At 58.7% G+C, this 114,934-nt stretch carries 104 protein-coding genes and 2 tRNA genes (2 of these 106 running past the window's edge); 54 read left to right on the top strand and 52 right to left on the bottom strand.

Translation table 11 applies throughout. The features are described 5' to 3' along the window. A protein-coding gene (locus tag LRK71_RS07480; protein WP_232402283.1) for a lysozyme crosses the window boundary here: on the bottom strand, positions 1–383 show its 5' portion. The gene continues 343 nt to the left of window position 1, outside the view; only the first 383 of its 726 coding nucleotides appear in the window; it begins with the start codon at positions 381–383; the stop codon falls past the left edge of the window. 400 nt (positions 384–783) lie between these two features. Between LRK71_RS07480 and LRK71_RS07475 the strand changes: the two genes are divergently transcribed. The 8 genes from LRK71_RS07475 (at position 784) to LRK71_RS07440 (ending at position 10,538) form a co-directional block, all read left to right on the top strand. Next, complete coding sequence (locus LRK71_RS07475) at positions 784–1,689, top strand: bestrophin family protein (RefSeq protein ID WP_232402281.1); 906 nt, start codon at positions 784–786, stop codon at positions 1,687–1,689. Between the two features lie 454 nt (positions 1,690–2,143). Then, complete coding sequence (gene speA / locus LRK71_RS07470; RefSeq protein WP_269751667.1) at positions 2,144–4,033, top strand: biosynthetic arginine decarboxylase; 1,890 nt, start codon at positions 2,144–2,146, stop codon at positions 4,031–4,033. Positions 4,034–4,055: 22 nt separating this feature from the next. After that, complete coding sequence (locus LRK71_RS07465; RefSeq protein WP_232402278.1) at positions 4,056–5,267, top strand: saccharopine dehydrogenase family protein; 1,212 nt, start codon at positions 4,056–4,058, stop codon at positions 5,265–5,267. Positions 5,268–5,336: 69 nt separating this feature from the next. Further along, positions 5,337–6,506 (top strand): carboxynorspermidine decarboxylase, encoded by a 1,170-nt coding sequence (gene nspC / locus LRK71_RS07460; protein ID WP_232402277.1) that lies wholly within the window; start codon positions 5,337–5,339, stop codon positions 6,504–6,506. A 10-nt stretch (positions 6,507–6,516) separates the two neighbouring features. Next, a complete protein-coding gene (gene speB / locus LRK71_RS07455) occupies positions 6,517–7,377 on the top strand; it encodes an agmatinase (RefSeq protein ID WP_232402274.1) in 861 nt (286 codons plus the stop codon). Between the two features lie 387 nt (positions 7,378–7,764). Further along, a tRNA-Leu gene (locus tag LRK71_RS07450) sits at positions 7,765–7,849 on the top strand. A 613-nt stretch (positions 7,850–8,462) separates the two neighbouring features. After that, complete coding sequence (locus LRK71_RS07445) at positions 8,463–9,863, top strand: selenium-binding protein SBP56-related protein (RefSeq protein WP_232402273.1); 1,401 nt, start codon at positions 8,463–8,465, stop codon at positions 9,861–9,863. A gap of 93 nt (positions 9,864–9,956) precedes the next feature. Beyond that, positions 9,957–10,538: a hypothetical protein gene (locus LRK71_RS07440; protein WP_269751666.1), complete on the top strand. Its 582-nt coding sequence runs from the start codon at positions 9,957–9,959 to the stop codon at positions 10,536–10,538. A 285-nt stretch (positions 10,539–10,823) separates the two neighbouring features. On the opposite strand, the gene LRK71_RS07435 is transcribed toward LRK71_RS07440, so the two are convergent. After that, a complete protein-coding gene (locus LRK71_RS07435; RefSeq protein WP_232402271.1) occupies positions 10,824–11,660 on the bottom strand; it encodes a PhzF family phenazine biosynthesis protein in 837 nt (278 codons plus the stop codon). A 35-nt stretch (positions 11,661–11,695) separates the two neighbouring features. On the opposite strand from LRK71_RS07435, the gene LRK71_RS07430 reads away from it, so the two are divergent. The 3 genes from LRK71_RS07430 (at position 11,696) to LRK71_RS07425 (ending at position 13,792) form a co-directional block, all read left to right on the top strand. After that, positions 11,696–12,250, top strand: coding sequence for an Lrp/AsnC family transcriptional regulator (locus LRK71_RS07430; RefSeq protein WP_232402270.1), 555 nt, complete (start codon positions 11,696–11,698; stop codon positions 12,248–12,250). A gap of 222 nt (positions 12,251–12,472) precedes the next feature. Then, positions 12,473–12,781 (top strand): thermonuclease family protein, encoded by a 309-nt coding sequence (locus LRK71_RS20520; RefSeq protein ID WP_332460253.1) that lies wholly within the window; start codon positions 12,473–12,475, stop codon positions 12,779–12,781. 198 nt (positions 12,782–12,979) lie between these two features. Next, positions 12,980–13,792 (top strand): class I SAM-dependent methyltransferase, encoded by an 813-nt coding sequence (locus tag LRK71_RS07425; protein ID WP_232402269.1) that lies wholly within the window; start codon positions 12,980–12,982, stop codon positions 13,790–13,792. A gap of 1,257 nt (positions 13,793–15,049) precedes the next feature. Here LRK71_RS07425 and LRK71_RS07420 read toward each other — a convergent pair. After that, the gene (locus LRK71_RS07420) at positions 15,050–16,807 is read right to left on the bottom strand and encodes an NAD(P)H-hydrate dehydratase (RefSeq protein WP_232402268.1); all 1,758 of its coding nucleotides are present in this window, start codon (positions 16,805–16,807) and stop codon (positions 15,050–15,052) included. Between the two features lie 184 nt (positions 16,808–16,991). On the opposite strand from LRK71_RS07420, the gene LRK71_RS07415 reads away from it, so the two are divergent. The 5 genes from LRK71_RS07415 to LRK71_RS07395 all read left to right on the top strand — a co-directional run bounded on the left by LRK71_RS07415 (position 16,992) and on the right by LRK71_RS07395 (position 22,552). Then, entirely contained in the window at positions 16,992–17,330 is a 339-nt protein-coding gene (locus tag LRK71_RS07415) for a P-II family nitrogen regulator (protein ID WP_232402261.1), read from the top strand. A 39-nt stretch (positions 17,331–17,369) separates the two neighbouring features. Continuing rightward, positions 17,370–18,776, top strand: coding sequence for a type I glutamate--ammonia ligase (gene glnA / locus LRK71_RS07410; RefSeq protein WP_232402259.1), 1,407 nt, complete (start codon positions 17,370–17,372; stop codon positions 18,774–18,776). A gap of 172 nt (positions 18,777–18,948) precedes the next feature. Then, positions 18,949–20,217 (top strand): Hsp70 family protein, encoded by a 1,269-nt coding sequence (locus LRK71_RS07405; protein ID WP_232402258.1) that lies wholly within the window; start codon positions 18,949–18,951, stop codon positions 20,215–20,217. A gap of 155 nt (positions 20,218–20,372) precedes the next feature. Further along, positions 20,373–21,170, top strand: a complete 798-nt coding sequence (locus tag LRK71_RS07400; protein ID WP_232402257.1) for a lytic murein transglycosylase — start codon at positions 20,373–20,375, stop codon at positions 21,168–21,170. Between the two features lie 317 nt (positions 21,171–21,487). Further along, positions 21,488–22,552: a hypothetical protein gene (locus tag LRK71_RS07395; protein ID WP_232402256.1), complete on the top strand. Its 1,065-nt coding sequence runs from the start codon at positions 21,488–21,490 to the stop codon at positions 22,550–22,552. Between the two features lie 5 nt (positions 22,553–22,557). Here the strand turns inward: LRK71_RS07395 and LRK71_RS07390 are convergent, their stop codons facing one another. The 3 genes from LRK71_RS07390 to LRK71_RS07380 are packed head-to-tail and all read right to left on the bottom strand — an operon-like array spanning position 22,558 to position 25,036. Then, positions 22,558–23,343, bottom strand: a complete 786-nt coding sequence (locus tag LRK71_RS07390) for a heme-dependent oxidative N-demethylase family protein (RefSeq protein ID WP_232402255.1) — start codon at positions 23,341–23,343, stop codon at positions 22,558–22,560. A 47-nt stretch (positions 23,344–23,390) separates the two neighbouring features. Beyond that, positions 23,391–24,383: a nickel/cobalt transporter gene (locus LRK71_RS07385; protein WP_232402254.1), complete on the bottom strand. Its 993-nt coding sequence runs from the start codon at positions 24,381–24,383 to the stop codon at positions 23,391–23,393. Further along, positions 24,368–25,036, bottom strand: a complete 669-nt coding sequence (locus tag LRK71_RS07380) for a DUF1007 family protein (RefSeq protein ID WP_232402253.1) — start codon at positions 25,034–25,036, stop codon at positions 24,368–24,370. The genes LRK71_RS07385 and LRK71_RS07380 overlap by 16 nt, the downstream gene beginning before the upstream one ends. A 265-nt stretch (positions 25,037–25,301) precedes the next feature. Between LRK71_RS07380 and LRK71_RS07375 the strand changes: the two genes are divergently transcribed. From LRK71_RS07375 to LRK71_RS07350, 6 genes are all read left to right on the top strand, one after another. Beyond that, positions 25,302–26,531, top strand: coding sequence for a bifunctional alpha/beta hydrolase/OsmC family protein (locus LRK71_RS07375; protein ID WP_232402252.1), 1,230 nt, complete (start codon positions 25,302–25,304; stop codon positions 26,529–26,531). Positions 26,532–26,675: 144 nt separating this feature from the next. Continuing rightward, positions 26,676–26,933 carry a DUF6455 family protein gene (locus tag LRK71_RS07370; protein WP_232402251.1) on the top strand — a complete coding sequence of 86 codons (258 nt, stop codon included), beginning with the start codon at positions 26,676–26,678 and terminating at the stop codon, positions 26,931–26,933. A 218-nt stretch (positions 26,934–27,151) separates the two neighbouring features. Further along, positions 27,152–28,456, top strand: a complete 1,305-nt coding sequence (purB, locus tag LRK71_RS07365) for an adenylosuccinate lyase (RefSeq protein ID WP_232402250.1) — start codon at positions 27,152–27,154, stop codon at positions 28,454–28,456. Positions 28,457–28,852: 396 nt separating this feature from the next. Continuing rightward, a complete protein-coding gene (locus LRK71_RS07360) occupies positions 28,853–29,386 on the top strand; it encodes a tetratricopeptide repeat protein (RefSeq protein WP_232402248.1) in 534 nt (177 codons plus the stop codon). Positions 29,387–29,462: 76 nt separating this feature from the next. Beyond that, complete coding sequence (locus LRK71_RS07355; RefSeq protein WP_232402245.1) at positions 29,463–30,602, top strand: flagellar motor switch protein FliG; 1,140 nt, start codon at positions 29,463–29,465, stop codon at positions 30,600–30,602. A gap of 105 nt (positions 30,603–30,707) precedes the next feature. Further along, the gene (locus LRK71_RS07350) at positions 30,708–31,643 is read left to right on the top strand and encodes a lysophospholipid acyltransferase family protein (RefSeq protein WP_232402243.1); all 936 of its coding nucleotides are present in this window, start codon (positions 30,708–30,710) and stop codon (positions 31,641–31,643) included. A 61-nt stretch (positions 31,644–31,704) separates the two neighbouring features. On the opposite strand, the gene LRK71_RS07345 is transcribed toward LRK71_RS07350, so the two are convergent. Next, complete coding sequence (locus tag LRK71_RS07345) at positions 31,705–32,427, bottom strand: DUF1223 domain-containing protein (RefSeq protein ID WP_232402241.1); 723 nt, start codon at positions 32,425–32,427, stop codon at positions 31,705–31,707. A gap of 217 nt (positions 32,428–32,644) precedes the next feature. Between LRK71_RS07345 and acnA the strand changes: the two genes are divergently transcribed. From acnA to LRK71_RS07330, 3 genes are all read left to right on the top strand, one after another. Then, complete coding sequence (gene acnA, locus LRK71_RS07340) at positions 32,645–35,347, top strand: aconitate hydratase AcnA (protein WP_232402240.1); 2,703 nt, start codon at positions 32,645–32,647, stop codon at positions 35,345–35,347. A 72-nt stretch (positions 35,348–35,419) separates the two neighbouring features. Continuing rightward, positions 35,420–36,115, top strand: a complete 696-nt coding sequence (locus LRK71_RS07335; protein WP_232402238.1) for an SDR family NAD(P)-dependent oxidoreductase — start codon at positions 35,420–35,422, stop codon at positions 36,113–36,115. A 67-nt stretch (positions 36,116–36,182) separates the two neighbouring features. Continuing rightward, a complete protein-coding gene (locus tag LRK71_RS07330) occupies positions 36,183–36,521 on the top strand; it encodes a DOPA 4,5-dioxygenase family protein (protein WP_232402236.1) in 339 nt (112 codons plus the stop codon). Positions 36,522–36,586: 65 nt separating this feature from the next. Here LRK71_RS07330 and LRK71_RS07325 read toward each other — a convergent pair whose 3' ends face one another. The 9 genes from LRK71_RS07325 to yajC form a co-directional block, all read right to left on the bottom strand. Beyond that, positions 36,587–37,126, bottom strand: a complete 540-nt coding sequence (locus LRK71_RS07325; protein WP_232402233.1) for a DsbE family thiol:disulfide interchange protein — start codon at positions 37,124–37,126, stop codon at positions 36,587–36,589. After that, a complete protein-coding gene (gene ccmD, locus LRK71_RS07320; RefSeq protein WP_232402232.1) occupies positions 37,119–37,277 on the bottom strand; it encodes a heme exporter protein CcmD in 159 nt (52 codons plus the stop codon). The genes LRK71_RS07325 and ccmD overlap by 8 nt, the downstream gene beginning before the upstream one ends. A gap of 2 nt (positions 37,278–37,279) precedes the next feature. Next, positions 37,280–38,011, bottom strand: coding sequence for a heme ABC transporter permease (locus tag LRK71_RS07315; RefSeq protein ID WP_232402230.1), 732 nt, complete (start codon positions 38,009–38,011; stop codon positions 37,280–37,282). Between the two features lie 39 nt (positions 38,012–38,050). Beyond that, a complete protein-coding gene (gene ccmB, locus LRK71_RS07310) occupies positions 38,051–38,707 on the bottom strand; it encodes a heme exporter protein CcmB (RefSeq protein ID WP_232402228.1) in 657 nt (218 codons plus the stop codon). Beyond that, entirely contained in the window at positions 38,704–39,318 is a 615-nt protein-coding gene (gene ccmA / locus LRK71_RS07305) for a heme ABC exporter ATP-binding protein CcmA (RefSeq protein WP_232402227.1), read from the bottom strand. The genes ccmB and ccmA overlap by 4 nt, the downstream gene beginning before the upstream one ends. Before the next feature lie 113 nt (positions 39,319–39,431). Beyond that, positions 39,432–39,785 (bottom strand): Mth938-like domain-containing protein, encoded by a 354-nt coding sequence (locus LRK71_RS07300; RefSeq protein WP_232402225.1) that lies wholly within the window; start codon positions 39,783–39,785, stop codon positions 39,432–39,434. Positions 39,786–40,004: 219 nt separating this feature from the next. Then, positions 40,005–40,973 (bottom strand): protein translocase subunit SecF, encoded by a 969-nt coding sequence (secF, locus tag LRK71_RS07295; RefSeq protein WP_232402224.1) that lies wholly within the window; start codon positions 40,971–40,973, stop codon positions 40,005–40,007. A 2-nt stretch (positions 40,974–40,975) separates the two neighbouring features. Beyond that, on the bottom strand, positions 40,976–42,637 hold the full coding sequence (gene secD / locus LRK71_RS07290; RefSeq protein WP_232402223.1) for a protein translocase subunit SecD: 1,662 nt from the start codon (positions 42,635–42,637) through the stop codon (positions 40,976–40,978). Between the two features lie 33 nt (positions 42,638–42,670). After that, positions 42,671–42,949: a preprotein translocase subunit YajC gene (gene yajC, locus LRK71_RS07285; RefSeq protein ID WP_036785718.1), complete on the bottom strand. Its 279-nt coding sequence runs from the start codon at positions 42,947–42,949 to the stop codon at positions 42,671–42,673. A 255-nt stretch (positions 42,950–43,204) separates the two neighbouring features. Here yajC and serS point away from each other — a divergent pair, with 255 nt between their 5' ends. Beyond that, the gene (gene serS, locus LRK71_RS07280; RefSeq protein WP_232402222.1) at positions 43,205–44,497 is read left to right on the top strand and encodes a serine--tRNA ligase; all 1,293 of its coding nucleotides are present in this window, start codon (positions 43,205–43,207) and stop codon (positions 44,495–44,497) included. 177 nt (positions 44,498–44,674) lie between these two features. On the opposite strand, the gene LRK71_RS07275 is transcribed toward serS, so the two are convergent. From LRK71_RS07275 to LRK71_RS07255, 5 genes are all read right to left on the bottom strand, one after another. After that, on the bottom strand, positions 44,675–45,304 hold the full coding sequence (locus LRK71_RS07275; protein WP_232402221.1) for a helix-hairpin-helix domain-containing protein: 630 nt from the start codon (positions 45,302–45,304) through the stop codon (positions 44,675–44,677). A 66-nt stretch (positions 45,305–45,370) separates the two neighbouring features. Continuing rightward, positions 45,371–46,324, bottom strand: coding sequence for a fatty acid desaturase (locus LRK71_RS07270; RefSeq protein WP_232402220.1), 954 nt, complete (start codon positions 46,322–46,324; stop codon positions 45,371–45,373). Between the two features lie 293 nt (positions 46,325–46,617). Then, a complete protein-coding gene (der, locus tag LRK71_RS07265) occupies positions 46,618–48,087 on the bottom strand; it encodes a ribosome biogenesis GTPase Der (RefSeq protein WP_232402219.1) in 1,470 nt (489 codons plus the stop codon). Between the two features lie 73 nt (positions 48,088–48,160). After that, a complete protein-coding gene (locus LRK71_RS07260; RefSeq protein WP_232402218.1) occupies positions 48,161–49,483 on the bottom strand; it encodes a PQQ-like beta-propeller repeat protein in 1,323 nt (440 codons plus the stop codon). Positions 49,484–49,537: 54 nt separating this feature from the next. Continuing rightward, a complete protein-coding gene (locus LRK71_RS07255; protein ID WP_232402217.1) occupies positions 49,538–50,212 on the bottom strand; it encodes a hypothetical protein in 675 nt (224 codons plus the stop codon). A gap of 279 nt (positions 50,213–50,491) precedes the next feature. Here LRK71_RS07255 and LRK71_RS07250 point away from each other — a divergent pair, with 279 nt between their 5' ends. Beyond that, positions 50,492–51,739, top strand: a complete 1,248-nt coding sequence (locus tag LRK71_RS07250; protein WP_232402216.1) for an efflux RND transporter periplasmic adaptor subunit — start codon at positions 50,492–50,494, stop codon at positions 51,737–51,739. After that, complete coding sequence (locus tag LRK71_RS07245) at positions 51,736–55,548, top strand: efflux RND transporter permease subunit (protein ID WP_232402215.1); 3,813 nt, start codon at positions 51,736–51,738, stop codon at positions 55,546–55,548. The genes LRK71_RS07250 and LRK71_RS07245 overlap by 4 nt, the downstream gene beginning before the upstream one ends. A gap of 310 nt (positions 55,549–55,858) precedes the next feature. Here the strand turns inward: LRK71_RS07245 and LRK71_RS07240 are convergent, their stop codons facing one another. Beyond that, positions 55,859–56,161 carry an antibiotic biosynthesis monooxygenase family protein gene (locus LRK71_RS07240; RefSeq protein ID WP_232402214.1) on the bottom strand — a complete coding sequence of 101 codons (303 nt, stop codon included), beginning with the start codon at positions 56,159–56,161 and terminating at the stop codon, positions 55,859–55,861. Positions 56,162–56,332: 171 nt separating this feature from the next. Between LRK71_RS07240 and LRK71_RS07235 the strand changes: the two genes are divergently transcribed. Continuing rightward, complete coding sequence (locus tag LRK71_RS07235; RefSeq protein WP_232402213.1) at positions 56,333–57,715, top strand: transposase; 1,383 nt, start codon at positions 56,333–56,335, stop codon at positions 57,713–57,715. Positions 57,716–57,996: 281 nt separating this feature from the next. Here the strand turns inward: LRK71_RS07235 and LRK71_RS07230 are convergent, their stop codons facing one another. Continuing rightward, positions 57,997–58,971, bottom strand: coding sequence for a GlxA family transcriptional regulator (locus LRK71_RS07230; protein WP_232402212.1), 975 nt, complete (start codon positions 58,969–58,971; stop codon positions 57,997–57,999). 76 nt (positions 58,972–59,047) lie between these two features. On the opposite strand from LRK71_RS07230, the gene LRK71_RS07225 reads away from it, so the two are divergent. Then, positions 59,048–59,614: a cysteine hydrolase family protein gene (locus LRK71_RS07225; protein ID WP_232402210.1), complete on the top strand. Its 567-nt coding sequence runs from the start codon at positions 59,048–59,050 to the stop codon at positions 59,612–59,614. 111 nt (positions 59,615–59,725) lie between these two features. On the opposite strand, the gene LRK71_RS07220 is transcribed toward LRK71_RS07225, so the two are convergent. The 3 genes from LRK71_RS07220 to LRK71_RS07210 all read right to left on the bottom strand — a co-directional run bounded on the left by LRK71_RS07220 (position 59,726) and on the right by LRK71_RS07210 (position 64,542). Further along, positions 59,726–60,802, bottom strand: coding sequence for an endonuclease/exonuclease/phosphatase family protein (locus LRK71_RS07220; protein ID WP_232402207.1), 1,077 nt, complete (start codon positions 60,800–60,802; stop codon positions 59,726–59,728). A gap of 80 nt (positions 60,803–60,882) precedes the next feature. After that, complete coding sequence (locus LRK71_RS07215) at positions 60,883–62,724, bottom strand: ABCB family ABC transporter ATP-binding protein/permease (RefSeq protein ID WP_232402205.1); 1,842 nt, start codon at positions 62,722–62,724, stop codon at positions 60,883–60,885. Positions 62,725–62,946: 222 nt separating this feature from the next. Beyond that, a complete protein-coding gene (locus tag LRK71_RS07210; RefSeq protein ID WP_232402203.1) occupies positions 62,947–64,542 on the bottom strand; it encodes a LysM peptidoglycan-binding domain-containing protein in 1,596 nt (531 codons plus the stop codon). Between the two features lie 142 nt (positions 64,543–64,684). Between LRK71_RS07210 and LRK71_RS07205 the strand changes: the two genes are divergently transcribed. Then, positions 64,685–65,227, top strand: coding sequence for an LOG family protein (locus LRK71_RS07205; RefSeq protein ID WP_232402201.1), 543 nt, complete (start codon positions 64,685–64,687; stop codon positions 65,225–65,227). Here the strand turns inward: LRK71_RS07205 and rarD are convergent. Both rarD and LRK71_RS07195 read right to left on the bottom strand, forming a co-directional pair. Then, a complete protein-coding gene (rarD, locus tag LRK71_RS07200; RefSeq protein ID WP_232402199.1) occupies positions 65,224–66,117 on the bottom strand; it encodes an EamA family transporter RarD in 894 nt (297 codons plus the stop codon). The genes LRK71_RS07205 and rarD overlap by 4 nt on opposite strands. 107 nt (positions 66,118–66,224) lie before the next feature. Then, the gene (locus LRK71_RS07195) at positions 66,225–66,827 is read right to left on the bottom strand and encodes a superoxide dismutase (protein WP_232402198.1); all 603 of its coding nucleotides are present in this window, start codon (positions 66,825–66,827) and stop codon (positions 66,225–66,227) included. A 125-nt stretch (positions 66,828–66,952) separates the two neighbouring features. Here LRK71_RS07195 and LRK71_RS07190 point away from each other — a divergent pair, with 125 nt between their 5' ends. Next, positions 66,953–67,726 (top strand): FkbM family methyltransferase, encoded by a 774-nt coding sequence (locus tag LRK71_RS07190; RefSeq protein WP_232402196.1) that lies wholly within the window; start codon positions 66,953–66,955, stop codon positions 67,724–67,726. Between the two features lie 67 nt (positions 67,727–67,793). Here the strand turns inward: LRK71_RS07190 and LRK71_RS07185 are convergent, their stop codons facing one another. The 5 genes from LRK71_RS07185 to LRK71_RS07165 all read right to left on the bottom strand — a co-directional run bounded on the left by LRK71_RS07185 (position 67,794) and on the right by LRK71_RS07165 (position 73,929). Further along, complete coding sequence (locus LRK71_RS07185) at positions 67,794–68,258, bottom strand: hypothetical protein (RefSeq protein ID WP_232402195.1); 465 nt, start codon at positions 68,256–68,258, stop codon at positions 67,794–67,796. Between the two features lie 404 nt (positions 68,259–68,662). Continuing rightward, entirely contained in the window at positions 68,663–69,238 is a 576-nt protein-coding gene (locus LRK71_RS07180) for a sarcosine oxidase subunit gamma (RefSeq protein WP_232402194.1), read from the bottom strand. Beyond that, a complete protein-coding gene (locus LRK71_RS07175; protein ID WP_232402193.1) occupies positions 69,231–72,263 on the bottom strand; it encodes a sarcosine oxidase subunit alpha family protein in 3,033 nt (1,010 codons plus the stop codon). The genes LRK71_RS07180 and LRK71_RS07175 overlap by 8 nt, the downstream gene beginning before the upstream one ends. A gap of 46 nt (positions 72,264–72,309) precedes the next feature. Beyond that, on the bottom strand, positions 72,310–72,651 hold the full coding sequence (locus LRK71_RS07170; protein WP_232402192.1) for a sarcosine oxidase subunit delta: 342 nt from the start codon (positions 72,649–72,651) through the stop codon (positions 72,310–72,312). Between the two features lie 33 nt (positions 72,652–72,684). After that, on the bottom strand, positions 72,685–73,929 hold the full coding sequence (locus LRK71_RS07165) for a sarcosine oxidase subunit beta family protein (RefSeq protein WP_232402191.1): 1,245 nt from the start codon (positions 73,927–73,929) through the stop codon (positions 72,685–72,687). A 263-nt stretch (positions 73,930–74,192) separates the two neighbouring features. Here LRK71_RS07165 and ccmI point away from each other — a divergent pair, with 263 nt between their 5' ends. Genes ccmI through LRK71_RS07150 form a run of 3 tightly spaced genes read left to right on the top strand, consistent with a single transcriptional unit; the run spans position 74,193 to position 76,145 of the window. Beyond that, the gene (gene ccmI / locus LRK71_RS07160) at positions 74,193–75,440 is read left to right on the top strand and encodes a c-type cytochrome biogenesis protein CcmI (protein ID WP_232402190.1); all 1,248 of its coding nucleotides are present in this window, start codon (positions 74,193–74,195) and stop codon (positions 75,438–75,440) included. Further along, a complete protein-coding gene (gene ruvX / locus LRK71_RS07155; RefSeq protein ID WP_232402189.1) occupies positions 75,437–75,910 on the top strand; it encodes a Holliday junction resolvase RuvX in 474 nt (157 codons plus the stop codon). The genes ccmI and ruvX overlap by 4 nt, the downstream gene beginning before the upstream one ends. Then, a complete protein-coding gene (locus tag LRK71_RS07150; protein ID WP_232402188.1) occupies positions 75,903–76,145 on the top strand; it encodes a DUF1289 domain-containing protein in 243 nt (80 codons plus the stop codon). The genes ruvX and LRK71_RS07150 overlap by 8 nt, the downstream gene beginning before the upstream one ends. A 28-nt stretch (positions 76,146–76,173) precedes the next feature. Here the strand turns inward: LRK71_RS07150 and dusA are convergent, their stop codons facing one another. From dusA to LRK71_RS07125, 5 genes are all read right to left on the bottom strand, one after another. After that, positions 76,174–77,214, bottom strand: a complete 1,041-nt coding sequence (gene dusA, locus LRK71_RS07145; protein WP_269751665.1) for a tRNA dihydrouridine(20/20a) synthase DusA — start codon at positions 77,212–77,214, stop codon at positions 76,174–76,176. Positions 77,215–77,699: 485 nt separating this feature from the next. After that, positions 77,700–78,182 carry a GlcG/HbpS family heme-binding protein gene (locus LRK71_RS07140; protein ID WP_232402187.1) on the bottom strand — a complete coding sequence of 161 codons (483 nt, stop codon included), beginning with the start codon at positions 78,180–78,182 and terminating at the stop codon, positions 77,700–77,702. Positions 78,183–78,268: 86 nt separating this feature from the next. Further along, complete coding sequence (locus LRK71_RS07135) at positions 78,269–78,877, bottom strand: response regulator transcription factor (protein ID WP_232402186.1); 609 nt, start codon at positions 78,875–78,877, stop codon at positions 78,269–78,271. After that, positions 78,874–80,361, bottom strand: coding sequence for a sensor histidine kinase (locus tag LRK71_RS07130; RefSeq protein ID WP_232402185.1), 1,488 nt, complete (start codon positions 80,359–80,361; stop codon positions 78,874–78,876). Before LRK71_RS07130 ends, LRK71_RS07135 begins: the two co-directional genes overlap by 4 nt. An 858-nt stretch (positions 80,362–81,219) precedes the next feature. Then, positions 81,220–81,909 carry an ArsR/SmtB family transcription factor gene (locus LRK71_RS07125; RefSeq protein WP_232402183.1) on the bottom strand — a complete coding sequence of 230 codons (690 nt, stop codon included), beginning with the start codon at positions 81,907–81,909 and terminating at the stop codon, positions 81,220–81,222. Between the two features lie 76 nt (positions 81,910–81,985). Here LRK71_RS07125 and LRK71_RS07120 point away from each other — a divergent pair, with 76 nt between their 5' ends. The 4 genes from LRK71_RS07120 to LRK71_RS07105 all read left to right on the top strand — a co-directional run bounded on the left by LRK71_RS07120 (position 81,986) and on the right by LRK71_RS07105 (position 84,264). Next, entirely contained in the window at positions 81,986–82,315 is a 330-nt protein-coding gene (locus LRK71_RS07120) for an NIPSNAP family protein (RefSeq protein ID WP_232402731.1), read from the top strand. Beyond that, positions 82,312–82,653 (top strand): antibiotic biosynthesis monooxygenase family protein, encoded by a 342-nt coding sequence (locus tag LRK71_RS07115; RefSeq protein WP_232402182.1) that lies wholly within the window; start codon positions 82,312–82,314, stop codon positions 82,651–82,653. Before LRK71_RS07120 ends, LRK71_RS07115 begins: the two co-directional genes overlap by 4 nt. A 306-nt stretch (positions 82,654–82,959) precedes the next feature. After that, positions 82,960–83,508 (top strand): YaeQ family protein, encoded by a 549-nt coding sequence (locus tag LRK71_RS07110; protein ID WP_232402181.1) that lies wholly within the window; start codon positions 82,960–82,962, stop codon positions 83,506–83,508. A 228-nt stretch (positions 83,509–83,736) separates the two neighbouring features. Continuing rightward, positions 83,737–84,264: a universal stress protein gene (locus LRK71_RS07105; RefSeq protein WP_232402180.1), complete on the top strand. Its 528-nt coding sequence runs from the start codon at positions 83,737–83,739 to the stop codon at positions 84,262–84,264. A 32-nt stretch (positions 84,265–84,296) separates the two neighbouring features. Here the strand turns inward: LRK71_RS07105 and LRK71_RS07100 are convergent, their stop codons facing one another. Next, on the bottom strand, positions 84,297–85,031 hold the full coding sequence (locus tag LRK71_RS07100) for an NYN domain-containing protein (RefSeq protein ID WP_408635990.1): 735 nt from the start codon (positions 85,029–85,031) through the stop codon (positions 84,297–84,299). Positions 85,032–85,479: 448 nt separating this feature from the next. On the opposite strand from LRK71_RS07100, the gene LRK71_RS07095 reads away from it, so the two are divergent. After that, a tRNA-Asn gene (locus LRK71_RS07095) sits at positions 85,480–85,554 on the top strand. A 384-nt stretch (positions 85,555–85,938) separates the two neighbouring features. On the opposite strand, the gene LRK71_RS07090 is transcribed toward LRK71_RS07095, so the two are convergent. The 3 genes from LRK71_RS07090 to LRK71_RS07080 all read right to left on the bottom strand — a co-directional run bounded on the left by LRK71_RS07090 (position 85,939) and on the right by LRK71_RS07080 (position 89,111). Continuing rightward, on the bottom strand, positions 85,939–87,342 hold the full coding sequence (locus LRK71_RS07090; protein ID WP_232402178.1) for a TRAP transporter large permease: 1,404 nt from the start codon (positions 87,340–87,342) through the stop codon (positions 85,939–85,941). Positions 87,343–87,347: 5 nt separating this feature from the next. Further along, positions 87,348–88,004 carry a TRAP transporter small permease subunit gene (locus tag LRK71_RS07085; protein WP_232402177.1) on the bottom strand — a complete coding sequence of 219 codons (657 nt, stop codon included), beginning with the start codon at positions 88,002–88,004 and terminating at the stop codon, positions 87,348–87,350. A gap of 90 nt (positions 88,005–88,094) precedes the next feature. Then, complete coding sequence (locus tag LRK71_RS07080; protein ID WP_232402176.1) at positions 88,095–89,111, bottom strand: C4-dicarboxylate TRAP transporter substrate-binding protein; 1,017 nt, start codon at positions 89,109–89,111, stop codon at positions 88,095–88,097. Between the two features lie 604 nt (positions 89,112–89,715). Here LRK71_RS07080 and acs point away from each other — a divergent pair. From acs to LRK71_RS07040, 8 genes are all read left to right on the top strand, one after another. After that, positions 89,716–91,671, top strand: a complete 1,956-nt coding sequence (gene acs, locus LRK71_RS07075) for an acetate--CoA ligase (RefSeq protein WP_232402175.1) — start codon at positions 89,716–89,718, stop codon at positions 91,669–91,671. A gap of 13 nt (positions 91,672–91,684) precedes the next feature. Beyond that, positions 91,685–92,368, top strand: coding sequence for an adenylate kinase (locus LRK71_RS07070; RefSeq protein ID WP_232402173.1), 684 nt, complete (start codon positions 91,685–91,687; stop codon positions 92,366–92,368). 209 nt (positions 92,369–92,577) lie between these two features. Then, the gene (locus LRK71_RS07065; protein WP_232402169.1) at positions 92,578–92,862 is read left to right on the top strand and encodes a DUF4212 domain-containing protein; all 285 of its coding nucleotides are present in this window, start codon (positions 92,578–92,580) and stop codon (positions 92,860–92,862) included. Positions 92,863–92,865: 3 nt separating this feature from the next. Beyond that, complete coding sequence (locus tag LRK71_RS07060; RefSeq protein ID WP_232402167.1) at positions 92,866–94,650, top strand: sodium:solute symporter family protein; 1,785 nt, start codon at positions 92,866–92,868, stop codon at positions 94,648–94,650. A 135-nt stretch (positions 94,651–94,785) separates the two neighbouring features. After that, positions 94,786–96,609 (top strand): DUF294 nucleotidyltransferase-like domain-containing protein, encoded by a 1,824-nt coding sequence (locus LRK71_RS07055; protein ID WP_232402164.1) that lies wholly within the window; start codon positions 94,786–94,788, stop codon positions 96,607–96,609. 26 nt (positions 96,610–96,635) lie between these two features. Continuing rightward, a complete protein-coding gene (locus tag LRK71_RS07050; protein WP_232402162.1) occupies positions 96,636–97,157 on the top strand; it encodes a hypothetical protein in 522 nt (173 codons plus the stop codon). 1 nt (position 97,158) lies between these two features. Further along, entirely contained in the window at positions 97,159–98,613 is a 1,455-nt protein-coding gene (locus tag LRK71_RS07045) for a 3'-5' exonuclease (protein ID WP_232402160.1), read from the top strand. A 15-nt stretch (positions 98,614–98,628) separates the two neighbouring features. Next, positions 98,629–99,129, top strand: coding sequence for a flavin reductase family protein (locus LRK71_RS07040; protein ID WP_232402159.1), 501 nt, complete (start codon positions 98,629–98,631; stop codon positions 99,127–99,129). 116 nt (positions 99,130–99,245) lie between these two features. On the opposite strand, the gene LRK71_RS07035 is transcribed toward LRK71_RS07040, so the two are convergent. From LRK71_RS07035 to LRK71_RS07010, 6 genes are all read right to left on the bottom strand, one after another. Further along, positions 99,246–100,232: an ABC transporter substrate-binding protein gene (locus LRK71_RS07035; RefSeq protein ID WP_232402157.1), complete on the bottom strand. Its 987-nt coding sequence runs from the start codon at positions 100,230–100,232 to the stop codon at positions 99,246–99,248. Between the two features lie 218 nt (positions 100,233–100,450). Further along, entirely contained in the window at positions 100,451–101,296 is an 846-nt protein-coding gene (locus LRK71_RS07030) for an ABC transporter permease (RefSeq protein ID WP_232402155.1), read from the bottom strand. A gap of 124 nt (positions 101,297–101,420) precedes the next feature. After that, positions 101,421–102,338, bottom strand: coding sequence for an ABC transporter permease (locus LRK71_RS07025; protein WP_232402153.1), 918 nt, complete (start codon positions 102,336–102,338; stop codon positions 101,421–101,423). 36 nt (positions 102,339–102,374) lie between these two features. Then, positions 102,375–103,196: an ABC transporter ATP-binding protein gene (locus LRK71_RS07020; protein ID WP_232402151.1), complete on the bottom strand. Its 822-nt coding sequence runs from the start codon at positions 103,194–103,196 to the stop codon at positions 102,375–102,377. Positions 103,197–103,259: 63 nt separating this feature from the next. Next, positions 103,260–104,714 carry a dihydropyrimidinase gene (gene hydA / locus LRK71_RS07015; protein ID WP_232402149.1) on the bottom strand — a complete coding sequence of 485 codons (1,455 nt, stop codon included), beginning with the start codon at positions 104,712–104,714 and terminating at the stop codon, positions 103,260–103,262. Between the two features lie 155 nt (positions 104,715–104,869). Then, a complete protein-coding gene (locus tag LRK71_RS07010) occupies positions 104,870–106,120 on the bottom strand; it encodes a Zn-dependent hydrolase (protein ID WP_232402146.1) in 1,251 nt (416 codons plus the stop codon). Between the two features lie 253 nt (positions 106,121–106,373). Between LRK71_RS07010 and LRK71_RS07005 the strand changes: the two genes are divergently transcribed. Then, complete coding sequence (locus LRK71_RS07005) at positions 106,374–106,988, top strand: TetR family transcriptional regulator C-terminal domain-containing protein (protein ID WP_232402144.1); 615 nt, start codon at positions 106,374–106,376, stop codon at positions 106,986–106,988. A gap of 101 nt (positions 106,989–107,089) precedes the next feature. Here the strand turns inward: LRK71_RS07005 and preA are convergent, their stop codons facing one another. The 4 genes from preA to LRK71_RS06985 form a co-directional block, all read right to left on the bottom strand. Further along, entirely contained in the window at positions 107,090–108,394 is a 1,305-nt protein-coding gene (gene preA / locus LRK71_RS07000) for an NAD-dependent dihydropyrimidine dehydrogenase subunit PreA (RefSeq protein WP_232402142.1), read from the bottom strand. Between the two features lie 58 nt (positions 108,395–108,452). Continuing rightward, complete coding sequence (locus LRK71_RS06995; RefSeq protein WP_232402139.1) at positions 108,453–109,787, bottom strand: NAD(P)-dependent oxidoreductase; 1,335 nt, start codon at positions 109,785–109,787, stop codon at positions 108,453–108,455. 363 nt (positions 109,788–110,150) lie between these two features. Further along, positions 110,151–110,552: a RidA family protein gene (locus LRK71_RS06990; protein ID WP_232402138.1), complete on the bottom strand. Its 402-nt coding sequence runs from the start codon at positions 110,550–110,552 to the stop codon at positions 110,151–110,153. Positions 110,553–111,764: 1,212 nt separating this feature from the next. Beyond that, complete coding sequence (locus LRK71_RS06985; RefSeq protein ID WP_232402136.1) at positions 111,765–112,031, bottom strand: DUF2312 domain-containing protein; 267 nt, start codon at positions 112,029–112,031, stop codon at positions 111,765–111,767. A gap of 255 nt (positions 112,032–112,286) precedes the next feature. On the opposite strand from LRK71_RS06985, the gene LRK71_RS06980 reads away from it, so the two are divergent. The 5 genes from LRK71_RS06980 to LRK71_RS06960 all read left to right on the top strand — a co-directional run. Next, positions 112,287–112,505, top strand: a complete 219-nt coding sequence (locus LRK71_RS06980; protein ID WP_232402134.1) for a hypothetical protein — start codon at positions 112,287–112,289, stop codon at positions 112,503–112,505. A gap of 185 nt (positions 112,506–112,690) precedes the next feature. Continuing rightward, positions 112,691–113,554 carry an MBL fold metallo-hydrolase gene (locus LRK71_RS06975; RefSeq protein ID WP_232402131.1) on the top strand — a complete coding sequence of 288 codons (864 nt, stop codon included), beginning with the start codon at positions 112,691–112,693 and terminating at the stop codon, positions 113,552–113,554. A gap of 108 nt (positions 113,555–113,662) precedes the next feature. After that, positions 113,663–114,091, top strand: a complete 429-nt coding sequence (locus LRK71_RS06970; protein WP_232402129.1) for a YeeE/YedE family protein — start codon at positions 113,663–113,665, stop codon at positions 114,089–114,091. Continuing rightward, positions 114,091–114,525 carry a DUF6691 family protein gene (locus LRK71_RS06965; RefSeq protein WP_232402128.1) on the top strand — a complete coding sequence of 145 codons (435 nt, stop codon included), beginning with the start codon at positions 114,091–114,093 and terminating at the stop codon, positions 114,523–114,525. Before LRK71_RS06970 ends, LRK71_RS06965 begins: the two co-directional genes overlap by 1 nt. A 9-nt stretch (positions 114,526–114,534) precedes the next feature. Continuing rightward, on the top strand, positions 114,535–114,934 hold the 5' portion of the coding sequence (locus LRK71_RS06960) for a protein tyrosine phosphatase family protein (RefSeq protein WP_232402126.1). 26 nt of this gene lie beyond the right edge of the window; the window shows 400 of its 426 coding nt (coding positions 1–400); the start codon lies at positions 114,535–114,537; its stop codon lies beyond the right edge, outside the window.

The raw sequence follows: 114,934 nt of genomic DNA, 5'->3' as shown, positions 1-114,934 counted from the left end.
CCGTAGCACACCGTCCAGACGCCCACCACATCACGGTAGGCTTCTTGGCGCAGCCCTTCCCAACTGCCAATGAAGGCAATGGCGCTGGACAGGGCAATACCACTGCCGGCAATCAATCCAACATAGCGCCGCTTCAGGGCCCCGCTCTGATCCGCGCGAAACCGGTCCAGCCCCGAAATCCCCTTTTGCAGCATCACCCGTGCCGGAATCGCCAGCGTCTGGAAACCGGCTGAAACAGCGGCAAAACAGATCGGTGACCATCCCATCAGGGCCGGATTAACCAGGGCAAAGAAAAACCCGAAACTGGCCACCAGGCTGGCAAGGATCAACCAGATACTGGCCGATTTTGCCAGAACCGTCCGCCAGTTTGTAATAAGCGTCATCATCGTTCTCCACATACCAGCCCCCGCCAGAGCCAAAGCATTCTACAGGTCACGATTTGACAGAGTCTTAGACCAGCGCGCGCCCCAGACTTAGCGGCGTGCCTGCCCCCCCCGCCCGGTACGCCCGAACACCGGGTGGTTTTGACGACCCCTTCACCGAAGGGTCGTTTTCGAACCTTTCCCACCGCAGGGAGGCCTGTATCACCAGCCAATGAATATATAAGGGATCTCACAACCTTGCGTTGCTGATCCGTCTATGAACAGATGCGAAATTTACGGTACGGCTTGACCTGTTGCCTGCGGTCAAGCCCCCTGAAACAAACGGTATTACGCCCCCATGAAGAGCTTGAGCGTTAAGTGAGGCTCTCAGCTGCCCCCCTACCCTGAAAGGCCTAGCCAGATGATTGTCCGGGACCATCCATCTTCACTGCAGTTGTTCTTTGTCATGCAGGGATCAATTGTCCCAACGATCCTCGGCAAGATCCTCGGCGTTAGCTTTTTATCCATGGCGGTTCTGCTTATTGATCTACATCTCATAAACCTGCCCCATATCTCGATGGCAGCAATGGGGATATTCGGCGTCGCGCTCTCGCTGTTTCTTGGCTTTCGCAACAACGCCGCCTATGATCGCTGGTGGGAAGCACGCAAGCTCTGGGGCTCTATGATTGCCGATGTTCGCAACCTGGGGCGCCACATGAACATCTTTGTCGGCAATAGGGATGACCGGGCACGCATCCTGTCCTGCGCTGTTGCTTTTGCCCATCTTCACCGGGGTTTTTTACGAAATACCGATGTCAGTGACGATATTGCAGAGTGGATCGGCAAGGAGAAAGCGGCCGCTATGCTGGCCCATCAAAACCCCGCCGATGCAGCCCTAAGATCGATGGCGGATCAGATTCGCAAGCTAAGTGAAAAGGACGAAGTCAGCGGGTTTGGCCAGCTTACCATTTCCCAGACCCTGTCTTCTGTGGCGCTTGCACAGGCGGGGTGCGAACGGATCCTGACGACCCCGCTTCCCTTTGTTTATTCTTTGCTCATACGGCGGACCACCTATCTCTACTGCTGGTTGTTGCCCTTTGCGCTGATCGAATCCACTGGCTGGTTTGCCCCGCTCTTTTCTGCGGTGGTTGCCTATGTCTTCTTTGGCCTGCAAACGGTGACAAATGAACTGGATCTGCCGTTTCGCGATGTCCAAAACGGGCTACCGCTGGATGCGATGTGCCGGGTGATTGAAATTTCGGTATCCGAAGCGCTCGGGCAGCCTGCGCCAAAGCCCCTGACGCCAGAGAACTATATCTTGACCTAGGGGATCCAGTCACCAGAGACTGCCGCAGCGCCTATGCAAACCTAGATCGGCCATGACAGACGCCAGCCGGTCACGCCTTAATTGGCACCGTGCCCCCGCATTCGCTGCCCCGCGCCGTCTTTCGATATCACCGCCACTGCCAGGCGATGCGGCAAAATTCGCGTCCCCTGTCCCCCGACTGTGCCCAGCGTTTTAAAAACCTTCCTGATCTGGTATCGAAAGCCGAAAATCTGTGCTTGAAACCGGTGCGTTTTCCATGTTGGAATAACCGAGGTGAGGTCTTGTACATCACCCGATGTCGAGCTTGGAAAACCCATAGGACGCGCTGCGCAATGGTGGTATTGGGCCAAGCATCAAGTCACCTACAGATGTTTCGCCCCGCCGACCACTCTGTACTCCACCCCGGTTCATAGCAATTTTTCCGCTCTCATCTCCGTCAAAAAGGTCATATCGATTGGATCAAAACGACACGTGCCCAGGCAGTATTTATGGCGTCGATCAATGGGGCAAAGGCTTGATAACCGTGTCTCCCGACGGCGAGATCTCACTTTGCGATCCGCTCAATGACGCTGCCCCTCCGATCAGCCTGCCGGGTATCCTGCAGGATCTGGAACAACGCGGCATCGCGGCCCCGATGGTGTTGCGCGTCAGTTCGTTTCTGGAATACGAAATCCGCCACATCAATCACAGCTTTGCCAAAGCAATCCAGCACGTCGGATATAAGGCCCCCTATCGCGGGGTCTTTCCCATCAAGGTGAACCAACAGGCGCAGGTGGTGGATCGGATTGTTGAATTCGGGCGAGGTTTCGACTTTGGGCTGGAAGCCGGATCAAAGCCCGAGCTTGTGATCGCCCTGGCGCACCGCCTGTCAAAGGACGCGCTGATTGTCTGCAACGGTGTCAAGGACGCCGAGTTCATTCGCCTGGCGATCCTGTCACAGCGGCTGGGCTTTAACACCATCATCGTATTGGAGAGCCCGAAAGAGGCCGAAACCGTCATTCAGGTCACCCAAGAACTGGGCATCGAGCCATTGCTGGGCGTCCGGGTAAAGCTGACCAACCAGATTGGCGGAAAATGGCAGGAAAGCTCGGGTGACCGATCGGCATTTGGCATGAATTCCGACCAATTGTTGCGGGTGGTGGATCGGCTGAAAGATGTAGGCCTACTGCACTGTCTCAAGCTGCAGCATTCCCATCTGGGCAGCCAGGTGCCGGACGTCAATGATGTTCGCCGCGCAACCACCGAAGCCTGTCGGTATTTCACCGAATTGACCCGCGAAGGCGTCCCCCTGACCCATCTAGACTTGGGCGGCGGCCTAGGCGTGGATTACACAGGCGAAAAGCGGGCCGGCGAGAACTCGATCAACTATACGGTCGAAGAATATGCAGCCAATATCGTGGAAACCGTGGCCTATGCCCTGGACGAAGCCGAGGTGGAACATCCTGTTCTGGTCACGGAAAGCGGCCGGGCGGTGGTCGCAACCTCGTCAATGCTGATCTTTGACGTTTTGGAAACGACGCTGTTTGATGCCCCGGACGCGCCAGAGGTTCAGCCGGATGACCATCATCTGGTGGCGGATCTGGCGGCAATCAGTGGGTATCTTGTGTCTGGCCGGGTGCAGGAATGCTGGAACGACGCCAGCTTTTATCGGGATGAGCTACGCGGGCTGTTTCGGCGCGGCATGGTCGACCTGCGTCAGATGGCCCGGGCAGAGCGGATCTATCTGTATCTGATTGCCCGGATCAAGATGCTTGTCGCTGCCTCGGACGAGGTGAACGAACTGAGCGAAAAGCTGCAAAAGGTTGCCGATGTCTACCACTGCAACTTTTCGCTGTTCCAGTCGCTGCCGGATGTCTGGGCCATTGACCAGTTGCATCCGATCATTCCGCTACAAATGCTGGACCAGCCACCGGATCGCCGCGCAGTCCTGTCCGATATCACCTGTGACAGCGACGGCAAGGTGGATCGTTTTATTCTGGCCGAGGGCATTTCGCCGTCGCTGCCGGTGCATTCTCTGCCGGAAGATCAACGCTACTATCTTGGGGTCTTTTTTGTCGGGGCCTATCAGGAAACCCTGGGCGATCTGCACAACCTGTTTGGCGATACCAATGTGGTCACGATCGATTTACGGTCGGATGGCGGCTTTGATCTGCTGCACGAACAGGAAGGTGACACGATTTCAGAAGTCCTGTCATATGTCGAATATGATCCGGCGGATTGCATTGCGGCCTTCCGTAAAATGGTCGATGAAGCTATCTCGGGCGGGGCTATAAAGGCCAATGAGCGCAAAATTCTGATCGAAGCCTATCGGGGTTCGATCAACGGCTATACCTACTATGAATGACCTCGGTAAGGAGAGAACCACCATGGGCAAGACACTTGTTGTTGGCGCGGGCGGCGTAAGTCACGCTTCGGTGCACAAGATGGCGATGAACGCCGATATCTTCACCGAAATCACCCTGGCCAGCCGTACCAAATCAAAATGCGATGCGATTGCCGCCAGTGTCAAAGAACGCACCGGTGTTGACATCAAGACTGCGGCCTTGGATGCCTATGATGTGGCCGCAACCGTGGCCCTGATCCGCGAGACCGGCGCCGAGATTCTGGTCAACCTGGCCCTGCCCTATCAGGATCTTGTGTTGATGGATGCCTGCCTGGAGGCCGGGTGCCACTATCTGGACACTGCAAACTATGAACCCGAAGATGTGGCCAAGTTCGAATATCATTGGCAGTGGGCCTATCAGGACCGTTTCAAGGCGGCAGGCCTGACCGCAATCCTGGGGGCAGGTTTTGATCCTGGCGTTACCAGCGTTTTTGCGACCTGGCTGCGCAAGCACAAGCTGAAGTCCATTCGCCAGATTGATGTGCTGGACGCCAATGGCGGCTCTAACGATCAGGAATTTGCCACCAACTTCAACCCCGAAATCAACCTGCGTGAAGTGCTGGCCGAAGCCCGGCATTGGGAAAATGGCGACTGGCAGGTAACCCCGGCCATGACTCATAAGGTTGAGTTCGACTTCCCTGCCATCGGGCCAAAGAACATGTACCTGATGTATCATGAAGAACTGGAAAGCCTGTCGACCCACTTCCCGGAAATCGAACGGGCACGGTTCTGGATGACCTTTGGCGACGCCTATATCATGCACGCCAAGGTGCTGGAAAACGTCGGCATGACCCGCATCGACAAGGTGATGCATGACGGGCAGGAAATCGTCCCGATCCAGTTTCTGAAAACGCTGCTGCCCGATCCCGGAGACCTGGGCGCTGAAACCAAGGGCAAGGCCTGCATCGGCGATATCGCCACGGGTGAAGCCATGGATGGGTCAGGCGAAAAGACCTTCTATATCTACAATATCTGTGACCACGAGGACTGCTATGCCGAAGTTGGCAGCCAGGCGGTCAGCTATACCACGGGCGTCCCGGCCATGATCGGAGCAGCGCAGGTTCTGAAAGGCAACTGGGTCGCGCCCGGTGTCTGGAATATGGAACAACTGGATCCTGACGACTTCATGGACATGCTGAACCAGCACGGCCTGCCCTGGCAGGTGCACGAGCTGGACGGCCCGGTCGATTTCTAGCGGTAAATTTTGAACGGCAGGCCCGGTGGCATACCGGGCCTGCCCCACATTGCAATGGTGGATGATGCGATGTCAGACTTGATGGCCACACAGGCTGGTGACCCGGGCGCATTTCGCAATTTCGATCTGTCCCGCGTGTCGACACCAGCCTTCGTGGTGGATGAAAAAGCGGTTGAACGAAACCTGACAATCCTGGCCGAGGTGGCCGACAGGTCGGGTGCCCATGTTCTTGCGGCTCTGAAAGCTTTTTCGATGTTCGCACTGGCCCCGTTGCTGCGCCAGTATATTGGCGGAACCTGCGCCAGTGGATTGTATGAGGCTCGGCTTGCACGGGAAGAATATGGCGGCGAAGTCGCGACCTTCTGTGCCGGCTACAAAGACAGCGAGATCGATGAAATCATCGCGCTGTCCGACCATGTGATCTTTAATAGCCCGGCGCAAAAGGAAAGGTTTCTGGCCAGGTGCAAATCCGCAGGCAAACAGGTCGGGCTGCGCATCAATCCCGAACATTCCGAAGGCGAAATTGCCAAGTATGACCCCTGCGCGCCCTGTTCGCGGCTTGGCACCCCTGTCAGCCAGTTGACGGCCGAGGCTTTGATCGGCGTGGACGGGCTGCATATGCACACCCTTTGCGAACAGGGATTTACCCCCCTGGAACGGACCTGGGCCTCGATTGAGGAGACCTTGAAACCGGTTCTTAAACACTTGAAATGGATTAACTTTGGTGGCGGCCACCACATCACCCGCGATGATTATGACCGCGAGGCGCTGGTGGCCTTCATCAAGGATATTCGCGCCAAATATGATGTCGATATCTACCTGGAACCCGGCGAGGCGGTGGCCTTGGATGCGGGTATTCTGATTGGCGAAGTTCTCGATCTGCCGCAAAATGGCATAGATCTGGCCATCACCGATATATCGGCCACATGCCACATGCCCGATGTGATCGAAGCCCCCTATCGCCCCGCCATGATGGGTGAGGTAGACACCGGCCACACATACCGCCTGGGCGGGCCCTCTTGTCTTGCTGGCGATGTGATTGGCGATTACACAACGGCGCAGCCGCTGAAGATCGGCGATCGCTTCGCCTTTCTCGATCAAGCCCATTACTCGATGGTCAAGACCAATACCTTCAACGGTGTGGCCCTTCCCTCGATCCTGCTCTGGAATAGCCAGACGGATGATCTGCGGATGGTAAAGCAATTCGGATACCAAGATTTCAAGGAACGCCTATCATGAGGGTCTCTGCATGAGCATCTTTCTCGACAGCGAACTGACCGAGGCCGAACGGAGCCAAGATGCCCTGTTTCGCGTCATCCCCGTACCGCTGGAACGCACCGTGTCTTATGGTGCCGGCACCGCGCATGGCCCCCAGGCGATCATTGCGGCCTCAGACGAGCTAGAGCGCCTGTGTCAGGGGCTGGAGCCCTGCGCCAAGGGTATCTTCACCGAGGCCGCGCTGGACTGCGAAGGACCGTTGCCAGAGGTGATGGAACGGCTGGCGCAGCGCACCGAGGCCTGCCTGCGCGACGGCAAACTGCCGGTGACACTGGGCGGTGAGCATTCACTAAGCTACGGCGCGGTCACCGGGGTGGCGCGCGCACTGAACAAACCAATTGGCATCGTGCAAATTGATGCCCATGCCGATTTGCGCGTGGCCTACCAGGGAGAGCAGCATTCTCATGCCTCCGTCATGCATCTTCTGTCGCAAGCGGGCATCCGGCTGGCTCAATTCGGCGTCCGTGCCCTCTGCGCCCAGGAAGCCGAAAGCCGCACCGCCAACGCGGTCTTCCACGTGGATGCAGAAGAGCTGGTCACCCGCAATATCCACGAGATTGACCTGCCGGAAAATTTCCCTGAGCTGATCTACATCAGCTTCGATGTGGATGGGCTGGACCCCTCTCTTATGCCTGCAACGGGCACGCCTGTTCCCGGTGGTCTGGGCTATTATCAGGCCCTGCATCTTGTGGAACACGCGCTTAAGGGGCGCCGGTGTGTTGGGCTAGATGTGGTCGAACTTGCCCCCAATGGCAACGCCGCCTGGGACTTCACCGCGGCGCAGATCGTCTATCGTCTCATGGCGGCCTGCCTTGCAAACGGGGACAGATAACCACAGGCGATTGCCCAGGGTTTTCAGACATTCCCCTAGGCTGTTGCACCGATTTTGAACTGGGTTTAAACCGATTGGCCCAGGCGATCAGGCTTTGCGGGTTTGCCAGTTGCGCGATGCCTTGCCCTGATCGGCCCTGGCCCAGTCAGCCCTCTACGGGGCCAGGGCAAGACGCTGCTGTTCAACCCGTACCAAGCGACACTGAGATCCCCCTGTCGCGCAAGTTCAAACGCAAAATAAGCACTGGAACTGCAGTTTGTCAGGGTACCCGAGACGCAGATAGATCCGTTGTCCGTAGCATTCTGCCTCTTTTGTTGAAATTAGCGCTCGCATCCGGTTTCAACCTTTGCTATCCACCGCCGACGCAACAAGTGATTTGCGATATGTGCGGGTGTGGCGGAATTGGTAGACGCACCAGATTTAGGTTCTGGCGCCGCGAGGCGTGGGGGTTCGAGTCCCTTCACCCGCACCATTTTACATTTCGATGTGAAATCCGGTAAAAAATAAAAAATTACAGATACTTGTGGATTTCGGCAACCGTTTTTCGGGCGTACACCAACGCGCCGCAATGCAGCGTCACAAAAGCGGATGTCCGCGAAGCGGTTTGGGACTTGGTCAGCGGAAACCATCAGCGCCAGCAGCCGTGAGCGCTGCGCAAATAGGCCGGACACACGACTGCATCTGACAGACGCTCATATCAGCTCAAAAAATGTCTTGCTATGCAGGAGCCATCCACACAGGACCTTGAACCTGTTGTGCAGCATTTCGGTTGGTCAAAGGTCAGCAGAGCGAGACATTGCTGCCATTCCCGCAATGTCGGCTCTCCCGAGCGATGGCATATCTCAAGCCTGCCAGAACCGCTTCGCGGCTTCTGCCTCGGCCTCAGCCCGTGTGAGCCTCTATCCTCCATCGAATGCGGTTTCACCGAAAGGCGCTCCTCCAAGTTTCGACGCAAGCGTAGTAATTACCCAAGGCACTCCATAACGAGACGTTTACCGAATCCATGAATTCGTGCCATGCTCTTTCCCAAACGACAACGAGGGACCGAAGAACAGCAAAAGACACTGGCCTGGGAGGAGCTGAAAATGAGCCTGAGACCTGACCCTACGTTCCACGCAACACCAAAGCTTGCCATGGAGGCACCGCCGGAAGCGCTGGCCTTCACGTTGATGCTTAGTCCCGACGGATCGCAGCCCGACGGCTTGGCCGTGGTTGACGTGAACCCCAAGTCCGACAATTACGGCCAGATCGTCCACCAGTTGATCATGCCCAACAAGGGCGACGAGTTTCACCATTTCGGCTGGAACGCCTGTTCGTCGGCGCTGTCGCCTCTGACCGGTCATGCCTTTCTGGAGCGACGGTATCTGATCATTCCGGGCATTCGGTCGTCGCGCATCTATGTGATTGACGTGAAAGATCCGCTTAATGCCAAGATTCACAAGATCATTGAACCTGAGGAGGTTTTTGCCAAGACCGGCTATTCGCGCCCGCACACCATTCATTGCGGTCCCGAGGGCATTTACGTCTCTACCCTTGGCGGCGGCGGCGAAGACGGCACCGATGGCCCTCCGGGTATCTTCATCATGGACTGCGAAACCTTTGAAATCCTGGGTCGCTACGAGATGGACAGGGGTGAACAGGACAAGCACTACGATTTTTGGTGGAACCTGCCGCGGGATTACATGGTCAGTTCCGAATGGGGCCTGCCACCGCAGTTTGAAAACGGCCTCGTCGCCGAGGACCTCTTGTCCAACAAGTACGGGCACAAGATCCATTTCTGGAACCTACGCGAGCGGCGGAACGTCCAGACCATCGACCTCGGGGCCAATCACCAGATGGCGCTGGAAATCCGGCCCGCCCATGACCCGTCCAAGGATTACGGGTTCTGCGGCGTAGTGGTTGACACCACCAACCTGCAAGGCGCTATTTTCACATGGTGGCAGAAAGAGGATGGCACCTTTGAGGCCAAGAAAACGATCACCATTGATCCGCGCCCCGAGAAGGCCGAGAACCTTCCCCCGCTTTTGCAGGGGTTCGAGGCGGTGCCGCCCTTGGTGACCGATATAGACCTGAGCCTTGACGACAAGTATCTCTACGTCGCGTGCTGGGGTATGGGCGAGATGCACCAATACGATGTTTCTGACCCGATGAACCCGGTTCTGGCCGGCAAGGTCGAGATCGGCGGTATCGCGCGTGGCGTGGCACATCTGAATGGCAAGCCATTCGTCTACGGCCCGCAAATGGTGGAAATCAGCCGCGATGGCAAACGCGTCTACTGGACCAACTCGCTCTACTCGACCTGGGACGACCAGTTCTACCCGGGTGACGTGGGTGGTCAGATGGTTATGGCCAATGTCGGTGAGAACGGCGGGCTGGAGCTCGACAAGGATTTCTACATCGAGTTCCCCAAGGGCTACCGGAGCCACCAGATCCGCCTTGAGGGTGGCGATTGTTCCACCGATAGCTTCTGCTATCCCTCCGTCTGACAAGTCGTCTGACAGGTGGAAAGCATTCATTCAGCAACGGCCCTGTGGGGGGCCGTTGTCGTCTCAGGCATTTATCACGGGGTCAATCCAGGCATGGGCTGGCCGCTGGCGGTGTCCGCCGCGTTGATGAACCGCAACCGGGGAAGCCTTTTCAAGGCCCTCTTGGCGCTTGCAGGGGGCCACCTGCTGGCAATGGCTGCGATCTTGTTTCCATTCACGGCGCTTCTGTTTCTCGCCGCGTGGCAGCGCGAGATCCAGATCGGGGCGGCCTGTCTCGTCATCGCGCTGGGCCTTTACCTGCTGGTTAATCGCCGACATCCACGGTTCCTCGCGCGGGTGCCCCCCTCGCGACTGGCCCTTTGGTCATTCCTGGCGGCTATGGCCCACGGCGCTGGGCTGATGCTCGTGCCGATCTATCTGGGGATTTGCCGCACGATTGAGACCGATGCGGGCCACGCAGCCGCCTCCGAACTCATGGTCGGAAATGCCGGAATCGCCGTTGCCGTTGCGGTCGTCCACACGCTGGCCATGACGTTGTCGGGCGTAGCTATCGCCTATGGTGTCTATCTCTGGCTCGGCCTGCGCTTCCTGTCAAAGAGTTGGTTCAACCTTGACATCGTGTGGGCACTCAGCCTGATCTTTGTGGGGATGATCTCTCTTGTGTTTACGCTCTAGATTTTTGGCTCGGTCCCGAGCGGATGTGATCATGCGCAGACGGCCGGGTCAACTTGCCGCAGCGCCGCAAGCCTGCTGTGAGCCCTCTTTGCCAAGTTAGTGCGGTGCAGTTGAAGTCCGCTCTCAGGTGAGGGTCAAAAACCTTCAACAACTGCTTAGGTCTTGAACGGGATTTTTGGCAGCCGAAAATAGGTCGTTTTTCAGTTGTGCCAAAAAGGAGCGTTTTGGGGCGGTCATCGGTGCGCAACACGCAGCGGCGCGTTGCGCAGATAATCACTAAGCTGCCTACATCAAACGTGCGTTGCCCGAGACACGGACCGACGACCCGGCCTCATTGTTCAACTGAACCTCGATGATTGACGAGGCACCCATGTCTTCGCCCTGCCGGATCGTGAACTGCCCACCATGGGGCCAGCTGCAATCACGCAGATAACCGGCAAAAGCAGCTGCCGCGGCACCAGTCGCGGGGTCTTCCAGAACACCCCCGGACGCAAAAGCATTGCGGACGGAAAAGGTGCGATCACTCTCGATATATACGAGCATAATCGTTACGAGTTTATGCCGCCGCATCATGTTGCGCCCTTTATCGAGATCGTAAGCCATTGCGGCCAGTCGGGCACGGTCACGGAGCGCGAACACGAGGTGATCGGCACCACCGTGAATGCGGGCTGGGGGCAGGCGCACATCCAGATTGTCCTTGGTCAGACCAAACAGTGCCATTGCATCCTCCGTCTCATCGCCGGTTATCGCGCGGCTTTCGGTTGGCGGCGAGGCCAGCGTCGCTGCCATGCCTTCAGCCGATGTCGCCGCATCGACCGTGATCGAAGCGTTGTTCAACTCCAGATTATAGGTTCCCGGACCATTGCGCTGTCCAAGGGCGGCCCCGAGTGCAATTGTCGCGTGCCCACAGAACGATACTTCTGACTCTGGAGAAAAATAACGGACGCGCCACGACCGATCTGCCCCTTCTACGGGAACGGCAAAGGCTGTCTCAGAGTATCCGACCTCTGCTGCCACCCTTTGCATATCCGCCTCGGGGACGGCGTTGTCGAGCAAAACTACCCCGGCGGGGTTACCGCCTTTGCCGTTTGTGCTAAAGGCTGCAATGCGCTGAATATCCATGTTTGGTTCTCCATTTGGTTATGGTCAGAACATACATGTTCCTGATGCATAACGTCCCGGCGATACCGCAAGCCTTATACACATTTCGCGTTCACATCGGCAGTCTATTGCCTTATTTAGCCACTATCATGAAAGTTATAGATGAAATTGACCGGAGAATAATTTCCACCCTTGAACATGATGGCCGCGCGAGCTTGGCCGAAATTGGGAAAAGCGTCGGCCTCTCTGGACCAGCGGTCGGTGAGCGCTTGCGGCGCTTAAAATCGGATGGGGTAGTCGAGGGGTTTACGGTACGTGTCGATACAAAAGCCCTTGGCTACACGCTGGAGGCCATTGTCCGTATCAAACCGCGCTCGAAACAGCTTCATAACGTCGAGCAGATGATCCGGGATGAGCCACGTTTCACATCCTGCGACCGGGTAACAGGGGACGACTGCTTCATCGCTCGCTTGGCTTTGGTGAGCGTCGCGGAACTGGACGATATCCTGCTGCCGCTTCATGAGCGCGCTGAGACGCACACATCAATCGTCAAGTCGTCGCTTTTACGCAACCGGATGCCCAGTCTATCACCTAAAACAAAGGCCACCTAAAACCACCATTTGTTGAACGGTTCGCCAAACTGGACATTGGAGCATGTGCAGCGAACGGCGGCTTTTAGATGCGGGATTGCAGCGTATAGATCCGATTAAACCAGCTGAAAGGCTGCGTTTGAAAATGTCGCCCTCTGCAACAGTATCCACGAACCTAGCCGAATAGGAAAAATCTTGAAATTCACTCTAGGCTTTGCCCTGTCAGTAGCCCTCGCGGTTCCCGTGTATGCAGCCGGTCTTAAGGTGCGGGACGCTGACACAATTGTGGTGGAAGGCAAACCTGTACGGTTACAGGGCGTCGATGCACCTGAACTCAACACTCGGTCAGGCAAGGATTCCCGACGCTGGATGGTGAACTACCAGGCAGGCAAGTCAGTGGAGTGCCAGCTGACTGGCGAGCGGTCATATGATCGCTGGATTGGGGTCTGTTACGCCGAGGGTGCCGATATTGACGCGGCGGTGATATCAGCAGGCCATGTCCTAGATTGTCGAAGGTATTCCGGTGGAAAATATCGTCAACTAGAGACGTGACCGGCCCAATCCTGCCGTCCATCTGTAGTGGCGATGCCGCGCTGCAGCTTGGCGAGACCGGCCATTCATGCTTCGTGCAGCATTTTCAAGGTCGGATGTCGGCAGAGCGGGACAAAGCAGACAAAGATAGGAGTTATTGTGGCGCCGTGCTACCAATCGAGTGGGTGCACTTGGATGCCCGCAGCTGGGCAGGTTTTCATGATTGAAAAAACATCCGATTTCGCGGCGTCAACTGGTGCAGGCTACGAGTTGCAGATGGGTCGCTTCAGCAGGCTTCTGGCTTCTGGTTTTCTGGATTTTTCAGAAATTTCTGACAACGGTCTGATACTCGATGCGGGTTGCGGCACCGGATCATTGACCGCAGAGATGCAGCGTAGGACATCACGGGCACAAATCGTAGGGGTCGATATTTCCCCGGCCTATATCGCGCACGCCCAAAAAAGCATTTCGGACACTCGCACGACATTTGATGTCGCCGACCTGACAACACTTCCATTCCCGGACGCCCATTTCGGGCAAGCCTTTTCCCAGCTTGTGCTGGATTTTATCCCTGAAACGGATCTCGCATTCAAAGAGCTTTTTCGGGTGCTCAAGCCCGGTGCTCAATTTTCTGCAGCGGTGTGGGACGCCAGAGGAGGTCTGGTATTCAATCGAATGTTCCTGGACACTGCTGCGGTGCTGGACGAGGGCGCTGAAGCACTCAGGAAAAAGAACTTCACGCGCCCGCTCCGACAGCCAGGGCAGTTAAAGCAAGTCGCCGTTTCGGCAGGCTTTACTGATGTTCGGGAGGGGGAAGTCATGATCCGAACCGAATTCACTTCATTCGACGATTACTGGGTTCCTTTTGATGGAGAGGATGGCCCAATTCCTGCCTATCTTTCAAAAAGGCCAGCCGAGATGAAGTCGAAAATCAAAGATGCTGTCCGGCTCGCATATCTTGACGGTGATGACGATGGACCGCGGTCATACGTAGCGGTGGCATTGGCAATCTCGGCAGTACGAACAGCATAGAACGTACATGTCTCCAAGGGCTCCGAGCCGAAATGCGGTAGTGCCGAAAAACGGGACCAACCGAGCCGTTCCACCGTTGGTTCCGGCTCTTTGCGGCCATTCGAGTGACCTCAGAGGGAGGTCAGCTTTTGGAGCGGAAGACACTGTCTGAAGCGTCGCCGTAACTCTGTCTGTACGTTCATTTCGTTGCCTCGGTTTCATTCTGCGCGTTTCACCATCTGTTGCAACGTGAGCCTTTTCATTCACTCTCGGTGCCGTCCGAAAAAGGCTCTGGACGGCGGCCGTCAACGACGCAGACATCGCGATTGCCGCACCCTTTGTAGGCAAAGCCATCGGCTTGGTGAGCATTGAAGAAACGGCGGCCCAGATCCTCGATGCGATGGAGTCAGATCTGCAAAGGGAACTTGGTAGACTAGCCGCAGGTGGCGACGTGACGTTACGCGGCCCGGAGTGAACACATGTAGCTCAAGAGGACTGAACCAGCAGCCTGCATTGCCTCCATCTCTCAGCTCCGCCTTATGCGCTTCAAACGCATCATGGGCAATATCTCGGAATAGGTGAAGGTTGCGCAGGGCATCCTGGCGCCGCTTTTGACGTTCTCGGATTGGGTCGTGCCCTTCACGCTACTCACGGCGCGCTCCCCCGACTTCTCTCGGGCTTCGGCCAAGTTCACATAAGGCAGCGCCCCAGCCTCATTTCCCGGCGCTTGCCATAAACCGTGAGCCGCAGAACCCATTTAACGTTTTTCTGGTCGGATTTCACGAGCCAGAGCCCAGGGCCATCACGGTATTTCCCGCTTCCAGCGCCGGAGGTCGTCGAGATGGAATGAGATGGGAAGATACTTTAATTTCAACGCGAAAGGCGGAGGCGTGTATGTGTTGACATCGGCTATTATGTGTAGATATTGGTCTTCGCTTTCCTTCACCCGCACCACCATTTCAGAAAAAATAACTCTACTTCAATGAATTAGCCTGATCACCACAAGATTAGGCCATCTTTTGAAAACCGCCTGATTGCTGAAAGACCAGACCTCCAGGTACCCTGCGCTTGCCAGGGCGCGCTTGGCGGCATGCATTACCCGCTCTATCCTGGCCCTAACCACTTTAGGACAGCCAAGTGCAAAACGGCACAATAGCACCAATACGTGCCCATATGTCGCAAAGAGGCATAGATCCCCGGCAGCAATCTAGTTTCTAACCATGCTGACCAACCTGCACCACAGGGGCCTGCCTGACCGCATCGGCAAACCGAATTCCCTTACTCGTATGCGTCTCTCATTGGTTCCAGCGGCGAGGTCAGCCGACGTAACACAGATGGGAGCACCTCTGGCAAATCTTCCGAAATCAAACCGGGGCCAAACTCTAGCGCGCAGTCCACATGTAGCCAGGTCGCCGCTTCCGCCGCCGCCATTGGCCCGACGCCGCGCGCCATAAGTCCGGCAATAAACCCGGCCAAGACATCCCCCGCCCCCGCTGTCGCCAGCCAGGGCGCGGCCCGTTCACCTTGGGCTGCATGCAGTGAACAGCGCCCCTCCTGATCGGCAATTACCGTATCCGCCCCCTTGTACAGCACCACACAACCAGCCCTGGCGGCTGCCGCGCGCGTCGCATCAACCTTGGAATAGGCCGGGCCGGTCAACGTCGGCGCTGCCAGTTTTTCAGCCAGATCCGGGAACAGTTTGGCAAATTCCCCTCCATGAGGCGTCATCACGCAGCCCGCGTGCAACAGATCAAACAAGACCTGGGGGTTCCGCTCAAACCGGGTGAGCGCATCCGCATCCAAAACCGTAGGCCTCTGCGCTTTCAACGCCGCAATCACCACCGCCTGCGTATCCATGCCGCGCCCAAGCCCCGGCCCCAAACAGAGCGCATTGAACCGCGTGTCCTCCAACAGCTCAGTGACCCCATAGGCCCCATCAATCTGATGCAGCATGACCGCCGTCAACTGTGCGGCATTTTCAAACATGGCAGATCGCGGAGACCCCAGCGTCACCAGCCCGGCGCCCATGCGCAACGCCCCCCGCGCCGCCAGCCGGGCCGCACCAGTTTTGCCATGCCCGCCGGATAAAACAAGCGCATGGCCATAAGAATACTTATGTTCACGATTTCCTTTGGATAAACAATCACGGTGCGGCTCACCAACTGTGCGGCAGATAGCCCCGCGAGGGTCAGCGCCACGCAGAGATGTCTCACCGGAAGTCAAGCAATCCCCCGCCCGCTCCGCCAAAGCTCCAAGCCCGATGTTAACCACTTTGACAGGCCCGCAATACTCCGGTCCCCGCGCTAATAAATGACCGATTTTCTTGCGATGAAAGGTCACGGTCAGCGCATAATCAGACCACAAATCTTCGCGCTCCTCCAAGAGCAGCTTACCACTGTCAGCACAGATGCCACTGGGCATATCAACGCCGATCCACCTCGCATGACCCGCCGAAAGGCGACGCTGCAAAACGGATAGTGATCTTGAAATTCCCGCCCCGATTGGCCGCACCAAACCCGTTCCGAACAGGGCATCAATGACCAGATCGGCTTGTTCACTCCCGTCAAGATCTGTCAGATCCTCACCGGCACGATATTCGGGGAACGGCTTGACCTTTTCGCAGGCCACCCAGCGTTCATAGTTCGTCTTTGCATCCACTGGCAGCCTGTCCGGCTGCCCCAAAAGGAACACCTCCACCTCCCAACCGCATCTGCGCAACAGACGCGCCACCACAAACCCATCTCCGCCATTATTGCCGGGCCCGCATAGCACCACCGCTTTCATCTTACCCAAAATACCTCGGGGGGGATCCGCAGGATCGGGGGCAGCGCCCCCCTTTTTCGTGCGTCTCTCTCCCAGATCACGCCCTGTACCGCCACCGGTGTCCTGTAGATCCAGCTCCGGCCAGGTCTCGAAAATGGCCGCGACCACGCCCTGCCCGGCACGTTCCATCAACTCCAACCCGGTCACCTCTGCGGCCTCAATCGCGGCCTGTTCAATGTTGCGCATCTGCGCAGCGGTCAGCAGTTCAGCCATGACGCATTCTCCCTGTGTTTGATTGGGCGTTTCACTTTCGCACAATATTTAATCGCATCGCTCATTTTTTAATCGCTCACATGCAAAACTGCAGCACCACAGCGCCTGAGACAGCACAGCGCATTGTCGTTCCCATTCAGAAATGATCTGAGGAGCTTCGACAAGGTTGTGAGGAGCCCTAGGCATGAAAAAGATTGAAGCCATCATCAAGCCGTTCAAACTGGACGAGGTGAAGGAAGCGCTGCAAGACGTCGGCGTTCAGGGCCTCTCCGTCATCGAAGTAAAGGGCTTTGGCCGTCAAAAAGGCCACACCGAATTATACCGCGGCGCAGAATATGTCGTGGACTTTCTGCCCAAGGTGAAAATCGAAGTTGTGCTCGAAGCCGACCAGGTCGATGCCGCCATCGAGGCCATTATCGAGGCCGCAAAAACCGACAAGATTGGCGACGGCAAGATTTTTGTATCTCCCGTTGAACAAGCCATCCGCATTCGTACCGGCGAGTCCGGCACGGACGCGCTGTAAACCGAATTACCTGACATCAAAATCAGAAGGACCAAGGGAATGAGCACAGAAGCAGTTCTCCAGATGATCAAAGACGAAGATGCCGCCTATGTCGACATCCGCTTTACAGATGTGCGCGGCAAGCTGCAGCACGTCACCGTGGATGTGGATCTGGTTGACGAAGACTTCCTCGAAGAAGGCTTCATGTTCGACGGCTCTTCGATCGCTGGCTGGAAGTCGATCGAAAACTCCGACATGAAACTGATGGCGGACACCACGTCCGCCTATGTAGATCCCTTCTACGCCGAGAAAACCATCTGCATCCATTGCTCCATCGTCGAGCCCGACACCGGCGAAGCCTATCAGCGTGACCCGCGTGGCACCGCCCAGAAAGCCGAAGCCTACCTCAAGTCTTCCGGCATTGGTGATGTGGCCTACATGGGTCCCGAAGCCGAATTCTTCCTGTTTGACGACGTGCGCTATTCCAACTCGATCAACAAGGTTTCCTATGAGGTCGACGCGACAGACGCCTCCTGGAACACCGATACCGAGTATGAAATGGGCAACATGGGCCACCGCCCCGGCCTCAAAGGCGGCTATTTCCCGGTGAACCCCACCGACGAAAGCCAGGACCTGCGCTCTGAAATGCTGTCGACCATGAAGCGTCTGGGCATGAAAGTGGACAAGCACCACCACGAGGTTGCGTCTTGCCAACACGAGCTGGGCCTGATCTTTGACAGCCTGACCAAACAGGCCGACGAACTGCAGAAATACAAATATGTGATCCACAATGTGGCCCACGCCTACGGCAAATCCGCAACCTTCATGCCCAAGCCGATCTATGGCGACAATGGCACCGGCATGCACGTGAACATGTCGATCTGGAAAGACGGCAAGCCGCTCTTCGCTGGCGACAAATACGCTGATCTGTCAGATGAAGCTCTGTATTTCATCGGTGGCATCCTGAAGCACGCCAAGACCCTGAACGCCTTCACCAACCCGGCGACCAACAGCTACAAGCGTCTGATCCCTGGTTTCGAAGCCCCTGTTCTGCGTGCCTATTCCGCGCGTAACCGTTCCGGCTGTGTGCGGATCCCATGGACTGAATCCCCCAAAGCCAAGCGCGTTGAAGCCCGTTTCCCCGATCCGGCCGCCAACCCCTACCTGTGCTTTGCAGCCCTCTTGATGGCTGGTCTTGATGGTATCAAGAACAAGATCGACCCAGGCGAGGCCATGGACAAGAACCTGTATGATCTGCCCGCCGAAGAGCTGGCTGATATCCCAACCGTCTGTGGCTCCCTGCGTGAAGCGCTGGAATCACTGGAAGCCGATCACGACTTCCTGATCCAGGGCGATGTCTTCACCAAGGATCAGATCGAAGGCTATATCGCTCTGAAGATGGAAGAAGTTCAGACCTATGAGCACACGCCGCACCCTGTTGAGTATGGCATGTACTACAGCTGCTAATCCTTCGTGATTAGAATGGTTTTGAAAGGGCGCTCAAATCGGGCGCCCTTTTTTCATTGCCGGGTCTACGCCACGGGTTGCGCAAGATTGGCATTGGCGCGCTTGTCTCTTGAAGCAGATGCTTGGCTTCTGTAGGAAGGCCCGTTCCAGCCCCCTGATGAAGAGCCACCTCATGCCTGCAACCGCCCCCGCGCTTACCGCGCCGATGACCCTTGGCATTGACTTTGGCACCTCGAATTCCGCCGCCGGGATCGCCGTGGGGGGCCGCCCCTTCTTGGTTGAAATGGAACCGGGGGAAACCACCCTGCCCACCGCAGTGTTCTTTGAACCAAAACGCCCCATGCGCATTGGCCGTTCCGCCACACGGGCGCTGATCAATGGCGACGAGGGGCGTTTCATGCGCGCGCTCAAAAGCCTGCTGGGCACGCCGCTCTTGCGCGAAGAACGCCGGATCAATGGCGAGACCACCGATTTCATCCGCATCATTGCGCGCTTCCTGGCCGAGGTGAAATCGCGGGCCGAGGCCGCGACACATCAGACCTTCACCCATGCCTTGTCTGGGCGGCCCGTGCATTTCCACAGCGCCAATCCCACCCGCGATGCCCAGGCAGAGGTGGACCTGCGCGCGTGCTACCTCGCGGCCGGCTTTGAAGATGTGCAGTTTCTGTACGAGCCAGAGGCCGCCGTGCGCTCTGCCACGCCAGTAGCGGGGCTGGGGTTGATCGTGGATATTGGCGGCGGTACCTCGGATTTCACCCTGTTTGAACAGGCCGCCAGCGGCGAGACCCAAATCCTGGCCTCGCATGGGGTGCGGCTGGGGGGCACCGACTTTGACCGCCAGATCAGCATTGACCATGTGATGCCGCTTTTGGGCCGGGGCGGGCAGATCCGCAAAGCCTTTGGCAAGGATACCCTGCCCGCCCCCAATCGCCTGTTCAATGATCTGGCCACCTGGCAGATGATCCCATTTCTCTATGCGGCCGACAGTCGCCGCGCTGCCCGAGATCTGGCCAAATACGCAGTAGAACCGGAGCGGCTCAACCGCCTTGTTTCAGTGCTGGAGGATGAGTTAGGGCATGATCTGGCCTTTGCGGTGGAACGTGGCAAGATCCAGGCCAATGGTGCCGATACCATCAATCCGCGCATCGATCTGCGGATCCTGGAACGCGGGCTGTCGGCCCCGCTGGCCCCGGCGCAGATGCGGCACAGCCTGGCCGCGATGATGGATCAGATCGCCCAATGCGGTGCCGAAACCCTGGCGCGCGGCGCTGTCGCCCCAAGCCAGATCGACCGGCTGGTCATGGTGGGCGGCTCTTCCCTGCTGTCCTCGCTAGAGGCCGCACTCTGCCAACTGTGCCCCAATGCCCAGGTTGAAAACCACAATGCCATGACGGCGGTGGCCGATGGGCTGGCGCTTAGCGCCGCCGGGGCCTTTGCCTAGATCACAAGCCGACAGGCTGGCGATAGCACATCTGACCTGCCACAGCCCGATTAGGACGCAGGACCAACTGGGAATCAGGACCAACTTTTCCCGCTAGATTTCACCACTAAGCAGGCTAAGCTTTGCAGGCCCTTTTGCTTTCAGGATCCCATTTCATGCGCGCCTTTGCTTTGCCTGCCTTTGCCCTTTCTCTTGCCCTGACCACCGCCGCCCAGGCCGCCCCCTGCGGCAATACTGCTGCCGGGTTTGACAGTTGGAAGGCAGATTTTGCAAAACACGCCCGCCGTGCTGGGGTAAAGCCCGCTGGGTTGCAGGCACTGGCACAGGCGCAATATGCCAGCCGCACCATCGCCGCCGACCGCAACCAAAAGAGCTTTCGCTACAGTCTAGACAAGTTCATGCAGATCCGTGGTGCCGCGACCATCGTGGCCCAGGGACGCAAGCGCAAAGCCCGCAACCCGGACTTCTACGCCGCGCTAGAGCGCAAATACGGCGTCCCTGCCGGCGTTCTGATTGCCATCCACGGTATGGAAACCGCCTTTGGCAATTTCATGGGCGACAGCAAAGTGGTTTCGGCCATTGTCACGCTGACCTATGATTGCCGCCGCTCTGACTTCTTTGAACCGCACGCCCTCGGTGCGCTCAAACTGGTTGATCAGGGGGCCATCACCAGCGCCACCCTGGGCGCCAAACACGGGGAACTGGGCCATACCCAGTTTCTGCCTGGCAACGCGCTGCAGTACGGCGTCGATTGGGATGGCGATGGCCAGGTCAATTTCTACGACATGGGCGATGCCCTGGCCTCTACCGCGCGCTATCTGCAAAAGAATGGCTGGAAACGCGGCAAAGGGTACCAAGAGGGGCAGCGCAATTACCGGGTACTAAAGCAATGGAATGCCGCCACGGTGTATCAACAGTCTCTGGCAATCATGGGGCAGCAGATTGATCAGTAGCCAGCTGTGGCCCATCCGCGCCGTCCTGCCGCACAGCAACCGGGAATCCTTGACGGGCTGAACAATCGCGCCCACATCCCGCAATTGTAAGGGATGCGGCATCAAAGTGGCCGCAGAGCGCCCATTTGTTGCCCCATTCTGGCGAACAGACACCAGGATCTGCCCACAAAAAACTGATTTTACTTAATTTTTATGGATTGGGTGCCGTTTGGAAAAAGTCTGAAGTTTCACTCCCTTATTACCCCTGCCTGCCTCACTTTTGATCCAGATCCCCGCCTATTGTTTACCCAGAGCATCCCGAATGGAGGACCCTGACGGTGGCACAGATCGAGCATTACAAAGGCAGGCTGGGGTTTGATCACCGCAGCGAGGCAACACTGACACTAGCACTGACAGAGCTGCTGGACACTATGGAAGAGTTTGGCCATCCCGCACTGCAGATCACCGCACGCGAGCCCCACCGCATTGGCCTGGACTGCGATCACTACCGTGTGAACCTGCGTCTACGCCGCATTCCCCTGCGGCTTGGAGTGCGCACCCCCAAGAACCTCCCCACGCCCGCCGCCTATATCGAGCTTAAGATGACGCCCAGTTTTCATCAGGGCTGCGACCAAGAGATCACTGAGATTCTGCTGGCCGAGCTATTGAAACGGCTGACACTAGCGCTGGATCCGCTGGTTATCTTTTGGCAGGAAACCGATCAGGCCCTGACACCGAAACAATTTCTTGGCGCCTTTGAACAGGTAGAACCCTTGGCAGAACCCTGGGCAGAACCAGTGCTGGAACCCGATGCGGCACAGACAGTAGAACCGGCAGCTTTGGCTTGCACGCAGGCTGCGCCACAGGACGATATGTCCAGCGCCACGGCCGAGATGGTGCAACAGCCCCTGCAGCGGACAGCATCAAAACCCGCAATCGTAGGCACGGATGCGGCGCACAGCACAACAGGCAGAGCCCCGGCCGGGCCGCATGCATCGCCCGCAGCCGACCGCCTTTGGAAGGCAGACAAGGCCCGCGCCGAAGCCGAGGCAGAGCGCGCCCGCGGACAAGCGCGCTTTGGTTCACCGGATGCGGTCACCCCGGAGCTGGAGCGCCATCTCGATGAACTCCAGCCGCTCCCTGGCCGTGCAAGGCTCTCGCGTGCTGCAAAGGCGGTGCCAGCCGTCGCGGCCCCACAGGTCAGCTATCAGTCGGTCTTTGGCAAAAGTCGCTTTCGTCGACTGCTGGCCCTGCCACGTGCCACTGTTTCGACCCTGACAAACGGGCTGCGCGGGGGTGATCTGATCTTTTCCCTGCGGGCTGTGCTGACCGCCTTTGTGGTGTTGTTCCTGCATGGCTCGGGCATGGTGCAGGCCGCCGCCCGCGCTTTTCTGCCCCAGTAATCCGCTTATCGCGCTGCAGATGCCCTGCCCCACTGCGCCATAACATCCTGTTTATGAACCATATAGGTATGGATCGAAAAGATCACCGCACGGGTCTTGGGCAGGCGCAAAATCACCTGCTGTTCGCTGCGCATATAGGGCGCGTCGTCTGCATGGCTGTCGTCACGCGGGGCATTTTCCAACCGCGGCGCATGCAGATCAGGTGCCTGGTACCACAGCGCGTTGAACCGCCAAAGCGGGCGCCCCACCTGAACCCCATCAAACAGGCGTTGAACACGGGCGGCGATATTGCCGTCATAACTGTCCACGGTATGGTGAATGCCAACCAAAGGGCGCATGAATTTCTCGCGCAGCGTCCAACTGGCCGGAAAACACAGCACCGCCCCGGTCAGCACATGTTCTCGGCTGTCCCCATGCCGTTCCAGAATGCAGAAATCTTCCTGACAGATCTGGCCCAGCGTCGCCAGCGGATCTTGCCAGTCCAGGGTCACCTTTCCCCCGTCGGGACGCGTGACCTGATCCTGGGCGCCGCCATAGCGATGATCCAGCACCAGTTGCAACAGCTCTTGTGCCGCCGGAAAGGCCATAGGATCCAGCTGCAGTACCTGATCGCGTGCCTTCGCCAGCAGCGCTTCTCGTTCTGCCATCTGGCCTGCAAAGGCCTCATCCGGTTGCAACCAATCCGCCATCTGCAAAGGCGCGATTCCTGGCAGTTTATTTTCGGCCAAAGGGTTATGAGGAATGGATTTTTGCAGAATCATATGCGCGGCCCCCGGCTTACTGTTGCGCATCTGCATAACAAATCCCACCCCAAGGTTCGCGCAAAAACGACAGCCCTCTAGCTCAGGCTTTGGACCAGCAGGCCTGCCGCAGCAAGCGCGATCAGAAAACCTGCCCCGACCTCTAGCACAGGCACCACCTGTGCCGCTCGTCCGGCCCTTGTGAACAGCGCCAGGGCACTGCCGCGCAGCCCAAGCGCCGCCAAACCGACAGCAATGGTCACCGAGGCCGTCCCCAGAGCCATGGCAAAGGCCCCTGCAATCCCAGCCAGGGCAATGCCCATCTGCCAGGTAATAATCAGCACGAACAGCGCGCCCGTACAGGGCCTTACCGCGATGCTCGCAATCAATAGCAGGGCTTCTCGCCAGCCCGAGAGCGCCTCGACCTCGGCCAGGCTGGGGCCATGGTGGTGGCCGCAGTCGGCGCAGGGCTGCGCTGCCGTATCAGCAGAGGACGGCACATGGGAACAGCCCTGATGCCCGACATGCGCATGCTGTCCCGCAGGGGGCTGCGGCTGGGGATCGCCAGCGCCATCAGCAGACTCCGCTCGGCGAAACATCTTGCGTAGTCCCCGCAACAGAAGCCACAAACCAATGCCCGTAATCGCCGCATAGCTGACCGGAGCCATGGTGTCTTCGGCAATTCCGATCATGCTGTCGCGGCCAAGCTGCAACAGCATGATCGCGCCATAGACCAAGCCCACCGCCGTCACCGCCTGCCCCAGGCTGGAGACCAGCGCCAACAAACCAAGACGCGCCCAGGGGATGGCCCGCGCCATGCCATATCCACCAATCAGGATCTTTCCATGACCCGGCCCAATCGCATGAAAGAAGCCATAGGAAAAACAGACCAGCATCAACACCGACAGGGCCCCTGGTTCGGCCGCCCGCAGGGCCCGCAGGCTGCGGGCGATCTGGTTTTGAAACGCGCGCTGGTGTCCCGCCGCCCATTCCCCCAGTGGGGCCAGAATATCCTGCGCCGCCCACCAGAGCAGTAGACAAAGCACAAGACTTACAACCAGTAGGGCTAGGGGTTTTACGAGGTGGGGCATGAAACACGGATCTCTGTTGCGAACGCGCCACCGATCAAGGGGAAATCGTTTTCTTCCAGATCGGCATTGGCATCCAGCCGCAACAGCTGTGCCTGCATCTGCGCCAAACCGCCGGCGATATCTGGCTCGATCAGTTCCAGCAGGCATTCCCCTTGCTGTCGCGCAGGCAGGGTCACCGGCAGCGTGATGTCATAGGCTGTGTAATAAGACGGGTCAAAGGCCTTCATCGAAATCGGCCCCTGCTGTGATCTATCCAAGGGGGCGATACGCCGGATATGACTGCTGATGATGCGCCCCTGATCCAGCGCGGTGGTCGCCTCCAGCGGCCCCGAAAGCGACAAGAGTGCGCCCCCTGCATGAATTTCGAGATCGCCGTTAAATCCCTCGTCCCAGTTGGTATCGAATCCAATCAGCCGCGCCCGCTCTGCCGGGGTTAAGACACCATCGCCATCCTGATCCAGTTGCAGGTCTTCGGTGATCAAAAGCGAATAAAATTCATCATATTGCCAAGTGACTTTCACCTGAGCCAGACGGCCTGCATCGTCAAATTCCAAGGCAAACCCGGTATCCACAAAGATATGCGGATGCGCCACGGCAGGCACCGGCAGCAGCACGACTGCAAGCAGCCCGGAATAGAAAAATCGAAACCTCATAGGGCGAGAGTCTATGGCGAGACCAGGCCCGCCGCAATCGCGCAGCCCTGCCCTATGGCGCCGCATCGGCAATAAGGCGCTGACAGACCAGAGGTTTCCGGCGCCGCCCTGATGCATTCCAGCGAAACGATAGCGGCAGCACAGGCAGCCAGGGGCCTGCGGCAGCAAGCACAGTGGATCACCTTCACGTGACCTTTGGCGCGACCGCCTTGTCGCCACGCCGATGACTGCGCAGTCTAGAGGGACCAAAAGCGAGAAAGCCCCCATGCCCACCGAAGCCATTACTTTTCCCGGCCATTCTGGCGATACCCTGGCCGCCCGGCTGGACCTCCCCAATGGGCCGGTGCTGGCGACGGCGCTCTTTGCCCATTGCTTCACCTGTTCCAAGGATATTCCTGCCGCACGGCGCATTGCCGGGCGTCTGGCTGCCATGGGCATTGCCGTATTGCGATTTGATTTCACAGGCTTGGGCCATTCCGATGGCGAATTCGCCAATACCAGTTTCAGCTCCAACGTGGCAGACTTGATTGCCGCCGCGCAGTATCTGGCAGGGCGCGATATGGCCCCCGCCTTACTGGTTGGCCACTCGCTGGGCGGTGCGGCCGTCTTGCGCGCCCGTGCCGGCATTCCCACAATCAAGGGCGTTGTCACCCTGGGGGCCCCCTTTGATCCGGGTCATGTCTCGCATCACTTTGACGCCGCACTGCCCGAAATCCGCGCCAAGGGCCAAGCCGAGGTCTGTCTGGGTGGTCGCCCCTTTGTCATTACCCGCGATTTTGTCGAAGACATCTCGGCGGCGGCGCTTGCCCCGGTCATCGCCGAGCTGAACGCCGCCCTGCTGGTGATGCATGCGCCCCGCGATGACACCGTCAGCATCGACAATGCCGCCGATATCTTTACCGCCGCCAAACACCCCAAGAGCTTTGTCACCCTAGACAATGCCGATCATCTGATTTCGCGCAGTGAAGACAGCGAATATGCGGCAGAGCTGATTGCCACCTGGGCCGGACGCTATATAGATCTGACCCCGCCCGCCCCGCCCCCCGGTGCGCCAGAAGGCGTGCTGCGCGTCACCGAGGCCGACCCAGAAGGCTTTTTGCAAGACATCCAGTCCGGCCCCCACCACCATGCCTATGCTGATGAGCCGCTGGCCTATGGCGGCACCAACCGGGGCATGTCGCCCTATGGCTTCGTCTCGGCCGGGCTGGGGGCCTGCACCTCGATGACCATTCGCATGTATGCCCGCCGCAAAGGCTGGCAGTTTGACAGCGTCAGCGTTGATGTGTGCCATGACAAGGTACACGCACAGGACGCGCTGCCCTCGGGGCCTGCCAAGATCGACCAATTCATCCGCGTCATTCGCATTTGCGGCACCCTGGATGCAGAGCAACGCGCCAAGCTGCTGGAGATCGCCGATAAATGCCCGGTGCACCGGACCCTGGCACACAGCTCCAAGGTGACGACAACACTGAAGGAAGAGCACCCGATGATGTGACCGCCCCCGCCTGTCCCCTGGCAGGCCTGAACCCGGCCTCCACTACGCCAAGAAATGATATTGATGCATATCAAAGCCACCATCCCAGATCCCTGTCATCCTGGCCGCAGCAAAATGACGGCCAACCAATCTGAGGAGACAGGCATGGGACTTTTTTCAAAACTTGGGCAGAGCACGGACCTGGTGGAAGGCATGGCTGAGCGACTGGGCGTTGACCTGATCGACGGTATCGCCAAGGATCCAGAGGGCGAAGCCCGCAAACTGCGCCGCGCCGTGCAAAATTGCAGCCATTGCACCAATCAAGCAGGCTGTACCGACCTACAGGATAGAAACAGCCAGCTGGCCTCGGCACCGGAATATTGCCGTAACCGCGATACGCTGGCGCATATGTCCAAGCGCTAGCCCACCCCTAGCACCACAATTCTGCCTTATGGCGGTCCCTGCGCCACAGAGGGGCCGCTTACTGCTTTGGCGTGGGCCAGTCTGCCCGCCCCGACAGGGATGACGCCTGCGCAGGATGCGACATATTTCATATTCACCTGCCCAGACTTGCCCAACTGGCCCGGCTGCCGTATGACGCGCCCTATCAACTGGACAATCCCATAAAGGTGCTTTCGCCGATGATCCCTCGCTATTCCCGCCCCGAAATGGTCGCCATTTGGTCGCCCGAGACCAAGTTCCGCATCTGGTACGAGATCGAGGCCCATGCCTGCGAGGCCATGGCCAACCTGGGTGTCATCCCGCGTGAAAACGCTGATGCGGTCTGGAAAGCAAAGGATGTGGAATTTGATGTTGCCCGCATCGACGAAATCGAAGCCGTCACCAAACATGACGTCATCGCCTTTTTGACCCATCTGGCCGAACATGTCGGTTCGGACGAAGCACGCTTTGTGCATCAGGGCATGACCTCTTCGGATGTGCTGGACACCTGCCTCAATGTGCAGCTCGTGCGCTCGGCTGATATCCTGCTCAAGGATATGGAAGGCCTGCTGGCCGCCCTGAAGAAACGCGCGCTAGAACACAAAGACACCGTTCGCGTTGGCCGCAGCCACGGGATCCACGCCGAACCCACAACCATGGGCCTGACCTTTGCGCGATTCTATGCCGAAATGGACCGCAACCTGGCGCGTCTGAAGCTGGCCCGCGAAGAAATCGCCACTGGCGCAATTTCCGGGGCGGTTGGCACCTTTGCCAATATCGACCCAGCCATTGAAGAGCATGTCTGCGCCGCGCTGGGCCTGTCGCCCGAGCCGATTTCGACCCAGGTGATCCCGCGCGACCGCCACGCGATGTTCTTTGCCACCCTCGGGGTGATTGCCTCTTCCATTGAAAATGTCGCCACTGAAATCCGCCACATGCAGCGCACCGAAGTTCTGGAAGGCGCGGAATTCTTCTCCATGGGCCAAAAAGGCTCTTCGGCGATGCCGCACAAGAAGAACCCTGTTTTGACCGAGAACCTGACCGGTCTGGCGCGGCTCGTGCGTTCGGCTGTCATCCCGGCACTGGAAAATGTTGCCCTCTGGCATGAACGTGATATCTCGCATTCCTCCGTCGAGCGCGCCATCGGCCCCGACAGCTGCGTCACCCTGGATTTTGCCCTGTCCCGCCTGACCGGCGTGATCGAAAAAATGCTGGTGTTCCCCGACAACATGCTGGACAATATGAACAAATTCCCCGGCCTGGTGATGAGCCAGCGGGTGCTACTGGCGTTGACGCAGGCAGGTGTGTCGCGCGAAGACGCCTATTCCATGGTGCAGCGCAATGCGCTGAAAGTCTGGGAAGAACGGCTCGATTTCCGCGAGCTGCTGCTGGCAGATGCCGATGTGGTTGCTGCACTTGGCGTTGATGGCGTGGAAGAGAAATTCAACATGGACTACCACACCAAACACGTCGACACGATCTTCAAGCGCGTCTTCGGCGCGTAAACCGCTGCCCCGACCGTGAAAAACACCTATGGGCGCTTCTTCTAACGAAGAAGCGCCTTTTTCACCGCCTATCTGGCCCAATATCTGTGTAAACAATCGCAACCCCAAGGCCAGAAACAAGTTACCGACAGATCCTCATACTACCATTTGCAAATTTTGACGAAGATCTGGTCCAAGCCTGCATAGTAGAACGTTCCAACAAAAGATCTACGCAACACTCAATAGCAATCAGGCCAACCAGAGCGACCGACGCACTGGCGCATGGTTGCACAAAGAGAGAGAGCATCTCGGCGGGCCTCACGTCAACGTGACCCGGCAGAGACTTGATGATTGCAGGCCAGGGGGATTTTAAGGCTATAGTCAGAGAAGGTTCACCCTAGCCGGAGTCGCCCCCTTATGCGTTACCTCGTTCTTGCCGCCGCATTGTGCCTGCCCCTGCCCGCCTTTGCCGCCGGGGGTAACACCTGGTCCCCGCCAACACCTACGGAGACAACAAAAACCTGCAAGGGCAAACGCGTCTGGGATGAAGAAAAAGGGCGCTGTGTGCGGCCCAAAGAATCCTCGCTCAACCAGGATGAGTTGTTTGATGCCCTGCGTGAGCTCGCCTATGCCGGGCGCAACACCGATGCCCAGGCGGTGCTCGCCGCCATGCAGGATCAGACCGCAGCCCGCGTTTTGACCTATTGGGGCTTCACCCACCGCAAACTAGGGAATCGCAGCCTGGCCAATGCCTATTACGAACAAGCCATTGCCCAGAACCCCGACAATCTTTTGGCGCGCTCTTACATGGGGCAAGGCTATGTAGAAGAAGGCCAATTTGGCCTGGCTCTGGCCCAGTGGCAAGAAATCCGAGCCCGCGGTGGGCGCGACACCTGGCCCGAAACGGCACTGCGGCAGGCCTTGGAAACTGGGGCGACAACAAACTACTGAGCTTTAGCATTTATTTACCGCTTATGGGGTAGCGTGAACTTGACCGAAAAAGAAACTTTTTGGCTAGGGTGCTAGAATGCTGCAAGATGATATGTTGGCGTTGCCAATGACCACCAATGACGGCGGGATGGGGGATTTTTCTGCGCCTGCTGGTATGGGGGATTTTTCTGCTCCTGCGCCTGCTGGCATGGGGGGCGCATCTTTGCCCGCAACAAAACTAAGTGGCAAAGCCAAGGCCGCTATTGTTGTACGGCTGCTGCTCAATGAAGGCGCAGATATTCCAATCGAAGACCTGCCCGATGACCTGCAAATGGAATTGACCCAGCAGATGGGCAAGATGCGTCTGGTGGATCGCGACACGCTTTATGCAGTTGCCAGTGAATTTGCCGAAATGCTCGACAATGTCGGGCTGACCTTTCCCAATGGCCTGGCTGGGGCGCTTACGGCGATGGACGGGCGCATCAGTCGCCACACCGCCAGCCGCCTGCGCAAAGAGGCCGGTGTGCGTCAGTTTGGCGACCCTTGGGAACGTCTGAAGGCCCTGCCGCCTCAGGATCTCGCCACACTTGCCGAGGCCGAAAGCATTGAGGTCGCCGCCGTTTTGCTGTCCAAGCTCGACACTGCCAAGGCGGCACAAATGCTGGTGCACCTGCCAGGGCCTGTGGCGCGCCAGATCACCTATGCGGTCAGTCATACCAGCAACGTCACCCCAGAAACGGTTGATCGCATTGGGCTTTCCCTTGCGGGCCAAGTCGACGCCCGGCCAGATCTTGCCTTTTCTTCCACCCCAGGTCAGCGGGTTGGCGCAATTCTCACCGAGGCCGCCGCCGCCAAGCGCGAAGAGGTTCTTTTTGCACTGGAGGAAGAAGACCAGGAATTTGCCACCGATGTGCGTAAATCCATCTTTACCTACGCGCTTTTGGCACAGCGGATGCAACCGCTGGACGTGCCAAAACTGATGCGTGTCCTGGCCGCGCCAGATGTCATCACCGCAATCGCCTTTGCCTCGGATCCCGACGATGTTGCCACCAGCGAGTTCCTGCTCGATAATATGTCCAAGCGTATGGCCAACAACATCCGCGAAGAAGTGGCCGAACGGGGCAAGGTCAAACGCGTCGATGGCGAAACGGCCTTTGGCCTGATTGTTGGCGCCATGCGTGATCTGGTCAACACCGGCGAGATCGAGCTGTTATCGGAAGAGGACGAAGAGGCATAGGGGCAAAAAATCGCCAAAGCAGAGGGCTTGGGACAACAGTTGTGTCCATGTTCACCCGAGGTTATGATCCGTTTCTGATCCTTGATCCCTGCAGGCTGCGCCCCTATGCCCCAAGACCCTTCGCACCTTTCCTTTAAACAACGTGCCACCTATTTTTCCAGCAATCTTGCCCTGCGCGGGATTCTGGGCCTGGCAGGGCTGGTGCCCTATCGCTGGCGCATTCCGCTGATTGGCAAGCTGGTCTCGGCGCTTGGGCCTATGGTTGGCTTTGATCGCAGGGTGCGTGAAAACCTGGCCCTGACCTGCCCCGAACTTGATGAGCCAGAGGTCGCGCGTCTGTGCCGAGAGGTAGGCGATAATGCCGGGCGAATGATCACCGAACTCTATGCTGGGGATCCCTTTGTTACACGGGCAACCGCTGCGCCGATCACCGGGCCGGGGCTAGAGGCACTGGAGGCCGCGCGGGCTGCGGGTCGGCCCGTTATTCTTGTTACCGGTCATTTTGGCAATTATGACGCTGCCCGCGCCGGGCTGATCGCGCGCGGATTTTCCATGGGGGCGCTGTACCGACGCATGGCAAACCCCTATTTCAACGCCCATTATGTGCGTGCCATGGAACGCGTCGGCACGCCGATGTTTGAACAGGGCAAACGCGGCATGGTAGAAATGGTACGCCATCTGAAAAAAGGCGGCATCATTGCGATTGTGGCCGACCTGCATGTGCATGGCGGCGAACTGATTGATTTCTTTGGTAAACCCGCAGTAACCTCAACCGTACCTGCAGAACTGGCGCTGAAATATGGCGCGGCGCTGATCCCCGTCTATGCGGTGCGGCAGGAAAACGGCCTGGATTTTGAGATCATATTGAACCCTGAAATCGCGCCCAGCGACCCGGTCACAATGACCAAGACGATCTGCGATGACCTCGAAAGCCTGGTACGGCGGCATATGGGGCAATGGTTCTGGATCCACCGCCGCTGGAAGCCATATGTGCCGCTTCCAAAGAAGCCGCAGCCTGACAGCACCATAGAGAAAAATTAATGCGTTACAGCCCGTTACCGTAACATCTTAACCCATTGCAAGCCAGGCAGATGGCTTTGGCTTATTGCGCGATACCTGCCGCCGCCAAAACCGCGCCATAGGGGGCGTTCTGCACCAAGACGGCCCCCGGCAACCCCTTGGCATAGGGCACGGTAAAGACAGCTGCCGCCTGCCCGTCCCAGGTTGCGACCTGGCGCAGATCCTCAACGATATTGGCATAATCGATGCGGTGCCCTGCCAATTCCCCGCGGGTAATATCTACGGTTTTCAAAGGGCTATAGCGCAGGACATAGATCGCAACGGGGCGATCTGGCAGGCCCTCCCGCGCGCTCACCGAGAGCGACAGTTCGTCACCGCGTCGCTGCACCAGCAAGGCAACCGGACGCACAGCACCGTGCTGCACCGTGATGGCATCAGACAGCGCCATCGCATCGCCGCCCAAGACGTCTTCTTGCCCCATCACGACCATCTGCGGCGTATAGATCATTTTGCGTCCCGCCGCATGCGCATAGCCTTTTTGCCGCCGGGTATAGTCGGGGCTGGCAAAAATATCCTTCCATCCAATGTAATCCCAGTAATCCACGTGCAGCGCCAGCGCTAGCACATCACGCCGCCCGGCCAGCTGCTTTAGCAGCGCATCCGCTGGCGGGCAGGAAGAACACCCCTGCGAGGTAAACAGTTCCACAACCACCGGTTCGGACACAGAGACGCCCGTCTCTTCGGCCCGAGCCTGCTCCGGAAGGGCAAGGCCGATGGCCAGGGCAAGGGCCGCAAGGGGTTTCATGGCTGCTCCATCCTGATCTGAATGTCCCAGAGATACTGCGCCAAGGGGGCAAAGGCCAATCAATCATTCTTGAAGCGATAAACGGCCGGAAGCCCGATGTGCGGCACAGGCCAACAGACAAGTGTGATCAATCAGCTATTGAATGCCCCCGGTGGCAGTGGCAACAATAGGGTAGTCCCGATCAACAGCTCGCAACTGAACACCAAGGGAGCCAGATATGCCCATCACCGTCGGACAGGATACAGCCAAAACCCGCCGCAGTCTGCGCGCAGGGGACAAGTCGATCTCCTACTATTCCATCCCTGCTGCCAGCGCGGCAGGGCTTGGCGATTTTTCCAAACTCCCCGCCGCGCTTAAGGTGGTACTGGAAAATCTGCTGCGGTTTGAAGACGGCGGCTTTTCCATCTCGCTTGATGATATCAGGGCCTTTGCAGACTGGGCCGAAAATGGCGGCAAGGCCGCGCGTGAAATCGCCTATCGCCCGGCGCGGGTCTTGATGCAGGATTTCACTGGGGTGCCTGCCGTTGTTGACCTGGCAGCGATGCGCGACGGCATCAAGACGCTTGGCGGTGATGCGCAAAAGATCAACCCCCTTACCCCGGTGGACCTGGTGATTGACCATTCCGTGATGATCGACGCCTTTGGCACGCCCCGCGCCTTTCAGGTAAATGTCGACCGCGAATATGAACGCAACATGGAACGCTACCAGTTCCTGAAGTGGGGCCAGGGTGCCTTTGACAACTTTCGCGTTGTCCCCCCCGGCACTGGGATCTGCCATCAGGTCAATCTGGAATATCTTGCCCAGACCATCTGGAGCGATACCGACCAGAATGGCGAAGAAGTCGCCTATCCCGATACCCTTGTAGGCACAGACAGCCATACCACCATGGTGAATGGCATGGCCGTGCTGGGCTGGGGCGTTGGCGGTATCGAGGCCGAAGCCGCGATGCTGGGGCAGCCAATTTCAATGCTGATCCCCGAGGTTGTCGGCTTTGAACTGACAGGCCATATGATGGAAGGCACCACCGGCACCGATCTGGTACTAAAAGTGGTCGAAATGCTGCGCGCCAAGGGGGTTGTTGGCAAATTTGTCGAATTTTTTGGCACAGGGCTTGACCACCTGCCCTTGGCTGATCGCGCCACCATTGCCAATATGGCCCCCGAATATGGTGCCACCTGCGGCTTTTTCCCAATCGACGGCGAAACCCTGCGCTATATGGAAAACACCGGCCGCGACAAGGATCGTATCGCCCTGGTCGAAGCCTATGCCAAGGCAAATGGCCTGTGGCGCGACGCCTCTTATGCGCCGATCTACACCGATACGCTGCACCTTGATATGGGCAGCATTGTGCCGGCCATTTCTGGCCCCAAACGGCCGCAGGACTATGTCGCCCTCAACGCAGGCAAGGCAGCCTTTCGCCGCGAAATGGAACAGACCTTCAAACGCCCCATGGGTAAAGAAGTCCCGGTGGAAGGCGAAGACTATACCCTTGAAAGCGGCAAGGTGGTGATTGCCTCAATCACCTCCTGCACAAATACCTCGAACCCCTATGTGATGATCGGGGCCGGGCTGCTGGCCCGCAAGGCCGCCGCCCTGGGGCTGAACCGCAAACCCTGGGTGAAAACCTCTCTGGCACCGGGCAGCCAGGTTGTCTCCGCCTATCTTGAGGCGGCCGGCCTACAGGAAGATCTGGACAAGATCGGCTTTAACCTGGTCGGCTATGGCTGTACCACCTGCATTGGCAACTCTGGGCCGATCCAGCCCGAACTGTCAAAAGCCATCGCCGAGGGCGATCTGGTCGCCGCCTCCGTGCTGTCCGGCAACCGCAATTTTGAAGGCCGCATCAGCCCCGATGTGCGCGCGAACTACCTGGCCTCACCGCCGCTGGTGGTTGCCTATGCATTGGCAGGCACCATGGATATCGACCTGACCTCTGAACCGATTGCCAAAGGGCACAATGGTCAGGACGTCTACCTGAAAGACATCTGGCCCTCGACCAAGGAAATCGCCGATCTGGTCGAGGCCACCGTCACCCGCCAGGCCTTTGAGGAAAAATACGCCGAGGTCTTTACCGGCGATGAAAAATGGCGGGCGGTAGAGACCACCGAGGCCGAAACCTACGACTGGCCACCCGAGTCGACCTATATCCAGAACCCGCCGTATTTTCAGGGCATGGGGCAAGAGCCTGGCACCATCACCAATATCAACAACGCCAAGGTTCTGGCGATCTTGGGCGATATGGTCACCACCGATCACATTTCTCCTGCGGGCAGCTTTGCCACCACCACTCCGGCCGGGCGTTACCTGCTGGAACACGATGTTCAACCGCGCGAATTCAACTCTTATGGGTCACGCCGGGGCAACCACGAGGTGATGATGCGCGGCACATTTGCCAATATCCGCATCAAGAACGAAATGCTCACCACCGAGGATGGCACAGTCGAAGGCGGTTATACCAAAGGCCCCGATGGCAGCCAGATGTCGATCTTCGACGCCGCAATGGCCTATCAGGACAGTCAAACGCCGCTGGTGATCTTTGGCGGCGCGCAATATGGCGCCGGCTCCAGCCGCGACTGGGCAGCCAAGGGTACGGCACTGCTTGGGGTCAGGGCAGTCATCGCAGAAAGCTTTGAACGCATTCACCGCTCTAACCTGGTGGGCATGGGGGTCATCCCCTTTGAATTCACCAATGGCGACAACCGCAAGACCCTCGGCCTTACAGGTGATGAAACCGTCTCTATCCTCGGTCTCGACAGCGTCAGGCCACAGCAGAAGCTGCCCTGCGAAATCACCATGGCGGATGGCACGGTCAAGGTGATCCCCCTGCAATGCCGCATCGATACCGCACCCGAGATCGCCTACATCGAAAACGGCGGCGTGCTGCACTATGTGCTGCGCAACCTTGCCAAATCTGCCTGATCTAACGCAGTCAGCCAAGCAGACGGGCGCGGTTGCTGCGCCCGTCTTTTGCGCAACGCAGGGTATGCGCCGATGAAAACCGTTCTGGTCACTGGCGGTGCCTCGGGCATCGGCGCCGCGATTTCCAAGGCTTTCCCCCGCACCCACAAGTGCGCCCTCACCTGGTGCCGCCGAGCCCCCGCCGCACAAACGCCGCAGGAGACCCTGACCATTCAGGCGGATCTCACACAAGAGGGCAGTGCACAACAGGTTGTCGACGCTGTCCTGGCCCGGTTTGGCCGCCTTGATGTGATCGTCAATAACGCAGGTTCCCTGGCTGCCAGCCCCATCGCCAAGTTTGACGCGGCACTGCAACGGGCGATTCTGGACCTGAATCTGCTGGCACCACAGGCGATCTTGGCGGCGGCCCTGCCCCATCTGCAGCCCGGGGCCGCGATTGTCAGTATTTCCTCGGTCAATGCTGTGCTGCCGCCAAAGGGCCATGTCACCTATGGCGCCAGCAAGGCCGCACTCAATCTCTGGACCCGCGCCATGGCCAAGGAACTTGGCCCCCGGGGCATTCGCGTCAACGCAGTAGCCCCCGGCGCGGTGAATGTGCCCGAAGCGCCCCGCGATGCAGAACTGACCCGCCGCTTCACCGATGAAACCGCGCTTGGCCAACTGGCAACCCCCAGCGACATCGCTGCCGCCGTCACCTTCCTCGCCTCAGATGCCGCCTGCGCAATCACCGGAGAAATCCTGACCGTGTCCGGCGGCTACCGTCTGTGACGGCTGCACAGCCCCTGTGGATCACTGCGCAATTGCCGACAGCATCCAGATCCGGCAGGGTAAGACCATGAAACACATAGAAACCATCCGGGGCTATCACGCCCATGTCTATTTCGAAGCCGAGAGCTTAGAAACGGCTAAAGCTCTGTGTACCAAAGCAGCTGAACTGTTTGGCGTCAAAATGGGGCATCTGCATGAGCATCCCGTTGGGCCACACCCGATGGGGTCTTGCCAGCTGGGTGCCACACCTGCGCAGTTTTCCCAGCTGCTGCCCTGGCTAGCACTGAACCGCCAGGGGCTGATCGTTTTTGCCCATCCCGAAACGGGCCAGGAGCTGGCTGATCACCGCGACCATGGCATCTGGCTTGGCACCGGTCTGACGCTCGACCTGTCGATCTTTGCCTGACGCCGCTGCTGCGGTGAATGCCAAAGCTTTTCGCCCAACAGGACAGCCAATCCAGACGATTGCCCCTACTGGCTGCGGGCTTTTTCGATCGCGGGGCCGAGGGTGCTTTCAATAACCCGCTGGGTCACAGGGCCCGCAAAGCGCAGGATGATCTTGCCCTCGCCATCCACCACATAGGTTTCCGGCACGCCGTAGACGCCCCAATCCAGCGCCATGCGACCCTGTTCATCGCGTCCGATCGCGGCGTAGGGGTCACCCAGCTCTTTCAGGAAACCTTCAGCGTTTTGCAGCTGGTCCTTGTAGTTCACGCCGTAGATCTTGATCCCGGCCTCAGCCAGAGCGGAAAGACTGGGATGTTCCACCCGGCAAGGTGCGCACCAGCTGGCCCAGTAGTTGACCAGCTTCACATCCCCATCGCGCAGGGTTGCGTCGTCGAACAGCGGCTTGTCGGCAAATTGGGTCAACACCACGGGCGGTGCCTGCTGCCCCTCACGGGCCGAGGGCAGGCTATCGGGATCATCGCGGTACATGCCGACCACAGCCAAGCCAACAAAGCTAGCAAAGACCGCCACCGGCAAAATCATTAGAGGGGAAACCTTAGCCATCGCGCCGCATCCTTTGTTCCAGATCTTCCATCATGCGCCGCACCCGCCTGCCACGCCACAGGGTCAATGCCACCAGCAGCCCCAATAGCAGCAATGAAGCCGCATAGGCCGACAGTACCGTCTCACCATATTTTCCAAGCTCTGGCCACATGATCAGGCCTCCTGCCGTTGCCGCGCCAAGAGCGCCTTGATGCGCCGGGCACGAATTTCTGTCCCGGTGCGGTAAAACACCAGCGCAAGAAAGAACAGCACAAACCCCGCCATGCAGACATAGAGCGGGTTGGAAAAGGCATCCGCCACATTCTCTTTTTCATCCAGCGACAGCGACGCCCCCTGATGCAGCCCTTGATTCCAGAAATTCACCGCATAGCGGCTGAGCACCGCAAAGACCGTGCCAACAAGGCACAGAATTGCTGTCAGATCGGCGGCGGTATCGGGGTTATCAATCGCTTCCCACAGGGAGATATAGCCGAGATAAAACAAAAACAGCACCAGGAAAGAGGTCAGCCGTGGATCCCAGGCCCACCAGGTGCCCCACATCGGCTGGCCCCAGATCGCCCCGGTGGCCAGCGCAATCAAGGTCATCACAATGCCCACAGGGGCCGCGGCCTTGGCGGCCAGCGCACTGACGTGATGGCGGCGCACCACCCAGATCAGCGAGGCCACCAACATCATGAACCAGGCATTGATCGCCATCAGGGCGGCCGGCACATGCAAAAAGATGATCTTGACCGTTGATCCTTGACGATAATCATCCGGGGTAAAAAAGAAGCCCCAGATCAGCCCGACCGAGATCAGCACTCCCGAGCTGAGCCAAAGCACCGGCATCACCCGCTCTGAGCTTTGTAGGAATTTTCGCGGATTGGCATATTCCCAGATCGACATATTGGCTCTTTCGTTTGGTCAGTGTGTTTCGTGAAATCGCTAGCGCAGATTGATACGCAAAACTGCAGCACTGGCAAAGGGCATCAGGGCAATAACCCCGGCGGAAATCCCCGCGAGCATCAGCAGAGGCGTCTCGACCCCCATGCCCATGGCACCGCGCCGGGCGGCCTCGGCGCCAAAGATCAGCGTCGGCACATAGAGCGGCATCACCAAGAGCGACAGCAGCAGCCCGCCGCGCTTTAACCCCACTGTCAACGCCGCGCCAAAGGCACCAATCACCGATAGGGCTGGCGTACCCAGCAAAAGCGAGACCACCAGCCAGAGATACCCGTCCAGCGGCAGGTTCAGCAAGACGCCCAACAGGGGCGCTGCCAGTACCAGCGGCAATCCCGTGGCTATCCAATGGGCCAGCGCCTTGATGCTGATAACCGCTTCCAGCGGCAGCGGCGCGGTGGCCAGAAGATCGAGAGACCCATCTTCCCAGTCCAGTGCCAGCAGGCGGTCCAGCGACAACAGACAGGACAACAGCGCCCCCAGCCATAGCACCCCCGGCGCAATCCGCGCCAATAGATCCGATTGCGGCCCCACTGCAAAGGGCACCAATACGGTGACAATCAGGAAAAAAGCCAACCCCAGGCCAAAGCCGCCACCCGCCCGCACCGCCAGGCGCAGATCCCGTATCAGGAGCGCCATCATAGGAAGGCCCCGTCAAAATCATCCAGCGCCAGCGGCTTGGCCCGGTACGGCCCAAGATCCAGTACCTCTGCCGCAAGCCCAAGGTCAATATGGGTGGCAATCAGCGCCGACCCGCCGCTGGCCAAATGCGCCTGAACTGCCGTCGCAAACAGCGCCACCGAAGCCTGATCCAAGCTTACCGTGGGTTCATCCATCACCCAGATTGGCCGCCCCGTCACCAGCATCCGCGACAGGCCAAGACGCCGTTTCTGCCCGGCAGACAGCGTCCCGGCAGGACGGTCGTGCAGCGCCGTCAAATCAAAGGCCGCAAGCGCCGCCTCGATAGAGCGGGTGCCAAAAACACTGGCCCAGAACTGCAGGTTCTCTGTCACGGTCAAGGCGGACTTCAGACCGTCGGAATGGGCCGAATAGGCGATCCGGTCATCGCCGCCACGCACCGCGCCCCCCAGCGGCGGCTGCAACCCGGCGATACTGCGCAGTAGGGTAGTCTTGCCAATTCCATTGGGGCCACGCAGGATCAGCGCCCCGCCGGGGTGCAATGTGAAATTGACCCCCTCGAGCACCGGCAGGCCGCCACGGGCAATGCATAGATCTGATACATTCAATGACATGAATACCGGCTTACCCTATTGTTTGGAGGCACAAAAGTCACAAACCATCACCGCACACCTTGCGCCAGATCAATTCACCCGACCCAGCGCCTTGGACCCGCGATACAGGCCAGTTAGACAGGCAGAACGGCAAGCGCAATTCGGCGGCCCTCTGACAGCAGGACATTATAGGTCCGGCAGGCCGCAGGAGAGTTCATCACCTCAACCCCGAGGCCCACGCCTTCCAGCGCGCTGCGCAGGGCGGCGGGGATATGGGCGATCTCGGCACCGGTGCCGACCAACAGCACATCCACCTGCCCGCCAAGCGCCAGCAATCCCGCGTCATCCTCATAGCCTGCCCAAGGCGTAAGCGAGGTGGCGGTGACCAGCAGCGCGCCCTCATGCACCTCGCCGCCAACGCGGAAAAAACCGGGGCCATAGCCATCAATCGGTCTCGCTTCGCTAAAGGTAACTTCATTCAGCTGCATGGAAACCCCTTTCATTCGGCGGCCCGAAGACCGCGCATTTCGCAGGCCCCTAGCACGGAGCAATTAGTGCCATGCCTATCACCAAACAGGCAATCGAGGCGAGCCTGTCTTGGCTGTTTTTTGGCACGACGACATGACCTATGCGGCCCGCCAAAACAGATGAAGCCGCGGAATAGACCCGCGGCTTCATCTGTTTACTCAAAACTCTGGCCAGCGACCTTAGGCATCGACATTGGCGAACTGGTTGCCTGCGGTATTGCTTGGCTTGCTCCAGTCGCGTTTGACGCCCAGCCACAGCAGAATGGTCGAGGCCACAAAGATCGACGAATAGGTCCCGACGATAACCCCCCAGATCATCGCGAAGACAAAGCCGCGAATCACATCACCACCCAGCACATAGAGCGAGATCAGCGCCAGCAGAGTGGTGACCGAGGTCATCACCGTCCGGCTAAGGGTTTCATTGATCGACAGGTTCAGAACCTCGGCCAGATCCTTCTGTTTGTAGCGCCGCAGGTTTTCACGCACCCGGTCAAACACCACCACCGTATCGTTGAGAGAGTAGCCCACAATGGTCAGCAGGGCGGCGATGATCGCGAGGTCGAACTTGATCTGCAATTCGGAAAACACCCCGATGGTCAGCACCACGTCATGCACCAGGGCCACAACTGCACCCAGGGCAAACTGCCATTCAAAGCGCAACCAGATGTAGATTAGCACCGCGCCAATCGCCAGCACCACCGCCAGCACCGCAGTTTGCACCAGCTCACCGGAAACCTTGGGGCCAACAGATTCGACCGAAACAAATTTAATGCCCGGTGCCACCGCATCCAGCGCCGCTTGCAGCGACTGGATCATCTCTCCTGAAATTGCCTCACCATCGGCCTGGGCCTGAATGCGGATCATGGCAACATGCTGGTCTTCCTCGAAGGTCGGGTCAAACACCTCGGTGATCGAGATATCGCCCAGTTCCAGCGGCGCGATAGCATCGCGATACTGGCCTACGTCAATTGGCACCGTGCTTTCGCTACGCACCGTGGTGCCACCGCGAAAGTCGATGCCAAAGTTCAGCCCCTGCAGGCCAAAGGACGCCAGCCCGACAACCATCATCAGGGCAGAAATACCCAGCCAGATCTTCCACTTACTAAAGAAATCGAATGAGGTTCCCTCGGGTACAAGTTTCAGCCGCATGATTACACCTCAATCTGTTTGGGACGACGATGTTCAAACCACATCACGATCATCAATCGAGTGACAAAGATCGCGGTAAAAACCGAAGTCATAATGCCCAGCCCCAGCGTGATCGCAAAGCCGCGAACCGGACCAGAGCCCATGGCGAACAGGATCACGGCGGTGATGAATGTGGTGACATTGGCGTCCAGAATAGCGCTGAGCGCCTTGGAATAGCCCTCGTCAATGGCGCGGGCTGGCCCCCGGCCTGCTTTCAGCTCTTCGCGGATCCGTTCAAAGATCAGCACATTAGCATCCACCGCCATGCCAACCGTCAGCACGATCCCGGCGATTCCAGGTAGGGTCAGCGTTGCCCCAATCAGGCTGAGAAAGCCAAAGATCAGCGCCACGTTCAGCACCAGCGCTACATTGGCAAAGATGCCAAACAGTCCGTAGCTCAGCGCCATGAAGACCAGCACGCCGATAAAGGCGACAATCGTTGCGACCTTGCCGGCATCAATGCTGTCCTGGCCAAGTTCTGGGCCAATGGTGCGCTCTTCCAGGAACTCAAGCCCCGCAGGCAGGGCACCTGCGCGCAGCAGGATGGCCAGATGGGTGCTTTCCTCGATGGTGAAATTGCCAGTGATTATGCCAGAGCCACCTGGGATATGCGACTGGATCACCGGGGCCGAGACCACCTCGTCATCCAGCACAATCGCAAAGGGAGAGCCGATATTTTCGGCAGTGTAGTCGCCAAACTTGCGCGCACCGGAGGTATTGAACCGGAAGTTCACCGCCGGGCGGCCGTTCTGATCAAAGGCAGGTTGAGCGTCAACCAGTTGTTCGCCAGTGACCACAGGCGCAGCTTCGACCGTGTAATAGGTGCCTGGTTCATCCAGCGATGGGATCACCTTATTGCCCACACCCGCCGACGCATCCGCGTCAGAGCCACGACCAACAACCGGGTTAAAGGTCAGTTGCGCTGTCGTGCCGATAATGGCCTTCAGCTCAGAGGCCGATCCAATGCCCGGCACCTGGATCAGGATCCGATCTGCCCCTTGACGCTGGATGGTGGGTTCACGGGTGCCAACCTCGTCGATCCGGCGACGCACAATTTCCAGCGACTGGCGCACGGTGCGATCATCGGATGCTAGGCGCTCTGCTTCGGACAATTCCACGGTAATCAGGTCGCCGCTTCCCGAGACCGTAATATCAGAGGCCCCGGCACCGGTCAGGGTAGTGATCGGGTTGGCCAGCCCACGCAGGATCTGCAGCGCTCGGCTCATACCGTCGGGTTTAGAAATCTTCAGGCGAATCTGCCCGTCCGGTGCCTGCTGTCGGCGAAAGCTGCCAACCGTGTCGCGCTCGGGGCGCAGTGCATCGCGCACTTCAGGCCAGAGCGCATCCATACGGGCGGCATAGACGTCCGCCACTTTGACTTCGGCCAGAAGATGCGCGCCACCGCGCAGATCGAGGCCCAGGTTCACCAAGGATGACGGCAGGTAGGATGGCCATTGTGCCACGACCTCTTGCCGTTCAGGGCTATCCCCCTTGGCGATAATTTCTGCCGCAGCATCGTTTGACTGCTCGACACGGGTGTAGAACCCATTTGGCAGGGCAAGCAAAAGGCCGGTCACGCAGACCAGCCAGATGAGAACCCTTTTCCAGAGATCAATTTGAAGCATTGCCCTGCCTTTTCAGTTTGTTAAGGGGGCCTATTAAGCTGCCGGTTCAGTCTTAGTCAGAACCTGGGCAATGGTGGATTTCACCACGCGCACCTTGACGCCTTCGGCCAGTTCAACTTCGACTTCGTTGTCGTCCTTGACCTTGGCAATCTTGCCAATCAGGCCACCCTGGGTGACCACCTGATCGCCACGACGCACATTCGACACCATGGTCTGGTGCTCTTTCATCTTTTTCTGCTGCGGACGGATCAGCAGGAAATACATGATCGCAAAGATCAGAATAAGCGGGAGGAACTGGCCAATCTGGTTCATATCCAAGGGGGGTTTTCCTTTTGTCTGTTCAGCGCCCCTATCGGGCTGGCTGTGAATTTGGCGCGAACCTATGCGCTCGCCCCCTGCAATGCAAGGCAGCGGCAAAGCCGGGACTGGACAGAACCCGCGTTTTTGGGACTTGCGACAACAATTCCTGCCTTTTACCCCCTGCCCTGGCCCTGGCCTCTTCCTCTTTGGCACCACCTACGGCATAGGTTGGCTATTGATTCAAAAAACCGTCGAGGAGCCGACACCATGCATGACATCCGTGCAATTCGCGAGAATCCATCCGCTTTTGACGCCGCTTTGGCGCGGCGTGGCGATGCCGGTGTGTCCTCCCAGATCCTGGAACTGGACGAGGCGCGCCGCGCCAAGATCCAGGCTGCCGAAGAGGCCCAGGCCGCACAGAACAAGGCGGCCAAGGAAATTGGCGCCGCCAAGGCCAAGGGCGACACTGAAACCTTTGAACGCCTGCGCGCCGAAGTCGCCGAGAAAAAGGCCATGGTTGCCGCCCTGCAGGCAGAAGCCAAAGAGCTGGTGGCCAAGCAGACAGATATGCTGGCCCGGATTGCCAACCTGCCCGCCGATGATGTGCCCGATGGCGCTGATGAAGATGACAATGTCGAAGTGAACCGCTGGGGCACCCCACGGGAATTGCATTTCACCCCCAAGGAACACTTTGAAATCAAAGGCGTCGCAGGCGCGATGGATTTTGAAACCGCCGCCAAGACATCTGGCGCGCGCTTTGTTTTCCTTAAAGGCGGGGTTGCCCGCATTCACCGCGCCCTGGCTCAGTTCATGGTCGATACCCATGTGGACGAAAATGGCCTGACCGAGGTGCAAACCCCAGTTCTGGTACGCGATGAGGCAATGTATGGCACCGATAAGCTGCCCAAATTTGGCGATGACAGCTATCAAACCACCAATGGCTGGTGGCTGGTGCCAACCTCCGAAGTCACGCTGACCTATTCGGTGGCGGGTGATGTTCTGGAGGCCAGCGATCTGCCAATCCGCATGACCGCCCATACCCAGTGCTTCCGCTCCGAAGCGGGCTCGGCGGGCCGTGACACATCCGGCATGCTGCGTCAGCACCAGTTTGAAAAGGTCGAGATGGTTTCGATCACCCACCCAGAGGAATCGGACGCCGAGCAAAAGCGCATGCTGCGCTGCGCCGAAGGCCTACTGGAAAAACTGGGCGTACCCTATCGCACCGTGGTGCTCTGCACGGGCGACATGGGCTTTGGCGCGCGGCGCACCTATGACATTGAAGCCTGGCTGCCGGGACAGGATACCTACCGCGAGATCTCCTCTGTCTCCACCACCGGGGCCTTTCAGGCACGCCGCATGAACGCACGGTTCCGTCCGGCGGATGGTGGCAAACCAGAGTTTGTGCATAGCCTCAATGGTTCTGGTCTGGCAGTGGGGCGCTGCCTGATTGCCGTGCTGGAAAACGGCCAACAAGCGGATGGCTCTGTCATCCTGCCAGAGGTTCTGGCCCCATATCTGCGAAACAGACTGACCCTCACCGCCGAGGGTGATCTGGTTTGATCCAGGGGCGCTGATGCCGTTGGGTGAACGCAGCCCGCCTAGATAAAATTGACAAAGCCGAGGGGACTGGGTGACCCTCGGCTTTGCATTTCCCCCTTTGCAGGGGGGGGATGATCCGGTTCAAATCTGGAAAAAATTGCCAGGCGGGGCCTGTCGCTGCGGCCCTGTATCAGGGCGTTATTTCTTTGATTTCTTTTTGCTTGCCGATTTTGACCCGGTTTTATTGGACCCGGATTTGGATTTCTTGTCCTTGTCCTTTTCTTTTGGTTTGTCCTTCGCCTTTCGCTCCAGCTTGGCCAGGGCAGCCTTGGCATTGGCTTTCTCTTGCTCGATTGCCCGGCGCGCGTCGGCCTTCATCTTTTTCGCCTTGGCACGGGCCTTTTCCTTGGCCGCAGCAAAGTCCGCCATCAGGCTTTCGGCCTTGCGCGCAGCCTTCTTGGCCTTTGCCTTGGCCTTGGCGGCCTTTTGCTCGGCGACAACGCGCGCGGCTTCGGCAGCCGCCAGGGCTGCGCTTAGATCTTCTTCGCCTAGCTGTTGCTGTACCTTGGCCCGTGCGTCCGGCCTATCTGCCGGTTTTGCCGCCTCTTCCGCAACACGCCCTGCGCCGGGTTGCACCGGGCTATCGTCTGCCGAATGCGCCTCGGCCGCCCGTTTCAATCGCGCAGCACGGGCGGTACCGATGCCGGGAACGGTTGTCAGGCTCGCCAAGGGGGCTGACAAAACCGCGTCGATTGTTGCCAGCCCATGGTCCTGCAAGGTTTTTGCCAAGGCCGGGCCAACCCCGGACAATTTGGTCACATCGCGCATAGTTGCGGTACTCCTCATCAAAAATCAGTCTTCCCCGCCCAGCCGGACGATCTGTTAGTCCGAAAATCACGCAGGAAAGGGAACCAACCGTTTGCTGTCTTCATCCCAGAGCTTGAGCGAAAGCGCATGCAGCGCTTCGCCAAACTTGATCCGCCGCAGCGCATATTCCGCAGGCAGCCCGTAATGGCACTCTCGCAGCCGATAGCAGGGGATTCGGGCGTTGAAATGGTGAATATCATGCAGCGTAATATTGGCCACGGCGAAGTCGAAGAACCAGCCAAAATCCAAACAGGAAGAGCCCTGCAAGGCAGCCTCTGCCGGGTTCAGATCGGGCCGTCGGTCCCAGTATGTGTCTTCGAAATTATGTTGCAGATAGACCAGAAACACCCCGATCATGCCCCCCAGAAAGGAAAAGCCGAACCAGATCACCACCCCCTGCTTGCCCGCCATCTGGTACAACAGGCCAAGCAGCAGCACGATGGCGATATTGTGCAGGATCACGCCAAGGGCGCCAAACTGGCTGCTGTTCTTGGGCCAGCGATAGCGAATGAAATAGGTGAAAGCGGCCCCCAGCGGCACCAACACCACGGGATTACGATATAGCCGATAGCAAAGCCGCTGCCAGAGCCCAGCCTTCTGCCATTCTGCCAGGGTCATGGTATGAATCTCACCGGTCTCGCGGTGCTCCAGGTTGCCGATATTGGCATGATGCAGGTTGTGATTCTGCTTCATCACCTCAAAGGGCGCAAAGGTGAAGGGCGACAACAGATGGCCCGCCAATTCATTCTGGCGCCGGGTTTCAAACAGCGAATGGTGACCGGTGTCATGCTGCAGCACATAAAGCCGCACTGCGGCAAAAGCAAAGACCACCCCGGCAGGCAGCAGCACATACCAGGTGGATGCAAAGCGGATCGCTAGGAATAACGCGGCAAAATAGACCGCAAAGGTGCCCAGAAAGTTGCAAATCGCCCATCGGTTGTCCGACTGGGCATAGCGCCGGGTATAGGTTCTCAGGTCCATGCGGCCCTCATAAATATTCATTGTAACGCCTGGATAAAATATGCAGGCGAAGAAAATTCAAAACAGTCGTATCGACACCCCTGCCCCTTATACCGCCCAAGGCTGGCCCGGCGGCACTCGGCATCAAGAGTTAACCTAGCAAAGCAAAAGATTAATTCAATCAACTTCGGGGAGAGCCCCACCTACCTCCCCCCCGGTCTGATGCCGTGAAAACAAAATCCCCCGCACCCAAAAGGGTCCGGGGGATTTTTCAAAAGGCAAATGCAGGCGCGTTACTGGCCCTGTGCGCAGAATCAGACGCGGCGTCCGGAAATATGTTTGCGCAGCTTGGAGGGCGGTGCCTTTTTGCGCCCCTTAAAGGGGTTCTTATCGTTTTGGCCACGCATCGTCAGGCGGATTGGCGTGCCCGGCATGTCAAAATCCTGCCGCAACCCATTGACCAGATAGCGGGTATAACTTGCGGGAATTTTGTCGGGATGCGAACACATCACCACAAAGCCCGGTGGCCGGGTCTTGGCCTGTGTCATATAGCGCAGCTTGATCCGCTTGCCCTGCGGCGCTGGCGGCGGGTGCTGTTCCAGCATCCCCGTCAGCCAGCGGTTCAGCGCCGCCGTGGGAATACGCCGGTTCCAGACATCATGCGCCCGCATCACAGCCGCGTGCAGACGGTCCAGCCCCTTGCCGGTCTTGGCCGAAACCGTCACCAGCGGCGCACCGCGCAGCTGCGGCAGCAGCCGGGTAAAGCTTTCCTTGAGGGCGGCGAGCTTTTCTTGCTTGTTGCCCTCCACATCCCACTTGTTGACAGCAACCACCACGGCGCGCCCCTCGCGTTCAGCCAGGTCTGCGATCCGTAAATCCTGCTGTTCAAACGGGATTTCGGCATCCAGCAGGATCACCACGACCTCGGCAAACTTCACCGCGCGTAGCCCGTCAGAGACAGATAGCTTTTCCAGCTTTTCCTGCACCTTGGCCTTTTTGCGCATGCCAGCAGTATCAAAGATACGCATCGGCGTACCGGCCCAGTCAATCTGCAGTGAAATGGCATCGCGGGTGATGCCGGCCTCGGGGCCCGTCAGCAGGCGGTCCTCTCCGAGGATCTTGTTGATCAGCGTTGATTTCCCGGCATTTGGTCGGCCAACCACCGCCACTTGCAGCGGTTTTTCCCGCGTTGGCACCGGCACTGGCGGGGCGTTTTCCTCGTCCCAGTCTGCGTCTTCTTCGATATCGAGATCAACAACTGGCGAATGATCCACTGCATCCGCCTCGAATTGGTCCGCCAGGGGCACCAGTTCAGCATAGAGATCGGTCATGCCTTCGCCGTGTTCCCCGGACAGGCGCAAAGGTTCCCCCAGGCCAAGGCCATAGGCTTCGATCACGCCAGCCTCGGCGGCATTGCCTTCCGCCTTGTTGGCAGCCAGGATCACATGAGCCGATTTACGGCGCAGGATTTCGGCAAACATCTCGTCAACCGGGGTGACCCCGGTGCGGGCGTCAATCATGAAGAGGCAGATATCCGCCATATCGACCGCCCGCTCGGTCAGGCGCCGCATGCGCCCTTCGAGGGAATTGTCGGTGACATCTTCCAGACCTGCGGTATCAATCACGGTAAAGCGCAGGTCCCCCAGACGGGCTTCGCCCTCGCGCAGATCGCGCGTTACACCGGGCTGGTCATCAACCAGCGCCAGCTTTTTGCCTACAAGGCGATTGAACAGGGTGGACTTGCCCACATTTGGACGGCCCACAATAGCGAGGGTAAAAGACATCGGACCCAACTTTCAGCGTTTGAGACGCGCCCCATAGCGCATCTATGCGGCCACGGCTAGAGCCGATTGCGCATTAGCGATAAGCGAGCAGGTTACCCTTGCTCGTCACCACGTAAAGAGTATTGCCCGCGACAACCGGCGCAGCGGTGGCACCACCGGGCACTTCGACGCTGCGGATCTGGCTGCCATCGCGCGGATCAAAGAAACGCAGCAATCCGTCATTCGACGCGACAACAATCTGCCCGCCTGCCAGCAGTGGCCCATAATGGGCAACGATTTCGCTGCGCTTGCCGGGTTTGTCTTTCAGATAGCCCGGCAAGTCAACCGCCCAGAGAGTTTCCCCACTGTCAGCGTTTAGCCGCAGCAGCTGGTTGCGGTCGCTGATCTGGAACAGGCTGTTGCCCACTGGCCAAACCGGGCCGATCGCGCCCTGCTGTGCGGTCCAGATCCGGTCACCGCTGGCCGTGTCAAAGGCGACGGTACGGCCAGAATGGTTACCCACATAGGCGCGCTGCCCCACCAGAACCGGCGATCCGGTAACATCGCTGATCCGAGCCAGAGTAGACCCGGTGCGCTGCCCGGCGACAGAGGCGCTCCAACGGCGCAACCCGCCACGGCGGAAGGTCGCCACCAGATCACCCGATCCAAAGGCAAAGATCACCAGATCCTTGGTCAGCACCGGCGCCGGGGCACCCAGCACATTCGATGGGCTTGGCGCACCTTCGACCTGCCAGGCAATCCGGCCATCCTTGGCATGGACTGCCCAGCCGGTATCATCCCCGGCCACCAGATAAACCAGACCATCGCTGACCCTGGGTTCACCCGAACCGGTCGCGTCCAGTTCCTGCCGCCAGATCTGTTTGCCGCTTGCAGCATCCAGAGCAGTCAACACCCCATAGCCGGAAGAAATATAAAGAACCCCGTCGGCATAGGCCATACCGCCACCGGTGGCCTGGCCTTCTGAATCCCGTGCAGGCAGCAGATCACTGGCCCAAAGCACCTGCCCCGCAGGCGACACGGCAGAAACCCGCGCGGCGCTGTCCAGGGTGTAGATGCGTCCCGCCGCAACAACCGGCCGGGTGGTGATGCGCTGCTTGCGGGAATCACCTGCGCCAATCGGCGCGGACCAGGCAAGCTGCAGCGCGGCCCCCAGGGCTGGGTTCGTGGTGCGGTATTCAGAATTGCCATGCCCCTGCGCCCAGGTGGTATTTGCAACTTGGCGCGGCAATGAAATCGCCACCGACTGATTGACCACATCCGCCTCAAGCTCGGGCCGGATCGCTTCGCGCTTGCCAGGCAAAATCACCTCTGGCTCGGTGCAGGCTGTAAGCCCAAGCGCCAGGGCGCTGCTGCACAGCAAGACCCGAACCAAAGAAAAGGAGTTAGCTGCCGTCATGACCCTGCCCCGTACCCGTTGTTTGTTTCCACAGGATTACCCCTGCGGTTATTGTTAACCTTCAGATGCTGCGCCTGTGTCCAGCACCCCACCCAGAGCCACAATCACTTGCGACGCCCGCTCTTTCAAGTCTGCAGTAACACCTGCGTCCTCGACAATGCCTTTCAGCCGCGCAAGTGCCGCATCAGCATTACCCTCTTCGATATCCAGCAGCGCCAACTGCTCTGTCGCCAGCAACGCAAGCGGTGCGCCGGGCTGGGCCAGGGCTTCAAACTGTATGCGCCGCTCGGCGATTTCCAGACTGTCGTGTTGCAGTCCAAGCGCCTTGAAGCTGGCGACATGGCGATAAATCAGTGGCAGATCTGCATTGACCGCCACCGACTGAAGACGGGCGACTGCCTCCTCAAGCTGATCGGCCTCGGCCAAGGCACCAGCCTGCAACATCGCCAGAATCGCAGCACCACCCGGCGTTTCTGCAGACAGCCCAGACAGAGCCGTTGCGCGGGCGGCGGCATCGTCATCGGCAGAAAGGGCAGCAATCATGCCATCCCCCAACGCCTGCGCAGCCGCCAATTCCTGCGCCTTGGAATATTCTCGGTAGGCCGCGCCGCCGACGATCATCACCACCGCCAAACCACCGATCCAGCCATAGCGCTTCAGCATCACGAACAGGCGGTCGCGGCGCACCTCTTCCGTAACCTCATCAATAAAGCTGTCAGTGTCGCTCATGGTATTTGCCCCTGAAGTGCGCGCCTGGCAGCCAAATTTGGACCAGACGTATAATCTCTTTTGCCCCTCATATCCTGCCTGTAGCACCAAGCCAAGTGCCCCATTGCGGGGGAAATTGGCGCAAACCGGTACATTTCCGCAATAAATATGATCTAAACTGTTCCGTTTAGTGTGGACAATGCCTAGATGGCCATTATCAAGTCACAGCAGATCTGGCGGGATCTCTGGTGTTTTCTGCACCTGCGCTTTGCTAAACTAAATCCATTTGAAAGGCCCGAGATGAAATTGATCCCCCTGATAACTGCGATTTTGGTGTCACTTGGACTTTATTATCTTGTCATCCAGCGCGACACCCTGCTTGCCTTTGCGCGCGGAGAAGCGGCGCAGGCACCGATAGAGTCCGCCGCGACGGCCTCCGAACAGGTGGCACAGGCAGAGGTGGAGCCCGGTGAACACCGAATTGGCGTGGTGGCCCTGCACAGCAAGGCGCAGGTCTTTGACAGCGCGGTAATTCTGCGCGGCATGACCCAGGCGGTCCGTCAGGTGGATCTGCGGGCCGAGACCTCCTCGACCGTGATTTCTGAGCCCCTGCGCAAGGGCGTGCAGGTCGCCAAGGGCGATGTGCTGTGCAAGCTGGATCCCGGCACCCGGCCTGCCGCGCTGCTTGAAGCGCAGGCCCGGCTGAGCGAAGCCCGTGCCAATATGCCCGTATCCGAGGCCCGCCTGGACGAGGCATACGCCAAGCTGAACGAAGCCAAGATGAACCTTACCGCCTCTGAGAAACTCTCGGCGGGGGGCTATACCTCTGACACCAAGCTTGCAGCCTCTCGCGCGGCGGAACGGGCCGCTGTTGCTGGGGTGGCCAGCGCCAAGGGCGGGCTGGAAACCGCCCGTGCAGGTATTGAATCGGCCATTGCCGCAGTTGCCACCGCGCGCAAAGAAATCGAACGACTGACCATTCTGGCGCCCTTTGATGGCCTACTGGAAAGCGACACGGCTGAATTGGGCAGCCTGGTGCTGCCAGGAGATCATTGCGCCACCGTGATCCAGCTTGACACCATCAAGGTTGTTGGCTTTGTCCCCGAAACCCAGGTCAACCGAGTGATCCTTGGCGCACCGGCCAAGGCCGAACTGGCCACCGGTGCACAGGTCCAGGGCAAGGTCACCTTTGTCAGCCGCTCGGCCGATCAGGCGACCCGTACCTTTGAAGTTGAAATCTCGGTCGCCAATCCTGATCTGGCCATCCGCGACGGCCAGACCGCCAATATTGCCATTTCCGCCCAGGGATCTAGCGCGCATAAACTGCCGCAATCTGCGCTGACCCTGAACAAGAATGGTCAGCTGGGTCTGCGTATTGTGCGCGCGGACCAAACCGTCGGCTTTGTCCCCGTCAGGCTGTTGCGCGATGAGGCCGATGGCGTCTGGGTGGCCGGACTGCCCGAGACCGCAGATGTCATCATCACCGGGCAGGATTATGTCATCTCGGGTGTCGCTGTCGCCCCCAGCTACATTGAGGCCAACCAATGATCGGCGTCGTCTCCTGGGCCGCTGATAGGGCTCGCATGGTCATAGCGTTTATTATGATCTCCATTCTGGTCGGCGGCTTTGCCTATTCCAGCCTACCCAAAGAGGGCGAACCGGATATCGAAATCCCGGCTCTGTTCATCTCGGTGTCGTTTCCCGGCATTTCTGCCGAAGACGCCGAGAGCCTGCTGGTGAAGGTGATGGAAACAGAACTGGCCGATCTGGACGGGCTCGACAAGATGAGCGCAACCGCCGCCGAAGGCTATGCCGGGGTGGCGCTGGAATTCGACTTTGGTTGGGACAAGACCGCCGTGATGGCGGATGTGCGCGACGCCATGACCCGCGCCGAGGCTGAATTCCCCGATGGGGCCGAAACCTATTCGCTGAACGAAATCAACTTCTCTGAATTCCCGATCGTCATCATCAACCTGACTGGTGATGTACCCGAACGCACCATGGCGCGGATCGCCAAAGATCTGCAGGATGAGATTGAAGCCCTGGATGCGGTGCTGGAGGCTGGTATCGCCGGCAACCGTGATGAGATGGTGGAGGTAGTGATAGACCCGCTGCGGCTGGAATCCTACAACATCACAGCGGTAGAGCTGATCAACGTGGTGCAGAACAACAACCAGCTGATTGCCGCTGGCGAGGTCGAAACCGAACAGGGCACTTTCTCGGTCAAGATCCCCTCTTCGTTTGATGATGTGCAAGACATCTACGGGCTACCAGTGAAAACCAACGGCGATCGCATCGTTACACTGGGGGAACTGGCCCAGATCAATTTCACCTTTGAAGACCGAGCCGGAACCGCCCGGTTTGATGGCCATGATACCGTCGCCCTGCAGGTGGTCAAACGCAAGGGTTTCAACCTGATCGACACCGTTGATCTCGTCAAGCAAACCCTGGCAAAGGCCAAGACCAAATGGCCCCCCGAATTGCAGGCTGCGGTGACCCTTGGCACCTCGAACGACCAGAGCCGGGTTGTCGGATCCATGGTGAGCCAGCTGGAAGGCTCAGTCCTGACCGCTGTGGCGCTGGTGATGATCGTGGTGCTGGGCTCGCTTGGCAGCCGAGCGGCACTGCTGGTGGGCTTTGCCATCCCGACATCCTTCCTGTTGTGCTTTGCCTTTCTGGCCGTAATGGGGGTCTCGATCTCCAACATCGTGATGTTTGGCCTGATCCTGGCGGTGGGGATGCTGGTGGATGGCGCCATCGTGGTGGTGGAATATGCCGACAAACGCATCAGCGAGGGCACTGGCCCGATGCATGCCTATGTTGAGGCAGCGCAGCGCATGTTCTGGCCGATCGTATCCTCGACGGCGACCACGCTTTGTGCCTTTTTGCCGATGCTGTTCTGGCCCGGTGTGCCTGGGCAGTTCATGGGCATGCTGCCGGTCACCCTGATCTTTGTTCTGTCGGCCTCGCTGGTGGTCGCACTGATCTACCTGCCGGTCATGGGCGGGTTGTCGGGGCGCATCAGTCGGGTGTTTGATCACAGCTCTGCCGGGCTGCGCGCCATTGCGCCATGGTGGTGGCTGCGGGCGCTTCTGGTGCCACCAACCCTCTGGGGCATGTTTGCCGGTGCCATGCAGATGCTGAACCCGAGCTATCTGCTGCCAGATGGCACCCTGCCGCTGATGGGGCTTGCCGCTGGCGGTGTGGTGTTCATCGCCTCTGCCTTTGCGGCCTCTATCACCCTGGGTGCCACCAAGATCACCCGCAAGCAACGCAGCGTTCAGGCGGGCTATCACCACACGCCATTTGGCTATGTGATCAAGTTCATCGCCGGCAATCCGGTGATGCCACTTGTCACGCTGGCGGTTGTTGCCTTTGGCATTGTGACTGTCTTTGGAAAGTTCAGCGAAAACAACTATGGCGTAGAATTCTTTGTTGAATCCGAACCCGAGCAAGCCACCGCCTATGTGCGGGCGCGCGGTAACCTCAGCCTGACGGAACAGGATCTGATGGTGCAACGGGCCGAACAGACCATCATGGCGCATCCGGCGGTGATCAATGTGTTCTCCTTTGCCGGCGAAGGCGGCCTGGCCACCGGCGGACCAAGCAATAACCAGGCCCCGGCCGATACCGTGGGCCAGGTGCAGTTTGAAATCATCCCCTGGGAAGATCGCCCAACCCAAAGAGAAACCTGGTTCTTTGGGCTGCTCACCCGCGAGGTCACCGCCACCAAGTTTGATGGCAATACGGTGATCGACGAACTGAACGCAGAGCTGGCAAAAATCCCCGGTTTCTTTGTTGAAATCAACGCCCTGGAACAGGGTCCCGGATCGGGGAAGCCACTGCATCTGCGTATTCGCGGCGACAGCTGGGAGGCCCTTACCACTTCGACCCTGACTGCACGCGCACAGTTTGATGCCACCCCCGGCCTGACCCTGGTGGAAGACAGCCTGCCGCTGCCCGGTATAGACTGGCAAATTGATGTCGATGTGGAAAAAGCCGGCCGCTACGGTGCCGATGTCGCCACGGTGGGTGCCATGGTGCAGCTGGTGACGCGTGGTATCCTGCTGGATTCCATGCGGGTCGACAGCTCGGACGAGGAGATCGAGATCCGCGTCCGCCTGCCCGATGCTGACCGGGTGTTGTCAACGCTGGATACGCTGAAGGTACGTACCGAGGACGGTCTTATCCCGCTCTCCAACTTTATCACCCGCAAACCGGTGCCGAAACTGGCGCAGATCAGCCGCGTCGACCAGGAACGCTACTACGACGTCAAAGCGGATGTGGAACCGGGGCTCAGCAGTGTTCAGGTCCCCAACGCAAACAACACCGGGCTGATCACCCTGGCGCTGATCAAGGCCATTCCCGAGGGGATGGAGGCCAAGGGCGAAATCGTGACCGCAGCCAATGGCACTGATTATACCCTCTATGAACTTGTCGATGCCGACAGTACCGACGCCCTGCAAGCGGCCCTGGATGAGGGGGCCAAGCTGACGCTGGTCAACGCAAACGAGCGCATCGCAAAGATCACTGAATGGCTGGAAACCGATCCGCTGGATCGCCGGGTCACCTGGGAATGGACTGGCGATCAGGACGAACAGGCCGAATCCGGAGCTTTCCTGTCCAAGGCCTTTGCCGGGGCGCTTGCCTTGATGTTCGTGATCCTGCTAGCGCAGTTCAACTCTTTCTACAACGCTGTTCTGGTGCTGCTGGCGGTGGTGCTGTCCACCACGGGTGTGCTGATCGGCATGATGGTAATGCAGCAGCCCTTTTCGATCATCATGACCGGGACGGGCATTGTTGCCCTGGCGGGGATTGTGGTGAACAACAACATTGTTCTGATTGATACCTATCAGGAATTCAGCCAGCAGATGCCCCGGATCGAAGCGATCATTCGCACCGCCGAGGCACGGATTCGGCCAGTTCTGCTGACCACCGTGACCACCATGGCGGGCCTGGCACCGATGATGTTCGGCATCAGTCTCGATTTCATCGACGGCGGCTATTCCATCGACAGCCCCACGGCGCTGTGGTGGAAACAGCTGGCAACCGCAGTGGTCTTTGGCCTTGGCATTGCCACGGTGCTGACCCTGGTGGTGACACCTTCCCTGCTGTCGATCCGGGTCTGGCTGTCAACCTATCTGAGCTGGCTGGGACGGCTGCTCGCGCGTCTGACTGGCGGGCGTTCCGGCCAGGTTGCACAAGACATGCTACTGGAAAAGAAAGCTCGCAAGCTGCCAACCAGCGAAATCCAATGGGGCCAGCTGGACAACCCACCCGCTGACACCACCAGCGAGAGCGCGGATAAACCGGCCAAGTCAGAACCGGATGACCGCCGCCTGCAAGCTGCGGAATAGTGGTCGGCGGCAATTGCCATCCAGATAAGAAAGGCCCCAGTCCACTGCCCGTCCTTTGCAGGAACTGGTGCCAATCGAATGGTGAGAACTGGCAACAAAGGTGAACAGAAGACACACATCTCCCGAAAGAATATTCGGGAGATGTGACAAGAGCTATTTTTTTAGGAACATCCCAATGGCGGCTGAGCGGACGAAGCCGTCGTTACGCATCGGCACCTGACCCGTCAGGCGGGAGCGGTCTTCAAGCGTCCAAATGACATCCGCGGCCAGCTCATTAAATCTGTGGAATTCTGTAAGCTCCGCATCCAGCCTATTCAGTTTCCTCGACCAGTTCATAGTGCTTGATCGAACGCGACTCCACCAACTCAACCTCCGCCGGATCTATGTGCGGGCTCTCGTAGTCTTCGCCGACAAAAGCCTTTAGCGCCTCAAGGCTTTCCCACAGCATCACAAAGCTGAACTCCCTTGGTGAATCTTCACGAGGGGCGCCAGGCAGCACCTGAACGATACCCTTCGTGCTCCTCATCAAAGGGATCGCGATTTCATGAAAAAATTTACTGAACTCTTCCTCTTTGCCAGGCCGTGTAACGACTTGGAAAATGCGCATGATCATCCATTCGCCCTCCTTAAAGTGCGGTCCTTGGATGTATAAGCGCCTCTTGCTTTTCTATCATATCACTTTTTCACGGATCTGTCCGCTCTACGCCGATTTTGTTGAAAAGCTATTCCTTGATCCGTAGGCAAGTGGCTGATTCAATTTCTGTATTGAGCGGGAGGATTAGCGATGATGGGACCGAAGCAGGAAGCGCAAGCGGCGCTGTTCTACGAATTCTCGCTGGAAGATCATATCCCGCAAAACCATCTGCTGCGGTCGATTGAAAGGCATCTCGATCTAAGCAGAATCCGAGGGCATTTGGCAGATTTCTATAGCCACACAGGCCGTCCGTCGATTGATCCAGAACTGCTGATCCGGATGTTATTGGTCGGCTATTGCTTCGGCATCCGATCCGAACGCCGCCTTTGTGAAGAAGTGCATCTGAACCTGGCGTATCGCTGGTTTTGCCGCCTCGATCTGAGTGACCGCATTCCAGATCATTCTACTTTTTCAAAGAACCGCCATGGCCGTTTCCGCGAGAGTGACCTGCTGCGCCATGTTTTCGAGACAACCGTTACGCGCTGCGTAGAAGAGGGCCTTGTTGGTGGCGAAGGCTTCGCCGTCGACGCCAGTTTGATCTTCGCGGATGTCCAGAAGCAGAACTCCAGCAACCCTAAAGACTGGGAGGATCGCGCGGTCAAAGCAGCAGATGCGCCAAGGGCGGTGCGTGAATACCTCGACGTTCTTGACGACGCAGCCTTTGGTTCGGCTAGCGAGGTGAAGCCTAAGTTCACCGCCCATGCTGACCCAGCCAGTCAATGGACTGCAGCTCGCAAAGGGCCTGCAGTCTTTGCGTATTCAGACAATTACCTGATCGACACAGATCACGGGATCATCATGGATGTGGACGCCAGCCGGTCGATCCGGCAGGCAGAGGTCGGCGCCATGCGCAAGATGATTGACCGCACCGAGGAGCGCTTTGGTTTGAAGCCTGATTGGGTGGCGGCGGATACGGCTTACGGTTCGTCTGACAATCTCGTCTGGTTGACGCTCAAACGGAAAATCCTCCCGTTCATCCCTGTCTTTGACCATTCAAAGCGCAAGGATGGCACTTGGTCGCGGTCCGACTTCACCTGGGACGAAGACAATGATCGATACATTTTCCCGGAAGGAAAAGAGCTTCGTCATACCCGGCGAAACTACTCCAACCCCAAGAGACACAAACCCAAGGCTGGCCGCCGCCAGTATCGCAGCCTGAAGCTCGATTGCCAGGCATGCCCATCGAAACCAAAATGCTGCCCAAACACCGCGACGCGCAGCGTCAATCGAGAGGAATACGAGATCGTGAGAGACTTCGCGCGGATGTGCACGGCCTCCGACTTCAATCCAACGGCGCAGAGGCGACGAAAAAAGGTCGAGATGCTGTTTGCCCATCTCAAACGCATCCTAGGGTTAGCCCGCCTCCGATTACGAGGGCCATGCGGCGTCCAACATGAGTTCACCCTCGCAGCCACCGCCCAAAACCTCCGGAAACTGGCCAAGCTCAAGCCGATGGTGCCAGCCTTACCGTAGAAAGGCGGTATGGTCACAGTTTGACGCGAATAATCAGACCATTAGTCGCGGGCACGCCGCCAAAACCAACGAGTTTTTCAACAACATCGGCTCTAAGCTGCCGTTTGCTGCGATCGCGCACTTTTCTGCAAAGGGCTGGCGTCCACTGGGGCCTTTTCATTTCGTGGCCTCTGCTTGGCCGAACTTCCTGATACCTATCCCGCCAGGTCGAACGATGGCGTCGGCAAGAGGTTTTCGCAAGCGGTGGTTACCATATGTCGGCTCAGCGCATTTTATTGAGGTTATCGGCTTTGGGTGCTGTGTCCACTTTGGTCAGCTTGCAGGGGATTGATCCTGAAACGATTTCGATATTCCCCTGCGCTCAGACCTGAATGAGCCTTGAACAGTCGGTTGAAAGCGGAAACATCCTGATAACCGACCCGCCAGCAAATCTCTGTCACTGGTAGTGTTGTGAGTTCAAGCAGCCCCTTTGCCTTTTCAACTCTAAGCTCCTGCACATACCGGTTTACAGAATAGCCTGTGCTGTTTGAAAATTTGCGATGCAGTGACCGCTCGGAAAGCCCCGCCTGAAGCGAAAGGGCGTGCACGGACTGATCTGCATCCGGGTTGCCTTCCATCCAGATTTGCAGGGCGCGAATGGTCTGATCACCGTGTCTCATATTCGGGCGAAAGGAACGATAGTTGCGCTGTTCCCGTCCTGTCGGATCAATCAACATCTGGCGGCAGGTGCGCGACACGGCATTCGGGCCAAGCCAGCGACCGATTAGATGAATTCCCAGATCCACCCAGGCCATGACGCCCCCGGCCGTTACAATATCGTTGTCGTCCAACAAGATACGTTCAGGGTTGAGTTGCACCTTGGGGAAGGTCGATTTGAAATCCGCCTCAAGTGCCCAATGCGTCGTGGCAGGTCGGCCATCCAGAATACCCGCATGGCCCAGCCAGTACCCACCTGCACAGACCGAACACATAATCGTACCTGCAAGATGCTGCTTTCGAAGCCAGTTGTGCAGGCTCAGCGCGTTCTCCCCTCTTGCCCCCACTAGGTTGGGCGGCAGGATGATCGCGTCGAGGCCTTCGGAAACATCGGCCGAGGGTGATGTCACAACCCCGTGGCTGATCCTGCGCCCGGCGGCTTCGTCGACATGCCTGTTGGCCACATCAAACATTTCACCCAATCCATGCAGCGCGGATTGTTGAACACCCTCATAGGCGATGATTGCGACATTTGGCGTATTTGGCACATTAGTTGTCATATCCGCCAATCGTATTTGGGGCGGGCGAGGCTGTAAACTTGGAATGCAATAGAACCACAGATGAAATGAGAACCCTATGACCGTCTCTGCCCTGCTCTTGATTGATATCCAAAACGACTATTTTCCCAGCTTTACGAGGGCAAAGATGCCCCTGCCGCACATGGACGCGGCGTCTGCGCAGGCGGCACATTTACTCGCTGCGGCGCGCCGCAGCGGGACAATAGTGATCCATGTCAAACATGTAATGGCATCAGATGCCGCTCCGTTCTTCCATCCAGGCACCCCCGGCTCAGAGCTTCATGAAAGCGTTGCACCACAGTCTGAAGAAACAGTGATTGAGAAGACCCGGCCGAACAGTTTTGTTGGAACAAAGCTGCAAGAGCTGCTGCGCGAGGCGCAGGTTGAACATCTTACCATCTGTGGCGCCATGAGCCAGATGTGCATCGATGCAACCGTACGGGCTGCTGTCGATCTTGGCTTCAAGGTCACCCTGGCGCATGATGCCTGCGCCGCCGCAACGGTAGAGCACGATGGCGTGACTGCATCCTCTGATATGGTTCAGGCTGCAATCATGGCCCCCCTGGCAGCCAGCTACGCCGAGGTCCAGCGCGCTTCGGAATGTGTTGCCAGACTGCAGGGCTGATCTTCAATCAAAACGCCGCATCGGCAACATCGGGCTCGGGGTGGCGATTGCTTTCCGAGTCTCGCGGCGCTGGATGCAGCAACAGGGGCAGTTGCACAAGCGACAAACAGGCTACCTCAGGGCCATCTCATCTGCGCCGACCTTATCGATCTTGCCCTGCGCCTCTGCTGTCTCTGTGATGCTGGCCACCAGTTCCGGGTGCACCTTCTGCGCCCTTGGCGTGTGCTGCAACACCACCTGGATCGGAAAGTGATCTGACCCGATATGGCCCAGGCGCTCAAACGAAACGAGGGTGAAATCGCCCGAGCAAAACACATGATCCAAAGGCCAGCGCAATGGCGGGATCCCGGCATGGAAGGTATTGAACAACCCGCGCCCGACCCGTGGATCCAGCAGGCCACTCACCTTTTGAAACAGCCGCAGGCTTGGCGACCAGGGCACATCGTTCAGATCCCCCATCACCACCACGCTGCCCGCCGCAGGATCCAGCATCTTGGCCACCAAGAGCAGCTCTCCGTCGCGTTCAGCGGAGGTTGGGTTTTCGCTGGGGCTGGGCGGTGCGGGATGCAGACAGTGCAACGCCACCCGATGGCCAGAGTCTAGGATCACATCACCATGGATCGAAGGCACCGCCTCTTCGACCAGAAACCGCACCCGTGTGTTTTGCAGCTCCAACCGGGAAAACAGCACGATACCATAGAGATTATCCAAGGGGTGTTTCACCATATACGGATAGTCCGGCAGCAGGCTTTCCAGCTCAGCTTGCCACCAATCATCCGTTTCCACCGCCAGGAACAGATCTGGCTGGGCCTGACGCACCATCGCAAGCACCGCCTGTGATTGCCTGTTGGGTGTCAGAACATTGGCGACGATCATGCTCAGCTGATCTTTGGGGCGCCTCTGGCGTGCCCTCTGAATCTGTTTGGGAAAAAACGGGGTATAGCGCAGAATACGGGCGAGTTGCAGCAGGCTACAGCCGCCGAGCACCGCCAAAGCGGCCCTGTCCCAAATGTTGTCCCAGCCAAACAGCGCCACATAGATGGGCAGTGTCCCCCAGCTAAGCACCGTGATTTGCAGCGCCGGAAACTCGACACCGCGCACCCACCACCCGTCGTGCTTGATCAATGGCACCAGGGTCAACAGCGCCACCAGGCCAATCAGCAACAACATCGCCAGCGTTTCAGCCATACCGGCCTCCTGTCTTATGGCCAGGATGGCACCCCTGGCCCCACCCGCAGCAGCAGAGCGCCAGTCAGGCAGCTCTCACCCTAGCCAACCTGCCCGGCAGGGTCTTCAGATTGCTGGCCTTGCCAAAGATGCGCGTAGCGCCCCCCCTGCGCCAAGAGCATATCATGGCTGCCCTGTTCGGCGATTTCGCCCTTCTCCAACACCACAATAAGATCGGCCTCGGCAACCGTCGACAGGCGGTGGGCAATGGTTAGCACCGTGCGCCCCTCCCCGGCCCGCTCCAGCGCGTCCTTGATCTCTTGCTCCGTATTGGTATCCAACGCCGAGGTGGCCTCGTCCAGGATCAGGATCGGCGGGTTCTTCAGCAGGGTCCGGGCAATGCCCACCCGCTGTTTCTCTCCGCCCGATAGCTTCAGCCCGCGCTCTCCGACCGGGGTCGCATAGCCGGCGGGCAGGCTCATGATAAAGTCGTGGATCTGGGCGTCGCGGGCAGCCTGTTCGACCTCGGCCTGGCTGGCGTTGGATTTGCCATAGGCAATGTTGTAGCCGATGCTGTCGTTGAACAGCACGGTATCCTGCGGCACCACGCCAATGGCAGCATGCAGGCTGTCCTGGGTTACATCGCGGATATCCTGGCCATCAATGGTCAGGCTGCCATCGGTGATATCGTAAAACCGAAACAGCAGCCGCCCGATGGTGGATTTTCCTGATCCTGTTGCCCCTACAATGGCCACGGTCTGGCCAGCCGCTGCGGTCAGTGAGATCCCTTTCAGGATCTCGCGATCGCTGTCATAGCCAAAACGCACATCCTGCAGCCGGATCTCGCCACCATTCACCTGCAGCGGCTTGGCACCCATCTTGTCGCTCACATCGGCGGGCTGTTCCAGCAGGTCAAACATTTCGGCCATATCCACCAGGCTCTGGCGGATTTCGCGGTAGACAGTGCCCAGAAAATTCAGCGGCACGGTGATCTGGATCATATAGGCATTCACCATGACAAAATCTCCGACGGTCAGGCTGCCGTCCTGCACCCCCATGGCCGCCATCACCATCACGGCAACCAGCCCGGCGGTGATGAATAGGCTTTGGCCAAAGTTCAGGAAGGCCAGCGAATAGGCGGTTTTCAACGCCGCATTGGCATAGGCCCGCATAGCGCCATCATAGCGCGCCGCCTCGCGGGCCTCAGCGCCAAAATACTTCACCGTTTCATAGTTGAGCAGACTGTCGATGGCCTTTTGGTTGGCGTCGGTATCCTGGCGGTTCATTTCGCGGCGCAGCTTGACCCGCCATTCGGTGATGGCAAAGGTAAACCAGACATAGAGCCCGATGGTGATGACAACTGCCGCCAGATAGCGGGCATCAAACAGAACTGTCAGGATCACCGCAACCAGCGTCAGCTCCAGCACCAGCGGCCCGATGGAAAACAGCAAAAAGCGCAGCAGGAATTCAACCCCCTTGACGCCGCGCTCAATGATCCGGCTAAGGCCGCCGGTCTTACGGGTCAGATGGTAGCGCATCGACAGACGGTGAATATGGGTAAAGGTTTCCAGCGCCAGATGCCGCAGGGCGCGCTGCCCCACCGGCGCAAAGATCGCGTCACGCAGCTGCTGGAACCCGGTGGTAAGGATCCGCGCCACGCCATAGGCGACTGTCAGCCCCACCGCGCCCAGAGCCAGGGGCGGAACACCTTCAGCCGCGAGACTATCCACCGCCCCCTTGTAGAGCATCGGCGTATAGACCGCGATCAACTTGGCCAGAACCAGAACCACAAGGGCCAGAACCACCCGTCGTTTCACCCAGAGATGTTCGCTTGGCCACAGATAGGGCCCCACCCGGCGCAGGGTTCGCAGGCCCGACCGGCGCTCTTCGCGGGCCGTTGGGCCGTCTGCCTGCCTATCTGTTGGCGTATCAGCTTGGGTCATTGGTCACGCTTCCTTGGCTCGCCCCGGGTCGTCGGCCTGCGCCGCCCATCCGCCGACATCGGCACAGGGGCGGGGTTAGGCATGGTCAAGCCTGACAGATAGAGGCCAGAACCCGGAAACACCAGTGCCGCAGCCGCTAATGGCCCGGCTGCCCGGTCATTGGCCAGGCAGGTGGGGTCTTGCGCTGCCGCCCCCTGGCCCAGAGAAAGGCACTGCGCCTTATCAGTCGGGAATGGAAAAAACCTGGCCGGGATAGATCAGGTCCGGGTCGCGAATGGCCGCCTGGTTGGCCTCAAACACCCGCACATACAAGAACCCGCTGCCGTAGCGTTCCTGCGAGATCGCCCAGAGCGTATCGCCTTCCTGCACGGTAACGGCCCGCACCAGCGGTGTCTCTGTACTGATGCCAGCCTCGCTGGCCGGTGCTTGCAAGCGCTCTGGGGCTTCGCGTTTAAAGGGTGTTTCCAAACGGCTGAGCACTACACCTTCGGCACTGACTTCATCCAGGCGCAGCGTATAGACACCCGGCCTGATCGCCAGCAGACGCCCGGCCCAGGTGCCGTTTTGCGCTGCTGTGAAGGCCCCTGCCGCGCTATTGTCCAGATAAACCCGCACCTCGGTCGCCGCACGGGCGCGGCCTGCCAGCTGCACCTCTCCGCTATCCGAATAACTGATGGTATCCAGCACCACCTTATCCTGTGGCTGCTGTGTGGCGGGTTGCACCAGGGTCACGCCCTCCGCATCGGCCCGCAGAACCGCCACCTGGGCGGGCTGGGGCTGGGGCGCAGGCCGGGTTTCAACCGCCATCGTTGGCTCTGTCCCGGCCACCGCCGCTTGCCCCGCCACGTCCCTGGCCTCTGGTTGCGCTGGTTCGGGGGGCGTGTCTGCGGTCTGGCTTGTGGGTTCGGGGGCCAAAGCTGCGGCTTGCGATGGGCTGGCGGTCTGGGGTGCAGTGCTTGCGATGCCTTCAGGTGCCTGCGCCAAGCCCGATGTAGCGGCGATCTGGATCGCGCCCCCCTGAACAGAGCCAGCATCTGCATCCGCACGGACATTGGGATCAGAGGTTTCGCCTGAACGGTTTGCAGCGATACTGGTCTCCGTTATGTCGCCCGTTGTGCTGCCGGTCATACCACCTGATGCGGTCTCGGATTCTGCCAGCTGTGGCGCAGTGTCGGGAACCGGGATGGCTGGAGCGCTGGCTGGAACAGGGCTGGCGGGTGCCAGAATAAAACTGGTGTCTGACAGGCGTTGCTGCCCTGCGGACTCGGCGCGCAGGGAAATGACCCGCGCCTGATGGCTGGGCGGAATCTGGGCAAACGCGACAAAATCACCGCCTGCCTGCACCTCGACCTGCTGCAGGACCTCTCCGTCCAGCAAAATGGCGACCTGCCCCCCGGCAACGGCGCGCCCGGCAATGACGGTATCGCCTGTGGGATCGACCCGCACCAGATCAAGCTGCGGCGCGTCAAACAGCGCGGCGGCAGTCTCGGCAACGGCCTCTGGGGCTGTGGTCGCCTCCGACGCAGTCACCGCCGCCGTGGTCGTACCCTGTGCTGTGGCGACTTGCCCCGACTCGGCAGGTTCTGCCGGATCCGGCTGCTGAGACAGCCCCTTGATCACCGCTGGCGGCTGCGCGGAAGGTGAGATCGTCACAGGCTGCCCCGCAGGTATCCCCTGCTCTGCCGCTAGATCGTCCTCTGTCGTGGGGTCAAAAACACCCAGCCACAGAATGGCAGCACCGCCCAGCACCACAACTGTCGCGGCAATGCCCCCCAGCGCCGAGGCACTCAGCCCGCCTGTTACACCCGTCTCAGCCATCTTTTTCCTTCCTTCAGCGCCTCCGACATACCAGATGTCGGCCCCGCATCACGCGCCCGGTTGAGGCAGCCTATCAATCCCGCTATCAAGGGTCAAAACACCAGTGGTGTTTCCCCTTGAAATATCAGCGAAAGGCGCCGACATGAGCATAAAATCCGTCTGTGTGTATTGCGGATCCCGATCCGGAGCAATGCCCGCCTATGCAAGCGCCGCCGAAACTCTGGGAGCGTTGCTCGCAGCACGCGGGTTGCGGCTGGTTTACGGCGCCGGAGATGTCGGCCTGATGGGCACGGTCGCCCGTGCCGCCCAACAGGCCGGCGGCGAGACATTTGGCGTCATCCCCGAACATCTTGTCAAGCGCGAGGTGGGGAAATCCGATCTCAGCACCTATGTCGTCACCGAAACCATGCACGAACGCAAAAAGGTAATGCTGTACAATGCCGATGCGGTAATCGTACTGCCCGGCGGACCCGGGTCGCTGGATGAGCTGTTCGAAGCCCTGACCTGGCGCCAGCTGGGGCTGCATGACAAACCCATCGTGATCCTGAATGTCGAAGGCTACTGGGACAGGCTGCGCGACCTGATCGATCACATGCTGGCGCAGGGCTTTGCCGACGCCTCCATGGGCGCCTTGCTCAACTGGGTCGACACCCCAGAACAGGCGCTGGACCTGCTGAACGGCTAAAGGGCAGCGCGCTGTGTCTCTTGGGCGCTGAGACGCGATTTCCGCAACGCCCCGAAAGAGAAAATCAACACCGCCGCCCAGATCAAGCCAAAGGCCGCGCCGTGCCAGGGGGTGAAGAGTTCACCAAAAATCACTGTTGCCACAAAGGCCTGCAGCGTTGGATTGAGGTACTGCAACACTCCGACGCTGCCCAGGGCCACCCGCCGCGCCGCAAAGCTGAACAGGATCAGCGGCATCCCCGTCAAGGGGCCGGAAACCATCATCAGCGCCGCATCATGCCAACTGTTTTGAAAACCGCCGCCGCCCGTCGCCACAATCACCAAAAGCGCAAGCGGACAAAGCAACATGACCTCAGCGGTGACAGAGACCACCGGCCCGGTATCGAGGCGTTTCTTGATCACACCATAGATGGCAAAGCTTATCCCCAGTACCAGGGCGATCCAGGGTGCGACGCCCAGCCCATAGGTCAGCACCACAACGGCCAGCGCCGCCAGACCAAACGCCAGGATCTGCGCCCGGCTCAGCTGCTCGCCAAAAAACAGACGGCCCAGAACCACGCTCACCAGTGGGAAGATATAATAGCCCAAGGAGGCCTCGGTGGCGCGTTCTATCTGGACCGAGGTGATAAAGATGAACCAGTTCAGCGAAATCATCGCTGTGGCCAGCAGCAGCACCCGCACCCTCGCCCAATCGCGCAGCACTTCTATCAACTGGGGCAGCCGCCCCTGCACTGCCAGCACAGAGGCAAAAAACACCCCCGACCACAGGATACGATGCGACAGCACCTGTTCGGGCGGCACATGCGCCAACTGCTTATAAAACAGCCCCGACAGGCCCCAGATGCAGCAGGCTGCAATCATGGCAAAAACGCCCTTTGTCGCTTCAGTCATCCCAGCGGCCCTCTTGCTGCGCCCAACTTTCGTCAGGATCCCCCCAAACCAACAGCGCCCGACCAAATGGCCGGGCGCTATCGTCACAAATCTGATCGCTCTTGGGCTTAGCCCAGACGCGATGCAACGTTTTCCCAGTTGACCAGGTTATCAAGGAAGTTGGTCAGGTAAGCCGGGCGCTTATTGCGGAAATCGATGTAGTAAGAGTGTTCCCATACGTCACAGCCCAACAGCGCGGTCTGATCAAAGCACAGTGGGTTCACACCGTTTTCGGTCTTGGTCACCGCCAGCGAACCGTCAGCGTTCTTCACCAGCCAGGCCCAGCCAGAGCCGAACTGGCCCGCGCCGGCAGCCGAGAACTGCGACTTGAATTCGTCAACCGAACCAAAGCTTTCAACAAGTGCTTTTTCCAGCTCACCAGGCATGGCGGATACACCGGGGCCCATCATTTCCCAGAACTGGTTGTGGTTCCACAGTTGAGAGATATTGTTGAAGATACCATTTTGCGCCACAGACGATGCGTCATAGGTGCCCTTGATGATCTCTTCCAGCGACTTGCCGTCCCATTCGGTGCCGGCAATCAGCTTGTTGCCGTTGTCGACATAGGCCTTGTGGTGCAGATCGTGGTGGTATTCCAGGGTTTCTGCCGACATGCCCTTGGCGGCCAGCGCGTCATGTGCATAAGGAAGATCGGGAAGTTCAAAAGCCATATTGGACCCCTGTCATAAAAAGTGTTGCGTTCCTGTGCAGATACATGCGGCGCGGCGGCAGGCAGGTCAAGGGCCAAGACAAGAAAACCGCGCATGGTCGATGTGCAAAAATGAGGGTATTCGAGATGATCGCCAAGACCTGGACGGCCGCGCGCAAGATGTTCTACCGCGCCCGTGGCTACTATGCCGGTTCTCTCAACGGGCTGCCCTTTCGGCTGGATCCCTATCATTCCAAATTCTGGCGCAAGGCCTCTGCCGGCAGATGGGAACCGGACACCTTTGCGGTTTTAGATGCCCACCTGAACAAGGAACAGGATTATCTGGATATCGGGGCCTGGATCGGCCCAACCACCCTATATGGGGCCGCGCGCGCCCGCCGCGTCTATTGCTTCGAACCCGATCCAGTGGCATTTCGCTATCTCGCGTGGAATCTAGAGCTGAACGGCGTGCAGAACGTTTCCGCCTTTTCCGTCGCGCTCAGCCAGGGTGTCGGTATTGCCCGCATGGCCTCTTTTGGGGGCGAGGCCGGCGATAGCATGACCAGTCTGTTGACCGACGGCGACCATGGGTCTGATGTGATAACCCTGGGCTGGAAAAATTTTTCCGATGCCACCGATCTGAGCAAGGTCTCGCTGGTAAAAATGGATATTGAGGGTGCAGAATTTGATGTGCTGCCCAGCCTGCTGCCCTGGCTGAAAGCACATCGACCTGCCCTCTACCTGTCGACCCACGCCCCCTTTCTGGATGCGGAGACCCGGCAGCAGCGCATGCAAGAGCTGGCCGATAGCCTGTCCTTCTATGACACCTGCCTGGAAGATAACGGTCGGGCATCCGGCTTTGACACCCTAACGCAACAGCGCGCCTTGACACAGTTTCCAACCTTCTTGTTCAAGGACTGATTGTGCGCGCGGCTCGGTTTGGCACCAGCGCCAACACGGGCCCCTGCCAGGGCCGGATCAACGCCGCCTAAGACGGCGCATAATAATTTCGCCAAGACCGGGGCATCTGCTCGACCAAAGAACAGGTCCCAAAGGCGCGCGGCGCAACCTCATCGTGCGACAGACTTGTCAGCAACTGCAGCGCGACCTTCATATTCTTCAGGTTCAAAACAATCCTGTAGCGATCCTGAAAACTGCCCGTCGTCGCACTGCTATGGGTCTGTGCGTGCTGATCCATGCTCCAGTCCAGTAAATAAGACCCTGCGCCGCGTTGTTCCAAATTCGCAAAGAAAGCGCTGCCCTCTCGCGTTGCCTTGACCCGGGCGGAAGTGCCATTTCGGGAAAAGCGCATAGAGACCCGCAGCGGGATTTTACGCACCACCTGCCCTGTGGCATCACCCAGCGGCCTGAAGGTGCAGACATAGATTTCCGAAGCAGAGGATTGGCCACTAAGCAGGGCCAGAAAAACAACAAATAGACTGCGTAAATACACGCTCATACGACCCATAAACAATCAACCAAGCGAAGCCAGGCAGCTGTCATCGCACAACACCTGCCGATGACCAAGGTAAATCCTATGCCGAAACTCCGTCTTTCGCTGACTAGCATGGGAAGCATTCAACGCAAAGAAAAAACCGGAAAGATTTGCATTTTGAACATGTAGCACTGTACGGTCGGCCCATCCCAAGCCGCCGCAAGCCTCCAACAGCGCAGGCTACATCCCCTGCGCAGTGATCAGCCCTGCGCCGAGGGTCCGACAGTCAAACTGTGCGAACTGTCAAAACTACAAAAACTGAGTGCCGCCAAATTTGATTTGACGGCACCACAGGGTTTTCATCTTCACCGCCCAGATAGCCCCAGACAGCAGCTGCCGCCCAGGCGTTGGGCAGCGTCAGGTCAATAGACCCCCACAGCAGACTGTGGATGGGCTGCACCAGCCAAAAGCTGGAACATATAGCCGCCAACAGAACGGAAGCAGACAAGGCGGAAACTGTCTTCTTCGCCGCCGTCTTCCAGCCAGAAGGCCGCCGCCACCTGGGCGGTGCGGCTGCGGCGGAAATCGCCTGGCGTAAAGGCCTGTGGCGACAGATCAACCGGGCTGATTTTGGCCAGCACCTCACGCGCGCCCGCCCCCGATATACGGAAGTAAGAGCGCGCATCCGACACATTGGCGGCCAGGGCATGCTCCCCCTTCAGGGCCTCTGCCAGCGCGGCGGTTTTGGCGACGGCCTCGGCATAGGGCACCAGGATCAGCAGCTCATCCGGGGACATCCAGGCCGCAGCGCCGTCTTCCCCGACCGAGATCTTGCCCTGGGCAGGCAGCTCAGCGCCGCTGGCGGCCTTGACGGCAGCCTTCAGCACCTGCGAGGAAAGATCACCGCGCAGGGTGATCATCCCCTGCAGGCCCGCGTCTTCGACAGTTGCGATTCCGGTGAACTGGGCACCATTGGTGGCAGTGACAGGATTAGACATTCTGCTTCTCCCCTTCCTTATCGTAGAAGACCGGATCGACGATCTTTGCACTATAGACCTTGCCGTCGGTTCCGGGGAACTCAAGCACCTCGCCCATACGTTTGGGTCCGTGTTTTACCAGCCCCATCGCAATGCCGCGGTCCAGCGTGGCGGAATGATAGGTCGAGGTCACCCGGCCGATCATATTCTTTTGGCCATTGGCATTGATACCATTGCCAAGCGCATAGGCCCCATCGGGCAGCACCGACCCATCGGTGGTTTCCAAACCCACCAGTTGCCAGCGATCCGGGTCCACCATATGCGAGCGCTGCTGCGCCCGTTTGCCCAGGTAGTCCTCTTTCTTTTTCGACAGCGCCCAGTTCAGCCCCAGATCCTGTGGAATGACCGTACCGTCGGTTTCATCCCCGATCATGATAAAGCCCTTTTCCGCCCGCAAAATATGCAGGGTTTCAGTGCCATAGGGCATGACATTGAACTCAGCGCCTGCCTCCATCAGCGCATCCCAGAACGCCTGACCCTCCGAGGCGGCAACCGCAATCTCGTAGGACAGCTCTCCCGAGAAGGAAATACGGAAGGCCCGGGCATCAAAGCCGCCGATCTGGCCCTCGCGCCATTCCATGAAGGGCAGCGCCTCTTTCGACAGATCCAATCCGCCACCGGCCTGCGCGTTCAGCTTTTCCAAGACCTTGCGGGCATTGGGGCCAACCACGGCAACCTGGGCATATTGTTCGGTCACATTGGCAACATAGACTTTCCAGTCCCACCATTCGGTCTGTAGCCATTCTTCCATCCAGCCATGGATGCTTTCGGCACCGCCAGTGGTGGTGTGGCACAGCCAGGTGTCCTCATCTATGCGAACAACAACACCGTCATCCATCAGGAAGCCATTTTCCGAACACATCAGACCATAGCGACATTTGCCGATCTTCAGTGTCGACATCATGTTCGTATACAGCATGTCAAGGAACTTGCCTGCATCCGGCCCTTTGACGATCAACTTGCCCAGAGTGGAGGCATCCAGCAGACCAAGGTTTTCGCGGGTGTTCTTTACCTCGCGGTTCACCGCATCATGGCGGCTTTCCCCGGCGCGGGTATAGGCAAAAGGACGGCGCCACTGGCCGACCGGTTCCCAATCGGCACCATTGGCGTCGCTCCAGTCATAGATCGGCGTCTTACGCACCGGCTGGAAGATCTCGCCACGGGCCTCGCCGCCAATCGCGCCCATGGAAATAGGATGATAAGGCGGACGGAAAGTGGTGGTGCCGACCTGCGGAATTTCCGCGCCCAGGCTATCTGCCAGAATTGCCAGACCGTTGATATTGGACAGCTTGCCCTGATCGGTTGCCATGCCCAGCGTGGTGTAACGTTTGGTATGTTCAACGCTTTCATAGCCTTCGCGGGCTGCCAGCTGCACATCCGAGACCTTGACGTCGTTCTGGTAGTCAAGCCAGGTTTTCATCCGCAGCTTGATATCCGCCTTGGCGGGCATCAGCCAGACTGGCTCCATCAGGGTTTCGCTTTCGCTGTCACCTGTGGGGGCTGGGATGGATTTGGCCGGGTAGCCGGAGGCCTCTGCTGCCTGCGCCCCTGCCTGGGTCGCATCTGCCAGAACGGCATCCAGCTGCAGGGCGCCATTGGCGGACCCAGCGGCAATCACAAAGCCTGCACCATTATCGCCAAGCGGTGGGCGGGCGGAATCTGGGCGGAAAAAGGCCTGTTCCTTGTCCCAGGTCAGCTTGCCACCGCAGTGCGACCACAGGTGCACCACGGGCGACCAGCCACCCGACATGGCGACGGCATCTGCCTCGATCTCTTCCTGCGCGCCGCCTTCACCGTTCTGGGCGCAGATCGCGACCTTGGTGACACGCGGGCCATCCTTGACACGGGCTATGGCACGCCCCAGTTCGACCCGGATGCCTTTTTCGCGGACCTGTTCCATCAAGGCCCCGCCACCAGTGTCGCGCGCATCGATCACGCGGACCACTTCAACGCCAGCCTCATGCAGCGCCAGGGCGGTACGATAGGCATCATCATTATTGGTGGCCACGACAACGCGCTGGCCCGGTGTCACGCCCCAGTTGACCACATAGTCACGCATGGAGGCTGCCAGCATCACCCCGGGCACATCGTTCCCGGCAAAAGACAGCGGCCGTTCAATCGCGCCAGTCGCGGTGACAATCTGCGCCGCACGAATGCGCCACAGCCGGTGGCGTGGACCACCCTGCCCCGGCACATGGTCGGTCAGCCGCTCATAGCCCAGCACATAGCCGTGGTCATAGACGCCCGCGCCCATGCAGCGGTCGCGCAGGGTGACGTTCTTCATGCCGCGCAGCTCTGCCAGGGTTTTCTCGACCCAGGCGTCTGGTGTCTCTCCATCAATGCGGCCGCCATCCACCGGCGCACGTCCGCCCCAGTGGTTGTTCTGTTCCAGCACCAGCACCTTGGCACCACTAAGCGCAGCCGCCTTGGCCGCCTGCAGGCCAGCAACACCGCCACCAATCACCACCACATCCGCAAAGAAGTAGAAGTGCTCGTAGCTGTCGGCATCCTTCAGCTCGGCGTCTGGCGCCTGACCAAGACCGGCAGATTTGCGAATGATCGGCTCATAGACGTGTTTCCAGAAGGGGCGCGGATGGATGAACATCTTATAGTAAAAGCCAGCGGTCAAAAACCGGGTCAGCTTGTTGTTGATCGCCAGCACGTCAAATTCAAGGCTGGGCCAGTGGTTCTGCGACTGCGCGCTCAGCCCAGAAAACAGCTCGGTCGTGGTGGCGCGCTGGTTGGGTTCATAGCGATCCCCCGTCCCCAGCTGCATCAGCGCGTTTGGCTCTTCCGAGCCAGAGGCAACAACGCCGCGCGGGCGGTGATATTTGAACGACCGGCCCATCATCATCTGATCATTGGCCAGCAATGCCGAGGCGAGACTATCGCCCGCGTAGCCCTGCATCCGTTTACCGTTAAAGGTGAACTCGATCTGTTTGGACCGGTCAATCAGCCGGCCCTGTTTGGCGAGACGCATGCTCATGTGGTCTGACCTTTCAAAATAAAGGCGTGTGTGTCAGCGAGGCGGATCATTTGGCACCGTCCGAAAACTCGCGCCAGCTCCAGCCGGGGCGTTTGGCAGTGACCTTGTCCTTGATCTCTTGCGGCGGTTCATAGGTCTGGGCGCTATAGGTGCCAAAGACCTCTAGCGTGGTGGTGCAGCGCGCGGCGTGGAACCACTTGCCGCAGCCATTGGCATGGCGCCAGCGTTCAAAATGAACGCCCTTGGGATTTTCACGCATGAACAGATAGTCATGAAACTGATCCTCATCCGAGCCGGGGCCAAAGCGCTTCAGATGCGCTTCGCCACCGGCGGCCAGTTCAGTTTCTTCGGCTTTGACACCGCAGTAGGGGCATTCAAGGATCAGCATTGTGCTTACTCCGTCCTTTTGAATTTTGCAGCGCTAGTGCGCCACACCAGCGGCGACGCTCTCGTCGATGAACTTGCCTTCCTTGAAGCGGTTCATACTGAACTCTTCGGTCAGCGGCGAATGACCTGTGGCCATCAGCTCTGCCATGGCCCAGCCAGAACCGGGAATGGATTTGAACCCGCCGGTGCCCCAGCCGCAGTTGATAAAGCAGTTGTCCACTGGCGTTTTGGAGATCAGCGGCGAGCGATCACCGGTCACATCCACAATGCCGCCCCACTGGCGCAGCATCTTCAGACGCGACACCATAGGGAAGGTTTCCACCAAGGCGCGTACGGTTTCTTCGATATGATGGAAGCTGCCACGCTGGGTGTAGTTGTTGGCAGCATCGGTGCCGCCGCCAATCACCATCTCGCCCTTGTCGGACTGGGACATATAACCATGCACGGTATTGGCCATCACGACCACATCCATGCAGGGTTTGATCGGCTCTGACACCAGCGCCTGCAGGGCAACCGATTCCATCGGCAGCCGGAAGCCCGCCATATCAGCCAGATGCGAGGCGTTGCCCGCAACCAACATGCCCATCTTTTCGCAGTCGATCGCCCCCTTAGAGGTCTCAACCCCGGCAACCCGGCCGTTTTCGACACGCACGCCGGTAACTTCGCACTGCTGGATGATATCCATGCCCATGTCGGAACAGGCACGGGCATAGCCCCAGGCCACCGCATCGTGACGGGCGGTGCCGGCGCGTTCCTGCCAGAGCGCCCCCAACACCGGATAGCGCGGCCCGTGCAGATTGATGATTGGCACCAATTCCTTGACCCGCGCAGGTTCGATCCATTCGGTCTGAACCCCCTGCAGCGCATTGGCGTGCGCGGTGCGCTTGTAACCGCGGATTTCATGCTCGGTCTGCGCCAGCATCATCACGCCGCGCGGGCTGAACATGACGTTATAGTTCAGATCCTGCGACATGGTTTCATACAGGCTACGGGCTTTCTCGTAGATCGCCGCCGACGGATCCTGCAGATAGTTAGAGCGGATGATGGTGGTATTGCGACCCGTATTGCCGCCGCCAAGCCAGCCCTTTTCGATCACCGCAACATTGGTGATGCCAAAGTTCTTGCCAAGATAATAGGCGGTGGCCAGACCATGGCCGCCAGCGCCTACGATGATCACATCGTAGTGGCGTTTGGGTTCCGGCGAGCGCCAGGCGCGCTCCCATCCGGTATGATAGCGCAGGGCTTCCCGCGCGACAGCAAAGGCTGAATAGCGTTTCATGAGCGAATCCGATGGTTCGTGACTGGTCTCAGGTATGCCCCAGAGGTTAGCCTACCCTGCGCCGTTTATCGTCGCATTTTTGCATGCATGCGACATGCCCGCGCGCCAGAACCCCGCCCCGCACGCCGCCTCCCTGTTGGGACAGGAGCGCGCAGCCCCTCAGTTAGCCCTTTTTTCCCGCGCCCCGCGCCTATAGATGGAAAAGAAGCTGCGAAGAGGCGCGCCCGGGCGCAAAAGGCGGCAAGAAAACAAGCGGAGTGACTATGGTATTCTGGATCCTGATTTCCTTTGTGGCGCTGGCGGTGACCGCCCTTCTGGGATTGGTCTTGTTGCGCGCCCATGCGCTGGATGAGCCACCCGCTGCCTATGATCTGCGCGTCTATCGCCAACAACTGAGCGACGTGGACAAGGATCTTCAGCGCGGGGTGATCAATGAATCCGATGCCCAGCGGATCCGGACCGAGGTCTCGCGCCGGATCCTTGCCGCCGATGCCCAACTGCAGCAGCAGGCACAGGGCGGCACCCAGCCCAAAGCACTAAGCGGGATCGCAGTGGTGCTGAGCGGCGCCGTCCTGCTGCTCGGCACCATCGGGCTCTATTGGCAGCTCGGGGCACCGGGCTATGGCGACATGGGGCTGCAGGCCCGCATCCAGGCCGCCGATATCTATGCCCAAAACCGCCCCAGTCAGACCGAGATGGAAAGCGAGATCCCACCACTGCCACCGCAAGAGATCGAACCCGGCTATGCCGAACTGGTAGAGCAGCTGCGCCAGACCGCCGCCAAACGTCCGCAGGACGCCCAGGGACAGGCGCTTTTGGCCCAGCACGAAGCCAACCTGGGCAACTTTATCGCTGCCTATCAGGCAAAAGAGACCTACATCAGGATCATGAACGGCGATTTGGACCCCAAAGACTATGGCGAATTGGCCGAGTTGATGATCATGGCCGCTGGTGGCTATGTCTCTCCCGAGGCGGAAGAGCTGCTGGACCGGACACTGCAGCTGGATCCGCAGAACGGCCCGGCCCGCTATTACTATGGCCTGCTGCAGGGGCAGCTGAACCGGCCTGATATTGGCTATCGGATCTGGGCCGACACCCTGCGGATGGGGCCAAAGGGTGCGCCTTGGATCACTGGCATCGAGTCCCAAATCGAAGAACTCGCCTTTCGCGCCGGGGTGGAATACAGCCCCATTTCCCCTGCGGCTGGCCCCGCAGCTGTGGCCCCTACCGTGGTCGGCCCCAGCGCCGATGACATAGAGGCCGCCCAAGAGATGGGCAGCCAGGACCGCCAGGAAATGATCCGCGGCATGGTTGCGCGCCTGTCGGACCGTCTGGCCACCGAAGGCGGTAGCGCCGCAGAATGGGCGCAGCTGATTGGCGCACTTGGCGTTCTGGGCGAGGGCACCCGCGCCGCCGCCATCTACAGCGAGGCAAAGACCCGCTTTGCAGAAGACGAAACCGCGCTGGCGCAGTTGAAGGCTGCCGCCAGCCAGGCAGGGCTAAACCCATGATCTACGACGATTTCGAAGAGTTCGCCTCTGTCCTGCCTGGCTTCAGCGCGCTGGCGGGGCTGGATTTTGGGGACAAAACCGTAGGCGTTGCCATTTCCGATCGGATGGGCACCGTCGCCACGCCGCTGGAAACCATCCGCCGCAAGAAATTCACCCTCGATGCCGAGCGCCTGTTCGAAATCACCGCCAAACGCGAAGTCGGTGGGCTGGTTCTGGGGCTGCCGCGGAATATGGACGGCAGCGAAGGGCCACGCTGCCAGAAAACCCGCGCCTTTGCCCGCAATCTATCGCGGCTGACCGAGCTGCCCATCGGGTTTTGGGATGAACGGCTCAGCACGGTTGCCGCCGAACGTGCCCTGCTAGAGGCCGATACCTCCCGCAAGCGCCGGGCCGAGGTGATTGACCATGTCGCCGCCTCATATATTCTGCAGGGCGCATTGGATCGCATGAGGCATCTGAAAAATGGCTGAAGAGAACGGCAAAAACGTCTGGCAGCGCGATGAAATCCAATCGCCTTGCATCAATATCTGTGTGGTCCACCCCGAGGCCCGCATCTGCACCGGCTGTTACCGCTCGATCGAAGAAATCACCAAATGGTCCAAGCTCTCCGCATCGGCGCGGGCGGCAGTCATGGCGGATCTGCCGCAGCGCGCCTCGCTGCTGAACAAGCGTCGTGGCGGGCGCGCCGCCCGGCTTAAACGCTAGGTAGGCATCCCCCCGCAAACCCTGGCCTTTAGCTGGCGGAAAACACCGGCTGAGGCACCTGCTGCACCTGTGACAGCGCCTGTAGCACCAGATCAGGGCCCGCACTCGGACGGCTGGCCCCTTCGGACAAGACACGGCGCCAGGCCCGCGCACCAGGGCGGCCTGCAAACAGGCCAAGCATATGCCGGGTGATCTGGTGCAGCCGGGCGCCCTGCGCCATCTGGCTCTCGATATAGGGCAGCATCTGCATTACCACATCAAAAGGATCCCGCACCGCGCCAGTGCCAAAGATCCGCACATCCGCCGCCGCCAGGATATCTGTCGGCTGATGGTAGGCCGCGCGGCCAACCATGACCCCGTCCAGCCCCCGCTCAAGATGTTCCAACGCACTGTCTAGCGTATCAATACCGCCATTCAGCGAAATATGCAGATCCGGAAAAGCCGCCTTCATCGCGTGCACCAAATCATAGTCCAGCGGCGGCACATCGCGATTTTCCTTTGGCGACAGCCCTTTCAGCCAGGCCTTGCGGGCATGGATGGTGACCCGCTGGCAGCCAGCTGCGCGGATCTTCTCCAGAAACGTCGGCAGAATTTCGCGCGGCTCTTGTGTATCGACACCGATGCGGCATTTAACCGTGACCTCCACGCCAACCTTGGCGCGCATGGCCGCAACCGCCTCGGCGACCAGATCCGGGCTTTGCATCAGGATTGCCCCAAAGGCGCCGGACTGCACCCGATCACTGGGGCAGCCGCAATTGAGGTTGATCTCATCATAGCCCGCCGCGCCGCCAAGCTCTGCCGCCCGCGCCAGTTCTGCCGGCTCCGAGCCGCCAAGCTGCAACGCAACCGGGTGTTCTTCGGGGCTGTGATCCAGCAAATGCAGCGCCCCACCACGTACCAGAGCAGGCGCGGTCACCATTTCAGTATAAAGCAGCGCCTCCTGACTGAGCAAACGATGCAGATACCGACAATGGCGGTCGGTCCAATCCATCATGGGCGCAATGGATAGGCGTGCAGCCCGCCGCACGTCGGAAAATCCTGATTTTTCTTGATTATTTGGATTCGCCATTTTGTGCGTTATCCCCGTTTCGGCTCGATTTAGCCCCGTTTTTGAGTGCAGTGCTACAGAATGTAGCACCGACGGCGCCGTGTAGCACTTTTTTCCGCCTGAGTTCCAGCACTCCAAATTATGCGCTGCCGGGCAACAATCCTACCCCATTGGTTTTCCCCCATTCAGCCCAATCGCCCCCGGTTTGGGATTCAACCCCAATCAAACCCGCTTCCGAAAAAACCGAACGATCAGATGTCCCGGCCATGGAAAACCCGTGACTGAAAGGAACTCCCATGGGAACTATCACAGAACGCCTCAAGATCTCCAGTATGGGCGGTGCGATGCAATCCCCGATAGCTGGCGATCTCGGCCCCTGAGGGAGCAGTCTGCGCCTGCGCCGAAGCTGAAAAGACGCTCAGGAGCAGAGCCAGAACACATTTCATCATATCAGACCTCTCTGTCCTAAGAGCAGCCTGCTACCAGAGCGGCAGGCTGCTCTCCGATCATTCGGCGCCGATTGCATCCAGCCCGGCGCGTGCGCAGGCTTCGTCAAGGTGGCCGCCAGGAGCGCCACCTACCCCGATGCCGCCAACCAGCGCGCCACCGATCTTGATGGGCAGACCACCGCCCTGGATGACGATACGGCTGTCCATATAGCGCAGGCCATCATGCTGCGGGTTCTCGCCAATAAAACTGGCCAAACCTGCAGTGTCACGCCCCATTGAGGCCGAAGTAAACGCTTTACCCTGGGCGCTGCCCACAGTGTGGGGGCCGGAATTGTCGGCCTTCAGATGCACCTTGGTCGCGCCATCCCGGGCAACAATGGCAACGCTGATTTTGTAACCATCAGCGGCACAGGCCGCGAGGGCAGTCTGGGCGGCCTGGGTGGCCAGTTCAAGCGGCAGATAAGGCGCGGTCGGCAGCTCTTGGGCAGCAACGGAAACTGGAGCCAGAAAAGCAGCAGCAAGGGTCAGTTTGCGGATCATGTTTGTCTCCTCATGATTGATGAAGACTGTTTAAGATCCAAAACGGACCCGCAAAATTCGTAGGGTTCCCCGCCCTCTCCGTAGTTCTACGGAGAAACGCCCCCTTCGATCCACGCCCTTGTCATTTCCGCCTGCGAGGTGGTGCCCAGCTTGGCCCCGATTGCAGCACGGTGGCTTTCAACGGTCCGCGGCGACAGCCCAAGCCCTTCGGCGATCTGCTTGGTGGTAAACCCTTGGGCGATCCGGTCCAGCACTTCGCTCTCCCGCACCGTCAGCGTCGCAAGAAGATTGCGGGCCTCGGCTTGCTCCAGATCGGCCCGCAACTGCATTTCCAGGGCGTCACTGCCTTTCTGGATTGCGTCGATCAGGTCTTGTTCGTCCACCGGTTTTGACAGGAAGTCCACGGCGCCATTGCGAAACGCACGTCTGCAGGCCTCGATATCGCCATGCCCGGAAATGATGACGGTGGGCCAGTCCACTCCTTTTTCCGCCAATTTCTCTTGAAGCTTTAGACCGGAAATCAGGGGCATTCGGATATCGAGGATCAGGCATCCCGGAGCAAGTCCGCCAAGCTGCGCCAGAAAAGACTGCGGATCGGAAAAGGTGATGACATCAATATCAACCGTCGAAAGCAGCAGTCTCAGGGCGCACCGAACGGCTTCGTCATCATCAACCAAGTAGACGGGATGGCTCATTGCGCCGCCTCCCTTGGTTGTCCGCTCAACGGCAGAACAATACGGAATTTGGCACCGATGGCGGTCTCCTGATAGGAAATCTCTCCACCGGCACGTTCGACCAGCCTTTGGCAAAGCGCCAGCCCGAGGCCCGTACCATTCTCCCGCGTCGTCATGAACGGGGTGAACAGACCTGGCCGCAGGGCTTCATCAATTCCGGGGCCGTTGTCGACGACTTCCAGAATGACATTGCCCAAGGTGACCGATGCAACAACATTGACTACACCACCCGCCTGCCCCTCGAGCGCCTCGAACGCATTTCTGATGAGGTTGTGCAGAACCTGTTCCATTTCGACCTGATCGGCCAGGACCTCGACTGCGCACCCCGGCACATCAAAATGCAGCAAGCCCCCCCGCTTTTCAGCTTCGGAGCCAAGAAGCGCCTCTACGTTCCTCATGGCTATGCGCAAATCCTTCTGCTCGACTGGCCCCCGCTGGGGACGCGACCAATTGCGCAATCGCTCAAGGATCGCCGAAGCGCGCTTGGCTTGCGAACCGATGTCGGCAAGAGCCCGATCAACGGCCTCCGAATCCCCACGCGCCAACAACCGCCGCCCGGCCTGCGCCTGGGCCAGGATGGCTGTCAGGGGCTGGGTGAGTTCATGAGCCATACCGCTGGCCATTTCACCCATCGCATTCACCCGCGCGGCATGGGTCAATTGCGCTTCCATCCGCCGCATTTCGGCCTCGTGCTCGGCGGTGCGCACCCGAACCCGCTGCAAAACAAGGGCGCGCGCAGAATAATAGATCAGGCTGACCAACAGAATGACAACCGCAACCTGCGTGGGCGGAAGCAAATCCGCCAACCGGGTCTGCCGGGAGGTTTCCAGCAAAAGCGGCTGGGACATGCTTTCAAGTGGCTTCGCAAATTGTGCAGGGGTTTCCTCGACTGCGGAACCAAGACCGGCCCCCTCAGGCAAAGAAAGCCGCGCATGGACGGAGTCTTTTGACCAGAATTCAGCGTCACTCCCTACCAGCTGTGTCGCATCAATTCCAAGAGCAAGGGCGTAGATTGCGTCGCTGGAATTTGGACTGCGCTTGACCAGAAGATAATGCTCTTTGCGCGACGGGTGAGCCAAAATCTCTGGCAACCCGGTAGACCGTCCCGCCGTGGCACGGATCATTGCCTCGGTATCCGGGGGCAAAGGTTCAGAGCCAACAGCCCCGCCCGAAAGATCAAGCGGCACCAGTTGCACCTCGTCGATACGTGGATAGAACCGCGAGATTGTGGCCGCAACATCAAGAAAAAGATCCGGCCGCAGCCCTGCGCTGGCAACGGCAATGGCTGACAAAGCCGTAAGATGGGCGTCATGCTGACCGGCCCGAAGCGAAGCCAGCCGGTGAAGTTCAGCGCTTTCCTTCTCCAGTTCGTTGAATTGGATATTGCGCTGAACCGCCGCCAAGGTAAGGACACCCGCAGCCACAGCCGCCAGCCACCCGATCATGCTGCGGCGCCGGGCGCTTCGGCTCTTGGCGTTTGGATCTATAAAGCTCATATCGGCAAGCTACCATTTAAGCGTTGGTCACCAACCCACAATTTGCCTGTGCTTTTGACATCGGCCACAAAATTGCATGGTATTTCTTGCGACGCTCAAGCGTGAATCATGATATGGAAACTGAATTACGGAACCGGAATAAAATAAGCGCTTTCAGAAGCGCACCACCCCATCCATCATGGGTGCAATGGAGAGGCGGGCAGCGCGCCGAACATCGGAAAATCCTGTTTTTTCTCGATTTTCTGGTTTCGCCATTTTGCGCGTTTTCCTCGTTTCGGCCCGATTTAGCCCCGTTTTTGAGTGCAGTGCTACAGAATGCAGCACCGACGGCGCCGTGTAGCACTTTTTTTGCACCAAGTTCCAGCACCCCATTCGAGCACTACCGGGCCGCGCCCCTACTCCATCGGTTTTCCCCCATTCAGCCCGTCCCGCCGGTTTGGCGTCAAGCCCAACCAAGCTCGTTTGCGAAAAACCGAAGGATCAGATGGTCGGCCATGCCCCCCCGTGACTGAATGCAGCTCCTATGGGAGCGATCGCAAAACGCCTGGAGACCAATGGCAAGTTGAGCGCACGACCCAAAAATAACACAAAATCAGAATGGTACGATCAGCCACACGAAACCATCATCGGTGCCACACTTGAACGCACCACTTTTTACATAATTTTCAACGCATTAGTCTATATACGCTAAGCATAGAGCAGCAGGGTTTGCCGTGATTTTTCTGTGGCTCCGGGAATTTTCAGGGGGAGTCGAGCCGCGTGTGCTGGGGCTGTCTGCGCTGCGCCAGCACCACTGGACTGGTAGCGCTAGGTGCTAGCGGTCGGAAACAGGCGATGGAAGGCGGCAGCCCCAGAGTCCGAAAAGGATACGATACGGGTTTTTTGATCGCGTTTAGCCCAGGTCAGGTCTTCAAACCGGGTAAGGAACGCGCGGCCAAGGCTACCCGCCAGATGCGACCGTCGCGCGCTCCAGTCCAGGCATTCTCGGCAGAGCGGAGCACGCGCCTGCTGTAACGCTGCTGCGTCAATCTCAAAATCTGATACAAAAGCCAGCCCCGACTGGGTCAGAGCCAAGTCTGGGCCCTCCAGAACAAGATGTCCCTGAGCGATCAGACTATCAAACATCTGCGTCCCCATGTCTCCGGCGAGATGGTTATAGCAAACCCGCGCCTTGCGCAGTTCCGCGTCCTTCGGACCCGTGCGTTTCCGTAGATGCCCGGCACCGGCCGCCAGCCCCATCAGCCCCTCTAAAACATGGGCAACGTCATCACTGGCAAGCGAAAAATACTTGTGTCGCCCCTGCTTGCGCGGGCGTAGCAGCCCGCCCGAATCAAGTTTTGACAAATGCGAACTGGCCGTCTGGATGGTAACACCGGCCTCTTGCGCCAGTTCGCTCACCGTCAGGGCCTTCCCGCTCATCAGGGCGGTCAACATGTTGGCGCGCGCGGGGTCGCCGATCAATGTGGCGACCTGGGCAATATCTGGACCTTCCTTCATACTTCGACCCTAGTCGAAGCATCCAGCCAATGCAATCGGCTAACGTGGTGGCACGATACCTATGAAAGAGACACCCATGCTAACCTGTGTAATTCGCTACCACATCGACCCAACAAAAAAGGCCCAATTTGCGCAATACGCAAAAAACTGGGGGCAGGCCATCCCCCGCTGTGGCGCTGATCTGATCGGATACTACGCCCCCCATGAAGGATCTTCGACGCTGGCCTATGGAATCTACAACCTGGCGAGCCTTGCAGACTATGAAGCCTACCGGGCGCGTCTTGCAGCGGACCCGCTCGGACGGGAAAACTACGAATTCGCGCAGAAAGAAAAGTTCCTGCTGCGCGAAGACAGGACATTCCTGAAGTGCGTATCAACGCCACACGGACCCGGTGCGGCCAGATGATTGCAGTCATATTTGAGGTTGAACCGGCGCAGGGTCGCAAAAGCGATTATCTAGACATCGCTGCCAAGATGCGCCCAATGCTGGACGAGATCGAAGGCTTCATCTCAGTCGAGCGGTTCCAGAGCCTGACCAATGCGGATAAGATCCTGTCCCTGTCGTTTTTCGAGGATGAAGCCGCAATTGCACGCTGGCGCAATCTTAACGCGCATCGCGCTGCGCAGTCGCAGGGACGAGACGGCGTTTTTGCCAACTATCGCCTGTGCATCGCCAGTGTCATCCGGGACTATGGTATGTATGACCGCGACGAAGCGCCGACTGACAGTAAGGCGGCACATTGATGATTTTCCAGAACATGGTGGCCTAGGCTGCACCTAGATGGCAGCGATGCCATTCGAACGAAACCCCATCGCTGCCGCATCACTTGGGCGCGGGGCATGATACGGGCCTGGCAGGGGCCTGCTAGCCCAGCCCACCGCCCCCCCCGCAAGAAGGTAAACCCGGAGAATGCGCATATTATCTGCCGCGACAAGCGCGACAGCTAGCAGGGCTTATTTCACCCCCTCTGCCGATCCTATCATTTATCTGCTTTCACAAAGCCACCAGACGCACTAGGCATCCCTATCTTCGCAAATTTGGGACAGACCATGGCGCAAAAATCCACCATATATAAAGTTGAACTCTCCGTTTGCGATATGGACCGTCACTATTATGAGACCCATAAACTGACCGTTGCCAAACACCCGTCCGAGACGGACGAACGGCTAATGGTGCGCCTTCTCGCTTTTGCGCTGAATGCCCACGAGCAATTGGAACTGACACGCGGCCTGTCAACGGATGACGAACCGGACATTTGGCAAAAAAGCCTGAGTGGCGAGCTTGAATTGTGGGTGGCGTTAGGCCTGCCAAGTGAGAAGATCGTGCGCCAGTCCTGCGGCAAGGCCAACGAGGTGATTATCTATTGCTACGGCGGAAAAACCGCTGAAATGTGGTGGGAGAAGATCAAAAACAGCACCACTCGGTTTGATAACCTTCAAGTTATCAATTTTTCAGAGACCGACACCCGCAACCTGGAAAAACTGGCAAGTCGTTCAATGCGGCTGCAGGTCAATATTCAGGACGGCGAGGTGATGGTCAGTGTTGATGATAGCATCGTCTATGTGACCCCAGACAAATGGAAAACCACAGATCACTGATTGTCGATTGGCCCGCCCCTACTGCCAGCCATCAATGGCAGCTTTGACGCGCCACAGCCTGCGCAAGAACATCTGAGCCCCGCCGGTGCGCCAACCACAGATCATGGATGGATAGGCTATTTCCCAGAGCAGAGCATCGGAATATGTGCCGGGTCTTGACTTGCGTCAATGCGCCTGAATACCGCCCTCTTTAGTCTCTCTCCCATCATACAAAAGGGAGAGGGAGACATGATTTCCAGTATCCTCGTCGCAACGGACGGCTCGAAAACGGCGGATCGGGCGGTAAGTCTGGCAGCCGAGCTTGCCGCCAAACTCGCTGTTCCGCTGACTGTCGGTCACGTATTGCAGCATGGTGCCCAGGTAGACGAATTGAGCCGCATGGCCGAGGTTGAGCACTTGGTGCACCATGTCAAATCGCAGAAACCTATTCATCTGGGGGACATCCCGTCCAACATGGATGCCCTGTTCTCGGGTGATCTCTCCGGAGCAGACCGCGAGAGAGTTATCTCTGTGATCGGTGACGAAATCGCAGCCCGCGCTGCCAGCCGTGCCAAAGAGTTGGGTGCCAAGACCGTCTCAACCCGTGTGGTGAACGGCAGTGACGATGAAGGCATTCTCAGCATGGCCAAAGAGGTCGGCGCAGACATGATCGTGATTGGCCACCGAGGACTGGGCCCGATAAAACGCATTTTCCAAGGCAGCGTGTCGCAGAAAATCAGTCAGCAGGCCGATTGCACGGTGGTCACGGTGCACTGACAGCTTGGCGCAGGCAAAAAACGGTCAAAAACTCAGTCCAACCGGCGCACCAAAATCTGGTTGCCCTCACCGCGTCTTGTTTCGAAAGTTTTCAACGTTGATATCAGATCGCTGAGTTTACGTTTGCCATAGCTGCGGGTGTCAAAGTCAGGCGCAGCGGCGCTGATGTACTGGCCAATCTGCCCCAGCGTGAACCATTCGTCATCCTGATTAATTGCATCCATGGCGCGCTTCACCAGCTTGCTTGGGTCTTCCAGTTGCGCCGGAGCACCAACCAAGGCTTCTTCCTTTTGCAGCTTTGGTTTTTGTGGTGTCTTTGTCGGCTCGGGGATCAGGTTCTCGACATAGATGAAACGCTTGCAGGCCTTTACAAATGCAGCAGGGGTTTTGCGCATTCCCATGCCAAAAACATCCACCCCTTGTTCGCGTATGCGGCTGGCCAGCCGGGTGAAATCACTGTCCGAGGAAATCAAGACAAAGCCGTCAAATCGACCGGAATGCAGGATATCCATTGCATCAATGACCAAAGCAATATCCGAGGCATTCTTGCCTGTGGTATTGGCAAACTGCTGGTGCGGAACAATGGCCAAAGCCGCCAGCTTTTCCTTGGTCCAGCCCTGCGCACCGCTGCCAGAGAAATCGCCATAGATACGACGAATACTGGCCTCGCCAAGCGAGGCGATCTCTTCGAACATGACCTCTGCATGTTTGGCAGAGATATTGTCCGCATCGATAAGGACGGCCAGAAGCGGGGGTTTGGGTGCAATTACCACGGCATAGAACTTTCTCTTGGCAGATGGAATGGCGACAGATTCGCCAGTATTTTCAGCAAAAACAGTCCCAGATCGGCGGGATACTGTTGACGGATATTGCTATGTTTACAGGGGCCCGGCCGCGCGCAACGCGGCAAAGCCTCGACTATCTTGCTCGGCTTTCAGAGGGTTACAATAACAGATCCCCTCGGCGAGGTCAGGTTAGTTAGACCCTATCTTGAACCATGATGCAATTGAACAAGGAATACGGCGGCGCAGTGGACGGCGCAGACCTCAGGAGACACATCCGCAGGAGATTGCCAAACAGCCACCGCGTTCGCGGTTCCGCCTCAAGCCCCTCCCCTCTCCTGCAGCTCTTGGTAAAGAGGCTGGAAAAAAACTTTTGATATATGCGGTTTTCCTCTGGACGCGCAAAAACCGCAAAGCTATATCGAACCCGTATTCCGGCGTAGCTCAGCGGTAGAGCAGTTGACTGTTAATCAATTGGTCGTAGGTTCGATCCCTACCGCCGGAGCCATAAAAAGCCACCAAGCTCAATAGCTTGGTGGCTTTTTTGGCTGGGTGATATCCGTCATGGTTTCGGCTTGTCACCGGATTTTTCACCCCGTTCTGTACAGAGGGGAAAGATGTGATGTTTCATATCGATCAATAGCGATTTGATCCTCACACCTGCTTGCAGAAATCAAAACGAGCCAGAGCCCCTCACGCCCCCTTTGACATGGGCAGCAAGAAGGCAACCTGATCTATTGCTGTCCGTTTCTCATCTATGGTCACGTAGGGCCAGCGGCCGCGCAGCCCAGTGCATAAAACAGTCCAATACGCATAAACCAATACGCATGGAAAAGGGCGGCATGGGACAAACCCGCGCCGCCCTTTTTCCTCCCCCAAAAGGGAGGTCTTACTACTGTGCCAGGCTCGGCAGGTAGAGCACGATGGCGGGGAAGGCCACCAGAAGCGCAATCGTCACGCCATCGGCGATAAAGAAGGGCATCACGCCGCGGAATACGTCTTGCACGCTCAGATCATCGCGCACCCCGGCCACAACAAAACAGTTGAGACCAATCGGCGGCGTAATCAGGCAGAACTCGGCCATTTTCACCACCAGAATGCCAAACCAGATCGCACACATCGGCCCTGACATGCCAAAGGCGCTGTCTGCTGCCGCCACGCTCTCGCCGCCATTCAACGCCATCACCGCCGGGTAGACCACCGGCAGGGTCAGCAACAGCATGCCAATGGCATCCATGAACATCCCCAGCACGGCATAGGCCAGCAGGATGCAGATCAGGATCACCATAGGCGACATCTCAAGGCTGGTAATCCAGTCAGAGAAGGCCCCCGGCAGATCGGCAAAGCCCAGAAAGCGCACATAGATCAGCACGCCCCAAATGATGGTAAAGATCATCACGGTAAGCTTGGCCGTCTCCAGCAGCGCCGATTTGAACTCCCCCCAGCGCATGCCGCGCCAGAGCGCCATGCAAAAGACCACAAAAGCCCCCAGTGCGCCGCCCTCGGTTGGGGTGCCCCAGGCATCGCCGCCAAAGGGGTTGTAGACAAAGCAGATGATGATCACGACAACAAAGACAATCGGCAGCGCCCCGGGCAGCGCTTCAAAACGCTGACGCCAGGTGAAACCAGTGACGGGCGGGCCGACATTCTTAAAGACCATCGCAATGCCAACAATCAGCAGCACATAGACCACTGCGCTGAAGGCGCCGGGAATAAAGCCAGCCAGCAGCAGCTTGCCCACGTCCTGTTCAACGATAATGGCATAGATCACCAGAATCGCCGAAGGCGGGATCAGCGAAGCCAGGGTCCCGGCTGCTGCCACAACCCCCGCTGCAAATCGTTTATTATAGCCAATCGCCAGCATTTCCGGGATGGCGATCCGTGCAAAGACCGCCGAGGTCGCAACCGACGCCCCCGACACCGCTGCAAAACCGGCAGTGGCAAAAACGGTCGATACCGCAAGCCCGCCCGGCAGCCAGGCGATCCAGCGTTTGGCCGCTTCAAACAGCGCCCGCGTGAGGCCCGCATAATAGGCCAGATAGCCGATCAGGATGAAGGTGGGAATCAGGCTCAGCGCCTGGCTGGAAACCTTGGAATGCGGCACCTGCCCGGCAATCTTGACCGACACGGTCAGCGCCTTGCCAAATTTATCCGGGCTGTAGCCGAATTTGGCCCAGAAGATCCAGATAAGCCCGACCAGGCCCGCCAGACCGGCGGCAAAGGCAACCCGCATGCCAACAACAACCAGCACAAGCAAAAAGCTGGTGACCCAAAGGCCAATTTCAATTGGTTCCATGCCCGTTACCCCTGCCCGCTCATAGCGTCATCATCTTCATGGCCAACCAACTGTTCGGCCTCTGCTGCGGCCTGTTCCGCCGCATCCAAAATCATTGGCACCGCCGGGGGATTTTCCAATCCCAGCACCATCGCCCGGCCATAGCCCCAAGCCTGCAGCACAAGGCGCAGGCACAGCACTGAAAAGGCCACCGGTGCCAGCAGTTTCGCGGGCCAGATCGGCAGGCCGATATCAATTGAACTGTCGCGGCTCCAGAGAGGCGCGGCAAAATCAAACGACCGGGTGAAATGCGACCAACTGCCCCAGACCAGGGCCAGCATCAGCAGCAGAATCAACAGAATCGAAACCAGTTCAAACAGCCAAAGCGCCCGACCACGCAGCGCACCAATGACGATATCCATGCGGATATGGCCGCCATCGCGCTGCACAAAGGCAATGCCCATAAAGGCAATCAATGGCATGACCTGTTCGATCCAGTCCACATAGCCGGGCAAGGGCGCATTCAGCGCGTTGCGTCCGCCAACCGAAACAACGGCCAGCAGCATGAGTGAAAAGACAGCCAGGCCGCTCAGCAGCGCCAAGACCTGCTCGACATGTAGCAATTTGCGGTCAAGACGGCTGATCAGGCTGCCATCTTCCAGCACCGCGGCGTTTCCCGCCATGGGCTCACCTTTCTATAAAGAGAGTTTTCTAACACCAAAAACGGGGCCGAGAGAGAAGTCTCTCAGCCCCGTATCGTCCAGCGACCCGGCTTAGTTGCCTGCGCGGGTGTCGGTGAGGGTCTTGATCACCAGGTCATAAAGCTCCTGACCGGGAATTCCCTGGGCTTCCATGTCCTTGATCCACTGTTCGCGGATCGGATCAGCGGCCGTGGTGCGGAATTTCGCCAGCTCTTCCTCGGACATCATCACCTTGGTGACGCCCTTTTCTTCCAGAACCTGGTCCCACTTTGCCAGCAAGGCCCCGTAGTTGTCGAGGTAATGTGCGATGGCCTCATCAACAGAACTGTCGAGTGCCTCACGCTCTGCGCCGCTCAGCGCGTCATAGGCATCGGTGTTGACGACCACCGGGCAGTTCACGGTGCCGGGGTTCAGGTTGGCTGTCCACCAGTCGGCGCGGTTGATGGTGCCAAAGGACAGATGCGCGTGCTGTGCAAAGGCCACGGTATCGACAACACCGGATTCCATCGCGTTATAGGCTTCGGTGGCTGTCACCGAGGTGGGCACCGCACCAACTGCGGAAAAGGCCTGACCGATACCGCCGGTGGCACGCACCCGCATGTCTTTGAAATCAGCCACGGTGTCGCGGGGATCACCAGTACCAACGATGTTATACTGTGGCATTGGGCTGGTCATCAGCAGCTTTGCATTCCAGCGCGCCAGATCTTTCTGCGCCGCAGGATGGTCATAGACCGCATGGCTGACGGCGACTTCCTCTTCCAGGGTGTTCACGCCCAGGAAGGGCAGTTCCAGCACGGTGATCGAGGGGTTCTTATCACGATGATAGCCGGCACAGAACTGCGCCATTTCAAAGGCACCAATAGAGATCCCGTCGAGGTTCTCTTTATTTTTGGACAGGCCACCGTAGCTGATGTTGAGCGTGAACTCGCCATCCGTTTTGGCGCTGACCAGCTCTGCCAGTTTTTCAACGTGCTCGGTAAAGGCGCGGCGCTTGCCCCAGACCGAAACATTCCATTCTGTCGCAGCGGCTTCACCAACCAGGGCAAACCCAGCCGCAGCCGTCACAGCGGCAGTCAAAATCGTCTTCATATATTCATCTCCCATGTTGCGCCTGTCGCCATCCAGCCGCCATATTGGCAGCGGCCAGGGTGCAGGCGCTTGCCGGTACGCTAACTCTATCTGACAATACTGCCAAGCCCGCAGCGTCCCCCAAAACAGAGATTGCCGCTTTCCCCGCCCGGTTCCACCAGCCGCGCAGGCCGGGCTGCCTATAATCCGTTCACCGCCTCACTATTGGACGCAAGAAAGTTGCGCCACCCGGCCGGAATTTTAGCGCAAACATCGGTCATGGGCACAAAATGCCGCAGCCTGTCGCGGCGGAAAGAATCCGAATGCAGGTGATTTGGTCGATAAATTTCACAAATATTCAGATCCCGCAGCCCCGCAACGTTGACTAATAATTCCCATATTCATAACGGATTTTACTGACGCTTTGGTGACAAATTTTCAACGCTCGCCCTTGCACGGAAATTCATTTACAAGCAAACCGTTATTTTACCAGATCTTATTCACTTATTTTCTGCGCACCCTATTATCAGCGCCAGGGAAGGAAACGGTTTGACAGTAACGCCCACCAGTTGTGGGGTCATTCCGACAGGCGATACGCCGACAGACTATCAGGGAGGAACACAGCATGACACAGCAGCCCCAGGCTCAGCCCCACGCGCCATCCGCGGACACCGTCGCCCGCGCCCATGTCGACAGCGCAAAATACGAGGAAATGTATGCCGCCTCGCTCAAGGATCCCGAAGCCTTCTGGGCCGAGCAAGGCAAACGCATCGACTGGATCAAACCCTTCACCACGGTGAAGGATGTCAATTTCAATTTTGGCGAGGTCTCGATCAACTGGTACAGCGATGGCACGCTGAACGTATCGGCCAACTGTATTGACCGCCATCTGGATACCCGCGGCGACCAAACCGCGATTATCTTTGAACCCGATGATCCGGATGAAGCGGCCCAGCATATTACCTACAAGGAGCTGCACCGCCGCACCTGCCGCATGGCCAATATCCTTGAAACCATGGGCGTTCGAAAAGGCGACCGGGTGGTAATCTACCTGCCGATGATCCCCGAGGCCGCCTATGCGATGCTGGCTTGCGCCCGGATCGGCGCGATCCATTCGATTGTCTTTGCCGGCTTTAGCCCTGATGCGCTGTCGGCTCGGATCAATGGTTCTGACGCCAAGGTGCTGATCACTGCGGATGAGGCCCCCCGTGGCGGTCGCAAGACACCACTGAAGTCCAACGCGGATGCGGCGCTACTGCACTGTAAGGATTCCGTGAAATGCCTGGTTGTAAAACGGACCGGCGGCCAGACCACCTGGGTTGCCGATCGCGACTATGACTACAACGAGATGGCGCTGGAGGCGAATGACTACTGCAAGCCCGCAGAGATCAACGCCGAAGACCCGCTCTTTGTGCTTTATACCTCTGGCTCCACCGGCCAGCCCAAGGGTGTGGTTCATACCTCCGGTGGCTATCTCGCCTATGCGGCGATGACCCATGAGATCACCTTTGATTACCACGACGGCGACATCTACTGGTGTACCGCTGACGTGGGCTGGGTCACCGGCCACAGCTATATTGTCTATGGTCCGCTGGCCAATGGGGCCACCACGCTGATGTTCGAAGGCGTCCCCACCTACCCAGACGCCAGCCGGTTTTGGCAGGTCTGCGAAAAGCACAAAGTCAACCAGTTCTATACCGCCCCTACCGCACTGCGCGCCTTGATGGGTCAGGGCAATGAATGGGTTGAAAAATGCGACCTGTCCTCGCTGCGCCTGCTGGGCACCGTGGGTGAGCCAATAAACCCCGAGGCCTGGAACTGGTACAATGACGTTGTCGGCGGCGGTCGCTGCCCCATCGTTGACACCTGGTGGCAGACCGAAACCGGCGGCCATCTGATGACCCCCCTGCCCGGTGCCCATGCCACCAAACCCGGCTCGGCAATGAAGCCCTTCTTTGGCATCCAGCCCGTGGTTCTGGATCCGCAGTCTGGCGAAGAGATCAGCGGCAACGGGGTTGAGGGGGTGCTGTGCATCAAGGACAGCTGGCCTGGCCAGATGCGCACCGTCTGGGGTGATCACGAGCGCTTTCAGAAGACCTATTTTGCGGATTACAAAGGTTATTACTTTACCGGGGATGGCTGTCGCCGCGACGAGGATGGCGACTATTGGATCACCGGCCGCGTTGATGATGTGATCAATGTCTCGGGGCACCGGATGGGCACCGCCGAAGTCGAAAGCGCCCTGGTGGCCCATTCCGCCGTCGCCGAAGCCGCCGTGGTGGGCTATCCGCATGAGATCAAGGGCCAGGGCATCTATTGCTATGTCACCCTGATGAACGACCGCGAGCCATCTGATGAATTGGTAAAAGAGCTGCGCACCTGGGTGCGGACCGAAATCGGCCCCATCGCCAGCCCTGATGTGATCCAATGGGCCCCTGGCCTGCCAAAAACCCGCTCGGGCAAGATCATGCGCCGGATCCTTCGCAAGATTGCCGAAAACGACTTTGGCGCGCTTGGCGACACCTCGACCCTGGCCGACCCTTCGGTGGTCGATGATCTAATCGCCAACCGAACGAAATAAGGAGTATCACAGCATGACAACCGACGTAATAACCCGCCCTGCTGTCTTGATCCTTCTTGGCCCCCCCGGCGCCGGGAAGGGCACCCAGGCCCGCATTCTCGAAGAGACCTTCGGCCTGGTGCAGCTGTCGACCGGCGATCTGTTGCGCGCCGCTGTGGCCGCAGGCACCGAGGCCGGCAAGGCTGCCAAGGCGGTGATGGCAGCGGGCGGTCTGGTCTCGGATGAGATCGTGATCAACATCCTGCGCGACCGTCTTGGCGAACCCGACTGCGCAAAGGGGGTCATTCTGGATGGCTTTCCGCGCACCACGGTTCAGGCCGAAGCGCTGGATGTCTTGCTGGGCGAGACCGGCCAGAAGATCAATGCAGCCATCAGCCTGGAGGTGGATGATAATGCCATGGTGACCCGGATTTCCGGGCGCTACACCTGTGGCGGCTGTGGCGAAGGCTACCACGACAGTTTCAAACAGCCCGCAACGGCGGGCACCTGTGACAAATGCGGCAGCACCGAGATGACCCGCCGCGCCGATGACACCGCCGAAACCGTTGCCAGCCGACTGGCAGCCTACCATCAACAGACCGCGCCCTTGATCGCCTACTACGGCGACAAAGGCGCGCTGCAAAAGATCGACGCCATGGGCGATATCAGCAACATTTCCGGCGGTCTTGCCAGAATTGTCCAGGCTGCCACTGCCTAAGGCCTTCGCGCCCAAGGCCCCGGCCGACTTCGCCGGGGTCTGAACATATCTACCAAAAACCCCGACCCATTCTGCTGGCTCGTGTCAGCAGCAGGGCGGAGCCATGCCTGATGCCCCTTTTTCTTGCGAAGATCCGGGCGGCAGGCAAACCAATTTGTATGCCTGCTTGATCCCTCTCGCAGGTCCTGGAGGAAGAAGGAGAAGCCGCCATGGCGGACCATAAAACAAAAGCTGCACAGACAGCCGAGGCCGATAAAGGCTATTGGCAGGCCAATGTGCGGATCATTCTTGTTAGCCTGGTGATCTGGGCTGTCGTTTCATTTGGATTTGGCATTCTGTTGCGTCCGATGCTGTCAGGCATTGCGGTTGGCGGCAGTGACCTGGGCTTTTGGTTTGCCCAGCAGGGATCCATCCTGGTCTTTCTGGGCCTGATCTTTTTCTACGCCTTCCGGATGAACAAACTGGACCGTGAATTCGGTGTCGAGGAGGAATAGGCCATGGATCAGTTTACCATCAACCTGCTGTTTGTGGGCACCTCTTTCGCGCTTTACATCGGCATCGCGATCTGGGCCCGCGCGGGCTCTACATCGGAATTCTATGCTGCGGGGCGCGGCGTGCACCCTGTCACCAACGGTATGGCCACCGCGGCCGACTGGATGTCTGCGGCGTCGTTCATCTCGATGGCGGGTCTCATCGCCTTTACCGGCTATGACAACTCTTCCTTCCTGATGGGCTGGACCGGTGGCTATGTGCTGCTGGCCCTGCTGCTCGCCCCCTATCTGCGCAAGTTTGGCAAGTTCACCGTGTCCGAGTTCATCGGTGATCGGTTCTACAGCCCAACCGCGCGTATCGTGGCGGTGATCTGCCTGATCGTCGCCTCTACCACCTATGTGATCGGCCAGATGACCGGCGTTGGCGTTGCCTTTGGCCGCTTTCTGGAAGTCTCCAATACCACTGGCCTGCTGATCGGCGCCTGTGTTGTATTCGCCTACGCGGTGTTCGGCGGCATGAAGGGCGTGACCTATACCCAGGTGGCACAGTACTGCGTGCTGATCATGGCCTATACCATCCCGGCCATCTTCATCTCGCTGCAGCTGACCGGCAATCCAATCCCGGCACTGGGCCTGTTTGGCGACCACGTCGCAAGCGGTGAGCCTCTGCTGCAAAAGCTGGACGCCATTGTGCGTGAACTGGGCTTTAATGAATACACCGCCCACCATGCCGATACCTTCAATATGGTGCTGTTTACCCTGTCGCTGATGATTGGTACCGCAGGTCTGCCTCATGTGATCATGCGCTTCTTCACTGTACCACGCGTCGCAGATGCGCGCTGGTCGGCTGGCTGGGCGCTTGTTTTCATCGCATTGCTGTACCTCACCGCGCCTGCTGTTGGTGCCATGGCACGACTGAATATCACCGATATGATGTGGCCCAATGGCACCGATGCGCAGGCGGTTTCAGTCGAGCAGATCGAAAACGATGCCCGCTACGACTGGATGGCCACCTGGGAAAAAACCGGACTCTTGGCCTGGGAAGACAAAAACGGCGACGGCCATATCCAGTATTACAACGACAAAAATGCGGATATGCAGGCCAAAGCGGCTGAAATGGGCTGGGTCGGCAACGAGCTGACCAACTTCAACCGCGATATCCTGGTGTTGGCCAACCCTGAAATCGCCAACCTGCCCTCTTGGGTTATTGGCCTGGTGGCGGCGGGTGGTCTGGCGGCGGCGCTGTCCACGGCGGCAGGTCTGCTGCTGGCGATCTCTTCTGCGGTGTCGCACGATCTGATCAAGGGTTCGATCAATCCGAGCATTTCGGAAAAAGGAGAGCTGTTGTCGGCGCGTATTGCCATGGCGGTTGCCATCGCAGTTGCCACCTATCTGGGCCTCAACCCTCCCGGCTTTGCGGCGCAGACCGTGGCACTGGCCTTTGGTCTGGCGGCGGCCTCGATCTTCCCGGCGCTGATGATGGGGATCTTTTCGACCAAGATCAACAACACCGGGGCCGTGGCTGGTATGCTGGCCGGTCTGGGTGTCACCCTGATCTACATCTTCCTGCACAAGGGCTGGTTGTTCATTCCGGAGACCAATTCCTTTACCGATGCTGACCCGCTGCTGGGCACGATCAAGTCAACCTCCTTTGGGGCCATTGGCGCTGCGATCAACTTCGCTACGGCCTATCTGGTGGCCAGCATCACCAAGGAAACCCCGCAAGAGATCAAAGACCTGGTCGAAAGCGTGCGGATCCCACGTGGCGCAGGCGCTGCACAGGATCACTGATCCCGACTGGACGGGCCTCTCCCTCAGGTTCTATCCTGATGGCCCGTTCCTTTTTATTCCTATGCCCGCCCGGGGTCGCCCCTCGGGCGGGCATCAACATTCTTTCCCGTCGCCCTTTTTAAACAGGTCTGTGCAATGCCGATTTCCGAACCCGATCTGCTCCGCTTTCTTGCCTCTGTGCACCCCTATGACAGCCTCGGACCAGATGACCTGCGTGCTTTGGCCCCCAAGTTTCGCCTGGTGGCCCTGGCCGCAGATGCCCCGATCTATGCGCTGGGAGAAGACCTGAAGGGGCTCTATCTGGTGCATCACGGCGAGGTGGAAATCACCGATGAGAACGACATGACCCTGTCGATCCTGGGGCCGTGCAATTCCTTTGGGGAACGCGGGCTGACGCGGGGCGGGCGGGCCGAAACCTCTGCCCGGACCAATACGGACAGCTTGCTGCTGTTGCTGCCGCGCGCCGATTTTGACGCGCTGATGCAGGATGAACCTACGGTGGCACGTTTTTTTGATCGCCGCCGCCCCGAGGCCACGCGCCAGAGTGGGCTGACCACCCTGCGCGCCAAGGATATCATGGCCTCCCCGGCGCTGACCTGCGCACCGGGGCTAAGCTGCCAAAGCGCGGCGCAACTGATGCGGCAGCACCATATTTCCTGTGTCTGCATCCACGAAGATCACGGGCTGCTCGGCATTCTGACCACCCGGGACCTGACCGAAAAGCTGCTGGCAGAGGGGCTACCGGCCAGCACCCCTGTTGACCAGATCATGACGCCTGCCCCCCAGAGCCTGCCGCCAGGGGCGCTTGGCTCGGATGTGCTGCACGCGATGATGGAACATCATATCGGCCATATCCCGGTGACACAGAACGGCCAGCTGCTTGGCATGATCACCCAGACGGACCTGACCCGGTTTCAGGCCATCACCTCAGCCGAGTTGGTCGCACGGATCGCACGCGCCGATACGGCTGCCGAAATGGCACAGGTCACGGCCGATATTCCGCAACTGCTGATGCAGCTGGTGGCGGGCGGCAACCGGCACGAGGTGGTTACCCGGTTGATCACCGATATTGCCGATACCGTTACCCGGCGGCTACTTGCACTGGCAGAGGCCAGGCTGGGCCCTGCCCCGGTGCCCTATCTGTGGCTGGCCTGCGGCAGCCAGGGGCGGCAGGAACAGACTGGTGTCTCGGATCAGGACAACTGCCTGATCCTTGCCGATAGCATCACCGCCGACGGTACGCGCTATTTTGCCAAACTGGCCGATTTTGTCTGCGACGGATTGAACCAATGCGGCTATGTCTATTGCCCCGGTGACATGATGGCCAGCACCCCACGCTGGCGCCAGCCGCTGCAGGTCTGGCACGACTATTTTGCGGATTGGATTGCCAAACCCGGCCCCGAGGCACAGATGCTGGCCTCGGTGATGTTTGATCTGCGTCCCATCGGCGGTGATACCGCCTTGTTTGCCCCGCTTCAGGCCCAGGGGCTGGCAGCCGCCAGCGCCAATTCCATCTTTGTTGCGCATATGACCTCCAACGCGCTGAAACACACACCGCCGCTCGGGCTGTTGCGCGGCCTTGCGACCCTGCGCTCTGGCGAGCACCGCAACAGGCTGGACATGAAACATAACGGCGTGGTGCCGGTGACCGATCTGGCGCGTATCTATGCGCTGCAGGCCGGGATAGATGTGGTCAATACCCGCGCCCGGCTCAAGGCGGCTGCCACGGCGGGCACTGTCAGCCCCCGAGGTGGGCGAGATTTGCTGGATGCCTATGATCTGATTGCACAGACCCGGCTGGAACATCAGGCCCGGCGGGTGCGCCACTCTCTAGTGCCCGACAACTATTTGGCGCCTGCCGACCTGTCAGATTTTGAACGCAGCCACCTGCGCGATGCCTTTGTCGTCGTAAAGACGATGCAATCGGCGCTAGGACACGGTAAAGCAATGCTCAGCTGAGCCCCAAACAGCCATAGGAGTCTTTGATGTTTCTGGAACTGATCGCAGTGATTTTTGCCGGCATCGCCGTTGCGGGCGTGGTGATGTTGGTGAACGCCGCCAGCGGCGGGCGCCTGCCGCGTTGGCTGGCCCCTGTTGCGGCTGGACTCGCGATGATCGGCGTCACTGTGGCATCGGAATATGGCTGGTACAGCCGTACCGTGGCCGGCCTTCCTGCCGGGCTAGTGGTTGCCGAAACCGTCGAGCGGCGCAGCCTCTATCGCCCCTGGACCTATGTCTTTCCCTATACCGAACGTTTTGTCGCCCTGGACCGCACCACCCGGCGCAGCCACCCGGCACAGCCCGATCAGCACTTGGTTGAAACCTATTTCTTTGGCCGCTGGGCCCCCATTGGCCAGCTCAGCACCCTGATGGACTGCGCAGGCTGGCAGCGCGCTGTGATCTCCGGCGAGACTGGTTTTCTACCGGACGGCGACACAAGCGGGTTCGACTGGGTGTCACCACCGGCTGATGACGGCCTACTGACCACCCTATGCCGGGAGGGATGAGATGCTGACACATCTGAGCCTGCGCCTGCGGATTTTCCTGTTCTTTGGCCTGATTGCCCTGGGCAATATTGCGATCTTTACCGGCGGCCTTTGGCTTGGGTATCAACGCGCTGGCCTGCCTGCGCTGCTGGATCCGTTTGTTTTCACCGGGCTTCTCGGCAGCTTTGCCTGTCTTGGTATCTGCGCCGCAATATGGCTGCTGTTTGATGAACATGTGGCCAAGCCGATCGAGACGCTCGCAGCGGAAATGCGTCTACAGGCCCATGGCGGCATTTCGCGCGACATCGACGCACAGACTGCGCGCTATCTTGGTGATCTCGCCCCGGCGGCGGCCGGGCTTGCGGGGCAATTGGGCGATAACACCCTGCAAACTGCGCGTAGCATTGCCAAAGAGACCGCCCGGCTGGAAGCGGAAAAACAACGGTTGACAGAGCTATTAAGCGAAATCCCAGTGGCCACCGTGATGCTGGGGCCGGATCATCGCATCGTGCTCTATGATGCCCAGGCTGCCGCGGTTCTGTCCCGGATCGCCCAGCCACGGCTCAACGCCTCTCTGTATGACTATCTGGACCGCAGCACGCTGGAAACCGCCCTGGCCAAGATGCACAAAACCGGGCAGGAGGTCAGGGCACAGGTCGCAAGCCGCGACAAGGCACAGAACTTTGCGATCTGCCTGAAACCCCTGGGCCAGGGCGACGGCTATGTGCTGATCTTTGACGCGCCCGCCACCGTCCTTACACCGCAAGACGCCCACCCACTGGTCTTTGATTTTGACCTCATTGTACGCCCGCTGCATGAAATCGCAGACCGCCCGCTGCAGCAGCAATGCTTTGTGGTCTTTGACACCGAAACCACCGGCCTGTTGCCTCACCGGGACGAAATCGTACAGATCGGCGCGGTGAGGGTGCTGAACGGGCGCCAGGTCACAGGCGAGCGCTTTGACACCTTGGTAAACCCCGGCCGTCCGATTCCCGAATCTGCCAGCCGCATTCATGGCATCAGCCCCGCAATGGTCGCCGATGCGCCAGAAATCACCACCGCCGCAGCCGCCTTTCACCACTTTGCAACGGATGCGGTGATCGTCGCCCATAACGCACCGTTTGACATGGCCTTTCTGCGCCGCCACGCCAAAGGCACCGGGGTGCAGTGGGATCACCCAATTCTTGATACAGTCTTGCTAAGCGCCGTGTTGTTTGGCGCCTCGGTGCCGCATACGCTGGACGCGCTTTGCGCGCGGCTGGAAATTACCATACCAGCAGCGCAGCGTCATACCGCATTGGGCGATGCCCAGGCCACCGCTTCCGCTCTGGTGAAAATGATCCCGCTGTTGCAGGCCCGCGGCTTTCTCACCCTGCGCGATGTTATCGAGCAGACCCAACGCCATGGGCGCCTGCTCGAAGACCTGAACCCAGTGGACAATCACGGCGGCACATGGCAGGCAGGCAAAAAGCCCTGAAGCGAGGCGCGCGACATGTCCGAAACCAGTTTTACGCCCGGCGCCGATACCCTACGGGCCTATCGGGATGCGCTGGGATCATTTGCCACCGGTGTAACCGTGGTCACGACGCTGACCAAAAACGGCCCGCTGGCGATCACTGTCAACAGCTTCACCTCGGTCTCGATGGATCCACCGCTGCTGCTCTGGTGCCCGGACCGCAGCTCTCTGCGCCATGATGCCTTTGTGGCCGCACAGCGGTTTTCCATCCATGTTCTGGCCGAAGACCAGTTCGACATGGCGCAGCATTTTGCCCTGCACGGCGACGGCTTTACCCAGGACAACTGGCAACTAAGCCCAGCCCAGACCCCGGCCCTGCGCAACCCTATTGCCCGCTTTGACTGCCGCCTGTACCAGGTGCATCCGGCAGGAGATCACAGCATCGTCCTGGGCGAGGTCACCCAGGTCACCTCCCGCCCCGGCAACGGATTGGTGTTCAAACGCGGCCAATACGGCGGTTTTCTGCAACAGCCCTGACCTCTGGACCGACCTCTCGAGTTCGTCCACAAAAAACTCCGCCAAACCAGAATGTTCGGCGGAGTTCTTAATTTTTTCTAGCACCCTACATGGTGCAGATCACCCAGTCATGGGGCCTATTTCAAAGCCGCATCGGTAATGACATGGGTCCATGCCCCTTCTGGCATCTTGGTGATCACCGGAGTAGAGCCGCCTTCAAGCAGGGTTTTCACCGTCCGCTCATAATCTGCAACATCCAGCGCCCCATTGCTGCCCGCAGTCAGCTTGGCAACCTCGCGCATCATGCGCTGCTGGTGGTGTTCGGTCTGCGCGCCAGAAGCATCGTTGTCCAGCACGATTTCCGCAGCTTCATCCGGATTGGCTTCGGCGTATTTCCAGCCCTTCATAGAGGCCCGCACAAAGCGTTCCATCTTCTCCACAAAGGCGGGATCTTCCAGGTTCTCTTCCAGAACATACAAACCGTCTTCCAGCGTTGCGACGCCCTGATCTTCATATTTGAAGGTAATCAACTCATCCGGAGAAACGCCCGCATCAAGAACCTGGCCATATTCGTTATAGGTCATGGTCGAAATACAATCCGCCTGACGCTGCAACAGCGGATCAACATTAAAGCCCTGCTTCAGAACCTCGACGCCCATCTCGCCCTTTGCTTCGGTGGAAATGCCAAGCTTGCTCATCCAGCTCATGAAGGGGAATTCATTGCCAAAGAACCATACACCCAGCGTGCGGTTTGTCAGATCTTCAGGTGCGGCAATGCCGGTATCGTTCCAACAGGTCAGCTGCATCCCCGAGCTCTTGTAAGGCTGGGCAATATTGACCAGCGGCAGGCCCTTTTCGCGCGCGGCCAGGGCAGCTGGCATCCATTCTACGGTAACATCGGCACCGCCGCCTGCAATCACCTGGGTTGGCGCAATATCCGGGCCACCTGGCAGAATGGTGACATTCAGATCCTCTTCGCTATAAAACCCTTTGTCCAGGGCTACGTAGTAGCCAGCGAACTGTGCCTGTGTCACCCATTTCAGCTGCAGTTTCACGTCATCTGCAGCCTGAGCCGCGCCGACAGATGCAAACGCCAGACCGGCGGCTGTCAAAATGTGTTTCATGAGATTGTTCTCCCGTTGGTTATGTCGAAAGCTTGCGCGAATTTGACCCTTCGATCAAATATTATTATTAGAATTTTATGAGCAACTTAGCCCTTTTGCGCAGCGATTGAGCGTTGTTGATGGGCCCGTGATGGTTTTTTCACCACCCCCATGGCCTCCCCCCAGAACGCCCCTTGGAGGATCTGCCAGCGCGCAGACCGCGCGCTGACCAGTGGTTCCTATCCGCGTTGCGAGGGATGCCAGAAGGTCAGGCTTTTCTCGATCAAGGCAATTGCCCCGTAAAAGAAAGACCCGGCCAGCGCCGCCACCACGATTTCGGCCCAGACCATATCAAGCGCCAGTTGGCCAACGCTGGTCGATATCCGAAACCCCATCCCCACAGTCGGAGAGCCAAAGAACTCTGCTACAATTGCGCCCACCAGCGCCAGCGTGGTCGAGATCTTCAGGCCATTGAAAATAAAAGGCAAAGCCGCAGGCAAGCGGAGCTTGAAGAAACTCTGCCAATAGCTGGCCGCATAGGTCTGCATAAGATCGCGCTGCATGGCAGAGGTCTCGCGCAGCCCCGCCACGGTATTCACCAACATGGGAAAAAACACCATAACCACAACCACCGCCGCCTTTGACTGCCAGTCAAAGCCAAACCACATCACCAGAATGGGCGCGGTGCCAACGATAGGCAGGGCGGCAACAAAATTGCCAACCGGCAACAAGCCGCGGCGCAGAAAATCACTACGATCCACGGCCACCGCCATCAACAAGGCCGCGCCACAGCCAATGATATAGCCAGACAGGGCTCCCTTCAGAAAGGTCTGTGCCAGATCCTTCCACAGGATCGGCAAAGAGACCGCAAAGCGCTCCACAATCAGGCTGGGGGCCGGCAGGATCACCAGGGACACCTCAAGCCCCCGCACCAACAGCTCCCACACCAAGAGCACCGTGATACCAAAAATCACCGGCACCAACAGTTTTACCCCCCGCGTGTCAGCGCCGACCCCATTGGCCAGACGGCTGTTCAACCACCAGCCGGCACACCAGACAAGAACCGCCAGAACAACCAAAATCATTGCAGGTCTCCCTTGCCGGTCCAGGCTGACAGTGGCGCGCCCGTTACCCGCTTCATTTGGCCGCAAGTATCCCGGGGGAGCCGCGCTTTCGCGGCGGGGGCAGCGCCCCCATTGCACAGTCTCATCATCCGCTCATCCCCATCCGTTTCAACAGCGTCTTCTCGATCACTTCCAGCAAAGCCACCAAAAGCCCCGCCAGAATGGCCGCAGCAAATAGCGCCGACCAGATCTGCACGGTCTGACCATAATAGCTGCCCGCCAATAGACGCGCGCCCAGACCAGAAACCGCCCCGGTAGGCAGCTCGCCGACGATCGCCCCCAGCAGCGAGGCCGCAATGCCGATCTTCAATGAGGTAAAGAGATAGGGCATCGAGGAGGGAAGCCGCAGTTTCCAGAACCCCTGGCTGGTGCTGGCGCTATAGGTTTTCAACAGGTCCAGCTGCATCGCATCAGGACTGCGCAGCCCCTTGACCATGCCTACCACCACAGGAAAGAAGCTCAGATAGGCCGAGATGATCGCCTTGGGCAGGATCCCCTGTACCCCGATGGAATAAAGCACCACAATGATCATCGGTGCCAGCGCGATAATAGGGATGGTCTGGCTGACAATCGCCCAGGGCATCACCGACATATCCATCACCCGTGAATGCACGATACCCACCGCTAGCAAAATGCCAAGCCCGGTGCCGATGACAAAGCCCAAAAGCGTCGCCTTCAGCGTCACCTGCCCGTGGTACACCAAGGACCGCTTCGAGGTGACTTTCTTCATCACCGTGGTGTTCCACAGTTCACGCACCACCTGATGCGGTGCAGGCAGACGGGGGCGATCCTGGCTAAAGGTCGCTGCAATGGCAAAGCTGTTACTGGCCACCAGACCAAAGCTGCCCATATTTCGGCGCTCCTTTGAGGTCACAGGGGTCACTTCGGCCCCAGCCCGCTCAGCTGTGTCCAACACGCCTTTGATGTTCATCGGCACGCAGGCCGCATACCAAAAGGCAACAATCGCGGCCAGCACGGTCAGGACGGAAAGAAAGGTTCTCATCGCCGCCCCTCCCTGGTTTTGTGTGCGATTTTCCCCTTAGTCATCGGCATGCCCTGCCCGCAGGCCTTCGCGCACACGATGAGCGATATCGATGAACTCCTGACTGTCACGAATGTCCAAGGGGCGCTCATGTGGCAGGGTACTTTCGATCACATCGGTAATTCGACCAGGGCGCGGTGACATCACCACGATTTTTGTCGACAGATAAACCGCCTCGGGGATCGAATGGGTGACAAAACCGATTGTTTTGTTGGTGCGTGCCCATAACTTCAATAGCTGTTCATTCAGGTGATCGCGTACGATCTCATCCAGCGCCCCAAAAGGTTCATCCATCAAAAGGATATCCGCATCAAAGGCCAGCGCGCGGGCGATACTGGCGCGCTGCTGCATCCCCCCAGACAGCTGCCAGGGATACTTGCCGCCGAAACCGGACAGCTCGACGAGTTCCAGCACCTGCTCAACCCGCTTGTCCTGTTCCGCGCGGGAAAACCCCATGATTTCAAGCGGCAGCTTGATGTTCTTGGCAATGGTACGCCAAGGGTACAGGCCAGCGGCCTGAAACACATAGCCATAGGCACGCTGTTTGCGGGCCTCATCCGGGCTCATGCCATTCACGGTAATGCTGCCGCCAGTGGGATGTTCCAGCGCTGCCATCACCCGCAGGAATGTGGTCTTGCCACAGCCAGAGGGGCCGATGAACGAAACAAAGTCGCCCTTGTTGATCGTCAGGTTCACATCCTTCAGCGCCTGCACGGGGCCATCATTTGTCGGGAAAACCAGATCCAGGTTTTTCGCTTCGACGACGGCCTCGGGGGCACCCTGCGGGGCATGGGCCTGGGTAGTCGTTTGAGTATTCATAATGTTGCCTTGCTCAGACTGCGAGGGGGCCGCGGCAGAGATGCCACCGCAGCCCGGCCCTCATTAGACGCCGGTTGCGGGAATGCCAGTGCGCTGCACAGGCCGCGGGGCGCTCAGCTCTTTCCAGGTCGAAAGCGCCTTGTTCACCGTCGTGTTGGCCTCGCGCTCAACAAAGCGGCCATGGCCTTCCTGACAACGAATTTCGCCATCATGCACCGCCACCTGGCCGCGCGTCAGGGTGAACCGTGGCAAGCCTTTGACCTCTTTGCCCTCAAAGACATTATAGTCAATGGCGGATTGCTGGGTGCTGGCAGCGATGGTCTTGGTTTTTTCCGGATCCCAGACCACCAGATCGGCATCGGCGCCAACCAGAACGGCCCCCTTCCTAGGATAGCAATTCAAGATCTTGGCGATATTGGTCGAGGTCACGGCAACAAATTCATTTGGCGTGATCCGCCCGGTGGCAACCCCATGTGTCCAAAGCATCGGCATCCGGTCTTCCAGCCCGCCGGTGCCATTGGGAATCTTGGTGAAATCGCCAAGCCCATAGCGTTTCTGCTCAGTCGAAAAGGCGCAATGATCGGTGGCAACAACCGAGAGAGAACCTGACTGCAGCCCAGCCCAAAGGCTATCCTGATGCTGTTTATTCCGGAACGGCGGCGACATCACACGGCGCGCAGCATGGTCCCAATCGGGATTGAAATACTCACTCTCATCCAGCGTCAGGTGCTGGATGAGCGGCTCGCCCCAGACCCGCTTGCCCTGCTGGCGGGCCCGTCGGATCGCCTCGTGGCTGTCCTCGCAAGAGGTATGCACCACATAAAGCGGCACCCCGGCCATATCGGCAATCATGATGGCACGGTTGGTGGCCTCGCCTTCTACCTGTGGCGGGCGAGAATAGGCATGGGCCTCGGGGCCGGTATTGCCCTCAGCCAGCAGCTTGGCCGACAGCTCCGCCACCACATCACCATTTTCGGCGTGGACCATGGCAATGCCGCCCAGTTCAGACAGGCGCTGAAAGCTGGAATACAGCTCGTCATCATTGACCATCAGCGCGCCCTTATAGGCCATGAAATGCTTGAAGGTATTGATGCCGCGGGTTTCGATCACGGTCTTCATATCGTCAAAGACCTGCTCGCCCCACCAGGTCACCGCCATGTGGAAAGAATAATCGCAGTTGGCGCGCGTCGATTTGTTATCCCAGCGCTTCAACGCGTCCAGCAAGCTTTCACCCGGATTTGGCAGGGCAAAATCCACGACCATAGTGGTGCCGCCAGCCAGCCCGGCACGGGTGCCGCTTTCGAAATCATCTGTCGAATAGGTGCCCATGAAGGGCATTTCCAGATGGGTATGCGGATCAATCCCGCCCGGCATCACATAGCAGCCAGTTGCATCCAGCTCCTCATCACCTTTGAGGTTGGGGCCAATCGCAGTGATCACCCCATCTTCGATCAGGACATCCGATTTATAGGTAAGATCCGCGGTGACAATTGTCCCGTTCTTGATGACTTTAGTCATGGTAAAACTCCCTGTCTCGGGCGCATTTTGCGCCACTTTTATCTGGTTGCGGGACCAGTTCCCTGTTCTCTTGGCCCCCTTCATTTGGCCAAAAATATCCCGGGGGAGCGGCCCGTCAGGGCCGCGGGGGCAGCGCCCCGTCCCTTTTTACGGTATCAGGAAACGATCTCAGCCGTCTCAACAACTGCGTGGAACAATACATTGCCGCCAGCCTCGGCCCAATCCTTGCTGATCTCTTCCGCCTCATTGTGGCTCAAACCATCAACACAGGGGCACATGATCATCGCAGTTGGCGCAACCCGGTTGATCCAGCAGGCATCATGACCCGCACCCGAAATGATATCCAGATGCGAATAGCCCAGGCGCTCTGCCGCGCTACGCACTGCTGTGACGCAGGTCTCGTCGAACTTCACCGGGTCAAAGCCGCCGACTTTTTCAAATTCTATCTGCATATCAAGGGCTTCAACGATGTCCTTGCCCTCTTCGCGCAGGCGCAGCTCCATATCCTCGATCACTTCCAGATTGGGCGAGCGGAAATCAACGGTAAAGACCACCTTGCCGGGGATCACATTGCGCGAGTTTGGATAGACGTCGATATGGCCCGCCGCCCCCACCGCACTTGGCGCATGCGACCAGGCGATTTCATCCACCGCTTCCAGCACCCGCGCCATGGCGAGCCCTGCGTTGCGGCGCATTGGCATCGGGGTTGATCCGGTATGAGCGTCTTTGCCGGTGATGGTGACCTGGGTCCAGCTCAGGCCCTGGCCATGGGTGACCACGCCAATATCCTTGCCTTCGGCCTCTAGAATCGGACCCTGCTCGATGTGCAGTTCAAAGAAAGCATGCATTTTGCGGGCGCCCACCTCTTCGTCGCCGCGCCAGCCAATGCGCTTCAGCTCATCGCCAAATGACTTGCCCTCGGCGTCAACCCGGTCATAGGCCCAGTCCTGGGTGTGAATGCCGGCAAAGACGCCCGACGACAGCATGGCCGGCGCATAACGGGTGCCTTCCTCGTTAGTAAAGTTGGTCGCCACGATGGGATGTTTGGTCTTGATGCCCATATCATTGAGCGAGCGGATCAGCTCCAGCCCGGCCAGAACCCCCAGAACACCATCGTATTTGCCGCCGGTTGGCTGGGTATCCAAGTGCGAGCCCACATAGACCGGCAGCGCATCCGGGTCGGTGCCTTCGCGACGGGCAAACATATTGCCCATCTGATCCAGCCCCATGGTGCAGCCAGCCTCTTCGCACCACTTCTGGAACAGCGCGCGCCCTTCGGCATCTTCATCGGTCAAGGTTTGGCGATTGTTGCCCCCTGCGACACCGGGACCGATCTTGGCCATCTCCATCAGGCTCTCCCAGAGCCGATCACCGTTGATTTTCAGATTCTGTCCCAAAGACGTCATCGCAGCTTCCTTCCTGTTCCCCCCGCTGATCTTGCGGGTTATTCTTGGCTTGGCACCAATTGGTGGCTTTGAAACGTTGGCCTCTCTCCATCGGGATGGATTTGACCAACTGGTCAAACTCACGCTATCACGGGGAAGCCACCAGTCAAGAAATTGAGTCACTTTGGCTCTTATATCCCCGTAAAAATGGGGCAATGCGCAAATTGCGGGCGCCGCCAGCCCCGCTTCGCCCAGTAAGGATCGCTTATCCACTATGCCCAAGGACCGATCACCCACCCGCATCCAGAAAAAGAATCGCGCCGCCATTCTGGAAGCCGCGCTCGAGGTCTTCTCGGCACATGGATTTCGCGGCGCGACCGTCGACCAGATTGCCACGCAGGCGGGGCTGTCAAAGCCAAATCTGCTGTATTATTTCCCCTCAAAAGAGGCGATGTTCACCGCCCTGTTGTCAGAGTTGCTGGATACCTGGCTGGATCCGATGCGCGAAATCAATGCGCAGGGCGACCCAATGGAAGAAATCCTGGCCTATGTACAACGCAAGCTGCAGATGAGCCGGGATTTCCCGCGCGAAAGTCGCCTGTTTGCCAATGAAATCGTGCAGGGCGCGCCGCGAATGCTGGATGCGCTCTCGCGGGATCTACGCGATCTGCTGGAGGAAAAGGAGCAGGTCCTGGCAGGCTGGATGGCGGCGGGCAAGATCAACCAGACCCATCCCAAACACCTGGTGTTTTCAATCTGGGCGCTGACCCAGCACTATGCTGATTTTGACGTGCAGGTGCGTATGTTGATGGGGGATGAAGATCCGTTTGACGCAGCACCAGAGTTCCTAGACACGCTTTATCGCCGGATGCTTACGCCAAAAAGTTAATTTCGATTAACCGAGAAGTAACGGCGCGGCATCGCCACAGAAAAGGGGGCAGTGCCGCGGCGCTGCCCCCTTTTGATTTGCCCAACCGCATGTGGTCTGGACTATTCTGCCGCCGTTGCCGATGGGTTGTTGGGGTGGGTTGTCCAGTTGGCATATTCGCCAGACACCACCTTGCCGGTGCGTTCATCCAGCTGACCTGCGGGCACCTCTTCCATGGTGATGCAGCCCTCGATTGGGCAGACATTCACACAAAGATTACAGGCAACACATTCGTCATCCTTCACGGTAAAGACCCGGTCGGCGCTCATCTCGATGGCCTGGTGCGACGTGTCTTCGCAAGCGGCAAAACAACGGCCACAGCTGATGCAGTCTTCCTGGTTGATCTTGGCCTTGGCGATGAAGTTCAGATCCAGATACTGCCAGTCGGTGACATTTGGAACCGCCATGCCGATGAAGTCCTGGGTCGAGGTATAGCCCTTTTCATCCATCCAGTTGGACAGGCCGGAAATCATCTCTTTCACCACGTTGAACCCATAGGTCATCGCGGCGGTACAGACCTGCACGTTGCCCGCCCCCAGCGCCATGAATTCGGCAGCATCTTTCCAGGTGGTGACACCGCCAATGGCCGAGATCGGCAGATCATGCGTCTCTGGGCAGCGCGAGATTTCAGCTACCATATTCATCGCAATTGGTTTTACCGCAGGGCCACAATATCCACCGTGGGTGCCCTTACCGCCAACGGTGGGCTCGGGAGCCATCTGGTCCAGATCTACCGAGACGATTGAATTGATGGTGTTGATCAGGCTGACAGCGTCACCGCCACCGGCCTTGGCAGCCCGCGCCGGGAAGCGCACATCAGTGATGTTTGGCGTCAGTTTTACAATGACAGGCTTGGAATAGTACTTCTTGCACCATTCGGTCACCATCTGGATGTATTCCGGCACTTGTCCCACAGCCGCACCCATGCCGCGTTCGGCCATGCCGTGCGGGCAGCCAAAGTTCAGCTCGATCCCATCGGCACCGGTGGCCTCAACCTTGGGCAGGATCGCCTTCCAGGCTTCCTCTTCGCAGGGCACCATGATAGAGACGATCACCGCGCGGTCCGGATAGTCCTTCTTGACGCGGGTGATTTCCTCAAGGTTGATCTCCAGCGAGCGGTCAGTGATCAGCTCGATGTTGTTCAACCCCAACAGCCGACGGTCGGCGCCAAAGATCGCGCCATAGCGGGGCCCGTTGACGTTGACCACAGGGGGGCCTTCGGAGCCGAGGGTCTTCCAGACCACACCGCCCCAGCCTGCTTCAAAAGCACGGCGCACGTTATATTCCTTATCCGTGGGTGGCGCCGAGGCCAGCCAGAACGGATTGGGGGATTTGATACCTAAGAATTCTGTTGTCAGATCAGCCATTTGTCTGTTCCTTTTCATGCTCGCGTGGGATCACCGCCGGGCAGCGACCCCGGCTTGCTCAGCCCATCAGGCTGGAATGAATATCCATAGCGGCGTCGCGGCCTTCGGCCACGGCGGTCACAGTGAGGTCTTCGCCACCCGAGGCGCAGTCGCCCCCGGCCCAGACCAGCGCAACCGAGGTCCGGCCTGTGGCATCCACCATGATCTTGCCGCCCTCCAGCTCTACCGCGTCGGGCTGGCCTTCCAGGCTCTGACCGATGGCTTTGTAGACCTGTTCTGCGGCCAGGCGCGTGGTTTCACCGGTGCCGCGCACGCGGCCATCTTCGATCTCGGTATATTCCAGCTCGATCTCGGCAGCGGCCCCGCTGCCATGAATGGCCTTGGGCATCACATTGAACATCAAGGTAACCCCCTTGGAGGCCGCCAGATCCTGCTCAAACCGGCTGGCGCCCATGGCGTCACGGTCGCGGCGATAGGCGATGGTCACGTTTTCGGCGCCCAACAGTTTTGACTGCACGGCCGCATCAACAGCTGTCATGCCGCCACCGATGACCACAACATTGCGGCCAACAGGCAGTTTGGTCAGATCCTCCGCCTGGCGCAGCTCTTCAATGAAATCAACGGCATCACGTACGCCGCTCAGGTCTTCGCCTTCCGCGCGCAGGGCATTGACCCCGGCCAGACCAATCGACAGGAAGACAGCGTCGAAATCGCCTTTCAGCGCCTCCAGCGTCAGATCGGTGCCCAGCTTCTTGCCATATTCGACGGTGATGCCGCCAATCTGCAGCAGCCAGTCGACCTCGCGGGCGGCAAAATCTTCGGTGGATTTATAGGCGGCGATGCCAAATTCGTTCAGCCCGCCGGCCTTGGCCTTGGCGTCATAGATGACCACATCATGGCCCAGCATCGCCAGCCGGTGCGCCGCAGACAGACCCGCAGGCCCCGCGCCGACAACTGCAACGCGCTTGCCAGTGCTGGCGGCACGGCTAAAGGGATGGCTGGCTTTTTCCATGATGACATCTGTCGCATAGCGCTGCAGGCGGCCAATCTCGACCGGCTTGCCTTCGGCGGCTTCGCGTACGCAGGCCTCTTCACAGAGCGTTTCTGTCGGACAGACCCTTGCGCACATGCCGCCCAGGATATTCTGCTCCAGAATTGTCTTGGCAGCAGAGGCCGGGTGACCGGCCTGGATCTCACGGATGAACTGCGGAATGTCGATGCTGGTGGGGCATGCGGTCATGCAGGGCGCATCATAGCAGAAATAGCAACGATCCGCCGCCACTGCGGCTTCATGCGGGTCATACGCGGGGTGCAGATCCCCAAAGTTGTCGGCGATCTCTGCAGCGGCCAACCGCCCTGCATGGATACCTGATGCCTGATGGCTACTCGCCATTGGGTGTCTCCCTGACTTTGTTTTTATACAACTCAAAGACTGCCACAGTTTCATTTTTTATCAACTGGTAAAATTTTTGAATGTGCAAAAAAGTCGAGACGTCACATCAAAGGTTCAGCCCAATATTTTGAAAAATATAGAAAAACACAAACGCTCAAATCTTGGGCTTTGGTGGAAATTTGCTGATACAGGCGGGCGCGGGCCAGCAGTCCTGCCAGAGTTTGCCCCGAATAGGCGCCATTTTGCGCTAGGCCGCCACGCAAAATTGGAGCGAAATAGCAAAAGGCCGGTAGGATTTCCCACCGGCCTAGTCTTAGGTTCCACCGCTCTTTCAGGGCGCGAAGGCTGCGCAATAATGCGGGCCTAGCCCTGCGGCAAAACGGCTGTTGCCTCGATCTCGATCTTGGCTTCATCTTCTACCAGAGCAGAAACCACAACCATGGTCATCGCCGGGAAATGGTAGCCCATGACCGCGCGGTAGGCCTGCCCAACCTCTCCCTGATGAGCCAGGTATTCCACCTTGTCTGTGACATACCATGTTAGCCGGGTGATATCGCTGGCCTCGCCGCCAGCCGCTTCGACCACATCCAAGATATTGCGCAGCGCCTGGCGCATTTGTCCGATGAAGCCCTGCTCTTCGAAGACTTGATCCGCGGTCCAGCCGATTTGGCCGCCAACAAAGAGCAACTTACCCTCGGCGACCATGCCATTGGCATAACCCTTGGCCGGTTTCCATCCTTCGGGATGTACAGAAATGGCAGGCATGGGCTCTCCTTTATTCAATCAATAATAGTCTCTGGTCAGGACTGTGCCTATCGCCGCAATATCGGGCAGCAGGCCACTTATTTCAAGCTTAAAATTTATAACCATGAAGCATTTTTTCAAGACAAGACAGGAACAAAGACCGCCGCAGCTTCACAACCGCAACCGATAGTGCCGCTGGCATGGCTCAAGAAGGCCCCTTACAAGTTCCGTGACGCAGGACAACGCAGAGCAGCTACTATATAGCACCCGCGCTGCAGAATGACGGCAAATCCACCTCCCAGCCATATGCTTGATCGTGGCCCCAGACCTCCGAAAATCTCGGGCCGTCTGTCCTCCCCGATATCGTCCGATAAGGCGCCGTTATATATTAAGCCCGTGTAGATCTTCCAAGGCATCTCTCAGCCTCTTATAGTCTTCACCCTCTCGCACCTCTAAGAATGTAGATGGTTTTTCCACTGTCGCCGATAAGTCTGGCAGAAGGTCCTCCAAGGGAATCTGACTTTGCATTTCGGCAAAGGCTTCACATTCTGAACGAAGCTAGATTCTATCCAAAGATAGCTTGGGGCGTAGAACGAAATATATCTGCACCTCATCAAAGTGTCGAAATAAAAATTCATCGCCGAACTCTCGTAGAGACGCGTACAAGACTTCGTCGGACACAATCACATCGTTGCCTCTAGACTGAAAATTTTCGCAGAAGAGCGCTTCAACGTCATCAAAATCAAGCCCACCGAGGTTGAAAAATTCATATCATTCGGCAGATTTAGTACCCTTCCGAAAGAATTGAGAAAGCACCCCCCCGTTTTCAGGTTTTCTCCACCGATGGGAATAGGATGGGAAAGCCCTAATGCTTGACGTCGATCTCTATTTTGCTTGAGAATTGACTAAATTGTCGTTGACGCAGCTTTTGGCAACCCCATGTGCAAGTGCAATACTCATGGCAAGCCAATACGCTCCCATCATTTCTATGTCGTGTATCGCTTCGCCCTCAATAGCCGCAAGAGCGGCGCACTTGCCGAACCAAATATGGGGGGGGGGGCACTTGCACGTGCTATATCGCGCCAAGCACGCCAGCCCGGAAAAATGGCAGCCCTGATCATGGGATATTAGCTGCGCCTATGTCCTCTGCCATGAAGGCCCACCGCTCTCTATATGAAGCGCTGCAGGGCGGCCCTCAGAGCATGCCGCGAAAGCGCGGCATGCCTCTCGGGATCAGGACATCCCCAGCGCTTCTTTGTACATTTCCAGCACCGCTTCTTCTTCGGCGATATCATCCTGGTCACGCTTGCGCAGGGCAATCACCTTGCGGATCACCTTGGTGTCGTAGCCGCGCGACTTTGCTTCGGCCATGACTTCTTTTTGCTGTTCCGCGATGTCTTTCTTTTCGGCATCCAGCCGTTCAAAACGCTCGATGAACTGGCGGAGTTCTCCGGCTGTTACGCGGTAGTTTTCACTTTTTTCGTCTTCGGTCATTTCCATGTTCGGCTCCTGCTGCTCTGGCCTTTGACGACAGGCATTTCACTGCTGTCATGTGATAGGTTTGGGGCAAGGGGATAGCCGCAGAGGCGCCCTATCGCAAGACTGGAAAACAATGGCCTGCGATATCTCGCCCTGCATATTTCTCTGGCTCTGCCAGCGGTGACGCCCCCATCGCTGCACAGGACAGGATCTCTTGTGCCGCAGGCGTCAATCCGCTACTCGCATCCCGGTACACTTACCGCAGGAGCCGGTCTTATGTTTGATATCATCGTCTGGGTCGGTGCGACCCTCTCGGTTGCGGGGTTGATTGGCCTGATCGGCTGCATTTTATATGTGATCAAAGCCCGCAGAAAAACCAAGGATGACGACGCATTGCGCGCCGTTGTGCAACGCGTCCTGCCCTACAATCTAGGCGCGCTGTTTCTGTCAGTGCTTGGGCTGATGCTGGTTATGCTTGGCATCTTTCTGGGCTAGCCCGCCTATCGGGATCAATCGCGGCGCATTGCCGCCCCTTGCCGTCTGTACTTCCCTGTTGAAATACGCCCGCTGCCCTGCCCCGCCTTTTGCCGGGGGCAGGGTTTTTTATCATCTATGCCATCTCAGTGCTTGCAACACATTCCATTTTCCATATACATTAGTAAAAAATGGAGTGCTGAGAAATGAACCCCATCGTCAAAGCCTTTTTCGACGAGGCCACTAATACCGTCTCTTATGTTGTGCGCGATCCCGCCGGGGCGGCCTGTGCCGTTGTCGATTCCGTGCTGGATTTCGATCATGCCGCTGGGCGCACGGATACCGCATCAGCGGATGAGATCATCAGCTACATCCGGGCCAACGACCTGCGCTGTGAATGGATCTTGGAAAGCCATGTCCACGCCGACCACCTGTCTGCCGCGCCCTATCTGCAGGATCACCTGGGCGGCAAGATTGGCATCGGCGCCAATATCACCCTGATCCAAGACACCTTTGGTAAAGTTTTCAATGAAGGTACCGCCTTTCAACGTGACGGCAGCCAATTTGATGCGCTGTTCAAAGAGGGTGACACAATTATGATTGGCCAGCTGCGCGGCGAAGTCCTGCACACGCCGGGGCATACCCCTGCCTGCCTGACCTATGTGATTGGCGATGCCGCCTTTGTGGGGGATACCCTCTTCATGCCCGATTTTGGCACGGCGCGCTGCGATTTCCCCGGTGGCTCTTCCGAGGCGCTGTACTGGTCGATTCAAAAGATCCTGGCGCTGCCGGATGAAACCCGCATTTTTGTCGGCCACGACTACAAGGCCCCGGGGCGCGATGACTACGCCTGGGAAACCACGGTCGCAGAACAAAAAGCGCTGAACGTGCATATCGGCGAAGGCCGCCCGCTGGAAGACTTTACCGCGATGCGTGATGCCCGCGATGCGACCCTTGGCATGCCCCGGCTGATTTTGCCGTCGCTGCAAGTCAATATGCGCGCAGGCCAAATGCCAGAGCCGGATGAGGAAGGCGATATCTTCCTGAAACTACCTGTCAACAAGCTCTGACGGAGTCGCGCCCTGGCACCGCCACAGATCCCGCCCAAACAAGCCCGTACCGGGTCTGCAGTGTGGTGGCGGTCGACCTGTATCACAATGAAAAAAGGATCACGGAAAATGGAAATGGATTGGATCTGGGGGCTTGTCGGTGGCGGCCTTATCGGGTTGGGCGGGGCGGTGTTCCTGCTGGGCAATGGCCGCATTATGGGGGCAAGTGGCATCATTGGCGGGCTGGTCGATGGATCAGGCCGCAGCACCGCAGCAGAGCGCCTGGTCTTTCTGCTTGGGGTGGTGGCGCTGCCACTGCTGCTGCAGCCACTGTTAAGTGATGCACCCAGCACCCATCTGACCAGTAATATCTGGGTGATCGTCATTGCGGGTCTGCTTGTGGGGACCGGCACCCGCATTGCCAATGGCTGCACGTCGGGGCATGGGGTCTGCGGCATTTCACGCCTGTCTCTGCGCGGGTTGGTGGCCACTGTCTTTTACATTCTGGCCGGCGGGATTACCCTGGTCCTGTTCCGTCACCTCTGGGGGATGATCTAATGCAGCGCTTGTTTCTTGCATTGCTGTCTGGTGGGCTGTTCGGCACCGGGCTTTTGTTCTCTGGTATGACCGACACCACCAAGGTTCAGGGCTGGCTGGATGTGTTTGGCGATTGGGATCCGACCCTTGCCTTTGTCATGGGGGGCGCCATCGTGCCCATGTTTATTGCCTGGCGCCTGACCACAGGCCGCCGCCCACTGGTGGGGGGCAGCTTTCCAGCCCCGCCCCGTCCCGAAATGGACCATCGGCTGATCACCGGATCTGTGCTGTTTGGCATCGGCTGGGGCCTGGCCGGCCTGTGCCCCGGACCGGCGATTGCCTCGCTCAGCTATAACGGCACGGGCGGGCTGATATTCCTCGGGGCGATGATCTTGGGTATGGCAGTAGCCCCCTTTGTCGGCCGACAGCTAGACTGGCTTGCAACAAAGGGGTAGACAACCGCCATGGATGCACGAGTGATCACCCCCCGCTACGCCGTCTCGCCGCAAATTTCGGTCGAAGACATGCCCGCAATCCTTGCCGAGGGCTATAAGACGGTGATTTGTAATCGCCCTGATGCCGAAGTCCCGCCAAGCCATCAGGCTGCGGCAATCCAGGCCGCCGCCGAAGCTGCCGGTTTGACCTTTCACGCGCTGCCGCTGACCCATCAGACCATGACGCCGGAAAATGTCGCCAAGCAGCGGGCCTTCTACGAGGCAAGCCCAGGCCCGGTGCTGGCCTATTGCGCATCTGGCACCCGCTGTTCGGTGGTCTGGTCGCTGGGCGTCGCCGCCGATATGAGCCCGGATGAGATCTTGGGCAAAACCAGTGCCGCTGGCTATGATCTGGCCGGATTACGCCCCG

This window comes from Pseudophaeobacter flagellatus, assembly GCF_021228235.1.
Classification (GTDB): domain Bacteria; phylum Pseudomonadota; class Alphaproteobacteria; order Rhodobacterales; family Rhodobacteraceae; genus Pseudophaeobacter; species Pseudophaeobacter flagellatus.
This window is presented reverse-complemented; position numbering and strand designations above follow the sequence as displayed.

Bases quoted from the DNA above. Each gene is read 5' to 3' on its own strand.
- hydA (WP_232402149.1), bottom strand. From the start codon at position 104,714: ATGACTAAAGTCATCAAGAACGGGACAATTGTCACCGCGGATCTTACC.
- LRK71_RS07170 (WP_232402192.1), bottom strand. From the start codon at position 72,651: ATGCTGATCCTTGAATGCCCCTACTGCGGTGTCAAAGCCGAAGAAACT.
- LRK71_RS07355 (WP_232402245.1), top strand. From the start codon at position 29,463: ATGCTGCAAGATGATATGTTGGCGTTGCCAATGACCACCAATGACGGC.
- LRK71_RS07270 (WP_232402220.1), bottom strand. From the start codon at position 46,324: ATGGACCTGAGAACCTATACCCGGCGCTATGCCCAGTCGGACAACCGA.
- LRK71_RS07215 (WP_232402205.1), bottom strand. From the start codon at position 62,724: ATGACCCAAGCTGATACGCCAACAGATAGGCAGGCAGACGGCCCAACG.
- LRK71_RS07245 (WP_232402215.1), top strand. From the start codon at position 51,736: ATGATCGGCGTCGTCTCCTGGGCCGCTGATAGGGCTCGCATGGTCATA.
- LRK71_RS07330 (WP_232402236.1), top strand. From the start codon at position 36,183: ATGAAACACATAGAAACCATCCGGGGCTATCACGCCCATGTCTATTTC.
- LRK71_RS07125 (WP_232402183.1), bottom strand. From the start codon at position 81,909: ATGAAGGAAGGTCCAGATATTGCCCAGGTCGCCACATTGATCGGCGAC.
- LRK71_RS07370 (WP_232402251.1), top strand. From the start codon at position 26,676: ATGGGACTTTTTTCAAAACTTGGGCAGAGCACGGACCTGGTGGAAGGC.
- ccmA (WP_232402227.1), bottom strand. From the start codon at position 39,318: ATGTCATTGAATGTATCAGATCTATGCATTGCCCGTGGCGGCCTGCCG.
- LRK71_RS07080 (WP_232402176.1), bottom strand. From the start codon at position 89,111: ATGAAGACGATTTTGACTGCCGCTGTGACGGCTGCGGCTGGGTTTGCC.
- LRK71_RS06995 (WP_232402139.1), bottom strand. From the start codon at position 109,787: ATGGCGAGTAGCCATCAGGCATCAGGTATCCATGCAGGGCGGTTGGCC.
- LRK71_RS07445 (WP_232402273.1), top strand. From the start codon at position 8,463: ATGAGCCTGAGACCTGACCCTACGTTCCACGCAACACCAAAGCTTGCC.
- LRK71_RS07070 (WP_232402173.1), top strand. From the start codon at position 91,685: ATGACAACCGACGTAATAACCCGCCCTGCTGTCTTGATCCTTCTTGGC.
- LRK71_RS07420 (WP_232402268.1), bottom strand. From the start codon at position 16,807: ATGGCTGAACTGCTGACCGCTGCGCAGATGCGCAACATTGAACAGGCC.
- preA (WP_232402142.1), bottom strand. From the start codon at position 108,394: ATGGCTGATCTGACAACAGAATTCTTAGGTATCAAATCCCCCAATCCG.
- glnA (WP_232402259.1), top strand. From the start codon at position 17,370: ATGAGCACAGAAGCAGTTCTCCAGATGATCAAAGACGAAGATGCCGCC.
- LRK71_RS07405 (WP_232402258.1), top strand. From the start codon at position 18,949: ATGCCTGCAACCGCCCCCGCGCTTACCGCGCCGATGACCCTTGGCATT.
- LRK71_RS07465 (WP_232402278.1), top strand. From the start codon at position 4,056: ATGGGCAAGACACTTGTTGTTGGCGCGGGCGGCGTAAGTCACGCTTCG.
- LRK71_RS07005 (WP_232402144.1), top strand. From the start codon at position 106,374: ATGCCCAAGGACCGATCACCCACCCGCATCCAGAAAAAGAATCGCGCC.
- yajC (WP_036785718.1), bottom strand. From the start codon at position 42,949: ATGAACCAGATTGGCCAGTTCCTCCCGCTTATTCTGATCTTTGCGATC.
- LRK71_RS06965 (WP_232402128.1), top strand. From the start codon at position 114,091: ATGCAGCGCTTGTTTCTTGCATTGCTGTCTGGTGGGCTGTTCGGCACC.
- LRK71_RS07300 (WP_232402225.1), bottom strand. From the start codon at position 39,785: ATGCAGCTGAATGAAGTTACCTTTAGCGAAGCGAGACCGATTGATGGC.
- LRK71_RS07115 (WP_232402182.1), top strand. From the start codon at position 82,312: ATGATTGCAGTCATATTTGAGGTTGAACCGGCGCAGGGTCGCAAAAGC.
- LRK71_RS07020 (WP_232402151.1), bottom strand. From the start codon at position 103,196: ATGAATACTCAAACGACTACCCAGGCCCATGCCCCGCAGGGTGCCCCC.
- LRK71_RS07250 (WP_232402216.1), top strand. From the start codon at position 50,492: ATGAAATTGATCCCCCTGATAACTGCGATTTTGGTGTCACTTGGACTT.
- LRK71_RS07060 (WP_232402167.1), top strand. From the start codon at position 92,866: ATGGATCAGTTTACCATCAACCTGCTGTTTGTGGGCACCTCTTTCGCG.
- LRK71_RS07180 (WP_232402194.1), bottom strand. From the start codon at position 69,238: ATGTCTAATCCTGTCACTGCCACCAATGGTGCCCAGTTCACCGGAATC.
- LRK71_RS07165 (WP_232402191.1), bottom strand. From the start codon at position 73,929: ATGAAACGCTATTCAGCCTTTGCTGTCGCGCGGGAAGCCCTGCGCTAT.
- LRK71_RS07135 (WP_232402186.1), bottom strand. From the start codon at position 78,877: ATGAGCCATCCCGTCTACTTGGTTGATGATGACGAAGCCGTTCGGTGC.
- purB (WP_232402250.1), top strand. From the start codon at position 27,152: ATGATCCCTCGCTATTCCCGCCCCGAAATGGTCGCCATTTGGTCGCCC.
- LRK71_RS07090 (WP_232402178.1), bottom strand. From the start codon at position 87,342: ATGGAACCAATTGAAATTGGCCTTTGGGTCACCAGCTTTTTGCTTGTG.
- LRK71_RS06970 (WP_232402129.1), top strand. From the start codon at position 113,663: ATGGAAATGGATTGGATCTGGGGGCTTGTCGGTGGCGGCCTTATCGGG.
- ruvX (WP_232402189.1), top strand. From the start codon at position 75,437: ATGATCTACGACGATTTCGAAGAGTTCGCCTCTGTCCTGCCTGGCTTC.
- LRK71_RS07235 (WP_232402213.1), top strand. From the start codon at position 56,333: ATGATGGGACCGAAGCAGGAAGCGCAAGCGGCGCTGTTCTACGAATTC.
- LRK71_RS07195 (WP_232402198.1), bottom strand. From the start codon at position 66,827: ATGGCTTTTGAACTTCCCGATCTTCCTTATGCACATGACGCGCTGGCC.
- acnA (WP_232402240.1), top strand. From the start codon at position 32,645: ATGCCCATCACCGTCGGACAGGATACAGCCAAAACCCGCCGCAGTCTG.
- LRK71_RS07390 (WP_232402255.1), bottom strand. From the start codon at position 23,343: ATGCGCAACAGTAAGCCGGGGGCCGCGCATATGATTCTGCAAAAATCC.
- LRK71_RS07335 (WP_232402238.1), top strand. From the start codon at position 35,420: ATGAAAACCGTTCTGGTCACTGGCGGTGCCTCGGGCATCGGCGCCGCG.
- LRK71_RS07085 (WP_232402177.1), bottom strand. From the start codon at position 88,004: ATGGCGGGAAACGCCGCGGTGCTGGAAGATGGCAGCCTGATCAGCCGT.
- serS (WP_232402222.1), top strand. From the start codon at position 43,205: ATGCATGACATCCGTGCAATTCGCGAGAATCCATCCGCTTTTGACGCC.
- LRK71_RS07415 (WP_232402261.1), top strand. From the start codon at position 16,992: ATGAAAAAGATTGAAGCCATCATCAAGCCGTTCAAACTGGACGAGGTG.
- LRK71_RS07385 (WP_232402254.1), bottom strand. From the start codon at position 24,383: ATGCCCCACCTCGTAAAACCCCTAGCCCTACTGGTTGTAAGTCTTGTG.
- LRK71_RS06975 (WP_232402131.1), top strand. From the start codon at position 112,691: ATGAACCCCATCGTCAAAGCCTTTTTCGACGAGGCCACTAATACCGTC.
- LRK71_RS06990 (WP_232402138.1), bottom strand. From the start codon at position 110,552: ATGCCTGCCATTTCTGTACATCCCGAAGGATGGAAACCGGCCAAGGGT.
- LRK71_RS06980 (WP_232402134.1), top strand. From the start codon at position 112,287: ATGTTTGATATCATCGTCTGGGTCGGTGCGACCCTCTCGGTTGCGGGG.
- LRK71_RS07400 (WP_232402257.1), top strand. From the start codon at position 20,373: ATGCGCGCCTTTGCTTTGCCTGCCTTTGCCCTTTCTCTTGCCCTGACC.
- LRK71_RS07210 (WP_232402203.1), bottom strand. From the start codon at position 64,542: ATGGCTGAGACGGGTGTAACAGGCGGGCTGAGTGCCTCGGCGCTGGGG.
- LRK71_RS07225 (WP_232402210.1), top strand. From the start codon at position 59,048: ATGACCGTCTCTGCCCTGCTCTTGATTGATATCCAAAACGACTATTTT.
- LRK71_RS07315 (WP_232402230.1), bottom strand. From the start codon at position 38,011: ATGTCGATCTGGGAATATGCCAATCCGCGAAAATTCCTACAAAGCTCA.
- LRK71_RS07230 (WP_232402212.1), bottom strand. From the start codon at position 58,971: ATGACAACTAATGTGCCAAATACGCCAAATGTCGCAATCATCGCCTAT.
- LRK71_RS07105 (WP_232402180.1), top strand. From the start codon at position 83,737: ATGATTTCCAGTATCCTCGTCGCAACGGACGGCTCGAAAACGGCGGAT.
- rarD (WP_232402199.1), bottom strand. From the start codon at position 66,117: ATGACTGAAGCGACAAAGGGCGTTTTTGCCATGATTGCAGCCTGCTGC.
- LRK71_RS07040 (WP_232402159.1), top strand. From the start codon at position 98,629: ATGTCCGAAACCAGTTTTACGCCCGGCGCCGATACCCTACGGGCCTAT.
- LRK71_RS06985 (WP_232402136.1), bottom strand. From the start codon at position 112,031: ATGGAAATGACCGAAGACGAAAAAAGTGAAAACTACCGCGTAACAGCC.
- LRK71_RS07435 (WP_232402271.1), bottom strand. From the start codon at position 11,660: ATGGATATTCAGCGCATTGCAGCCTTTAGCACAAACGGCAAAGGCGGT.
- LRK71_RS07255 (WP_232402217.1), bottom strand. From the start codon at position 50,212: ATGAGCGACACTGACAGCTTTATTGATGAGGTTACGGAAGAGGTGCGC.
- dusA (WP_269751665.1), bottom strand. From the start codon at position 77,214: ATGGCGAATCCAAATAATCAAGAAAAATCAGGATTTTCCGACGTGCGG.
- acs (WP_232402175.1), top strand. From the start codon at position 89,716: ATGACACAGCAGCCCCAGGCTCAGCCCCACGCGCCATCCGCGGACACC.
- ccmD (WP_232402232.1), bottom strand. From the start codon at position 37,277: ATGTGGCCAGAGCTTGGAAAATATGGTGAGACGGTACTGTCGGCCTAT.
- LRK71_RS07345 (WP_232402241.1), bottom strand. From the start codon at position 32,427: ATGAAACCCCTTGCGGCCCTTGCCCTGGCCATCGGCCTTGCCCTTCCG.
- secF (WP_232402224.1), bottom strand. From the start codon at position 40,973: ATGCGGCTGAAACTTGTACCCGAGGGAACCTCATTCGATTTCTTTAGT.
- nspC (WP_232402277.1), top strand. From the start codon at position 5,337: ATGTCAGACTTGATGGCCACACAGGCTGGTGACCCGGGCGCATTTCGC.
- LRK71_RS07190 (WP_232402196.1), top strand. From the start codon at position 66,953: ATGATCGCCAAGACCTGGACGGCCGCGCGCAAGATGTTCTACCGCGCC.
- LRK71_RS07240 (WP_232402214.1), bottom strand. From the start codon at position 56,161: ATGATCATGCGCATTTTCCAAGTCGTTACACGGCCTGGCAAAGAGGAA.
- LRK71_RS07425 (WP_232402269.1), top strand. From the start codon at position 12,980: ATGATTGAAAAAACATCCGATTTCGCGGCGTCAACTGGTGCAGGCTAC.
- LRK71_RS07375 (WP_232402252.1), top strand. From the start codon at position 25,302: ATGCCCACCGAAGCCATTACTTTTCCCGGCCATTCTGGCGATACCCTG.
- LRK71_RS07045 (WP_232402160.1), top strand. From the start codon at position 97,159: ATGCTGACACATCTGAGCCTGCGCCTGCGGATTTTCCTGTTCTTTGGC.
- ccmB (WP_232402228.1), bottom strand. From the start codon at position 38,707: ATGATGGCGCTCCTGATACGGGATCTGCGCCTGGCGGTGCGGGCGGGT.
- LRK71_RS07260 (WP_232402218.1), bottom strand. From the start codon at position 49,483: ATGACGGCAGCTAACTCCTTTTCTTTGGTTCGGGTCTTGCTGTGCAGC.
- LRK71_RS07120 (WP_232402731.1), top strand. From the start codon at position 81,986: ATGCTAACCTGTGTAATTCGCTACCACATCGACCCAACAAAAAAGGCC.
- LRK71_RS07150 (WP_232402188.1), top strand. From the start codon at position 75,903: ATGGCTGAAGAGAACGGCAAAAACGTCTGGCAGCGCGATGAAATCCAA.
- speB (WP_232402274.1), top strand. From the start codon at position 6,517: ATGAGCATCTTTCTCGACAGCGAACTGACCGAGGCCGAACGGAGCCAA.
- LRK71_RS07275 (WP_232402221.1), bottom strand. From the start codon at position 45,304: ATGCGCGATGTGACCAAATTGTCCGGGGTTGGCCCGGCCTTGGCAAAA.
- LRK71_RS07175 (WP_232402193.1), bottom strand. From the start codon at position 72,263: ATGAGCATGCGTCTCGCCAAACAGGGCCGGCTGATTGACCGGTCCAAA.
- der (WP_232402219.1), bottom strand. From the start codon at position 48,087: ATGTCTTTTACCCTCGCTATTGTGGGCCGTCCAAATGTGGGCAAGTCC.
- LRK71_RS07065 (WP_232402169.1), top strand. From the start codon at position 92,578: ATGGCGGACCATAAAACAAAAGCTGCACAGACAGCCGAGGCCGATAAA.
- LRK71_RS07325 (WP_232402233.1), bottom strand. From the start codon at position 37,126: ATGGCTAAGGTTTCCCCTCTAATGATTTTGCCGGTGGCGGTCTTTGCT.
- LRK71_RS07220 (WP_232402207.1), bottom strand. From the start codon at position 60,802: ATGGCTGAAACGCTGGCGATGTTGTTGCTGATTGGCCTGGTGGCGCTG.
- LRK71_RS07025 (WP_232402153.1), bottom strand. From the start codon at position 102,338: ATGAGAACCTTTCTTTCCGTCCTGACCGTGCTGGCCGCGATTGTTGCC.
- LRK71_RS07475 (WP_232402281.1), top strand. From the start codon at position 784: ATGATTGTCCGGGACCATCCATCTTCACTGCAGTTGTTCTTTGTCATG.
- LRK71_RS07035 (WP_232402157.1), bottom strand. From the start codon at position 100,232: ATGAAACACATTTTGACAGCCGCCGGTCTGGCGTTTGCATCTGTCGGC.
- LRK71_RS07110 (WP_232402181.1), top strand. From the start codon at position 82,960: ATGGCGCAAAAATCCACCATATATAAAGTTGAACTCTCCGTTTGCGAT.
- secD (WP_232402223.1), bottom strand. From the start codon at position 42,637: ATGCTTCAAATTGATCTCTGGAAAAGGGTTCTCATCTGGCTGGTCTGC.
- LRK71_RS07050 (WP_232402162.1), top strand. From the start codon at position 96,636: ATGTTTCTGGAACTGATCGCAGTGATTTTTGCCGGCATCGCCGTTGCG.
- LRK71_RS07205 (WP_232402201.1), top strand. From the start codon at position 64,685: ATGAGCATAAAATCCGTCTGTGTGTATTGCGGATCCCGATCCGGAGCA.
- LRK71_RS07140 (WP_232402187.1), bottom strand. From the start codon at position 78,182: ATGATCCGCAAACTGACCCTTGCTGCTGCTTTTCTGGCTCCAGTTTCC.
- LRK71_RS07055 (WP_232402164.1), top strand. From the start codon at position 94,786: ATGCCGATTTCCGAACCCGATCTGCTCCGCTTTCTTGCCTCTGTGCAC.
- LRK71_RS07030 (WP_232402155.1), bottom strand. From the start codon at position 101,296: ATGATTTTGGTTGTTCTGGCGGTTCTTGTCTGGTGTGCCGGCTGGTGG.
- LRK71_RS07130 (WP_232402185.1), bottom strand. From the start codon at position 80,361: ATGATCGGGTGGCTGGCGGCTGTGGCTGCGGGTGTCCTTACCTTGGCG.
- LRK71_RS07440 (WP_269751666.1), top strand. From the start codon at position 9,957: ATGGGCTGGCCGCTGGCGGTGTCCGCCGCGTTGATGAACCGCAACCGG.
- LRK71_RS07010 (WP_232402146.1), bottom strand. From the start codon at position 106,120: ATGACGTCTTTGGGACAGAATCTGAAAATCAACGGTGATCGGCTCTGG.
- LRK71_RS07380 (WP_232402253.1), bottom strand. From the start codon at position 25,036: ATGAGGTTTCGATTTTTCTATTCCGGGCTGCTTGCAGTCGTGCTGCTG.
- LRK71_RS07350 (WP_232402243.1), top strand. From the start codon at position 30,708: ATGCCCCAAGACCCTTCGCACCTTTCCTTTAAACAACGTGCCACCTAT.
- LRK71_RS07430 (WP_232402270.1), top strand. From the start codon at position 11,696: ATGTTCCTGATGCATAACGTCCCGGCGATACCGCAAGCCTTATACACA.
- ccmI (WP_232402190.1), top strand. From the start codon at position 74,193: ATGGTATTCTGGATCCTGATTTCCTTTGTGGCGCTGGCGGTGACCGCC.
- LRK71_RS07360 (WP_232402248.1), top strand. From the start codon at position 28,853: ATGCGTTACCTCGTTCTTGCCGCCGCATTGTGCCTGCCCCTGCCCGCC.